This is a genomic window from Hymenobacter qilianensis, assembly GCF_014638675.1.
In the GTDB taxonomy this organism is placed as follows: Bacteria; Bacteroidota; Bacteroidia; order Cytophagales; family Hymenobacteraceae; genus Hymenobacter; species Hymenobacter qilianensis.
This window is the reverse complement of the sequence record NZ_BMFN01000003.1, coordinates 346,030-461,372: the sequence shown is the minus strand read 5'-3', so window position 1 is coordinate 461,372 and position 115,343 is coordinate 346,030. Positions and strand designations below refer to the sequence as shown.

Below are 115,343 nucleotides of genomic sequence, written 5' to 3'. Positions count from 1 at the left end.
GCTTCTGCAGTGCCCGATTCCCACTTGTAACCACGCTGATAAGCAGCAATCAGGTACTGGGAAGCATGATGATCCGGCAAGCAATCCGTGAAAATTCCGCGGATGGAGTAAGTTAGGTTCCGTTGGGCCATGAAGATAGAATTAATACGTAACCACGCCGCAAGGCTTCATGGTTGAGCAAACCTAGACATTGGGAAGCATACCCCTTAGATTAAATACGATTTATTTATTGAGGGTAATCAAATTGGGCTGAATTATGCCAGTATGAGGTATTCTAAATTGGATTTATTCAATGGCTTAAGTTACCGGAAACGGCTGACGACATTTCGCTATAAGGGGGACGTGAAAGTGGGCTGGTCTTGTGAAAATTGCTGAGCCTACGCCTATCTTGCAAGCGGTTCTTACTATCAAAACTGGCTTTTATGGATGTAGAAGAAGTACACGGAATATGTGAATCTTTAATTAGAGAAAATGCCTTACTATTTTAGATACTTGCGCCATTGCCCGGCTTGCTGTGCCGTCCACCACACGAGGATTAGCTTTGGTTTCTATCGCTCATCTATTATTTCATGCCGCAGTTTCTTCCCGCAATCATAGGTGAAGTAAGTAATGTAGCGTTCCTTTTTCGGAGGGATCTTGCTTAGAAGCACTGGGGCAATGGCCGGCAAGTGGATAAGCAGCAGCGGCAGAAGATAATAAGCATGCAACAACTGCCCAAAGGCTGCATAGCCGGTAGAAAGCATTCATACAAAAAGCCAACCACCAAAAGTGGCAAAAAGGACTGTAAGCACAAGTAAAAAAACGGGTCGATAAGACCCTAAAACCGGCTTATAAACCGAGCTGCAGCTACATCCTCTATGAACTGGGTGGCGCGCCGGGCCAGCTGCAGGGCGAATCCGGCGGCCGGCGGCAGACCAGGGAAACGTAAAGCCGCATCCTCCCGGATCACCCGCTGCAATCCAGGGGAGCGCAAGTAGTTCGTGTAGGCCGCTGCCAACAGATGGCTGGCTGCAGTTAGCCGCTCGTCGGATGGAACCCGGTCGCGCTTGACGTGCTGGTTAAACGCGCGGTCTACGGGCAACAAATTCCACAGCTCGTTGATGGGATACAGGGCCAGCGGGAGTAGGTGATCCAAGTCGTAGTGGTCCGGTTGGCTCAGCACTTTTTGCGTCCACGGACAAGTAAAAGGTACCTGCTCGAGCATCAACACGTCCACCTGGTTGCGCTCCCAAGTAAGGGGCCGGCGGTTGTCCGGCCGGGCGGTGAGTAGGGTATAGGCGGTCCCACGCGCACAGCTAGTCCCACCGACTTGCGATACACTTTCCGTGAACAAGCTCCACTCGTGCAAACTGAGCGCTTCGACGTACAGTGACAACCGGCTAAAGGCCTGCCAGAGGTCTGCTTTTACTACCACGCAAACCTCCTCCGGTCTGGTGCCCGGCAGCGGGTAAATTGAAGGGAGCAAGTCAAGTAGCCGAGCTGGTTTGGCAAACACCGTCCAATGTCCCACGCCGGCGTGCTTTACGGGCATGCTGATGGCCAGCTTAACGGTGCTGATGGCGTCTACATAAGCCTTCAGCAACGCCGAAGAGTAGAGCGCCCGGCGCCGGGGCGTTCGCATTTCCGAAATCAGGAAAAACCCATCAGAGGGCAGAAAGCCTACCTGCCCCTCGCTTTGCCACACCTGCTGCAGGCGCGTTAGGGCGAGGCGGAAACTCATATCGTTGCGCACTACGCCCTCGCGAACCGCTCGGGCACCCTGGTAGATGGGCGCCGCAGGGTCGGTGAACGGCCAATAGTAGCCTACCCATAACTCGGCCAGGTGCCGTAGGGGTACGGCAACGTCCCGAGCTTGATGCCCGAGCTCCGGGTGCAGCAGTACCACGTCATTTAAGGCCCGTAGCAAGGCAAGCTTGTAGCTGGTGGTTTTGCTGTCGTGCTTGAGGATGGTGGCAATGACTTGCTCACCGCTAAGAAAGGCCATTCGGTGAGCGCTAATCAAAGGCTAGAGCCTGTTGGCTGCTGTAAGCGCGTGGAAGGGACTTCACCTCGGGCACGGCGTTGCTGGCCTGCAAGGCCCGGGTGGCATCAGCTTGCGATGAGGTTAAGTAGGCGTACATGGCTTCCTCCACCGGATGGTCCATAGTGAATTGAAACTTGACCACGGGCACGGTGCCGCCCCCTCCGCTGGGCAACGTACCCGCTTCCCAATGGACGGGTTTTACGTCCCCCATGTAGTAGAAGTCCAAGCCTTCGTCGTTGCTTTTCTTAACGAACAACGGCAGCCGTAGGCCGTTGTGCGGGGCTTGCGCAATCTTCTGAATTTCCGGGCTGTTGAGGCTCCGGTTGGACTTGGACATCCAATTGAACTCGTGCGTGCTGATAAACCCGTCCTCGTAGTTCGTACTTTCGGCGATGTCCTCGGCTTTGTGGTAGTTGACGAACAAGGGACAAGTACGGTCCTTGATTTTGTAACCGTACACGGTGGAGCTTTCGTCCTTGGGCCAGTTCAGGATGCGGCAGACATCGCGGCGGGTATACTTCTGATAGAGAAAGAACCCGCTGCTGAACGGCGAGGTCATAAAGGTGCGGTACCGAGCTTTCGCAAAGTCTAGGGCATCCTGCAGAAACCGCAGGAACACCGGCTTGGCTACCATGATGGCAAAGGCCGGGGCGAAGCCCAAGGAGGCCCCGTGCTGGGTAACCACGGGCTTGGGCTTGCCCACGAAGTCGAAATTGAGGTTGCGCACGCAGGAATCGAGCGTAGCTGGGCTCGGGGTAGGTCCGTAGTAGGGCTCGAGGGCAGCTCGTAACTCCGCGGTTGACACCCGGTCCTGTTGCAACAGCAGGTCCAAAATGACTACTTCATCGATGCGCTTGGCATTGGCGAGGTGGGTGGCGATCAAGGCCAACACCTCCTGCTCTTCGGGTGTTAGGGCGCCCACCAGGCCCTTTTCCAGGCCCGCGGCAAAGTTGAAGAAGGAACCTTTGGCGCTCACGTACAGGAAGGGGTCGCGACCGGCGTGCGCCAAGAAATCCATCATCAGGGGTGACCGCCCGAGGATGGATTTGAGTAAGTTGTAGGCGTCGACCAGGTCGCGGTGACTGTTGAGCCGGGCCGCGTCGATGGAGGCGTAAATCTGCTCCTGAGCGATGCGGTCAAAGTTGATGGTGGAAACGCCGGGCAGTAGGCTGCTGCCGGCCGCCAACAGCTTGCGGAGCGTGTCTTTGTTGTAAGTAGTGTCCCCAAACAGGGCAACCGGTACCAGGTAGTTGTTGCGGTAGTTGCCGATGAAGTCGAGTACGGTGAGGTATTCCTTACCCATGGTCTTGCGGAGGCCGCGACCGAGTTGCTGCACGAAAACAATGGCCGACTGGGTGGGCCTTAGCAAAATCACCTGGTTCAGCCGCGGGATGTCGATGCCTTCGTTGAAGATGTCGACCGTTAGCAAGTAGTCGAGGCGAACCGATGCGTCGTCGCTTTCCAAACGCGTAATGGCCGTGCTGCGCTCGGTATCCGTGCTCTTACTATTCAAGTTGACGGTGCGCAGCCCCCGGGTGTTGAAGGCGGCGGACAACACCTCGCTTTCTTCGTTGCTGCGGCAGAAAATCAGCCCCCGCACCGGGCCCGTGTCGCAGCCGTAGAAGGCGGCTTGCGCCAGTATGTGGTTGATGCGGTCCTCGGCGACGAGCAGCGCGAAATCCGCGACTTCCGGCATGGGTTCGTTGTCCACAGTTAAGTCCGTGAGGCCGAAGTAGTGGAAAGGGCAGAGCATGTCTTCCGCCAAGGCGCGCTGCAAGCGAATCTCGTAGGCGATGTTGTGGTCAAACTGCTGGAAGATGTCGTAGCCGTCCGTCCGCTCAGGGGTGGCCGTCATGCCCAGCAGGAATCTGGGACGGAAGTGGGCCAGGATACGCTGGTAGCTGTCGGCGCCGGAGCGGTGGGTCTCGTCAATGGTGATGTAATCGAATTGGTCGGGGGCGAAACGCTCTAGGTGGTGGGTTTGCGCCAACGTCTGAACCGTGCAAAACAAGAAGTCCGCCGTGGTATCCTGCTGACGCCCCGAGTACAAGCTCATGGTTTTGTCCGGGCCAAACACGCGCTGGAAGGTCTGGAGCGCAGCTTCCGCAATGTTGAGGCGATGCACCACGAACAAGAGGCGGCCAGGCTTGACCTGGAGGGCGTCAAAGGCGGAAAGGTAAGTCTTGCCGGTACCGGTAGCCGAAATGAGCAGGGCTTTGCGCTGCCCCTGGGCCCGCAGCGCCGCCAGGCTCGCCAGGGCCTCGACCTGCATGGCGTTCGGTACGGGTTGGACGGTAGGGAGCGCGGCCTGGGCTGCGACTCGGAGGGCTTGCGCTTGGTAAACTTGCTGGTAGGCTTCTATGAAGGCCTCATCCACCGGCGTGGCTTCGGCGAACTCCTTGGCAAACTCGGCTAGGGTGTGGTGCATGAGCTCACCGTGTCCGTTCGCCGATACTTGCAGGTTCCACTCTTTGTTGGTCTTCAGGGCGCCGGCCGTGAGGTTGCTGCTGCCAATCAGCAAATCGTACGCGCCCACGCCCTTGCGAAACAGGTAGCCCTTCGCGTGAAAGTTGCCCGTGGTGGCGATTTTTAGCGTGATGTTGGACAGCTGCAGCAGGGCCTGCAGCGCTTCCGGCTGGGTGAAGTCCAAGTATTGGGAGACCAGGACCCGCCCGGGGATGCCGCGCCGTTCCAACTCCTGCAGGGTGCTGAGCAGGGTGATAACGCCTTGTTTGGTAGCGAAGGCCACTGTAAACCAAAACTCCTCGCATTCGCCCAGGTGCCGGAGCACGGCGCTGAGCACTGTTTTGCCGCGCGCCCGGTCGTTGACCAGAAGTTGCGGCAGGTACTTGTCCTGCGCCGGGGTGGTGTGGTCGAGGAAACCCCGGGTTAGGCTAGCGAGTAGGGGAGATGACATACGGGCCCGGTCTAAGCTTGAAGTTTAGCAACCAGAGGTAGGTCGGCGGCAGCCCAATCAAGGGAGTCCAGCTGTTCGCGGCGCAGCCAACGGTATGCTACGTGCTCATGCAAGGTAAGCTCAGCAGTGAGCGCGGTGCAAAGAAGGCCGTGCATGGTGATGCGGAAATCGGGATAGTCGTGCTCGACAGTGAGCAGGAGTGAGCCGACTTGAATACCTAGACCCAACTCCTCTTGGATTTCACGTACCAGGGCGGCTTGCTGCGTCTCGCCAGCCTCCACCTTGCCCCCGGGGAACTCCCACTTGTGGGCGATGTAATCGTACTTGCTGGGGCCGCGTTGGAGGCAGAGGAATTCGTCGCCGCGTTGAATGATAGCGGCCACTACTTCGTGATGTTTCATAGAGGGGGAATAGCGGCAGCAAGATAGGCCCGTACGGCGGGCAGTAAGCTACTTGCTAAAGCTTGGATGTAATTTTCTTTTGATTGTCGTTGTCCCCTAGGTTATTAATCATTGTCTGGGGAAAACGACCGCAGATCCGGCCAGTTAACACGGGTAAAGCTTGTATTATTAGACTCCGTTTTACCGTCGAAGACTACGCCACCGTGATACTCACCAAAAACAAAGCTCTGGTTCCGTTCCTCGGCGATAAGCTGTCCATTATTCGAGGGCTGGACCCACTTGGGCTTCAGATCACTTCCGAGTCCACCTATGGGGTGCTGCTGCCGGGCTTAACCAACGTCACCCACCGCATTCGTTACTACGGCTTCCACTGCTGGTTGCTCGACCGGTTTGCCACCCACGTGGGCAAAGCCGATCCAAAGCAGCAGCAAGACTTTGTGCGGCGGGCTGAACTCATGGTGGCCCTACTTATCCGGCTGCTCGGCGCCAAACCACTCAACATCCCGGGCAGCGCCTTTGCCGATAAGATGATAGCCAGCAATACGGACAGTGTCTATCGGCTGGATGAGGGCGCCGATTCGCGGCCGGGTGGGAATCCAGAGACGTACTGGAAAGCCCGAATGGGGGCTTTTGGTCAGTACTACGCGGGCTCGATGCGGGCCCTGGGATTGGTGGGCACCAGCGCGGCTAATGACCAAGTTTTTGTGCGTACTAGTGAGCAAGCAGGGGGCATCAGCGGACAGCAGCTCGCAGCGGCTTTTGCGGATGGTATCCCCGAGCCGGTACAGCAGCTTTTCCTACGCAACATTGAGGCGGGCCTCTTTCGAGAAGCCGACCTGAAGATCCTAGCCCCGTACTTTGACCTCTCGCAGTTGCAGGCGGGCAGTGCGGAACAGGCGTTGTACTTGCAACTGCTAACGGGCGTGGACCTACCCTTACAGGAAGACTCTGCGTCCTCGCCTTTCCATCGAAAAACCTCCCTGCGGTTGGCTCTAAGCTACCTCCACCAAGACCAGGCGCGTACAACAAGGAAGTTCCTAGCCGACAACTACCTGGCTGCAGGGGGCGAGGCCGAGGAGCTCACTTTGCGCGGTTGGTACTTCTACCAGCTGAACGAGTACTGGCAGGTAGCGTGCAGTTCCGTGCTAGCGGCTATGCTGCGTGACCAGGATAAAGATGGTGGGTATGTTCACCTGCCAACTTTTCTGGTTCAGTTTACTGAGCAAATTGGCGCGCAACTGCAAGAGGTGGTGCCCGGCTTGGAAATAAACAAACCGCTCAGCGCTTTTTTGGAGGGCGCTGACCTTCAATATCAGGAAGAGGAGCACTACGCCGTTATTTGTCGGGAATTGCTGGATTACGTAGAGCCCGCGGCGCAGGCGGCGGCCGGTCTGGCCCTAATTGGGCTGATTTACCGCCGTAACCACGCCCACTTTCTCGAGTTGCGTCAATATGCCAAAGAACGTGATTTGCTGCGCGAAGGCAACTTCTTAGCTTATTCACAGCAGCTGCTCGCCAAGCGTGATTGGACAATGACGGAGTTTGTCCATGATTTTCTGCACCGGGACATCGTTCTGCGGCATCAGTACGTGTCGATGCGCAAGATGGGCACCGGCCAGCAGTCCAGCCAAAAGTTTGAAGTGGAAGGGGAGTGGCTACGGCGCACCGACACGATGAGTGCCCGGTTTTCGGACCCCCGCCTGGACGTGTTGCTGCTCATGGCTGCCGACTTGCACCTTATTGACCAAGACAACGTGCTGACGGCTCAGGGCCGGGCCCAGATTGCTTAAGCTCAGCTCCCATGACCTTTACCAGACAGAACATTCTAGATACCCTGGGTAAGGGGCGCTACCACTCTTGCGTGCTTACCTGCTACAGCTTCGACTTTCAGTTCTTCGAGCTAAGAGTCATGCGCCAGCTGCGGGCGGCGGGCATCCAAAACATCCTGGTACTGACCGACGGCCCGTTCCTAGAATACCTAGCAAGCACCGCTTCCGGCCGAGAGTTTCAAGAATCCATTGGGTTTAGCATCTACCCGATTTACCGGACCCAAGGCGTGTTTCACCCCAAGGTGTCGCTATTCTTTGGCGCCAAAGAGGGCCTGTTTGCCATCGGATCGGGTAACCTAACCGCCTCGGGCATGGGCAACAACGACGAAGCGTGGGGATGCTTCCACGTGGCCGACTCAGCGGCGCCCAACGCCACCCTTTTTGCCGATGCCTGGGGCTACGTGCAAGCGCTCACGGCCCCGCTGCAGGGCATGGCCGCCGTGAAACTGACCTGGATCAAGCAGTTCACGCCCTGGCTAACTCAGCTGCCGAAGGCCGAGCCGGGCAGCTGGCGCCCCTTAGATAATGGCCTGAAGGTGGCACTGCTCACTAACGGGAGGGAAGGAGTCCTGCAGCAGGCGCTGGTGCTGATTGGGCAGCCCGTGGTGAAGCGCCTAGTGACGGTTTCGCCCTACTACGATCAGGCGGGCGTGGCATTGAGTCAGCTTCGGGCCTCGTTTCCCCAAGCCCGCCTACAGTGCGTGGTGGAGCACCGCTTTGGCTTGCTACCAAAAAAGCTGGACCCGCAAGTGGCCAGGGGCATCACCTTCCACAAGTGGAAGGAATGCGGCCCCTCGATAGCCGATCACGTCACTCGACTGCACGCTAAGCTGGTACACTTTACCACTGACCAGGGTGAGTACTTGCTACTGGGCAGCGCCAATGTGACCGCAGCCGGCATGGGAGGGAACGGTGTCCAGCCCGCCAACGAAGAGGCGAGCCTCTTGCTGCACCATCTCAACGGGCAGTACTTAGTCGGCTTAGGCATCAACCCGACGGGCGAGAACAAGATGACTTTGGAAACGCTCCAGAAGCTGAAGCCGCCGTTGGGCATCGAGGAGGAAGGGAGCAGCAGCCATTTCGCCAAGCTGCCGGTGGGCATTGTGCTGGCCGAGATTGAGCAGCACACGTTGACGTTGCACCTGGCTCAGGAGCCGGCCGACAAGTACCCGGTGACGGTGCGACTCTACTCAAAGCAAGGCTTTTGGCAGGCATCGGAGGAGCCAGTGCACCTAGTTAATCCGCTTCGACTGGTATTTCCAGAGGTGCCGGATACGGTGAACATGGTGGAATTGTGGGATGAGGCACAGGCCGTGGTGGGTCGGCAGTTTGTGCAGCACCCAGCAAACCAGCAGCAATACTGCCCGGACCCTAACCGGCAAAAGCTGCAGCTGGGCTTCGACGCCTTAACGGACTCGGGGTTAGAGGGCTTCGCCGAGGTGCTGCTGGATATGGTGGACTTAGAGCGTAGCGTGGCCCTAACCAAGGTAGGGGGAAACGAGGCCTCGCTCAAAGAGGATACCACGGCGAGAGTATATGAAAAACTCACCCCCGAAGAATTTAACCGGCAAAAGCAAGAAGAACTACTCCAGCAGCAGCGGCTGCTGAACTCGCCCGAGGTACACATTAGCAGTTTTCTCAATGCCCTGAGCAAGCGGCTGCTTATCGGCACGGCCGCTGAGGGCTACCGGGAAAGCAACGAGCAAGGCATCGACACGGACACAGACGAAGGCGACCAGAACACCAGCATTGACGTGGAAGAGGAGCTGCGAAAGCTACAGGCGGCGCAAAATGGCCAGCGGAAGAAGAGCATCGAACGGTTCCTGGACCGGTTGAGTAAGCAGCAAACGCAGCGGCTGGCCGCGGCCGCGGCCAGCGAAAAACCGCAGGCCATCCGGCTGACACCCCTGACCTTGATCGACTACGCTTACTTCAACATCGCCCTGCACGTGGCCGTGAAGTACATCGGGAATTCGTACTTGCTGGAAAAGGAAGGCCGCCAAGTGAAGGCTTACTTCTTGCCTGATAAAGGGGAGATAGATGACCCCAAAACCTTTAAAGGGATTTGCTCCCTCATTGGCAACTTTTTGTTGCAGTGCACCGCCGGCAAGGAGCAATATGCTGAACCACTGTCCGAGCACGAAAGCCAATTAGCAGAGATGCGACAAAACTGCTTCGAGATGAGTCTATTTCTGGTGCTCAACGCCCCTTGGCGAGCGAACGAGACCGGGATGCGGGACATTCTTCTCGCGAATATTCTACACTACCTTCGCCCTGCCGGCTGGTTGATTCAGGATCTACCTAAGCATCTAACCAAAAGCTTTGAGCACCTGCTGTCCCAAGCAAAATTCGGGACAGCAGCGGGTTCGGTACTGCTTTATCAAATCTTGCCAACCCTTGGGGCGCGAGTTCAGGCTTTACAAGCGGCACTGAACTTGTCAGCGGGTGAGCGCACTTTTCGCAGTGCCTTACAGACGCAGGTTGGAGATTGGGTATTTAGTAGCAAGTTGGGTATCTGCACTGTGGGCAATAAGTATAAAGGTGCGAACAACTTAGCCATAACCTTATTGCATCCTGGATTTCTAGCCCAAAAAGAGGGTGCCAGAGGCACTTATCGGTACGAGCTTATGCCAGGAACAAAATTACTAGTGCTATAGAGCAGCTAACGCCATTCTTTTTCTGCTTACCAGTTCAGTAAAGTGGTTTTCTCGGTATTTATTAAGCTTGTTAGTGTTTGATATCACCTGTGAAAGTAGTATGCCATTCTAGTTCCTTTATAGTAGTAAGGCCTATTCCAAATTGCTTAAGCAATGAAGCAGGGTCACCTAATTCAATACCATATAGGAAAAGATTGCAGAAATCGCTGTATAAATCCTTTGTCTTTATTAAAATAATACAAGCAATAATGAACCTTGGGCATCTGTAAGCATCATCAACTCCGCGGGCAAAAAGCACATTTTAGTAGAGCTGGTGAACAGACCTGCTAGGCTGAATGGCTGGCTTATCTTTTCGAAGCCCTTGGCTGAACCCGTCAGCCAATGGAAAATTCTTCTACCGAGTGGCTTATACTAGGGTCCGAGCCCTCGATTTCTGCAGTAAAGGCCAGTAGGGTGAGATTGTGAACACTGGTGGCATGAGCTTTAGCCAAGTAGGCATCTCGGCTTTCGTCTTTATGCGGGAATAAATTTGCCAGCCTAACTTCGGCTTTATCTTCCTTATCAAAGTTTTGCTTACCTATCATTGCGTAACGCCATACCAGATTGGAGTGCCAGTTATTGCTGCTGTCAGTTTTGAGGCAGCCATCTGCGCCGAAGTAATTACGGTCTTCGTCGCCGGTGGAGCGGCATATCTGTGGGAAAACGCAAGCGCCATTTTCCCACAGATATGCCGCTGAAGGCACTGGTGTACCTGATAAGGCTTCCAATGTGTTTCCCCAGTCTCAGCGCCTTTGATTATTGTATATAACAATAGTCTACACGATTTTAGGGTCAAGCCATATTACCAAGGGAGCCAGAAACTCAATCAGCTGACGTAAATTCTTCGGTTCGGGTCGGGGCCATTTGGCTGGCTGGGTATAGTTAAGCATGATTAAGGAATAGGCAATCAGCTTTGATTTGCCAAAACAGCCTGCTCTTCGGCGTAGCGTAAATGGTTAAGAGCAAGTAGGCCCTCAAGTATTTCACGACGGGCAGCCGGGCTGATAGTGAAGCGAATGCGGTCGTTCTCTGGTAGATATTCTTGGGCATGAAAGCCATGATCCAGGTCTATATCGGGCCAACCATAAGCATAGGCAACTTCTTTATCCATCTGGCAGTGCAGACTGCGCAGTTCTCTAAATCGGGTGCATAAATCTTCAGCAAGAATCCGGTCATTCAGTTTAGCAGCTTTAGCGATGGCAGTAGCTGTGAGGTCTGGTGTGTGGAAAAGGTTATACGTCTTTGTTAATCCAAGATTAAGGTCCTGCATCAGCTGTTGACGGAAGGTATAATATGTCAAGCCAGCTTCATGCATTTTTGGGGTGAGTTCAGGGAAAGGAAATGTTTCGAAAATGCGGTTGTTAGCATAAATAAGATCTGCTCTCATACTTGTTCGATATTTCCATGCCCACGATAAATGGAAGTTCGACTGCATCAAACCAAAAATTCCATAATCAGAAAATCGGAAAACGATGAGTTTAGCGTCCAATACGTTTTTTGTTGATGCAAAATCAAGAGAGCCTAGTTTTGATGTATGCGCTGTAACTAAGCAATGTTCAAGATCTTGAATTGCACGGTAAAGTTTAGGCCTCTTATCAGCATAGATCCACCATAATTCAGGCAGTGGGCTCCTCAATACATACTCACCATTCTCATTAAGTCGTTGTCGTTCTGGCCTAACAAGTTTTTCAACAATAGACAAGCATTCTGGATAATCTTCTGCAACTTTTCCATTGTAGTCAGGAGGAGCTGTAGCCACAACGTTACCCTTACTAATTCTTAATTCGATACGTTCACGCTCCTCGGTAGTAAGCTCCTCCCATTCAGCAGAAGAAAAACGTCGTAATGGCCAGTCGTGGAAGTTGATTACCCAGCGGCTTGGACTTTGATCTGAGGAAGAATTTAAGTCATCGCCGTTGAGGTATGGATAAATAACAGCGCTATTTTCTGGATTAGTATCGATTAAATGCCTGGCTGTTTCTGGAGCGAGTATAAATCCTGTTCCAAGCACTATTGAGCCCTGGAAACATTGATTAGCATTCGACTTTAAGAGATAAGGGTCAATGCCATTTTCATCGTCGTCTAGATAAGAAGTAATTTGAGGCACTGTCTTCCCATCTAGAAGGGCTGGCCAGCTATTAAGGGGAGCCCGTTGTAGAGTTATGAGGGAAACTTCCACGTTGGCTCTCCCAGGCCATTTCATCGAACGTACTGCATGGTGTATACGTCCTCCTTCATCCAGTAATACAGCTAAGCCTCCTTCGCGAGCATCACCCTGAGCGATGGTATTAGTTGAGATTAGGCTCAAAATGCCTCCTGGCCGTAGGAGGCGAAAAATGCGTCGGAAGAAATAAGTGACCAAATCTACAGCACCAGCTGGGGCATATTCTGTAGTGACCCAATTAAGAAACGCATCTCCGTAAGCTCCTTTTAGTCCCCGATTACCCAAGAACGGTGGATTACCTAGTATTAAATCAAATCCTCCATGTTCAACCAGCACATCTGGAAATTCGATGAACCAATGAAAAAAACGACGTTCAATACTTACTTCTGTAGCTAAATCTGTTGCGGCTGTATGCAGCTCTTGGGTACCGCGTAGATATCGACGGTAATCGGCGTCCGTGAGTAATAAGTGGGCATTATTGGCAGTCTTTGGAATGAAGAAAGGTGCCACCTGTAAATCAGCCAGCTGACCTAGTCGGAAGGTACTTGCCTGTTCACGCAAGGCACGATACGCTACGCCCTTAGCCTCCACCTCTTCGGCAGTATGATCAGGCATCTGGCGTAGATGCTCGTAGGCCACACCTAGGTTCCTGACATCAGTGCGGGACGCGGGCTCAAATTCAAAAGTAGTTTGGTTGGCCACAGTGCGCTCCTGCCTATTACGACTGCGTAAGGCGCTGGCAAAAGGCTTGTCGTCACCTTTCAGAGAAGCGAATGCCTCGGTGGCGATGCCACGTGACAAATCTTCAGGGCGCGTCAGTCCTACGATTGCATTGCCACAGCGTATGTGGTGGTCAAGAAAGTCAAGTGGCTCACCAGGGTTATGGGCTTCGAGCCACAGCGCCACCTTGCAAAGTTCCACGGCAAGAGGATTGTAGTCGGTACCGTAAAGGCATTGGCTGATGACTTGCCGTTGAGCTGCTCGTCTCGCGTTAGGTGACGGCTGCTCTTGACCCGTTTGTATCCGGGCTAGTTCGGTAGCTAACCGCCGCGCCGCGGAGAGCAGCATATGTCCTGAGCCGCACGCGACATCGGCAATGCGTAGACTTAGCAATGCATCGGTTTGAGCAATTTGAATGGCTTTGCTTTCAGCTTCCGTAGGTATGGCTCGTCCCTTAGTAGCCGGGCGTACCCCTTCTGCTGCTTCTCTCAGCTTCTCCTGAATCAATAAGTCGAGCGAATGCTGCAATAGGGGCTGTACCAGCGCCTCAGGTGTATAATGTGAACCGGAGGCAGCGCGTGCCTTACCAGCAGCCAGTGTATAGCGCCATGGCATAGCGTGGGTGGGTGGCGCGACAATGGCGTCGAACTCCAAAAGGCCTTCGTATACCGAGCCGAACTCTTCTACGTCGAGTGCCCCATAGTTCACGCGAGTATGTTGCCGAGTGGTCGGATTGTAGAAGCGCGTAAGGTTACGCAGGCAGTCGAGCAACACCTCGTTACGTAAGTCAGCGTTGGCTATAGGTCCCAGTGCGCTGCGGCCAAACAGGTCGCCAGCAAGGGGGGATAGGCCTAAAGGCTGGCCAGCCTGTCCACTCTCAAAAAGCTGGAAGGTTTGGCGTAGCCCTGCCCACAAGTCATGGAAGGTCTTAGAATCTGCTGGTAGATACGGATTTTCGCAGAGGCGCCGAAGCTTTTGTAGTGAGTAATATTTCTCGTAAACCTCGCGATGCGTAGGGTTTGCTGTTTCAGGAAAGAGCAAGTCGCGCTCTTCCGTCACTAGCAAGAACAGAAATCGGTATATCAGCCGCAGCAGGTGCTGGTGATAAAGCGCGGCGGTAATTTTACCGCTAATCAGTTGTGTCCGCAGTTCATCGTTATCAGGATGTTGGAGAAAGCCATTGCCGAGCGCCAGGAGCGAGTTGTACACAGCTGCGCTCAACCGTTCACGAATGCGTGCGCCAGCTTCTAGCGCATCTTGGTGGTATCGCTCAATCAACGACTCTGCTCCCTTGCCCTCGGCAGTAGGCATTCGCGAGGCGTGCAATAGGCGCCAGAGCAGTGCAAAATCTGCAAAGTGTCCTTCAGTGAACATCCGCTCCAAGTCGAACTCTACGTATGAGAGCCTCACCAACCGGCTGCTGTCACGCAGCAGTCGTAGCTGCAGACCGTTTGACAAAAGGCCGTAGAGATGCTCAGTTAGATTCAAGTATTCCTGCACCAGCCCATGGGGAGTGGGGCGACGCCCGTTACGCCCGTCCGGGCGCGTATCTAACTCATCACGCGCACTCACTAAGTGCAAAGGGAGGCCAGCTCGACGAGCGTCAGTGTGCGATATAGCAAATTTCTTCTCACCCGCGGTGGGGGACGTGGTAAGGGGCTGCGCATCGTAGCCAAGCAGGCCCAGCAACGGTAATAGCCATTGACGACGCGTTTCGGTGGTCGCACTTCGGTCGTCGGCTAACGCATCAAGGCGACGGCGGAAGATGCGCCAATAGTCGTTAGCATCTGCCCAAGCACGTAGAATCTCGTCTTTGACCAGCTTGTTGCCGAGGGGTAAACCGAAATCGGTGGGCTTCTGACCGGCAGCCGCGCCACTTTCTAGTTGGTCTAGTAGCTCCGCTGATAGAATAGCGCCTTCGATTTGAATAGTAGGGAAGCGCATAGGGGAATAATAAGCGCGAAAAGTAAATGACAGCTTAAGTAGGCGTGAGTAGTTATGTCTTCGGTGGTAACAAGACATATTGACCCAGTACATCCATCGGCAGTACCGGGGTCACCACTTGGTAGCGCCCTCCCTGCACAACTTGTCTGAATCGCTCGTGTGCTTCCACTAGTTTAGCTGCGCGTGTCGTAGCTACTTCGTTAAATGATGGGACTAGCGCTGGAAGCTCATCGGCTGCGTCTTGCAATAGTTGCGCGGCAACGGGACGCGGTAGGTCGGCTTCTGGTACAGCCGTCAATAAAAGGATGTGGGCTTCTTCTGGCGTCAGTATATTGAATGCTTCGCCAGATGTTGGGTCACCTTTATAGCCCCAGATTAACATTTCCTCTGCTACTAATTGTTGCCGGCTTGACCGCTCCTCGATAACATTGCGTACCCGAAAGAGCAGCAGTGTAGTGCGTACAAGCACAGCGGAAGTGCGTACTACTGCTGCGCGTGCCGGAGCATCTTTTCGGTGGTGCAATGCACTAGCTAGGAGCTGTTGACATAGTTGTTCTACGAAAAGATGATTCCGCCCGAGATAATGAAATCCATCGGGGGTGGGCGATGCAAAGCACACCAGCAGCTGCGTAGGGGGAACCGTAGCTTCAGCACCAGGCAATGCCCCTCGCAGATTTTTAGGCAGGTTGGCAGTGTAGAGTGTATAAGTGTGCGCACCGCCATCGGTAGGCCGGGAAGGGTTACGCGTAATTTGGACGCCCAAAAGAGCTGGAAGTGCTTCGGTCACGAAAGCCTCTACCGCAGCTGGGTCACCTATAGCTTCATCGGCCTGCCTTAAGTCAGCCGCTACCTCGTGTGCCTTGATGGCATGCTGGGCGTAAAGCGAGCGAGAAAGCTTTTCAGCATCGATGGCTTTATCATAAGCGCTTCGTACAAGGGCCTTCTGCTTAGTTACTTCAGGTGCTTCTCCAAAATCGATGGTAAGCTGCGTAGCAAGTGCTGCGCGGCTTGCTGCTTTTGGATTCAGCAGTACAGCAGCTAAAACTGCGTCTAACACGCTTTCTGAGTCTTCTGGAAACGGGACAGTAATCCCAGTGTCCTTCCGTATCTCACGCACCTTGCGTAATAGTACACCCAATACAACAGAGTCGATATCGTTGTCCCGGCCATAGAGCAGGTATGCTTTTACAGTGGGCGCAGTTTGACCAAAGCGGTCTACTCGACCTTCGCGTTGTTCAAGGCGATTAGGATTCCATGGCAGATCGTAATGTAACACTGCTGTGAAACTATGCTGCAGGTTGATTCCCTCACTTAGACAATCGGTCGCTACCAATACCCTTAGGGGAGAGTCGGCCATCTGGTCTATGCGCTCGCGACGAACCTCATCAGGGTCTTCACTGGTGACAACCTCCACTCGCACTGCTTGGCTCCCTACTCGTGTCAATTCTTGCTTAAGCAATCCACCTAGATAAGTGGCGGTAGCAATGTAACGGCAGAAGATGACGGGCTGATAGCCCAGTTTGAGCCAGCTGTATAACAGCTTTATAGCCTGGGCTGCCTTATGGTCCGTTGATATGTTTTGAAGGCTTTCTAGCTGTCCGATGAGCCTGGAAAGCTTGGCGCGCTGGCTATCATTAATAGCAGCGCGGCTTATCACTTGACTAGGTGTAAAGTCTCCATCGAACTCATAGTCTTGGTCGAGTACTGGATTTGGGCCTTCGGCTTCTGTGGCCAGCTCCCCGTCATCGTTAGGCAGGTTACGCTGGCGGTTGCGCAGCATCTCTGCGCCGGCGGCCGGCGAGCTCATGACGCCACGCAATAATGCCAGGGCCGTCCAGTAATGAAACTTCTGTTGCCCGCCATGTAGTTCGCTACCGCGCTGGGCTAATTCCTGAGCCAGCTGTAGTACGTCAGCGTAAATACGTTGATATTCGGGGCTGAGCGCATATGATTCTTCGTCAGCCTCGCGCTTAGGAAAAGGAGTGTCCTCTCCAAGCCATTTCTCTACGTCAATACGCCGCCGCTGCACGAATAACCTTGCTAAATGCTGCTGATCCGCTTTACTAGCGTTAGGTAAATCCAGTGTTTCGAACTTCTTATCCAGTAACCCAAGCAGTGAACGGAACTCCTCTGGTTTGCCACTATGTGGAGTAGCTGTTAGTAAGACGAGATGTTGTTTAGCCCGTTTCGATAAGTCATGTACTAAATGATAGCGTTGCTGCTGGCTAACAAGCGCCCCGGCAGGCCGAGCCGCCGTATGCGCCTCATCTACAATCACTAGTTCGGGTGCGTGATGCAGGAATACGCTCCGCCTCTGGTCAGATTTTATGTAGTCAATTGAGATGACTTGAAATGGGTAGTGTTCATAAACAGGCGTATCCCCATCTACTGCCCGGTCAAGTCGAGCTTGCGTGTTAGAGCGGATAATCACTGCCTCTAGTCCAGCTTTATCGCGTAGTTCCTGCTGCCATTGTTCACATAAATGTGGTAGGCATACCACCGCGAACCGCCGAATTTCACGCCGTTCAAGTAGCTCCTTGATTATCAGAATAGCTTCAATTGTCTTGCCTACGCCCACGTCGTCGGCCACCAATAACCGCACCGCGTCGGGTGCTTGTCGCAGGGCCATGATCAGAGGCACTAGTTGGTAGGAGCGGGGGCGAAACGAGAGCCGTGCCAGTGACCGAAATGGTCCTGCCCCGCTTCGGAATGACAGTCGCGCCGCATTATAGAGCAACCGCGCCGAGGGGAAAGCCCCTAAATCCTCGGATTTTGGTCCTGGAAACGCGTGGGTTCTTACTTCATCGCCGGGCGAACGTAACGGCAGATAAATGCCGGTTGTTTCTGCTTCGTTGCCGCCCAATGGTTGCAGCAGCAATAGGTCAGGGTCGAGAGAAGGCATTACTACCCAGTCTCGCCCGCGGGCGTTGACTAGTGAGCCAGGTGCAAACTGCATAGATTGAGCAATCAGAAATTAGGGGTAGGTTAGCAGGAATGGGTTAGCGCACCTTCCGAAACAGATCTGGGCGATCTGCCACTAGGTCCTCTAATGAATTGAGGTAGTGATAAGTAATGACAGAGTCCCCACGACTCTTGATGGCCGCGCGAAGCTTCTGGTCACGTACTTTTTGCGTTGGCTCGTCATGTGGGGTCCCGTCGCAGAAAATCCAAGTGCGCATTTCGGCGTCGTTGTAGCAGAAGTCAGGCTGGCAGTATAGATCATCAACTCTTAACTGGGCCACATCGGGAAGCCTATAGTTATTAAGATAGAGGTATTCAAGGAAACGCCGTTCTGTACTAGAGGACGTATCATAAGTGTTTAGAAGATGTTTGTAGTGGTGCTCGTAGTCAGTGAATTGTGGGTTGGCTTGGAGCTCTACTTGTGCGCATGAGAGTTTATCGAGCGCTTCTTTAATCAGAAAGCGGTTTATATAGTCGTGGTCGCGTTGATTATAGTAGCTAAGTAAATCACTGTAGCTGGCCTTTTCGCAGTATTCAACTTCATCGAACCGGCATAGCTTTGCCGCCATCGTCACCACCCGGTGGAATATGTCTTTGTCTTGAACAAACTGCTTTAGTACGCCGAGACTTCCCTCCGCATTCTCGAATAGAAAAATGTTGGCAGGCTTCTTTTCGTGACGTCCCATCAGCGTAACGCCAATCTCATTGGGCTCTAGCTGAAAAACTTGCTCGATGGCCCGTTTTAACGCGTATTGCAGCGTTATAACGCCGGCCTGATCGAGTGCTAATGCTGCTATAGGTTCAATGTAAAGCGCATCCGCTGTGATAGTTGTATAGAGTTGAATGCGATGGGTTGGTTCTTTGGTGGCTGGATCAACGACCGGCATCCCCTTTTTAGGTTTCTGCTCAGCTTCGCGTTGCCATTTTCCATAGGTCATTCCTACCAGAAACCCCGTCTCCTTTGCCGACCTCCATTTTCGATTTACGTGTACGAGTTGAGCTGCCGGTAGGTAAGACACGTTAAGTAAGTCAGTCTCGCCGCTTCTTACCGTTGCGAGTTGCCGGGTATCCAGTCCACCTGGTAGGGTGAAGTAGGTGTCAATCAAAAAGCCCTCCGAACGCCGCTCCTCCTCTTCACACGAAATTCGCTCAATTTCTTCAGCGCGCGTCTCAGTCATTTCCACTAGCACGTCTTTGAACTCTTCTTTCGCATCCCCGTCCAGCGGCACCCCGCTAAACGGACAAACACTGCGGTTGTAGTCATCTCCCTGCATAAAGTAGCCCGCGCCATTGCTCACTTTCGCAGAGCGAAGACTTTGTTCAATACTAGCCACTTGTAGCTGTTCAATGCGGTATTTTGCTCCGTTGTGATACACAATATTGCGGGGCCCAAATTCACGCAGCGCAACTGACCTAGAACGCGAAATAAACTCGCCATCTAAGCTACCTTTTGGCAAGAAGGTACGGATTGGTAATCGCGTGAAATTGTATCCTGGCAAGAATCCCTCAGCCGCTAGATATCGGAATGGGTAGAACTCTGAACCAGACAGGTGACTCCCTTTTACCTCGTTGCGCAATAGATGTCGCTGCTTTATGGCTTGCCGTTCCAGACGATCGGCTTGACGTAGTTCTGGGGACTTGTCCTTATAGATGGGGTTGCTCATCACGATTTGCGCGTCGAGCAGCTGTTTATCGGCCAGCTTATATAAGTTGCGCCAGCGATCTAAGGCCGCGTCGAGGCGATTAACTACCCGGTCGAGTTGTTCTTCAATCCAAGAACCATCATAATTCTGACAATCTTTTTCTGGCAACGTAGCCAAGACCTGTTCGAAGATTTCCCTTATGCGTTTTCGAGTATCTGCAGTGGGGATAAGAGCAGCACGCACGTTCGCTCTTAGAGGTAATTCCACTAAGTTGTCGGTATCAATTATGTCGGCGAGCGAGGCATTGAACTCATCGGTCCCTAGCTCTGCAAGGAATAGAGCGTTTAGGTGCGATATGAGCAGCTCACGCTGGCCTAGGTCGAGTCTGGGTGCGGCCACCTGTCCGGCCACCATCTCAGTAGCTTTCGCAAAATAATGCCGATCATGTGGGGCGTAATTTGAACAGTACGTCACCACTAGAGCAGCTTGCCCGCTGCGGCCCGCACGCCCACTGCGTTGTGCATAGTTAGCAGGGTTGGGCGGCACATTACGCATGTGCACAACGTTTAGTGAGGCTATATCAATGCCCAACTCCATTGTCGGTGAGCAGAATAGTGCATTAATATGCCCTTCACGGAAGCTATCTTCTCGCTCCTGGCGGTCCTGCGTACTAAGTTGACCAGTATGCTCGCGTCCAATCCGTTTGCGTCCTTCTGTCACGCTTGTGCGGTATAAGTCCTGAAAGAATGAACTAGGTTTTGAGATTGGAGTACTGTCTTTATAAGCACGATTACGTACTCGATCGATGCGGATTGTTTTGCCGTCTCCACGCCGCCATATAAGTTTTGAAGCATTTAGACGATAGACCGCTACAGAGTTCTGGTCGCGGTCTTTGGCTGATGTTTTCGTCAGCCACCGTGCGCCCTCGAAAGCCCCTAAGATGCCGATAATAAGTTCCTCATAATGGGCTCGACTGCCATCAGCTTGTAGCAATGGTAAACTAGCCTTTTCCCGTTGAGCGTTTTCTTCCGCAATGATGCGTCGCAGATAACGTCCCACGTTGCTTTGCGCCCCAACGCTGGCTGTAAACAAGCTTGTACTCTTAGCCAGTGGTCTATATGTTAAGACATATGGTTCGGGGATCTCACCCTTTTGTAATCGGTATGGGTCGCGCAACTCATCATTGATAGTAATGAAACGTTGCCTCATTTTTTCCGGCGTCAAGTACTCATCATTGTGCAGAGCATATGAGGTCCGGAAGTAATCGAGTAATTGACGAACCACTTCAGTGCGGCGATCAAATGATAGCTCTGATAGTAAAGGCACTCCTGCCCATTGTAGGTTACCTAGCTCGTCGCGGTCATTGCAAATCTCACTCAGGTTTGCATAATCCACCACCAGCAGGCCGCATTGTTCGAGGTTGGGCATAATCACCCGCCACCCACGCCGCAAATCGTAGAGCGCGCAGTATATTAGATAGTCCTTTAGAGCGTTGCGTGTATCTCGCTGGGCAGCCGCAAATTGTGAGGGGTTATCCGATGCCGAGTACGCCGTGATTGGCAACGCTAGGGCTTCAAATACGGCCTGTGGCAATTGAGCGAAATCCAGTGCGTGTTCCTTTGCAAGGTCAAGTGCCCTTAGGATGCCGGCCCGTAAGTGTGCCACCTGCACAAAGTCATTAAAGTGCCCTGCCTGCAGGGCTGCATCTTGCCGGTTATCAGTGAAACTAAGGAGCTTTTCCTCCCTTTCTTCGACTCCAGCGCCAGCAAGTTGTTTCAATATTGTTGACGAGAGAACCGTAGTCGAGGTGCTACGTCCCTCGCTTCCCAAAGTCGTTAGCTTTGTGCCCTCATTGGTGCGCTGGTCGTAGAAAAGCCCGCTTGTAGGGTCGAAAAGGAGAGGCGCCCGCATCCACCAGCCCGAATATGGGTGGGCATCATCTGGCAATACTGAGAAGTCGCCATCATTATTAAACCAAATTTTTTCAGGCATGAACGGCCGTTTTTCAGCCGCGAAAGGTTGCTTTGGACTAATACTCCCATTTTTAAGCCGATTGACCCATGAGTCAGGCAATTCTTCGGCGTCAGTCTCAGCGTTCCAAACGTCGTCTCCAAGGATAAGGTAGCCGCTTTCCTGTCCGTTTTCCCCAGGTCGACGAAACTCACGTTGATGAAGTACGCCTTTCGACTCTCCTTGACGCGCAACGCAGATAAAAGCGTGCCCGGATGCGCGGCTGAATGCAACTGGATAAATCCGTTGCTCTTGGCCCGAAACCGATGATACCCGCCAGACGCCGGGGTCGAGCGTTATAATGCGCTCTGGTCCTGGTGCTAAGCTCACGTATACAGCACCAGTTTGCGATATGAATTGGTGCAGTTTGAAAGGCAATAATGTGCCTCGCTGTCCCTTGCGAGCTGCATTTAGGTAATTAAGCCAATCGAGAAGCTCCTGCAGACGAGCTTTGCAGTTCTCAATTGAGGCGCCTGATGACTTATGTAGCAAATCTGCGATAGCCGGTAACGTCATCGGCGCACCACGCACAAGAGTCTTTTCTTTAATTTGAAGCGCTACTTCATTTTCAAGCCAGGCTGCCAGGGGGTGCTTCTTTAACGCATTCTCGTCGCCGCTTTGGTCGAGGGGTTGTTCGATTACTGAGCGTAGTATATCTGGGGAAGGCGGCGTGCCGGCCGCACCAAGCGAGTAATCCAGCGTCTCATTGATGACATCCTTGGATGTAAAGGTTGTCCCGAAAATGGTACTTGCTACTGTAGCAACTTGCTCGCGCTGTTCAGCCAGAGTCCCGCCCGTGACCATAGTCGCGGAGGTCCCAATACAGGTGACTAAATGGCTAGACTGTGTCCGTAGCCGCCGAATGAGCAGGGACACATCAGCTCCCTGGCGTCCACGATAAGTATGCAGCTCGTCAAAAACTAGGAATTTCAGGTGCTCAAACAGTGTCGCGCGCATGGTCCGCTCTTGAGTTCGAGTCAGCACCAGTTCCAACATCATGTAGTTGGTCAGTAAGATGCTTGGAGGATTCTCTCGGATACTCGCCTTTTCGCCGTCTTTCTCCTGTCCAGTATATTGGCCATAGGTAATTGGAAATGGCTGTTGCGTTCGCTCTACGTATTGCCTCTCATATTTCTGGATTTCCTCGAACTGTGAGTTAATAAGGGCGTTCATCGGGTAAACGATAACTGCCCGCACCCCTGGCTTCGTGGGGGGGTGAAGTAATAGGTCATTGAAAATGGTCGCCAGATAGGTAAGTGACTTACCTGAGCCAGTGCCCGATGTTACTATAAAGCCCTCGCCTTGGCTGCCCTTGCGGATTGCAGCCACTTGGTGCTCATACAGCGAGAAACCGTGGAAAATATTGGCCACTGCAGGGTGAAGTATTGCCGCATTACAGAGCGTCTCTACTGACTCACCCGCACGAAAAGCAGGGTTGAACTGTAGTAATGGGTCAGGCCAAAGCTTTCCAGCCTCTAGCTCCTTCTCAACTGTTTCGCGAATGGATTCATCTTGTATACTGATGAAACCAGTAATGTAGGATTTATAATCTTTGACCACATCAGCGTGGACGGAGAAAATATTCATTGGATTGTCAATAATACTTGGCAAGCTAGGAACAAAGGAATATAGTCTGCCGATCTGCTCAGGCACATAAATACGCACCAGGCTTCTGGCCTTTCATAGCGTGGGAATGCAAATTGCTAATTAGTAGATTTTTCCTCTATTAGGAGCGACTTTAGTCACCTGTCTACTAATTGCCTTCGAACAAACAGTGCTTTGTGGATCTAAAGCTAGCCAGTACGAAAATGCTTGCGTTAGGAGCCTAATGACCGAAACGGCCTCGGCTAATTCGCGCTGGGCATCCAACTTCACAGTTGTTTAATAAGAAGATTACTTGTATTGAAAAATGCTAAAGTATAAACAGTAATTCAAATTCAATGCTATTTTCCCAGCTCAATCCTGAAGTTTGAAACTTTACTTCTGAAAAGTAAAAATTATATTGATACAGTATATTGTTTGTAAAATATTTGAGTTTTAGTAGGCCCTTCCTGGTACTTAGCACCTAGGGAAACCGGGTCAAGAGAAGAAGGGCGCTAGTTAACATCGTTGAGGTGTAAATTCAGATGCATTTGAGATACAGCAACCTATTCTTTAAAAAAGAGAGGTTTGCTGACCTCCTGCATGTGGATTCATAACCATAGAAAAACACTTTGCTAAAGTCTTAAGGCCAATACCATCGTATTCTAGCATATCAACCAGTGAATTAATATGGCCGTTGGCCAAAACCTCTGAAATCTGACTGAGTATGGCTGTTTGTCTTATGCCTGTTACCTGCGGCAATTTTTTCGGCGGAATTGATAACCACCGACCTCGAAATGCTTCAAACAAGTTGTCGGGAGCCGCAGCGTCGTGCTCGTAGATTTCGATTGGCAAGTGACAGTCTATTAGATGTTCTTCCATGACTCGACGTACTACCTGAGGTGGTAAGCCCCCATTTTGGGCACCCAGAAGGGGAAAAGCTATAGATGTGATGTTTAGGGCTTGGTAGTTTTGCCGGAAGAACTGCAGGCCCTGCTCAATGTACTCAAGTTTGCTGGGCAACTTCCAGTGAGTTTTAGTTGGAAAGTTTAGCACGGTCGGTGTATTGACTGCGCCATGATAAAGCCACAGGTTACCCACCTGAATTTCATGATTCCGGCATTTGCGCTGGTATTCTGTAAACAGGTGTGGGTAACGTAGTCGGTATACCAGGGCAATGCCTTTGCCCATTACGCCCACACAATTGACGGTATTGACCAGCGTTTGACAGGAGGAATTAAATAGATTGCCTTTGATAAATGTGATACTCATACCTCAGCAAGCTCCTCTTTTAATTCGTTGATATATACAATAAACGAACGACGCTGCTCGTCCTCAAAAGTGATCGTGAATGGAATGTCGTGAGTAAGAGTCAACTTAAAGGGCTCCTCAAAGATTAAGTTATTGCCAACAGATTTGTAATCAGCGACTTCTATATCCTGTACAGCTCCTAAATCAGAGGCAGAAAATATCAGAGTGTAAGGCTCTGGAAATAAGCGTTCATTTTTGTGCTGGGGACTTACAGTAAGAGTGCAACCACTATACTCACATTCAACATACGCATTCTTTCTGTGGAAAATCCCATCGCAATCGGTGGTAATGTCGCGTGCAAATTTGTGATTTTCCCCCAGCAGAGAATATAAAAGGTCAGCAGTTGAATCATCACGAACAATAATATCAACCTCTTCAAATTCATTAAAATCAAGCTCATCAAGTATTAGCATTTCCTGTTGAGATGCCTTGATGTAAGGTATGTAATCAGCTCTTTTCCAATATCTTTCAGGCACTAAAAAAAGGTTTTCAAAATCGAAGCGGTTTATGACCTTTTCAACAGGCCCATAACCTGCTACGTCAGCCTGCATGTTACCATTGCTTATATGTACACTAGCGCGTTTCTTTTCGAATATCTCCTTTAGTTTAAACCTAAAAAACACAGGAATAGGGCACTTTGGAAAGTTCAGCCCTTTTGCTCTATCATATAAATATTCTAGACGGTCCATGCCCAGCCCCTCATTATAAAATTGCGTTGGAGACTGCGGACGGAAGTAAAACCGGGCGTAGCTATGTGCATCGTGACGGCGATTGACCACTGACCCTGCAGCATCTGCTAATTTGGTTGTGCTTTGTAGTGCTTTGTTGCGACTTAAGATTTTGCCAGAACGAATAATATCAAGTGCGTTGGTTAAATGAGTGAAGTGATAAGCATAGCCTTTCCAATTAGAATTCAGCATTTGAATCTGGAATTGGAAATGAAGTGCTGCATCCAACTTAATGGCTGCTTTTACTGCTTCTCTGGCGGAACTAGGTAAAGTATTATTCTGAACGAGTTGCAGTAACTCCCAACGGTCGTTAAATGCCTTCACCCAATCGGGGTTAAAACTGCTCCAGCAACGATACGGTGATGACATTGCTAGCCAATTGATCTTATGGGCGAACACCTCTAGGATATGAGTCGAAAACGACTCCGTGTTTTTTGCCGATATACTTGTCCAGTCAAGTTTATCCTGCAGGGCCAAAAGTATTTTTTTTGGCCATTTGATATCAGCGCGGAATGATAAAGAATTGAAATCCAGTGGTTTATTAGCAATCTTTATAAAAGTGGGGTCAGCGGGATCACACTCGGGACGACGCGACAATGCTGCCCAGTCCCAAGGATGATGCTCCAACGCAGCCATATCGGCGGTTGAGAGAGTCAGGGCAGTGTTAGCTGACAATGCTGCCCAGTCCCAAGGCTTTTGTTGTAGGCGGTCTAAATCGGCGCGCTTCAACGCTAATTTAGGCGAAGCCGACAAATGAGACCAATCCCACCTTTGATTGCGATACTCGAGTATGAGCTCAGGTTCGAAAACCGTATCAGTCCGGTGGCTAAATCGGTCCCACCGGATAAAACGGGCAAAGCGGTCGTAGAGAGGTTTATTCTCTTGGAAAGGCTTGCTCGGCCTTAAGAACTGGCTGAATTCAGACAAATAGTCCCAGTCCCAACGAGGCCGCAATGAGGGATGCAGCAGATAAGTTCGGTCGGTATTGACGAATTTGTTTTTTGATAATGTATGCCAGTGCCACTTGTCGGCATAGCGTTCGACGAAGCGCAATGTCAGATGCAAGCGCAAGCGTGGGTCATCGGAAAGAACCTCCCAATCGAATGGGTAATCGGGCAGAATTTGTGATTCGGATGGGGAAGTGGCAGGTGCGGCCAGTTCAGGAAAAACAACTTCCAGTGGCAGTCGTTGCGTAAGGGTACGCCAAGCTGAGTTCTTGACCTCAATGGATTGAAAAGTACTAATTATTGCGGCCAGTTTATCGAGGTCGGCCACCAGCTCACTTGGTTTGTAGTGGTGGGCTAATAAATGTGGCCAATCGAGTTGCTCATTGAGAGAGTAGTTAAAGAGCAGGTGCTGCCTTATTGTGGCGGTCGTTAAGGTGGTTCGCGTGAGTTGAGCCCAATCAACAAACGAGGTCAGTGCGGGCAGGTACGCGAGGAGCTGGGCCTCAGTGATGTGCCGACTGACAAATACCCAATCCCAGGCGAAGCGGAAAGCAGGGGCTTGCTCAAGGCTGACGGCAATGGGTAGCTGGGCCGCCAAAGGCAGAGTGAGTTGATGAATGCGCACATCACCGGAGCGCTCGAAATAAGTGCTCGCCAGTGGAAGCAAATCAATCAGATCAGCTGGTGGCATGGCAGCGGCCAGATACGACCACTCCCAGGGTAACTGAAAAGCTGAAGTTTTACGCAGAAAATCGGCCACAGCGGCGGGGTCGCGCCGGCAGATTGGAACAAGGTCTAAGTGTTCAGCATAGGTGTCGTAGTGCGTTAAAAGCACCTTGACGGGCAGTTGAGCGCTGAAGAAACTCCATGCGAGCTGCCGGTTGGCTGGGCCCGTGGCAGTAGCCAGTTCGTGCCAGTAGTGAAGCCGATCCGTCAGCTCCGTAACGCTATGGCGCTGAAGCAACCGCGGCCAATCGAGCTGTCCGCCATAGGTGGCAATGAGTTCAGTAGTCCAGACAATACGTGGATTGCTCGTCAGGGATGGCCAGTCCCAGGCAAAATCAGGGTACTGGGTTAACAGTTCACTACTATCGATATGGCCGCTGATGTACGCCCTTCCTGTTGGGGTGCTTACATTGGAATGGTAGCGGGCGAAGCAGAGGGCATCCCAAGACAGGACCTGGTTAGCCTCAAAGCCTGGTGAACTGGGCTGAGAGCCCCATCGGAGCAAGCCTTCCCCATCGAAGAAATCGATAAGCGCGGGTGTCCAACGCAGGCGGTCAGTGGTAAGAGGAAATACACGGTCCTTATTTGCCCGAATGAGGTATAAAAAGCGAGATTGGTCAAAACCCACAGGAGGCAGGCTATTAACCCCAAGCATAGCCTTGATAAGGTTTTGCCAGCTCAGATATGGATGCAGTTGGTCAATATGCTCCCAAATAAACCAGGAGGCCAACGCAGGCTGCACCTCAGACCAGAGCCATGCCCCTATTGCATTTTGTGAAAGCTCAATTTGCAGAGCAGCCTGTACGAAATCAGCACCCCGCTGGGAGAGGTAATAATGATTGAGCGGCAGTAGTGGCAGATAGGCCAGTACAAAGTCGTCGGTGAGGATATCGGTTAATAGGGACCAATCCCAATCGAAAAATTCCTCATCGCCAAGCTTCGTCCGAAAATCAGATATTAAGATTTTTTGTAGCAACTCCTCTACCGCTGGAATAGGACGGTTGGAGAGTATGCTGTAATCTAGCGGTAAAATAAGTCGCCCATTATGCTGTTCAAGAAGCTGAGCCAATAAAAATTCCTGTGTCAGCTCATTGCTCAACAATGACCAGTTCCAGTCAAACAGTGTTCTGTCTGCTGTTTGCGCCCGGAATTCGGAAGTCAGAATTTTGTCGAGCAGGGCCTCTACTTCCTGCGTTGGCCGACGGGAAAGGGTTGGATAATGAAACGGAAATGAAAATTCAGCGTTTTGCAGATCCAGCAAATGGTCCAACAAAAATTCTATGCTCAGCCGTCTGGACACGGTGGGCCAATGCCATTTGTCAGCTGGGTAATTACCCAGCGAAGCTTCAAGCAGGGGCAACGGAATGAGGTCGGAAAGTTGGGGGGAAAGGGATGACGTTATAAGGCGTTGCATTTCGTCCAAGACTCCATCACCGAACCAATCGAGCCGTGGGTCGCGCAGCAAAGCAGTAAGGTCCCAGTCGAACCTAAAGCGTCGGAGGGCAGATACCTCAATTCGTTTAGTCGAGTCACGCTGGAAGTGCTCGAATTCGCACTGATGTGCTACAACAAGCCGAAACCTAGTGCTGGCCTCGTCATTGAGCACGGCTGCCAGGGCAGGATGCGGCGCCCCCCCAGGGCCAGCTAATAGGTAGTAGTCAGTGGCATCGGTAGTGGACGGCACATTGGTCGGCTTGTAGAAGTAGCCAGTGACTAATAAGTGAGCAGAGGTTTGCTTGGTCCGTGTTTCCTTTGGCTTGGTCCGTGTGTCCTTGGGCACAAGGCAGGTCAACCCCATAATTTCCATCCCGTGGTCGGCACCTGACGCCGCTAATTGCTGTCGGACGGTGAACAGACACTCGGGTCCGTTTGGCTCTTTAGCCAAGTCCGCCAGCTGCGGGGGATAAGATATGAGCTGGCGTCCCCCTAAGGTAGCGGGATGGTCTAACTCGTGGAAAGGCCAATTACTGGGTTCTGGAAAACCATTGAGTTGATGATAAATACAGTCGGCCTTGTAGTAGAGGTATTTGGTCTGTGACAACAAAGCCGCATGGCCGTCAGGAGTAAGTGAAAGAATTCCTGGCTGGGGCCAACTCACTAAGCCAAAGGTCGCCAAGCTGGTCAGTAAAGCATCAAAAACAGCCTGCTCAGCCGGGTCATGGTAACGCCGCTCAGCTGGTATATCACAGATAGCAAATCCGAGGGCATCGGCCAGATCCAAAACTGCAACTTGACCACTAAAATGTGCGATGATGCGCAGGAACAGGTCGTCCTGGGCCGTGGTGGGCTGAGGACAACGATAAATGACGCCGCCTACAGTGCATTGCCAAAGCGGCAGTTCAAAGACGCTGGAATCCAGATAGGAATAGCCCGTAACGGGCAAGGTGGCGAGTTCGGGAGCAAACATGGCTCAGGCTGAGTGGTCGAGGTAGGGTAAGAGCTCCTTGTAATCAATGACGTGGCCGCAGCGCACTACGGTCTCATATACACGGCGGTAGCAATCGTTGCGGCTGAAATGACGGCTATTGCCGACGACGATAAGCAAGCGCTTGGCGCGGGAGAGGGCCACGTTTAACCGGTTGGGAAACTGGGCAAATCCCAGGCTTGTCTGGAGCGGATAACCGCCGTTGCTGGGGTATGCGGTCAGGTCAGGCTGCTGAAAGCGTGACTCCATTATTTTATTGCTGCGGACCAGCGAAACCACTACAATATTGCGCTCCATGCCCTGAAACCTGTCCACAGCGCGGGCACGGGCGGGTAGTTTTTTCTTGAACTCATCGGCTACTTCCTGCAAGAGCTTAGCTTGCTGCGAGTAAAAGGTTATAAGGCCAACTTCCTGATCTTCGGGCTTATTCCAGTGCCCCTGAAATTCAGCAAACCCCTGACTGAGGGTAAGACACTTCAATATTGCCCGCACCGCTTGTACCTCGGCCAGATTGAGGCGGGAAGATATGCCGGCACACATTTCGGGCTCGTCTACCTCCACCCATATTAAATGCTGATTCGGCTGGAGTAGTTTCTCGTGGTGCAGTCCATGGTAACGGCTTAGGGGATTATTTAAATTAGGATCGTCGGCATCTGCGGCAGGAATGCCACATAGCAGTCCTCCGTCTTCCCGGTAAAACTGTTGGATAGCCTCGTTGATGTGCGGATGCATTCGATACTGAGTATTGAAGCGCGAGACTACACCTGGTGCAACACCGAGGCCTGTAAAGAGGCGTTCAAACTGGGAAGTCTCAGCATCAGCTCGTGAAAACTGTTGGGCTAATTCGGTTTCGCCTTCGTCTTCGAGTGTCGTCTTGAAGTCGGCTTCATCCAACATGGGAGGCAGCTGCCGGTGGTCGCCGATAATAATGGCTTTTCGCGCGTAAATCAACGACAGGGCCAACTCGGGAGGGGTAGCCTTACTGGCCTCGTCCATCACGACTACATCAAAACAAATGCCTGGTGCAGGTCCTTCCTTTTCAGGCCTTTTTCCTTCCCGAGCAGGCTTTTCCTCCGCACCAATCTTAGGTTCCGGGCGGTTGGCAAATACGGTCTGATATTGACGGAAGAAAGTTGTTGGAACCCCTTTTGTATTTTTCTCGCCTATTGAGCTACCGGTAGCTCCAATCACATTAACGTGGTCAAGGTATTGTTTGCGAAAGAGCCTTTTTAGGTCTTCGGGCGGAGCATCCAAAGTGGCAGCCCAAGTGGCTTGTAAATCAGCTGGCAGGGAGTTGCAAGCCGCAGAGCGACGAGCAATATTCTCTAACCATTTGCAAACGATGTTATCACGCAAATTAGGCACCATGTCGCTTTCCGCAGCATCGGCCCAAGCCTTTATTTTAGGCAGTGAGTAGCGGGAGCCCTCGTTTTCCAGATTTTTTTCACTGCCAATACGAATGGGCTTAACTAAATTGTGGTGACGGTTCTCAAGCTTCTCTAATGCATTGTCTACTGCCATGTTAGTTTCCGAGGTTAGCAGCAGGCGTTCGTGCGGATTACGCCGCACATGATGCCAGATAATCTGAGATATAGCAGTTGATTTGCCAGTACCAGGCGGGCCTTGCACCAAAGCCAAATCGGGAACCAGCAGGGTCGAGACAATGGCTTGCACCTGCGAATCATTCAGGGGCAGAAATGAGTGGGCGGCTACCTCATTCCAGGTTTGGGAGCCGGGCAACAATTCATCAGGCAGTTCGGCCCCACGCGCCGCGGCCGCGTCATACAGGAATAACCGGGTCTGGGGATTGGGCAGCGGAGCTTTGGGGTCTGCAATGATGCGTAAAGCATCCGTTAACCGTGCAAGCTTTTCGCGGTCACCTGTCAGGTTTGGCTGTAAAATGCCCTTGCTCAGTGCCTCCAGCAACACTTTGGGTGTAGCGGCAGGGACTCCGGGCTGGTCGGGGAACAAACCAATACGAAGCGCTGGGTACTTGACTCTTTCGAGAACACCAACTCGCACCCTTCCAGGCCCTTGACCTATTTCAATTTCTGCCCCGATTAACTTGGATAGCCGGTCGGTCTCATACTGAAGCCGGGCTGATTGGTTGTCTGCAGCTTTAAATTCAAGCCGAGTGCTACCCGCCAGTTCAAGAGTAAATTGTTGGATAAACCAATTGGCTTCGCGTAGTTCCTGCATGTAGTTGCAGAAACGAACGTAGTGCTGTTCTTTTTCCTCAAAGGGTAAAAAATAGCGGAAGCATACTGTCTCACCGTTATTGAGCAATTGGACTTCTAACTGTGGAAACGCAGAGCGCAGCTGCTTCAGTAAACCCTCAAATGGGGCTAAACCTAACTGGATAAGGGGGTAAAAGTCTACAGGGAGGGAGAATTTATAGAGTAAGTCATAATACTTGACGCGCGTGTAGCCCTGGGCACGCAACTTTGTGGCGCCGTGGAGGGAGACACCCGCAAGGTTGTTAACCTGGAATGTATGTAATTCAGGCGGTTGCCCAGGCTTGTTGGCCCTGAGTATGGCTTGTAGCCCTCCATAAGTGAAGCTATTATCAGATAAAAACTGAAGAATCTCCTTCTCAGGTAAGTCCACGTTGCGTACCAGCACCCAGAGCTTTTTCCCTGTATCATCCAGGCCCGATTTAACTATAATGAGGCGCCCGTCAAGGTCTGCCTCGATGAGTTGCTGGTTAACATAGCTCTCAACCGGAGGAGCAGTGTTGCCGCTGATAAGCGTAATGTGCCCTTCGAGAAAGGGGTCGGGCTCATAGTCGAAATTACACTCATCGGCTACCAACTTAAATCGCCGAAGCTGACCGGGCTGAACTGAGGTTTCCCAGTCAAGCCAGAACACCCCACGCTCAGGGTCTATGTCGGCGGGCTTAAGCTGAAAATTGGCCTCTAATTCCTTATAGAATTTGTTTCGCTCATTGGGGGGCGCCACTTCCACCCGGAGCTCGGTATCAGTCAGGCTTTCGGGTGATATTGGCTTTATGCGAATGGGCAGTTCATGCTTGCCAACCAGCGCGTATTTAGCTTTAATGAACAGGTCCCAGCTTTGCTGCTGAGCATTCTCATTGAGCAGTTTTTTAGGAACGGCAGGCATCTGTTCTGAAAAAGATGGGTGGTATTGCAAGTCGGTAAAGTGACACTGACCCTCGTTGTTAAACGATGTCCCATGCGTTTCTTTTTACCTTTATCCTCCCAAGAAGCTCTGGCAAATACTATACACGAGGCCGTCAATGTGATTTTAACCTTATGTCAAAGTTTAGTCCAAATATTACATAACCGACCTGTTTTTCCGCGCTTTTGGTTCCGATTTCCCGCATCAAGCGGCTTTGCTGAAGCCGATGACCCTGTTTCTGTTCGTCGACGTGGGTGGGGCCGAGAAAGATATTTACCGGGTGCCACCCTTGCAGGCGTCATCGGTCCTCGCCCCGACAGTCGGGCAGTTGCTGGGGATGGCTTTCTTAGCAGTGATCGGGTGTGGCCTAGCCGAGTGGTGACTCAGCACCCAAAGCACCGCCGTATTTTGGGGTGGCCTGCTGGCCGGGCTCGCAGGCGTAGGGGCAGGCGGACTGGCCTTGCTCACGTGGGGGCTCCGCCTGCACTACGCGTTGCGGGGGCAGGGTGCCCAGTTGCCGGGGTTAGTGCTCCCCCGGCTGGCGCGCTTAATCCTGTCCGAGCTGGGGCTGCGACTGTGCGGCCAAAGCACACTCAAGCTTTTTACCCACGTCTTTATGCGCTGGGTGCGCAGCCAGAACTACGAACAACTATAGCGTTCCCCGAACGAGACCAAGCCCGCTTACCAGGTGCTCAGCAGTATTATTGGCACGATTGCCACCGACTATGAGCGCCAAGGCACTCGCCCCAGCAAAAAGTGCCCAGCAGCGGCCGCCAGCACAGGAAAGATATCCCAACAATTGGCAGCGGTGTATCCCACGATTGCGCGGGCTCGGCAGATGGGCACCACGCTGTGGTGGCAGCAGGACAAAGGGCGGCTACCAGCCATTGTGGCCAGCGCTGAGATCACCTTGTGCTACCAGCTGTTGCGGCGCTTTGAGAAAACGCCCCCCGGCCGGTACCCAGGAAGCAGACGTGCTGCGCCGCGCGCAGCTGCTATGGGGGCGTACCAGCGGGGTGGCAACGGTTTCATCTTGCCGGTGGAGGCGCTGCGCATCGTGCAGGATCCCGCCGGGACAGTGGAGCAACTGCTCGTCGGCCAAAGCAAAGTAGATACCGGTTAACATTGACCTTAAGGGTTGCTTGACTAGCAGCGGTCCGCATACCGCTTTGCTCCCTATTCAATTCCAATAAGAATCACTTGTCGGCACTAAGATGATGTGAAATTAATACCCCCTAAACCATAACTAAGAAGTAATACATCGTCTGGCAATTTCGAAAAGGCTATTAGCAGCAATTACTTCAGGCTCCAAGTCACTTTCAGGAATATAAGACCTTAATGCAACTGAAGGATGAATGTTGTTTCTCCATTCGCGCAATGCATGTTGAGGTTCGAAAACTCTTCCTGTTTTAGTGATAAATTTTGAAACCTTGATTAGGTTGACAAACCGCCATGTAAGCGGATCAGTTTGTATTTCATGAGGGGGGTTAAAAGAAACTCTATCTGTTCCTGCTCTTGAACTCGTAGCATTTGTAACTGCTGTAGCTAAATCAGTAGCCGACTGTTGTTTTAACCAATCAATTAACATGCCTTCAAGTGCACAACCAAATCCCGTAAGACTTAATCTGTAACTACCAACATTAAATGCTAATACAGCGCCTTTGTGGGCATTATAAACAATTTCTCTAGTGTTATTGTCAGTTATAAAACTAAAACTACTCTCAGTTAATTCAAAAAGGTGTGCTCCAGATACGATTAAACCTGGACTTTCAGATATTTGTGGACTATTGCTTGCAACTTCAGAATAAAGTTTATTACGAAACACTAACTTATTGCCGCTTTGTTTCGCTATTCCTATAACTTTTAAAAATTTAAAGTTGTCATTCGCAGGTTCGTAAGCAACTTGACCAGTAGATATCATTCTTGCAACAATCAAACGAAGATCTTCATCATTTATAACTTTTCTAAAAATATTAACTACATGTGGATCGTCACCATTAGAAAAGCGCAGTTTAATTTTCTCAAATTGTTTATCTCTTTCTGTTTCCTCAGACTGTGCAACAGTAGCAAATATTTTTTGTAGCAAATACGGTTGGCCATCTACAAAATCAAAAGCCTTATTTACAATATCTATCGCCTTATCTCCAAGAACCTTTTCTGCTATCTCTATTCCTTGACCTTCTGTTATATCTTCTGTTTCTATTAATTGACAAACATTAAATGGCGAATTGAGCTCATCTACTAGCTTTTCTTGACGAAACGTTCCAGAAAATGCGAAGACTAGCCTAGAAGGTAAACCCCCGTCTTCTGAAGACGCGCGACGGCTTGCAATTGCGCGGATTTGCCCATAAAATGCATTTCTCCATTCATCATTGCTAATTCCAGATGCTTCGTCAATAATAATTACAATAGGGTCTTTTCCATCTGGAACAACTCTTTCTAAAGCAACAGACACTTCATCGTAAGATTCTGTAGATGAAGTACTGTAAGCCAATTCCTTAGATATCTCAGTAGCAAACCAAGACACTAATTCTGTATATGATTTCAAAGGTGGAAGCTTTTGTAGGTCTACAAAAGCACATTTAATTCCTGCTTCAATAATATTAAGCTTGATGCGGAGAAGAGCAGATGTTTTACCATGTTGTCGCGGGCCAAGTAAAAGCACCCAGTTTTTAGAAAATAATTGAGCAAGCGTTTCTTGCTCAAATTCTCGGGCAACGTAAGTATCTGCGCTAATGGGAACAGGGCCTTGGGTAAAGAATTGACTCATTTAACATTGTTAATAAAAAGCGTGGTTAATTCAGAAATGCCTCCGTAAAAATCTACAGCTTGGCTGAACCAATCTAGCTTAGATGTATACCCGAATCCATCCGCTAGTATGATGCCATAGAGGTCTAACATCCTTAATGCATCTGATATCTCTTCTCTAGTGATGCTCAGACCAAATTCTTTTATTGTGTGCTCGATAATTGTAGGTGTGAATGTTTCCTCTCTAATTAATAAACTTATTAATTTTTCTAAATGGGTTGCTTGGCCCCAATACGTTGCTAAATAGTTTTCAGCATATTCATAGTTCTCAGTGACTTGAATAATATCATTAACCGATAGTTCGGTATTTAGACGGTTAGAGCGTGTATTAATTGAGCTGATAAGCTTGTCACCTATATACTGTAATAGTCTTGGATGGCCACTTGTTCTCCTCCATGCCTCACTCAAGAATAATGCTTCATTTATAATAGATATTTGCAAAATTCTGAGTGGTTCAATTAATAAACGTTCAGAGGCACTTCTTGAAAGTTGTTGCAAAAAAAGGCTTTTACTAAAATTCCAGTGTGGCGAATGAGGATTCCACATTTTTTGAGAAATCGTTCTTTCTCCAGAAAAAACAAATTCAGCCAACGATTCTTGAGAAATAGCTCTGCATGCTTTAAAGAACCCTTCGGTTACTTCATTATCAGTATGTTGTTGGTCCCAGTATAGTAATTGATCTACTTCGTCAAGTAAAAGCACAACCCTTTTACTACTTCCTTTTTTCAATTGCTCAATTATATCAAAAAGGTGATGAGGCTTAAACTCGTTTGGTACTTTAATCTTCCATTGCCGAGTTGCCATTTTCCCGAAATCAGACCAGTTTTTGACTACTTGGCAATCGCCAAAATATGCAAGAAATCCAGATTCTGTTAATCTACTCTCAACATGTCTCATCAACGATGTCTTACCAATTCGCCTGCCTCCTAAAAGAGCTATGCTATTAGTGCTAAGGGTAGCTAACATTGTTGCATGTTCTTCCTCTCTACCAAAGAACATGCGCTCTGGTGTGACACTATTTACAACGAAAGGAGAAACTTTAGTTAAATCACTTTGGTCAAGTATAATTTTTGCTAGTGTATCTCGCGTAGATGATGAGCTAGTCGCCATTAGATATAGGCTGTCCACATCTAATACTACAACGTTAACTGCCATAACTCTCTGCTGTTTACGTAGAGCAGTTATATCAATAATGCTTGAAAAGCTTGGGATTATTAATATTGATATTAAGTTATTAGGGTATTTATTTATTGTTTGTTTAGCAATCTCTTTAATAGTATCTCTACTTGCTTTTTGCTGAGCGATGCTTAAAAGCTTAGAGGGGAGCACAGAGTCGGCTTGTATCGTTATCTCAACTTGCGCGTCAAAGCCATTGTTTTGTATAACAAAGTCATTCGGTGTGTAATTTCCTTTTAAAAGTAGTGTGAGTATATTTAAAGCTAGTACTGCATCAAAATTCTTCTTTAACCCAATAACAAGTTCAACTTCTTGTTTTCTTCTCCAAGATAAAGCTTCTCCCCCTGGCTCAAGGTCTAAAGCCAATTCTGGATGTTTAACTCTAAAACTAGCCAATGAAAGTTTTGCATCATTTATTTTAGCAGGAAGGTCTTTCGCCTTCAAACTAAGGGTACTTATTACTGTACTGTTTATTATAGTTTCGAGAGACTCTCGTTTTTCTTCAATCTGCAGTGATTTTTCATTTATTATCTTTTCAATAGAGGCATTTAGGCCACCACTTTCAGCTTGCCTAATAGTCATGCAAGCAGAAATTCCTGAAAACAACTTTTCTAGTACTTTGTCAGGAGTTTCTGATATACCCTTACCATCAGCTATTAGAATTAGGTTTATGTTATGCTCATTAAGCTCTTCTTGCAATGAAGGGTATGTTAAAGTCAAATCGCGCTGTTGTCTACCTCCGGAGTTATTTTGAAATACAGAGGCTATAGCGATTCTATTGACTCCATCAACTTGTAATAAATAATCAACCCTACGCTGCGCAAAACGGGGCATCATATTTCGATCAGCTATTTTGACTCTAGAATTAACATTAAGGCTAATAATACATTGCTGTATTATTGATGTTATCCTATTGTTGATTTTGTTTGTAATTCGAAATCTTCTTTTGGGGGCGTCAGCAGCTATAAGTGAGACTTTAACTAAATCACCAATGTGCGGTGATTTGATTAAATTAGATATGCCAATTCCAATTAAAATGTTAGCAATCTCAATAGCTGATTGCTTTGTTTTTGGTGGTTTAGCAAGTAAGTTTCGTTTATTGCCAAGATCTATATCGTTTGATATAGCTAACAATTTCTTAATTATTTCTAATATAGTGGGTTCCGAGAGTAGAGAATTGCTTAAGGTTTTTACATCTAAACTATCCTGCTCGCATAAGGTATCTAATAATTCAATGCCTGGTTTTAATATCACTATTTGCTCCTCAATATCTTCCCAATCGACTAAGTCGTTCGGTTCATATATTCCTGGAGTAATTGAATTTTTGAAATCGCTAATTTCTGAACTTCCAAAAAGATCCATTGTCATATAAAAGGGTCATTCGTCCAAAGCGATGATAGCATCGTAGAGATGGCGTTATCATCACTTTGCCTTGTGATGTTATACAAGGTGAGGCAAAATTTACGAAAGTCAATAAGTTATAGACCAAGTTTACTGGATGGATTATGCTGCCCCACATTGTCCAGACGGGTATAGCGGCGAATCATCCCACTAGTTTTGTGTTTGGTCTGATTCATTACTTCCGAATCATCAGCCCCGCCAGCTTTGCTACCATTACAAAGGAAACACGTAGCGAGTGAGCTGAATACTTCTGACCCATATATCTCTGCACAATCAAATTTAAATGTTTGTCCGTCAGACGACGCTCAGTGAGCCGTTCTCCTTTGCGAAAGGAGACAAACACCGGCCCCGATGTACGGTCCAATCGTTGCACCCAGATCTGCAGCGTGCGGATAGGACACATTTTAAAGTCTGGCGAATATAAGATAGCCTTTTCCTCCACCGCACTGTATTGATTGGTTTTGCTCTTGGCCAAGTTCACAATCAATCCTTCCTCCAAGAATGATAAGTTCTCCACATTAAGCCCTGCCAGCTCGGAGCGGCGAAAGTTTGCACACTGGCACTACCAACAGTCGTGGGATGGTCGTATTCACCGGCCTGCAAGCGAAGCTTTATTTTGCCGCAGTTCTAGCGCCCAATGGACGTGACTCCCTCACAAATGTTTTGAGCACTACTACCCTGCAGGTGGGGCCGCTGACGGCTGGCGGCGTAAGTCAGCAGCTAGTGGTCACTCAAAGCAGTATTCATCCTACTAGTCCGGAGGTACCAAGCTTGCGCATCACGGAGGTCGACGAGAATAATATTGTCCTACCTACTTCTAGGGTATGCCTATATCCAGCGTTATCATTTTTGGACTCCAGTGGCCTAGATTGCTGTAGTAGCCTACGCAGTGATTCCACCTCTATTCTAGCGCAGGTCACTTTCTCGAGTCTGCAGCCAAACACTACAACTACGTGAAGGCCGTTAAGGTCTTAGGGACCAGCACGCTGACCAATTTGGGCATGAACTCTCTAAAAGCGGTTTCTACGGGCCCTTAAGGTTTTGGGGCAGCGACTATTATAGTCAGACCCTAAATTCAGCTAGTATAGAAGAATGAGGTAACTATAACAAGCAGCGGTTGTGGGCAACGTGCAGCTTTCAGTAGTTGTATACGAGGCTCAAACCCGATCCTTACCATTCAAAATTGCCGGCCGATTCTGGTAGACCAGCGTGAGGCGTGAGCTAGTTAAGCTGGCCTAGCGGGGCCCGTAACCTATTTTGGCAGGTTGGTCTGCCACTGAAATTGCCACTGAAAAAATAAAAAGGCTATTTCCGATAAGGAAATAGCCTTTTTGATAAGCGTAAGCGGTCCGGACGGGACTCGAACCCGCGACCTCCGCCGTGACAGGGCGGCATTCTAACCAACTGAACTACCGAACCAATTACTTCGTGGGTGAACCGTTTGTTTTCCCTTAAAGTGCTGCAAAGGTAGGAGCAGGATTGAGACTGCACAACATAGGGGGCTTTTTTTCTGTAAAAAAAAGCCATTCTGTACGGTTGTAGCTGTTTTTCAGCGACATTGTTTTTTCTAAACCCAATTCAGAGCCGCTGATATAGCGGGTGGAGCGGTTTCGATTACCTTTGCCAACTCTGGCTTGAGGCATCTTTGTCTGATCTCAATCCCTTTTTTCGTTATCTGACGCCTATTTTACTCGGCAATGCTCCTCGATTTCGAACAACCCATAGCCGCCCTCGAAGGTAAACTCCGCGAAATGCAGCAGCTGGCGCTTGATAGCCAGGTAGATGTGTCGGAGGCCGTTGCGGCGCTGGAGGCCAAAATAAAGGCCCTCAAAAAAGAAACCTACGCCAACCTCACCCGCTGGCAGCGTGTACAGCTCTCTCGTCACCCCGACCGCCCCTATACCCTCGACTATATCGACGGTATGGCCAGCAAGTTTATTGAACTGCACGGCGACCGCACCGTAGCCGACGATAAGGCTATGGTAGGCGGTTTTGCCGACCTGGATGGCCGCTCGGTGATGTTTATTGGCCAGCAGAAGGGCCGCAATACCAAGCAGCGGCAGTTTCGGAACTTTGGCATGCCCAACCCCGAAGGTTACCGCAAGGCTTTGCGCCTGATGAAGCTGGCCGAGAAGTTTAACAAGCCTATCGTCACGCTCATCGATACACCCGGCGCATTTCCGGGGCTAGAGGCTGAGGAGCGGGGGCAGGGGGAGGCCATTGCCCGCAACCTGAAGGAAATGTTTCTGCTGAAGGTGCCTGTTATCTGCGTCATCATCGGCGAGGGGGCTTCGGGCGGGGCGCTTGGTATTGCCATCGGTGACCGGGTGCTGATGTTGGAAAACACCTGGTACTCAGTTATTTCTCCCGAATCGTGCTCCAGTATACTGTGGCGTAGCTGGGATTATAAGGAGCAGGCCGCTGAAGCCCTGAAGCTCACGGCTACGGATATGATGCAGGCCAAACTAGTGGATGGTATTGTGAAAGAGCCGCTGGGTGGTGCTCACACCAACGTGCCCAAAATGATTGATACGCTAAAGAAGACGCTGATCAAAACGCTGGATGAGCTGAGTGCGATGCCAACGGAAGAGCGCATTAGCCAGCGCATTGATAAGTTTTCGGCCATGGGCGTCGTGGCTGAATAGGGTAAGTCATGTTGCCTAGAAGTGGCTTTTTGGTGTGCCTAACTAGTGTACTAGTGTACTGCGTAGCGTATGAACCTCTATACTATTGATACCGGCCTGTTTAAGCTTGACGGCGGCGCTATGTTTGGCGTCGTGCCCAAAAGCATGTGGCAAAAGCTGAATCCGCCCGACGCCAACAACATGTGCACCTGGGCCATGCGCAGCTTGCTGATTGAGGATGGCAACCGCCTCATTCTCATCGACAATGGTATGGGCAACAAGCAGGATGAGAAGTTTAGGTCGCATTTTTACCCACATGGCGATGATACGCTAGAGAACTCACTGCGTCAGCGGGGTTTCACGTCCGCCGATATTACCGACGTATTTCTGACCCACTTGCACTTCGACCACTGTGGAGGCTCGGTGGTGCGCACGCCGGGGGGCAAATTGGAGGTGGCTTTCCCGAATGCTACCTATTGGTCGAACGAGGCGCACTGGAACTGGGCCGTGACGCCGAATGCGCGGGAAAAAGCCAGCTTTTTAAGGGAGAATATTCTGCCGATTCAGGAAAGCGGGCACTTGCAGTTTCTTGCGCCGGGCGCGGCTTCAGAGTTGCCGCAGTTTCGGGAAATCATCTTCGCCGACGGCCACACGGAAAAGATGATGGTGCCGGTGCTAGAGTACAAAGGCCGTACGCTGGCGTTTATGGCCGATTTGCTGCCTTCCGCAGGACATATTCCGTTGCCGTACGTGATGGGATATGATGTACGCCCACTGGAGACATTGAGCGAAAAAGAAGCCGTGTTAAACCGGGCTGCAGCCGAAAACTGGGTGCTTCTGCTGCAACACGACCCCACCAGTGCGGCCTGCACCGTGCAGGCCACCGATAGAGGGGTGCGCCTGGCGGAAACGCTACGCCTGGAAGATCTTTAACCGCTGCCATACCAGATGCGGGAAATAGGGGTAGCGTTATCAGGAGGTGGGGCGCGGGGTATTGCGCATCTGGGCGTGCTGGCGGCGCTGGACGAGCTGGAAATTCCGATCGGGCGCCTGGTAGGCGTTAGCTCAGGGGCAATTGTGGGGGCCTTTTATGCCGCTGGTTTCAAACCGGCTGAGGTGTTGCGCCTGTTCACGGCCATGCCAATTACCCGCTTGCTGCGCCCGGCATTTAGTCGGCATGGGCTGCTGAACCTGGATGCTGTAAAACAACTGCTGGAAGAGCACTTGGGGGGCAATTTTACCTTCGCCGATTTGCAGCGCCCGCTCACGCTGGTGGCTACTGATCTGGTGGAAGGCGTGTCGGTGTACTTTTCGGAGGGGCCGCTGTTGCCGGCCTTGCTGGGGTCGTCGGCGGTGCCGGTGCTTTATCGTCCAGTGGAGTATCAGGGGCGGCAACTGGTAGATGGTGGCTTGCTGAATAATCTGCCCGTAGAGCCGCTGCTAAATCAGGATGTCATCGTGGTGGGCGTGCACTGCAACCCCGTAAATCCGGCGGCGCGTATCACTACGTTTCGGAGTCTGGTGGAGCGCACATTGCTGCTGGGCATTAATGCCAATACGCCCGCCCGCCGCCTGCATTGCGACTTGCTTATTGAGCCGCCCGAGCTGCGCAACTTCCGCACGCTCAGTTACCGCAGGGCCACCGAACTCTACGATATCGGCTACCGCTACACAATGAGTATGGCGCCGCAGCTGCGCGCCCTGCAATAGCTAGCGCGTTGCTCAAAAATTACCTAGTTTTAACCCTGGGGGGCTTTTTCTCGTTGGTCACCCAAAAAATTCCTTATGCCAAGAGCCTCTACTACGCCTTTCTTCTGGTATTACTTCTCTAAATTCTGGTTTTGGATAACCGGCTGGAAACTGGTTTCGCGGGTGCCGCCGGGCATTACCAAGGCCATGATGATTGCGGCCCCGCACACCAGCAACTGGGATATTCTCTACGCCCGCGCCTCTTTTTTTCTGATGAATGTGCCCGTGCGCTTCACCGTCAAGAAGGAGTGGGTTGATAATCCCTTTGTCGGCTGGCTGATGCGCTCCCTGGGTGCGCTGCCCGTTGACCGCAGCCGCAACAACAGCCTCGTGGATGGCATGATAAAGCTGTTCAATGAGCGCGACGAGCTGGTGATTCTTATCACGCCGGAGGGCACGCGCCAGTATCAGCCCAAGTGGCGCAAGGGCTTTTATTTCGCGGCCGAGGGGGCTAACGTACCGATTCTGCTGGGCTTTTTGGACTATAAGAACAAAGAATCCGGCGTAGGCGGACCCATTTATCCCACGGGGAATTACGAAGCCGACTTAGAGCAGATTCAAGCATTTTATCGGACAAAAACCGGTAAATTTCCGGAGAAGGGCGTTCGCTAACAGGGGCTTCCCTTGCTCTTTACAAATAATAATACGACCAGCTTTTCCACTATTTACGCACCTGCCTCACTATGGAAAAGATTCAAACCTTACTCATCATCCTGTTGGGCTTAGGCGTTTTTGTGTGGCGCATGGTGCAGAAAGCCCGCGAAATGGCGGCCCGCGAATCGCGCGAGCGGCCCGCGCTGCCGAAGGCTCCTGGTTTGCCTCCTACCTCGTTTCAGGATTTGCTGGAGCAGATGAAGTCGCAGAACAAAGCCGGCAATCAACCGCAGCCTGCCACCAGCCAGCCCACCACGCCGGCTGGTCGGCCACTGCCCCGCGAGCAGGCGGCACCCGTGGCGCGCAGCCTAGAGCGCACGGAGGTTGACCCCCGATCCTTGGAAACCATGCCGACTGCACGCTCACTGGAGACCCCCACGCGGACGCCGCGACTGGCAGCCAGCATGCCCCGCACCACGGCCTTACCCACTCGCGAAGATTACTGGACCCGCCAAGCGTCGCACAGCACCGACGAAGCCCGTCAGGATGCTCGCCGCCGCGTGCAGGCCATGTTGCGCAGCCCCGCTGATTTGCGCGCAGCTTTTGTTCTCAGCGAAATTCTTAAGCCGAAATACGAGTAGCGGATACCGCGCTTGTCAGCATTTGGGGGGCTTTTATAATATATGGGCCAGCCCCCAGCAGACCGTCATGCAGAGCACCGCGAAGCATCTCGCTCGCGGTCGTTGCAAGATTAAGCATGACGTTCTTCTTGGTTGAGTTTAGTAACCCAACTAAACACGCGAGATGCTTCGCGGTGCTCTGCATGACCGCCTTTTCAGAACGGCTGCCATTAATATAGTGATGACTACGAGCAAGATGCTTCGCTGCCGCTTGATGCAGTAATGCTCTGGATGAGGTGATACTTAGTTTAGTCCTGCGTTAGTGCGTAAGCCACAAGGTTGGCACCCATGCGTAGGGCCGTTTCGTGGGTGGCTGGCGGATCGTCGTAGGTGCCTACATCTTCCCAGCCGTTGCCCAGGTCGCATTCAAAGGTATAGAAGCAGACCAGCCGACCTTTGTAAAGCAGGCCAAAGCCTTGAGGGCGTTTGCCTTCGTGCTCGTGCACTTTCGGCAGGCCTTTCGGGAAGTCGAACTTTTGGTGGTAGATGGGGTGGGAGAAAGGCAACTCCACAAATTCCAGCTCCGGAAACACCTTCTTCATTTCGGGGCGGATAAACTTGTCGAGGCCGTAGTTATCATCAATGTGCAGAAAGCCGCCGCCGGTAAGGTAGCGCCGCAGGTTTTTAGCCTCTGCGTCGGTAAAAACGACGTTTCCGTGGCCCGTCATGTGGATGAAGGGGTAGGTGAACAGCTCGGGGTTGTCCAGCTCCACGGTGGCTTCGTCGGGCGCGATGTTGGTTTTAAGCGTCTGATTACAAAACTGAATCAGATTGGGCAAGCTCGTTTTGTTGGCGTACCAGTCGCCGCCGCCGCCGTAGTGCAGCTTGGCAATGCGGAAGCTGGGCGCTACAGGCGCAGCGGCCGTTGTCAGGAGAAAAGTAACCGCTAAAAGAAGGTGCTTAAGCATAAGGTGACAAGATTTCTTACCAGGGTAACGCGGAAGCAAACAGCGGTCGTTCAATGAAGCGGCAGCTTGTTAGGATACGTAGCCTGAATTTACCGCTTATTAGTCTGACTGACGTTCGCGGCTGCGTAAAATTCATGTGCGATATGTACCGTATGGGCAGCCGCCAGCGCCGCCGTTTCGGTGCGTAGGCGCGACTCGCCCAATGTCACGGGCCGAATGCCGCGCTCTAGCGCCAGATTTATCTCAGCCGGCGTAAAGTCGCCTTCGGGCCCGATGAGGACGCAGCAATTTGCCCCCCGCGCCGCTACCTGCGACAAAGCCGTCCGCTCGCCTTCGGCCAGGTGCGCAATAAAGCTGGTGGCCGGCTCTAGCGTAGGAATAAAAGCGGCGTAATCCGTGAGCTCATCCAACTGCGGCAGCCACGTCTGCCCCGACTGCTTCAGGGCGCTGATGGCGATTTTCTCCAGTCGATCCAGCTTCAGTTCGCGGCGTTCGGAGCGGGCGCAGCGCAGGAAAGTGAGGCGGTCGAGGCCAACCTCGGTGGCTTTCTCCACCAGCCACTCCATACGGTCGAGGTTTTTGGTGGGCGCGACGGCTACGTGCACTGAGTAGGCGCGGCGCGGCACGCGCTGCTCATTGGTTATGCGCAGCAGGCAGCGTTTGGGGTTCGCATCGGCTACTTCGGCCTGAAAAAGGCCCCCCACGCCATCCAACAGTTCCACAGCGTCGCCCGGAGTAAGGCGCAGCACACGAACGGCGTGCTTGCTTTCATCTTCGGGCAGCAGATAAGTTGCCGAGGTCAGGTTGGGGGCATAAAAGGTGTGCGGCATGCGGCAAAGATAGGTTTACCCGCAAGGAAAAACCCCACCGACCTAAGGCCAGTAGGGTTTCGGAATAGTAGACGCAATTGGATATCAGGCTTTACTTTTCAGCAAAGCGCATACTACATAGCCGCTCTTAGCTGAATGCCTTATTAAGCATACCAGCCAGCCGCACACCAGCTTCGGTGATGCGCTGCTGCATGAGGTCGGCGTGGGCGGGGTAGTAGCGATAGTCAACGTCGGCGTTGTTGGGCGTGTCCTGATAGATCTGGTTACTAGCCTGATACGATTCCCAGAGCCATTGCTCCGGTGCCGCTGCCTGCATCTTACGAATTGCCCGGCCCCGCAACTTGGAGTTGTAGGCAGTAGCCATTTCGGTGTAAGTAAGACCCTGATAATCAAGTAGGCCGCTATCCCAAAGGCTATGCAAATTCGTGTCTTTGCCCCGATACTTTACCTTGATGTCATTGCCGCCTTTGTCCTCGGCGTGGCCCGCATGCAGCGGCTGATGCACATCGCCCACCAGATGCACGACATACTTAAGAGCGGCTACCCGTTCGGCTTGCGGCTTGCTCTCATCCTTCAGAATAGCCAGCTGAGCAAGCATGGCGCTGTAAGCGTTCGGAACGGTTTGGGCCTTGAGCTGCTGTATGTACTGCTCCTGATTGAGGCCGCTGGGCGTGTTTACGTAGTGCCAGGGCGCGGTTTCCTTGAACTCGGGGTAGTAGCGCACTTCGTCGGGCCAGGTACTCACCATGGTCAGCGTTTCTGTATTTAGCAGCTTTTGAATTTCGCGCTTGGCACGGCGGGAAAGGTGTTGTTCGGCAATTTTGCCCACGGCCCGGTGCCCATCGGCGCCCCAGGCCCACAGGCTGAGCGGAGTGAGCAAAAGCAGGAGCAACGGGAGAAGACGCTTACACATGATGCTAAGAATAGGAGGTGTGAATTAAAAAGTAAAGCTAGCAGATTTGGAGCGAATGTGACAAAAAAGCCCCCCAGACAATAGCTGGGGGGCTTTTTTGCAAACCAAATGGCGCGGCTTTATACGCTGGCTTCCACGGCTACCTTGGGAGCCCCAGCCAGAATTTCCTCGTTGGCGAAATCGGCATACTTCTTAAAGTTGCTTACAAACTTCTCGGCCAAAGAGGCAGCGGTTTTATCGTACGCCTCCTTGTCAGCCCATGTGTTGCGTGGGTCCAGAATCTCGGCTGGCACATTGGCTACGGAAGCGGGCACTTCCACCCCGAAGATGGGGTGTTTGGTAAACTCCACGTGGTTCAGGTCGCCGTTGAGCGCGGCCGTAATCATCGCGCGGGTGTAGCTCAGCTTCATGCGCGAGCCGGTACCGTAGCTGCCGCCGGTCCAGCCGGTATTGACCAGCCACACATTCACGTCGGGGTGCTCATCCATTTTCTGACCCAGCATCTCGGCGTACTTCGTGGGGTGAAGGGGCAGGAAAACGGCACCAAAGCAAGCCGAAAACGTGGTCTGAGGCTCGGTAATGCCCATTTCGGTGCCGGCTACCTTGGCCGTGTAGCCCGACATGAAGTGGTACATGGCGTGGCTCTTATCCAGCTTGCTGATGGGGGGCAAAACCCCGAACGCATCGGCCGTCAGGAAGAAAATGTTCTTGGGAGAATCGGCTACCGACGGCTCAATGGCGTTGTCGATGAAGTTGATTGGATAAGCCGTGCGGGTGTTTTCCGTTACCGACTTATTAGCGTAATCCACGGTGTGGGTGCCGGGAACAAAGCGCGTATTCTCCACGATAGCGCCGAACCGGATAGCATCCCAGATCTGAGGCTCTTTCTCGCGGCTCAGGTCGATGACTTTCGCGTAGCAGCCGCCTTCAAAGTTGAAGATGCCCTCATCGGGAGTCCAGCCGTGCTCATCATCGCCGATAAGGCCGCGGTTCGGGTCAGCGGAAAGGGTGGTTTTGCCCGTGCCCGAAAGGCCGAAGAAAATGGCAGCGTCGCCATCCTTGCCCACGTTAGCGGAGCAGTGCATGGGCAGCGTGTTCTTTTCGTGGGGCAGCAGGTAATTGAGTACGCCAAAAATGCCCTTCTTCATCTCGCCAGCGTAGCCCGTGCCGCCGATGAGAATCATCTTCTTAGTGAAGTTCAGAATGGCAAAGTTGGGCTGACGGGTACCATCTACCGCAGGGTCGGCCTCGAAGCCGGGGGCGCAGATGATGCTGAAGTCGGGCGTCCAGGTGGTGTCCTCGCCTTCGGATGGGCGCAGGAACATGTTATAACAGAATAAGTTGTGCCAGGCCAGCTCGTTTACTACGCGCAGATTCAGGCGGTAATCAGGGTTGGCGCCAGCATAAGCCTCGCGCACATAAATTTCTTTATCGGCCAGGTACTGCACCATCTTCTCCTGAAGCTGGTCGAACTTATCGGCATCGAAGGGAATATTGATGTCGCCCCACCACACGCTATCCTGCGTGTTCGCGTCCTTTACTACGAAGCGGTCCTTGGGCGAGCGGCCGGTGAAGTTGCCGGTATCGGCCATGAGCGCGCCAGTGTCGGTGAGGGTGCCTTCGCCGCGGCGAAGGGCTTCTTCCACTAGTTCGGCGGGGGTAAGGTTCAGGTGTACCTGGGCCGCCTGGGTAAATCCTAGGGGCTGGAGGCGATGAAGAGCTTGGGTGGCAGTGTCCATCATAAGCCAATAAACAATAAATAGGGTGGGTGGGAAATGGGAATTCTTAAAACAAAAGTAGTCAAAAAACCGAGCCTGCCACGGCTGTGCTGCGGTTTGATCCGGCCTTAGCGAAAATTCGCTATCCTATTATTTAGCTAATACCAGCTTGGGGGGTAAAAGTTGGCAGTTGCGAAACTTTTGTAGCTTTACAAACCCCCGATCGCTGTTTCGGATCGGTTTCTCTTCCACCTCCATCTTTACCTTCTCTTACATGCAATCAGCCTCCGTCGTGCCCGATCAGCCACCGGTTGCCGCGCAGCAAGGACATCCCAAGGCACTGTATCTGCTCTTCTTTACTGAACTGTGGGAACGGTTTAGTTACTATGGTATGCGGGGCTTGCTTACACTTTACCTGACCAAGACTATCCTGGCTGGTGGTTTGGAAGTGCCCGCCGCAACTGCCACCCTTATATACGGGTACTTCACTGGTTTCGTGTATTTTACTCCCATCATTGGGGGCTGGATTGCCGACCGTTTTATCGGGCAGCGCCGCGCAATTCTTATCGGCGGTACCCTGATGGCCCTGGGGCAGTTTTCTTTGTTTTCCACTACTCCCGGTAGCCCGGCTGTGGCCTTTGGCCTGCCGCTGACTACGTGCCTGGGCTTGCTGCTGCTCATCATTGGCAACGGCTTCTTTAAACCCAATATCTCCACGCTGGTAGGGCAGCTCTATGAGCAGGGCGACCCGCGCCGCGACTCGGCGTTCACCATCTTTTACATGGGAATCAACATCGGTGCCTTCCTGGCGCCGCTGGTGTGCGGTTATTTTGCCGAAGACTTATTCGCTACCAAAACCGTCGTTGATGGTGTGGAGCAGGTAAGCAATTACGGTTTCCGCTATGGCTTCCTGGCCGCTGGTCTGGGTATGGTGCTGGGTCAGATTATCTTCAACCTGTTTGCCCCCCGCTTGCTTGGCCCGATTGGCTTGGCTCCGGTGAAGGTGGTAAAGGACAAGAACGCGCCAAAAGAAACCCTGTCGAAAGAGGAGACCGACCGCATGGCGGTGATTTTCATTATCACGCTGTTCGTGGTGTTCTTCTGGGCGGGCTTCGAGCAGGCCGGTAGCTCCCTAACCTTGTACACCGATAGCTATATCGACCGCGAAGTATTTGGCTACCTGATTCCTACGTCCTGGTTCCAATCGGTAAACCCGCTGTTCATTGTGGCGTTGGCCCCTATTGTGGCTAGCATCTGGCTGAGCCTGGGCCGCAAGGGCAAGGACCTGAGCATCCCCGTGAAAATGGGTTTAGGCATGGTGCTGCTGGGTATGGGCTTCCTGTTTATGGTGGGCGCCGTAATGGAGCGCGGCGGCGACGTGAGCGATACAACGGTGAAAGCCAGTATCCTCTGGTTGCTTGCTACTTACTTCTTCCATACGATCGGCGAGTTATGCTTATCGCCAATCGGCCTTTCCATGGTAACGCGCTTGGCCCCAATCAGCTATACCTCCGCGCTCATGGGCGTATGGTTCCTGGCTCCCTTCGTTGCGCAGATTGCCGGTGGCTACATTGCTGCTTACGTGGAAGAACTCGGTGCTTTGAAGGTATTCGGTCTCATCGCCGGCTTCGTTATTCTGGCTGGTTTGATTCTGATTGCCATTGCCAAGAAGCTGTTCCACATGATGCATGGTCGCGGAAACTAACTTATTGTATATAAAAAAGCCCCCCAGACTAACCTCTGGGGGGCTTTTTTATGTTGTAAAAGTGCATTTGCTTAATATTCCTTATTGAGTGCTTCTTAGTAGATACGTCCGGAGCCGAATTCGTAGCACAGTTGCTCAAGGACAGTAGTTACCTAGCCGAGCGACTGTGGGACACTTGAAGCCGAATCATCATTAAGTAGACTTCTCTGTAATCAATGAATCATGCGAATGTTTTTAATAAACATTGTTTTAATAATTAGTAGTAGTGCAATTGCTGCTTGGCTACGCATGTTTGACCAAAGACTTTTCTTACAGTCTTGGTCTAATTTGATTGGGGAATCCATTAAGCTATGGGTTGCAGGATTTTTAATAAGTCCTTTATCTGAGTTGTTTAACTTATGGCCTATTTATGTGATTTATAGTGCATCTTATTTTTTGATAATAAATAAGATGCACAATGGAAAACCCACGATACGGCAAGCAATCATGTTAGGAGTATTATTAAGCTCAGCTATGTATATTGCTATAAATACCCTAAGCCATCAATGGATTATGCATGACTATAATCACCATTTTAAGCTCTTTATTATTTATTCGTTTTCTGCTCTGATATATGGACTTTTGTATTACTACTTGTTAACAAAAAGAACTTATATAGATAGCGCAGTTCAAAATCAACTATAAGTAAAAAAGCCCCCCAGAACATATCTGGGGGGCTTTCTACATATTATGCGAACAGCTTAGTTAGCTGCGCGGCTGATATTACATCATGCCGCCCATGCCACCCATGCCGCCCATGCCGCCGGCACCGCCAGCAGAAGCTTTCTCATCTTCTGGCTCATCCGAGATAACACACTCAGTGGTCAGGAGCAGGCCGGCGATAGACGCAGCATTCTCCAGAGCTAAGCGGGTTACTTTGGTTGGATCGAGGATACCAGCAGCCATCAGGTTCTCATAGCGGTCTTCGCGGGCGTTGTAGCCGTAGTCGCCGGATCCCTCACGCACCTTCTGTACTACTACCGAGCCTTCGCCACCGGCGTTGCCTACGATGCAGCGCAGCGGAGCTTCCAGCGCCGTGCGGATGATGTTTACACCGGTACGCTCGTCGCCGTTTAGCGTGTCAACAGCAGCCAGCGATTCGATAGCGCGCACCAAAGCAACGCCACCGCCAGGTACTACACCTTCTTCAACAGCCGCACGAGTTGCGTGCAAAGCATCGTCAACGCGGTCTTTCTTCTCCTTCATCTCTACTTCCGTAGAAGCACCGATGTAAAGGATAGCTACACCACCTGACAACTTAGCCAAACGCTCCTGCAGCTTCTCCTTGTCGTAGTCCGACGTAGTAGTCTGAATCTGAGCTTTGATTTCGTTGATGCGGGCCGTGATAGTAGCCTTCTCACCTTTACCATTGACGATGGTCGTGTTGTCCTTGTCAATGATGATTTTCTCAGCAGTACCTAAGTACTCAATCGTAGCGCTGTCGAGCTTGTAGCCGCGCTCTTCCGAAATCACGGTACCACCAGTCAGCACCGCAATGTCTTCCAGCATCGCCTTACGACGGTCGCCGAAGCCGGGAGCCTTTACGGCTGCAATCTTCAACGAACCACGCAGCTTGTTAACTACCAGCGTAGCCAAAGCCTCGCCATCAACATCTTCGGAGATGATAACCAGCGGCTTACCAGTCTGTACTACCTGCTCCAGTACGGGCAGGAGCTCCTTCATGGTGCTCACTTTCTTGTCATAGATCAGGACGTAGGGGTTCTCCAGCTCCACTTCCATCTTCTCCGGATTGGTCACGAAGTAAGGGGAGAGGTAACCACGGTCGAACTGCATGCCTTCAACCGTTTTTACTTCGGTTTCCGTGCCGCGCGCTTCTTCCACGGTGATAACGCCTTCTTTGCCCACTTTGTCCATGGCATCGGCAATCATCTGACCAATTTCCGAGTCGTTGTTGGCTGAAATAGTGCCTACCTGGGCAATCTCCGAAGAGTTTTCAATCTTCTTCGACTGCGACTTCAGGTTAGCAACTACAGCGTGTACCGCCTTGTCGATGCCGCGCTTCAGGTCCATGGGGTTAGCACCAGCAGCTACGTTCTTCGAACCAGCCGTGTAGATAGCCTGAGCCAATACGGTAGCGGTAGTGGTACCGTCACCAGCCTGGTCAGCGGTCTTGGAAGCAACTTCTTTTACCAGCTGAGCACCCATGTTTTCAACGGGGTCAGTCAGCTCAATTTCCTTGGCTACAGTTACACCGTCTTTAGTGATGGTGGGTGCGCCGAATTTCTTGTCGATAACCACGTTGCGACCCTTAGGACCGAGGGTTACTTTCACGGCGTTAGCCAGCTTATCTACACCGCGCTTTAGCTTGTCGCGGCCGTCGGTATCGAATTGGATGTTCTTAGCCATCTTATTTTAAATAGAGAAGTAATTCAGGAAAAGAAAAGGAAACCCTACAGAACGGCGAAAATGTCAGACTCACGCATGATGAGGTAATCTTCCCCATCCACGGTGATCTCAGTGCCGGCGTACTTACCATAGAGTACCTGGTCGCCCACTTTTACCTGGGGGGCAATGAGAGTACCACTGTCGGCTACTTTGCCTTCGCCTATGGCCACTACTTCGCCGCGCTGGGGCTTTTCCTTGGCCGTATCGGGGATGATGATGCCCGACTTGGTTTTCTCCTCGGCGGCGGCTGGCGCGATAATTACGCGGTCGGCCAGCGGTTTCATGCTAAGTGACATATTGTACGTTTTGGTTGAAAGATATTGAGTGAATAAACCCGTGCGCCGTTCCCGACACTTCTTATGCCAGCCCACCCAAACCTGACATAATGGTCGTGAATGTGAACTTTTTTGTGCCCTATACTAAGACTTAGCTGCCAAACATGTCAGATTCAGACAGACCTGACACGTAGAGTAAGGCACAAAAAAACGATGGCTTCCAAGCAGGAAACCATCGTTTTTTATTGTAAGCAAGATCAATGAAGTTTACTCGTTGTCGGTTGTTGGCGCTGCGGCCGGAGCCGGAGTTGTGGCGGGCTGTTGATCTGCGGCAGATGCTGCCCGCTCATTAGGAGTGGCCGTACCGGAAGCTGCTGGAGCAGTAGCGCCAGGAACTGTAGCACCAGGGGCAGTAGGAGCCGGAGTGGCAGGAAGCTGCGTTTGAAGCGCACGCTCCTGGTTGATGCTGCGGGCCGGACCATCCGTACCGCCGCCAATAATCATGTGGGTACCCAGTGTAAGCACCATCAATCCTAAAGCAAAACCCCAGGTCAGGCGCTCTAATAGGTCGCCGGTACGCTTTACACCCATAAGGTTAGCAGCACCGCCCGAACCGAACTGATTCGACAGTCCACCGCCCTTTGGGTTTTGGGCCAATACAACGAGGGCTAGGAGCAAGCAAACGAAAATAATCAGGGCAATCAGGGCAATATACATCTACTCGAAGGTTTGCAATTGTTGAATTTGGTCGGCAAAATACGCCTTTTTTTCCGGCTGACGCACTATCAGCCGTTCATATATTTCGATAGCCTTACCAATTTTGCCCTGCCGGGCCAGAATCCGCGCCAGACTTTCGGAAGCCAGACTAGGCTCTGCCAGCGTACTGCGCACCGATAAATCAGCTTGAGCTTCAGTAGTGGGCGGCAATGGTAAAGGGGCTCTGAAGCGGGGCTTGCTGCGCAAAAACTTGTCAATCAAATCAATGCTGGTTGGCACGGGCGGCGGCACGGGCTGGTGCTGCTTTAAGTGCTGAAGCAGCAGGGCATCGGGCTCAAAAAAAGCGCTGGGGGGCAAATCCAGACTGTATTCGTCGTGGGCTTGCAGACAGAAGCCCAGCCGGCTACCTAAGCCCGGCGCGTAGCCAACTTCTTCGTCAGCCCAAAAAGGAGGAATGACAGCGGTTTGCTTGGCTGCTTTCTCGACCTCGAATAAATTATATGTCGGAACGGGCAGGGTTTGGGCCAGGCCAAACTCGAAACGGGAGGAACCAACTTCCGCCGGAGGGCGGATGGGTGGGGGTGACAGTGGCAATTCCTCCTCGGTAAACTCCGGCTCTACCTCTAGCTCAGGAGCAACGACCGACTCTTCCCTTTCGCCTGTCGGAATGAACGGCTGCTCAATAGGCTGCTCTAAAGTAAGTTCTGGCGCCGCTGCGTCAGATTCTTCTGTTGAGGCCGCTATATCAGCTTCAACCTTAACACTCTCCTCTACAGGCTCTTCCTCTGCTGGTAAGTCTGCATTTATGATAGCCTCATCAGAGTCCAAAAGCTCTTCGGGCAATTGTGCATCGACTTCATGTAACGGCGTCTCTAATTCGTTAGCTGCCTCTACACTTGCGTGCGCCCGAGTTTCCGGGGTATCGTTAAGCAATGCAGCTTCTGAGGCCGAAGGCTCTGCCGGTGCCTCCTCTGCTATGGCTAAATCTGCTTCTAATTCAGTAGTAGTGGAGGAAGTATCCTGGACATCAGTCTCTCCCGTGTCATAAGCGCCATCAAGCGGCTGATTATTCGGTGAGTCGGTTTCTGGGCTGGTGATATAGTCAGCAGCTTGTAATAATTCTGGTTCAGCAGTAATAATATCAACCGAAGGAGGTACAGCGAGTGCAAGTTGAGCAGTGGCTACGGCTTCTGCTTGCTCTTCCTTGGAAGGCGTAAATGCTTCGGCAAGCGTCTGCGGCGCAGGCAGCTCAATGAGCGCGCGCAGCTGCTCCCGGTCTACCGCGTAGGTGGCGGCGCGGCGCAGTCGCTGGGCTGCCAGCATGCTGCCCCGATCATGAGCAGCTTTAGCCAGCAGCAAATGAGCGGTCTGGCAGTACGGAAAAGTAGCCGCCAACTGCTCCAATTCCTGAACTTCCGTCTCCGAAATGCCCCCCAAATTGTCCAGAATATGCAGCAGCGAGGCGCGGGTCATGATATGCGGTACTAATTATAAGGTGGCTGAGAACTGATGTTCAGCTTAAAAATGGCGGCAAATACGAAAAGAACCTAGCGGCGCCAGCGTTTTTCGAGCCGACAACAATACGGCAATTTATTCACTAAACAGGCGCAGCAGTAAAGCTAGCAAGCCCGACACTAGAGTAATTACCAGTTGGCTACCGACTTATTAAAAACGTCGGTGATGATGTTGTTGGTGATGACGCGGACGCGCGGGTCGTTATTGATGGTCGTGATGTCCTCCGTAGCCGAGAAGCTGTCGCTGCTTTGGAAGGTCTGCTCCAGGTCCTGCAATGGGTCTTTCGTATTCACAAACTTCACCTGCACCTGAATAGTCAGCCGGTTTTGGCCAGCCTGATCGACATTTCCTTCGCGCTGAATGGCCGCCGGCGCGAAATCATACGCCGTGATGGCACCTTCAAATTGTAAGTCGCCATCGCGGGGCACGAGCTTGAGTGTGGTGTTGCGCTGGAAATAGTCTTTGAAATCCTCCGTAAAGCGCTGAGCCAGAAAGGATGGGCCGTTGCTGGCGTTGTTCTGAAACGTGGCTATGGAGATGGTTTTTACTGCGGGGTCGATGTTGGTGCCCGTAAAGGAATACACGCTGCACCCGGCCAGCAGAAACAGAAAAAAGCCCCCCAGTAACCAGCTAGTCAATCGGTTAGAGTTGCTCCAGATCATATTGCTTGAGTTTGCGGTACAGGGTACGCTCCGAAATGCCCAGGTCGTGAGCGGCGTACTTACGCTTGTTATGGTGCTTTTTGAGCGCCTTCATAATCATTTCCTTCTCCTTCGCTTCCAGCGACAACGTTTCCTCTTCCGTTTCGTGCGGAATATCTTCTACCCGCTGAGCTTCATCGTCGTAAGTCAATTCCTCGTCGCTGTCGTTCAACTCATTAACGGGGCGCGGCGTAATAAAGTACTCCCCAGCAGCTTCGGTAGGCGCAGGACGATTCAGACGGCCACCTTCGTAGGAGGAAGCAACGTTCAGGTTATTGAAAAGATGACTGTTTTGCCGTAAGAGTTCCTGCGCCTCGGCGGGGCGCTGCCCGGCAGCCAGATCCAGAACCAGCTTCTTCAGGTCGGTCATGTCGCGGCGCATATCAAACAGCACCTTGTAGAGCAGGTCGCGCTCCGAGTACGTATTGTTTGCACCTGCGCCATCAGGGTTTGCGGCGCTAAGCAACATAGGCAAGCGGCTGCTCTGATCGGCTGGCAGATACTGGCGCAGACGGGCGGCATCCAGCTCGCGCTCCATTTCCAGCACCGACATCTGCTCGGCAATATTCTTTAGCTGCCGGATGTTGCCCGGAAACCGAAAGCGCTGCAATTCAGCAACTGCATCGGGGGTAAGGCTAATTGGCTTTACGCGGTAACGTTCAGCAAAATCGGTTGCGAACTTTCTGAATAGTAAGTAAATATCGTCTCCGCGTTCACGTAACGGTGGAACTGTGATAGGTACTGTGTTGAGCCGATAGTAAAGGTCTTCACGGAAGCGGCCTTCGCGCACGGCATCCAGCAGATTTACATTGCTAGCCGCCACTACACGCACATCCGTCTTCTGCACTTTGCTGGCGCCCACCCGGATAAACTCACCGTTTTCGAGCACGCGCAACAAGCGGGCCTGCGTTCCAAGCGGCATTTCCCCGATTTCGTCTAGGAACATAGTGCCCCCATTCGTTACCTCAAAGTAACCCTTGCGTGCCTCATTGGCCCCCGTAAATGAGCCTTTCTCATGCCCAAACAACTCAGAGTCAATGGTTCCTTCAGGAATTGCACCGCAGTTGATGGCGATAAACTGCCCGTGCTTGCGGGGCGAGAGGGCATGAATAATCTTGGAGAAAGATTCCTTACCTGAGCCGCTTTCCCCCGAAATAAGCACGGTCATGTCGGTGGGCGCCACTTGAGCGGCCACTTGGATGGCATAGTTCAGCGCCGGCGCGTTGCCGATGATGCCAAACCGTTGTTTGATTGATTGTATTTCGCTAGGAGTCAAAGTCAGTAGGTGGGTTTCGTAAGAAAGACGAAAAGCAGCTGCGTTTACTTTAGTTACTGGGTAGCCGCCTGCTTACATAAGAGTAGATGACACTCTTAAATTGCGTTGCCGAATAGCGTACTGGCTGTGCAGTCATGCACCAGCACGTTCACATAATCGCCTTTCTGGAAGGTTTGTTTTGGAAAGAGAACCACTTTGTTCTGGTCATTGCGGCCACTCAGAAACTCATCAGAGCGCTTGGAAAAGCCTTCGACTAAGACCTTGTGTACCTGTCCGATGGCGCGCTGGTTGCGGATGAGATTGTGCTTTTGCTGCACGGCAATCACTTCGGCTAAGCGGCGCTTCTTTACTTCCAGGGGTACATCATCTTCCAACTTACGAGCGGCCAGGGTGCCGGGGCGCTCCGAGTAGAAGAACATATAAGCCATATCGTACTGCACCTGCTCCATGAGGCTCAACGTATCCTGGTGCTCCTCCTCGGTTTCGGAGCAGAAGCCCGAAATCATGTCGGTGCTGATGGCGCAGTCGTCGCCCAAGATGCGGCGGATGGCCTGCACCCGATCCTCGTACCAGGCGCGGTCGTATGTACGGTTCATCAGCTTGAGCACCCGCGAGTTACCGCTTTGGGCGGGCAAGTGAATGTAGTTGCAAATGTTGTCGTAGCGAGCCATAGTGTGCAGCACCTCGTCGGTAATATCCTTGGGGTGAGACGTGGAAAAGCGCACGCGCAACTCGGGGCTGAGCAACGCCACGCGCTCCAATAGTTGGGCAAAATTTACCTGCTCCAAGCCATCTTCCGAAGCCCATTTATAGCTGTCCACATTTTGGCCTAGCATGGTAACTTCCTTGTAGCCAGCAGCTATCAAGTCGCGGCACTCCTGGACAATGCTGTGCGCATCGCGGCTACGCTCGCGGCCACGGGTGAAGGGCACCACGCAGAAGGAGCACATGTTGTCGCAGCCGCGCATGATGCTTACGAAGGCTGATACGCCATTGGAATTAAGGCGAACCGGTGTGATATCAGCGTAAGTTTCCTCCCTAGAGAGCAACACGTTCACCGCTTTTTGCCCCCCATCCACTTCCTGAATCAGGCGAGGAAGGTCGCGGTAAGCGTCGGGTCCAACTACGAGATCAACAATCTTTTCTTCTTCTAAAAACTTGGTTTTCAAGCGCTCAGCCATGCAGCCGAGTACACCGACCAACAGGCCGGGATTGCGCTTTTTATGCCCGTTAATCTGGGAAAGCCGCATGCGTACTGTTTGCTCAGCTTTTTCACGAATGGAACAGGTATTAAGCAGTACCAAATCGGCGCCTTCCAACTGTTCAGTAGTATCAAAGCCTTCCTGAAACAGGATAGAGGACACTATTTCGGAGTCAGAAAAATTCATCTGACAACCATAGCTTTCAATATAAAGCTTGCGCTGCCGGCCGGTGCTGGTAGCGGCGCTAACCCGCACCTCGCCGCTTGGGGTATGTGCGTGATCAGCAGGGGCGGTGGGGGCCGGAGTATCTAGAAAATCGAGAGTAAGAATGGGCTGCGACATAGCGGTCAAACACGAATAAGGAGGGCAAAGGTAGGCTTTTTAGGGTAAAAATGACAGAATGGCAGAGGTAAGGATAGGTAAGATTTGGGCACTTTCAGATAAGATTGTTTGCGTAAAAACGAGCTGTTGTGCCTTCTTGTGCGTCTGGCCGTCAAACAACCGTAGCGCCCAAAACCTCCAACATTGCCTTGGCCTTTAGCAAGCACTCATCATATTCTTGCTCCGGTACTGAGTCGTAGGTGATGGCAGAGCCAACCTGAAAGGAGAGGTAACCAGTAGCGGCGTTGAATTGCAGACTGCGGATGACCACGTTAAAATCGAAGTCGCCGGAGGGCCAGATGACGCCGAGGCTTCCGCTGTATAGGCCCCGGCCGCTATGCTCATACTGCTCAATGAGTTGCATCGCCCTAATCTTGGGTGCGCCCGTCATGGAGCCCATCGGAAAGGTCGCGCGCAGCGTATCCACCAGGTCACAATCGGGGCGGCGCTGTGCCTGTACAGTTGAGACCATCTGCCAGACGTGGCGAAAGCTGTAGAGGCCAAACAGCTCGGGCACCTGCACTGAGCCAGTCACGGCCACGCGGGCAAGGTCGTTGCGTACTAAGTCCACAATCATCAGATTTTCAGCCTGTTCCTTTTCGTTGTGGCGTAGCTGATGGCGCAGTTCCTCGTCCTGCTCCGGGGTGAGGCCACGACGAATGGTGCCTTTAATCGGCTGAGAAATAAGAACATCGTGTTGCTGGCGCAGAAATCGCTCGGGCGACGCGCAGAGTAAGTACTGATCCTGCCATTTATAGAATCCGGCGAAGGGGGTAGGCGATGCGGAATTAAGCTGCAAGAAGGTTTGAACGGGCTCAATCGTGACGTGTTCAGCATAAAACTCCTGACACAGATTTAGCTCGTAAACCTCACCATTCAGAATATCTTCCCGGATAGATTCAACAGCGGCGAGGTAAGCGGCTTTGGGCATTCGGGCGCGCATCTGGGGCACCGAAGCTGCCGCATTTGATGGTACGGAAGCCGCTAAAATCTCATCTAAAATTCCCCCCGGACCGTGTATTTCTATTGAATCTGTATGCCAGATCAACCGGATTTCTGGCTCAAAAAAATGAATATCCGGAAAAGATAACCCGCTGGAATGTTCGCTGTTGAGGGCTTCTATTTGATTCTTAAGTTCATAGCTAAGAATGCCGCAGCGAGGCGCTTGGGTAGGCTGTTGCAGCCAGAGTCGCAGCTCACTTAAAGCAGCGGGTGCTTGCACAGGTGTGTTGCTCACTGCCAGCAGCCGAGAAAAAGCCCCCCGCGGATACGGCAGATCGTTGGGCTCGTAGTAGGCACAATACTGAAAACGGGCAGCCCAATGCAAGGCATTCGCCCGAAACTCGGCGGGCGCGATAGGTAAGCTGGACAGCGGAACGACTAACACGGGGCGAAGGTAATGGTCGGGAAAGCTTCTGTTATTAGTCAAGCTCGGCCAGCGCCACTTTTGCCTTCATATCTGTGCTGTTTTTGTACTCGTGCTTGGGATACTGAAGCGCCTGCCGAAAGTATTTCCGGGCAAGTTCCATTTGGCCCGCTGATTGGTGCAGATAGCCTAGCTGCAAGGCGGCCTGGGGGGCAAAGTAATAAGGTGCCTGTCCTTTAGAAAGCGCGATGGTGCGAGCGTAGAAGTAGCGAGCCGAATCGAGCCTGTCGAGGCCATGATAGGCGCGGGCGCGGCGGTAAGGCGCTTCTAATTGGTCTCGCAGGGTCGTTTTGCTGGTCGTGGAGAATGTTTTCAGCGTTGAGAGAGCCTCTTGGTAGTAGCCGCCGTCGAGTTGGAGGCGGGCGCGGGTCAGAATGGGATGCAGGGGGCTTTTTTCCTCAACAAAGCGCTGAGCATACGTGTCTTCCTCTACGATGGTGCGGCCTCCGGCGGCAATCTGCTGGCGGTAATAGTCAGCAGCCGAGAGTTTGCCCCCCAGCCAGGCCGCCAGATAAAGCTTGAAAGCAGCGGCCTTGCGGTAGTGCTGCCCCCGGTAGAGTTGTAGAAACCTCAGATTTTCGCGCTCCGAAGCCGCAAACTGACCTTGGTACAGCAGCAAGTCAGCGGCCATATGATGGAGATAGGCTACGGGCAAATAGCTGGAGCCAGTAGGGCGGGTCCGGAAAGCCGCCAGCGCATGGTCGGTGCGATGCAGCTTCTTGTTCTGGCTGATAACCAGGAAATTAACCAACAGATTGTCTGGCTGTTGGGCGGCCAAACGAGTAACCAGCTGCGTCGTTTCGTTGCTGCGCCGATAGTATGTTTCTTCAACCAACGCCAGAATAAGCTGACTTTCCAATTGAAAATCGTGAGGACGCTGGGCGGCAGCGCGTAAGTGCTGCAAGCCAGATTCTACGCTGCCACTTAAGCCCAGCAGTCGCAGAAACCAACGATACCCTTCTGGCAGTGAACCGATAGCAAATTCCAGCATCCCCAGCGACTTGCGGGCGGGTAGAAAGCCGGGGTAGCGTTTCGAAACTCCCTGCATCTGCTGATACGCCTGCCGCAGATTCCAGGCTCCTTGGACTTCATGTTCGAAAACCACCTGTAGCACTGCCTGATGAAGCCGAAGCTGGGCGCTTGAATAGTCGCGCAGTGGGCTCTGGGGGGCTTTTTCTAACGTTTCCAGACGCTTATTCTGCGCTTCCAACACAGTCGAATAGAGCTTCGCATCCTGGCTGATCAAAATTTCCACCATCTCCAGGCAATCCGCTACCAGCACAGTGCCGACGTTGGTTGGATCTTCGGTGCGCAGCAGGGCGCGGGCAGCGGGCACGCGCAGTTTTATTACTTCAGCGTAAGCACGGGCTTGCGAAGGGGTAAGGGCAGAAGATACAGGCAGCGTGGCGGATTGTAAAGGCTCGCTAAAGCAGGCGCAAAGGGTAGCAACGAACATCAGCAAGACCAAGACTAGCCGCTGTGCTCCTCTGCGTAACCAAATATGCTTTTCGGCCGAAAATCTCATCTGCATTTAAACAAGAAAAGGAACGACGCCGGGCCGTTCCTTTTCCACAATCAGTGCTTTACTTAAAGTTATGCAGCTTTCAAGTCTACATCAGCCAAAACCCGTCCGCAGTGCTCGCACACGATGATCTTCTTGTGTGAGATGATATCGGCCTGGCGCTGTGGAGGTACTGTATTAAAGCAGCCACCGCAGGCATCGCGCTTCACCGTCACCACGGCCAGGCCGTTGCGTACGTTGCCGCGGATACGCGTGTAAGCCATGAGCAAACGCTCCTCGATTGGCTTCACTGCGCCGTCGCGCTCCGTCATGAGCTTTTTCTCGTCGGCTTCGCTTTCACCCACAATGGTTTGCAGCTCGCCCTGCTTGTTTGTGAGGTCTTTACGACGCTCATCGAGGCGCTGCTTGGTGCCGGCGATGTCGTTGTTCTTTTGCTCAATCTGGTACTGAGCTTCTTTTATTTTCTTCTCCGAAATCTGGATTTCCAGGCGCTGCAACTCGATTTCCTTGGCAATTGCCTCGTACTCACGGTTGTTGCGCACGTTTTGCTGCTGCTCCTCATACTTGCGAATAAGACCTTCAGCGTCTTTAGCGGCCTGCTTGCGCTGCTTGATCTGGTCATTAAGTCCCGAGATTTCCTCGTCGAACTTACCTACCCGCACTTCATAGCCGATAATCTCATCTTCTAAGTCACGGACTTCCTCGGGTAAGTCGCCGCGCACGCGCCGAATTTCATCGAGCTGCGAATCAATGCGCTGTAGGTTCAAAAGGGCCTCCAGCTTGTTGGCAACGGGGGTTTCCGCGGTAGGGTTAGAAGTCATAACGGACGGGGTTGGTGAGGGTCTCTGCGATTAAGACCGCAAAAGTACTCGAAAACGTTGAGGTTAGCAATTCCTGAAACAGCTCACTGGTGAATTGTTCGCTCTCAAAATGACCCACGTCGCAGAGCAGTAAATCGCCTTCCGGGCCAAAAAACTCGTGGTACTTTAAGTCGCCGGTCACGTAGGCGTCGGCGCCGGCCGCACGGGCTTTGTTTAAAAGGAAACTGCCCGCGCCCCCGCACAAAGCCACACGGCGGATGGGTTGGTCATACTCGGTGTGCTTCACGACGGGCACGCCCAGAATAGCGCGTAGCTGCTGCCGAAAAGCTGCCGGCGTTAGCTCCTGCGGCAATTCGCCAATCATGCCAGCGCCTACCTCCTGGTTTTCGTTTTCGAGCTTCACGATTTCATAGGCAACTTCCTCGTACGGGTGAGCCTGCTGCAGCGCCCGTAGCACTGGCTTCTGCCGGTGCAGGGGCAAAAGTACTTCCACACGCTGCTCGGCAGTGGTTTCGGGCTGGCCCGGTTTCCCCTGAAAAGGCTGAGTAGCAGAACCGGGCGTGAACGTGCCCACGCCATCGGAGCGAAAGCTACAGTCAGAATACTCACCAATTTGACCAGCTCCGGCCTGGTAAAGAGTCTGCAAAACCGCGTCGGTGTGCGTTGGCGGAACGTAGGTAATCAGCTTGGCCAGATTGCCGCTTGTGGGGGCCAAAATGCGTAGGTTCTGCAAGCCAAGCTTCTCACCAAGCTTGCGATTTACGCCGTGGCGCACGTTATCGAGATTGGTGTGAGCGGCGTAAATGGCGATGTCATTTTTCAGCGCCTTTAATAAAGTGCGCTCCACTTCGGTAGCGCCGGTCAGACTTTTTAGGGGGCGAAAAATGACGGGATGGTGAGCCACGACTACGTTGCAGCCTCGGCTCAGAGCCTCGTCGAGGACGGCGGGAGTGCAGTCGAGCGCAATCAGGACGCCGGTTATTTCCGCTTGAGAATCACCACATTGCAGACCGGCATTGTCATACGATTCCTGGTAGGCGAGGGGCGCCGCCGTTTCGAGGGCGCGGGCAAGGTCAGCGACGGTAGGCATTTTTTAAGGAAAAGGTAAAGAAGGGCGAAGAACGGACAAACAAAAAAAGAATGTCATGCTAAGCTTTATTTACTAGTTGGTTACATCCGTAAGCACATCCACGTAGCGCGCTATATGCGCGGACAAATCGCGCCGCTTGTATTGCATCAGATAGCGTGGATGGTCCAGAATATGAATCTGGTCAAACAGCTGAAGCTCCTTGTTCCACCGCGTGAAATATTCTCCGTTGCGGCGTCCCAGACAGATGGCAGCGTCGCGGCGCAGACCTACTTCGTGTACCTGTAGCTGCAAAGAAAGGCGGATGGCCGGATTCAGCGCGGCGGTCAGGGCAGGCGAGTCGTAATAGTTGTAGTTGCGGCCCTCGCGCAAAAGTACCAAGGGGTAGAGCGAGCCCAGATAAAAGCTGTCGAAGAAAACCGTCGGGCCGCCTAAAGCCCTGATTACTTCATGTATAAACTGACTTGATGGCTCGCGCTGCTGGGGCAGCTCATTCGGGATTCCGCAGGCGGTCAGGGCTACAGGATCGGTGAAAGCTACGCCGGTGCGGCCATTGCCCAGCCGGCCCGGATTAATGCCTAGCAGCGCCACCCGAGAACGATTGTCGGCGTAGTAGCGGCTGGCAAACTGCGTGAGCAGCGTCTGGGGAGCCTCCTCCTGGTAAGGGCTGAAAGCCAGCACGTTGTCGGGCAGTGAGGTAGGCAGGGGAAAGCTGGTCAGAAAGTGCAGAAGGCGGGCGCCGAAGGTGGACATAGTAGCAGGACAGTTAGCTGTGCATACGTATGACTTGCCTGAAACAGTAAAAGTGGCGTACTCTGCATTTCCGCGTACTTTTGCCCCCCAAGCTTTATTATTCTCCATGCCACCTTTCTTGGTCTTGCTGCTGCTCCCGTTTGCCTGGCTTTATGCCGGGGTGATGGCAGTGCGCAACTGGTTGTATGATAGAGGCTTGAAATCGTCTTTTGCTTTTGACACCCCGGTAATAAGTGTCGGTAACCTACGCGTGGGGGGCACGGGCAAAACGCCTCATGTAGCTTGGCTGGTGGCTGAGCTACAAGCCTGGGGGGCAAAACCTGCCATTTTGAGTCGGGGCTACGGGCGTAGTACCAAGGGCTTCCGCCTAGCCGATGCTGCTGCCACCGCCGCCGCCATCGGCGACGAGCCGTTGCAGCATTATCAGGACTTTGGGGGGCAAATTCCGGTGGCCGTGGCCGAGGATAGGCGGGCGGGCTTAACCCAACTGCTGGCAACTCGCCCTGACCTGACGACTGTGGTACTGGATGATGCCTACCAGCACCGCCGCGTCCGCCCCACGCTCAGCATTCTGCTTACCGAGCAGCAGCGCCCGTTCTATACCGACTATGTGCTGCCCGCCGGGCGTCTGCGCGAAAGCCGCGCCGGAGCCCACCGCGCCGATGCCGTGATAGTTACGAAGTGCAGCGAGAAGCTGACTCCAGCCGAGCGCGAAGAAATAACCCGCAATGTTCGGCGCTATGCTCGGCCTCATGTGCCGGTTCTTTTTTCAACCTATACCTACGGCGAGCCCATAGCGGTAGGCAGCCAAAAAAAGCCCCCCGGCATTGATATCGTGCTGCTTACCGGCATTGCGCAGCCCGAGCCGCTGCGGGCATATCTGGCGGCGGCCGGCTACCGTATCAGGCACCACGCCAGCTTCCATGACCACCACGCTTTCACGGCGGCTGAGGTGGCTGCGGTAGCGGCACAATTACAACCGGGCCACTGCGTTTTTACCACCCAGAAGGATGCCGTGCGCCTGCTGGAGCCTGCCTTGCGGGCGGCGGTGGTGCAGCTGCCTGTTTTTTATATCCCAATTACCGTTCAGTTTCTGGCCGATGACGCCACCCGGCTGCGGCAGTTGCTTTCTCCCTACTTTCAGCCCCAAGCTGTTGTCTGACATTTCGCTGTTCTCGTTGTTCTCTACATCTGTGCCCAACTGTTTGGTATCTGTCCATGCGCTGCCAGGTAGCCGGCTTTCTCGCTGGCTTACAGGGCTGCTGCTGCTGCTGGGGGGCTTTTTTGACCCACGTACCACGCAGGCTCAGGTCGTCGACGATACTACCAAAACCCTGTACGGTCCCAAAACCACCCTCGTCATTCGGGAGGCCGATGTGCTACGCGAAAAGCACGAGGGCCGCATGGTAGATACCACCCTGGTGGGGATGCAGCAGGCCCGCAACTGGTACCACGACAGCACATTTCAGCAGGACCTGGGCAACGGCGGCACGGCCTCACGCCGTCTGCTTTGGGAGCCGAATACCCAGCTGGGCGCGCGTCTGGGCCGCAATGTATTTGATAAGTACATGCGCAACTCGGCCACCATTCCGTACTACGATACTCGCTCGCCCTACACGTTTTTTCGCTTTGTGCAGGGCGGCACCGGCGAGCAGGTATTTGAGCTGTCGTACAGCCGCAGCATTAAGCGCAACGCCAATGTGGGCTTCGCCTACGAGCGGTTTGCCTCAAATAAAATCTTTACGGATGTAGGTTCTGAGGGCCTGACCAAGCACTCGGGCGTGCTCTTTTTCGTGCGCTATCAAACCACCGATGACCGGTATCACTTGCTGTTCAACGTGAATACGGCCCGCCATGAAGCCATTGAGCAGGGCGGTATCGTACCCCAGCCCGAAGATATCGGCGACGACAACCGCATCCTGACCCAAAACCTTTTGGAGTATGATGATGAGCGGGTATGGCTAACGCAAGCCAGAAACCGCGACGACCGCGACCGTATCCATCTGGCCCAAACCTATCGGCTGCTGGGTAAAGGTCTCACGGCTTTCCACGTGATGGACATAAGCCGCCAGACCAATCGCTACAACGACGACGCCATTCCGCGCGGCCCCACCGACCCACTTTACTACCCGCGCACCCGCCTTAGCCCTAATGTTACGAATGATCGGGCGACGTTCGAGCAGGCCGAGAATAGCGTAGGGGTGCTGGGAGCCACGAAGCTGGTAGAATATCGGCTGTACGGCCGCCACCGCTTGGCGCGCCTGTCGGCCAGCAGCCAGATTGAGGAAAGTGTTCAGGAAGATAATGTGCCTATACGCACCTTCAATCAGATATTTCTGGGGGGCAATGCGGCATTTAAGTACCGCATATTTGGGGTGGAAGCCGCTGGAGAAATAAAAGTGCCTGACATTTCGGCGCCCGGCGAGGCGAGCCGCGTACCCGAGTATTGGGGAAAAGCAGCCGCGCGTACCGGCCCAATTACGGCCGAGTTCTACAGCGCTTCTTATGCCCCAACGCTCACGGAGCGCGAATTCAGCGGCAACCATTACGTGTGGAACAACTACAGTCGTTTCGAAAATACCTTCGTCAATCAACTTACCGGTCGCCTCGATCAGACCCTGGGAAAGCAGCGGCTGCAAGCATCGGTAGCAGTGGCCAATATTTCGAGCCTCGTTTACTATAACCAGCAAGCGGAGCCCGCCCAGCTCTCCGAGCAGCGGCAGTTGGTTATCGTTGGGGTGCGGCATCGCTTTCAGGTCGGCAACTTCTTTGCCGACAACCAGGGCACCTACACGCTGGGCGGCGACCAGGAAGGACTACGCATTCCCAGCCTGGTGGCGAACGCGAAGGTGTATTATCAAGGCTACATCTTCAAAAAGGCGCTGTTCGGCCAAATTGGAACAGAGTATTATTACCAGTCGCGCTTCCGGGCCTACGATTATAGCCCCAGTACGCAGCAGTTTTTCGTGCAGGATCAGTTCAGAATCCGGCGCTATTCCCTGCTCGATGCCTTCGTGAACATCGATATTCGGACGGTATCGGTATTCCTGAAAATGGCTTATCTCAACCAGGGCCTGCACCGCAATGGTTATTTCACCACGCCCTATTATACCGGGTTGCCCCGCCGCTTTGAAGTGGGCCTGAAGTGGCAGTTTTTTGATTAGAAGTAATGGTTAAATGGTTGGGGGTTAAATGGTTGTTCGTTCTGGCAGCCTTACTAATCGAACAGCCATTCAACCCCCAACCATTTAACCATGTATCCCGTGGAACAAGAGCCGAAAGAAAAAACCATCCTCAAGCTCAAGCTCAATACCGACCCGCGTTGGGTGGATATTGCCAGCAAGAACATTGAGGATATTCTCGTCGACCATGCTTATTGTGAGCAGAAGGCGGCCAGTACGGGCATCAGCCTGATTGTGAAGTATCCCGAAAAAACGCGGCTGGTCGATGAGCTGACTGAGCTGGTAGCCGAGGAGTGGTCTCACTTCGAGCGGGTGCTGCACGAACTGCGCAAGCGCGGCCACGAGCTAGGCCGTCCGCGCCGCGACGAGTACGTGGTGCAGCTCATGGCTCATGTGCGCAAAGGCGGCGCCCGTGAGCGGCAGCTGATGGATCAGCTGCTGGTAAGCGCGCTGATAGAAGCCCGTAGCTGTGAGCGGTTTAAGCTGTTGTGGAAACACATTCCGGACCCCGAGCTATCGAAGTTTTACTACGAGCTAATGGTATCGGAAGCCGGGCACTTCGTCAGCTACGTGGAGCTTGCCAAGGAATATTGCGACAAGCAGGAGGTAGATGCACGCTTGCAAGAGCTACTGCAAATTGAAGGCGAAATCGTAACCAACCTCCCCGTGCGCGACGACCGCATGCACTAGCATGCGGCTACGGTAACTACGGCTGAAAGCTTCATGAGCTGGTAAAAAGTAAACACCCACCAAAAAAGCCCCCCAGACAACTTCTGGGGGGCTTTTTTGGTGTGGCGATAGGAAGTTGTTTGAAGTAGGGCTTAAAGTGACAGAACGCGGTAGAGACGTAACATTTTGCGTCTCGCCGTTGTACAATTGGCGCTAACGACGAACCCAAACGGCGCAGACGATAAGACGCAAAATCTTGCGTCTTATCGTCTGCGCCGTTCCTGTTAACTTAAAATACCTTTTAAGAAATCTGTTTTTCAATAGGCTGAGGCTGACCTTCTTGTTCCTCTGAGTGAGAAGCCAGCAGGCCCGGTGGCACACTTAATTCACCGGTTTGCGCGTCGATGAGGCCATTGCGTTCCTCCTCAATGTTGGTAGCTTGGGTATACACGTCGCCGGCGATGGGGCGGGCGCGCAATTCGCGTTTGAAATCGCGAATGCGCTCCGTGCGCTCATTTGCGTCTTTGGGGCCACCGTAGTCGGGAAAGCCGAAACCACCCCACTCACTAACGATGAGTGGTACCTGGCGGCGGAAGAAAAACGGGTCGCCCACGACGAGCGGAAAGGCGGCTGTGCCTTCCATTTCGCCCGCAACAAGGCGGTCGAGCAGCTCGCGCCAGCGGTCCAGGTCGGGCGTGTAGAGGTGGGCCGTGAGCAGGTCGGACTTCAGGCGGCCGGTGTGCGAAATGTGGTGCCAGCCATCGTTATCAACCACCAGAAACTGCGGGTGCGCAATTTGCATATAGTGGTACATATCAACGATATAAGACCGCGTTTCGGGGTTGGTAGCAATATCCTGTGCGCCCCAGTCCTCATTATACAAGCTCCAGATGACGACTGAAGGGTGCGTTTCAATCAACGCCACCATCCGCAGCAGCTCGGCCTGATGATTTTGGCGGCTGCGCGGGGTAGAGCTGTGCGGGCTAGGTACTTCCACCCAAAGCAGCAAGCCCAGCTCATCGGCTAGGTTATAGATACGCGGATCGACACCGGCGATGTGCACGCGCACCAGGTTGCAGCCCAGCTCCTTCATCGCATACATATGACGTCGCATTTCCTCGTAAGTGGCCGTGCCCGGCTGGTACAGAATCCCATCGAGGTAGATGGGCTGGTTATTCAGGTACACATAGCGACCTCGGGCTTCTATTTTGCGCAGCCCGAAATACGTCTCAATTTGAGCCGTGTACTGCTCAGAGTCAATAAGCTGGGCCACGATACGATACAGGTGAGGCGAGCTGGTTGACCATAGCTTCGCGCCAGGCAGCTCCAGCACCACTCGCTGCGATTTCTGGCCGGCCTCTAAGCGCAACGGAAAATCGGAGGTAGCTAGCGGAGTGCTGTCGTCGGCCATATCGCGCTCAAATACCTTGAGGCGCAGGGTATAGCAGCCGGGGTCATGGACACGGGTGGTGAAATTGAAGCGGACCAGTTGGTCTTCCACTATGCTCACTACACCCACGCGGGAGCGAAGACGGTTGCGCTCAACTACTTCCAGCCATACGCTGCGCACCGCGCCGGTGTAGGTTTGGTACCAGATACCGCCGCGCTTATACACGTGCGACTCCTGCTTGCCGCGTGGGGTCTCGGCATCCATCGTGTCGGCAATGCGCACGGTAAGGCGATTCACTAGGTGCAGATTTTCCTGGCGCAGCTCGTAAGAAAATGACGTGTACTCGCCGTAGTGCACATCTTCGCCCTCAATGGTGCGAAGCAAACGGCCATTCAGCCACACCCGTGTTTCGTAGCCGCAGGCCCCAAACGTCAGCTGGAGCATGGTGCGCGACTGTTCCAAAGACTCGTCCAGCTCCGGCAGGGTGAATTCACGCTCATACCAGGCTACGATCTTATCGTTCCAGCCAGTGGAGTGGGGGTGTTCTTTGGATTCTATCATGTGCTCCTCGATGGAGCCCGGCCATTGGGCCGTGTGCTTGTAGTCGTAGCCCAGGTGCCAGCCTTCATGCAGGCCCGCGTCGGCCTCGTCGATGGCAAAGCGCCATTCGCCGTCGAGGAGAGAATAGGAGTTAAATCGTAATACCGCCCGGGGCAGGGGGTTGGCGAGGTCTTCGGGCAGGCGGTCTTCTTCTTTGCTAGCCGAAAAGCCGTAATTGGAATGATCAAGATCCATACGGACGGGGTTAAGGGTAGTCGGGGCGAACGTAAATCAGGGGCAAGTGTAGGCAGGGTTCCGAAATTTGCCCCCCAAGTCCTCCATACGGCCTAATTCGTTTCGTGTATGAATATACGGCAAAGAACCTGTGCTTTCGCGCCGGCTTGCCTTCCGGCGGGTACAGTGGAGCCTGGCTCAACCTTACAAAACACCTGAAAGATGAATGTGAAAATATAGAGGCACACTGTTTGTAGAAATAAATTAAATTTCACTGAAGTCAGTTCAGCAGATACGTCAAGACAGACAGTAGTTTGTGCGTTACTGAGTTGAATATTTTTGTGATACCTGGATAATGCGCATATTTATAGCCATGAAAAGCATTTGTACTCTCGTTTTGTTGTTTTGCTCATCCGTGGCCTTTGGTCAGACAGCAGCACCAGCCACACCTCCTACGCCGACGCCCTCGGTTAACTTTTGTGGACAGAATCTAGAAGTTGCAGAGGGCTGCACGAGCACAAGCCCGTACCAGATAAAGTGCGATAAATACGACATGACTTGGATTTACATGGATTACGCAGTCATGAAAACGGCGCCAGAGGAATTTGCCAGGCAAATGAAGAGAGAGCACAAGCGCACCGACATGGCGCCCTTTGAGTGCTACATAGCCGGCAAGCCGGCTAAAGGCTTTAAACTAAGCTATATGACGGATGCAGGCGGCATGGCCTACCAGCTCATCGTATCGGGGGTGGCCAATGGGCAGCCCGTACTGGTGCAGCTGACGCTGGATATCGACCCTTATAAGAACGAAGACATCCCGGCGCTGCCCCGTCAAATTGTGCAGCTTACCCCAACAGCCCAGCTTACTACCGCAAAGTAGTAGCAGCGTAATGCATCAAAAAAGCCCCTCAGAAGTTTTCTGGGGGGCTTTTTTGATGCTTGAGTTTTCGCCCAGCGTGTTAGGTCAACGTTTCTCAGGTCTTCTGCTTTTTCTTCTTAGCGGCCGGAAACAGGATGTTGTTCAAAATAAGTCGGTAACCGGGTGAGTTAGGGTGCAGGGCCAGGTCGGTGGGCTCCTCTTCCACCAGGTGCTGGTAGTCTTCGGGGTCGTGGCCGCCGTAGAAAGTCCAGGTGCCTTTGCCCAGCGTGCCATGCATGTAGCGCACCTCGTTGGACTGCTTGTTTTCGCCCATCACAATGACGTCGGACTTCACCAGGCTTTTACGAAAAGCGGTGGTTTGGCCCATAAAACCCTTCACCGTTTTCTCGTGGTTCTGGGTGAGCATGGTGGGCACCGGGTCATATTTGGCCGAGAAGGTGAAGAGCTGAAAATAGTCGTTGTCTTCGTACACGCCGCGCTCGTAGGGCTGCATGTCGATGCTGGAGTATTCGTACTGATATGGGTCGCGCACGAGCTGGAAGTCCTTGAAAGCCAGCGTGCGGTTGAAGTTGAGCTTAGTCTGGGCCGTAGGATCGGCGGGGTCACCATCGTACATGCTTTCTACCATATCGAGGCCCAGGCCAGCCAAAGCAATATCATAGGAGTCAGTGGCCGAGCACATGGCAAACAAAAAGCCCCCGCCGGCAATAAACTCCTGCATTTTCACCGTTACGGCCCCCTTCATCTGGCTTACTTTGGCGAAGCCGTTGCGCTTGGCGGCCGCTTCCGAATCGCGCTGCTGCTGCTGATACCAGGGGCGGTTGCGGTAAGAAGCATAAAACTTGCCGTACTGACCCGTGAAATCTTCGTGGTGCAGGTGCAGCCAGTCGTACTTGGGCAGGTCGCCGCGCAGCACTTCGTCGTCGTAAATCTGGGTGTAGGGAATTTCGGCGTAAGCCAATACCATAGTCACGGCGTCGTCCCAGGGCTGCTTATCCTTGGGCGTGTACACCGCGATTTTGGGCACTTTCTCCAGCTTCATAATGTCCATATTGGCATTAGGATCAGCTATTTCTTGCAAAATGCTGCCGTACTGAGCTGAAGAAATCACCTGAAAGCTCACTCCGCGCACAGTCAGCTCATTTTCAATGCCCGGCGCTACGGCACAGGAAAAAGCCCCCCCGCGATAGTTGAGCAGCCAATCGACCTCCACCTGCTTGCTGAGTAGCCAGTAAGTGGCGCCGTAGGCTTTCAGGTGCTCTTTCTGCGCCGCATCCATCGGAATCAGAATCTGGTTGGCCCAGGCGGCCAGCGGAGCCCCCAGCCACAGGGCCGCCAGCAACAGAAGAAGCGAAAAGCGTTTTAGGATCATCAGATGCTTGAAGTCAAAGAGTGAGCAGACACAATACAGGCTATAACCGGGATAGGCAGATAACGATTAATCAGGCAAAGACGGATACAGAACGAAAAAAGGCAGCGCTTAGCCATGATTTAAAGGTAGCAAAACCCGGCTGGAATCTGCCCAAAACCGGCTAACTTGCATCACCAGGCATCGGCCCAAATCAAGGCTGCCAGCTAATACAGGCCGATTTGAAAGGTTTTTTCTCGGTCTTCTTCTTTTCGTCTTGTCGCCCTCAGGCCGCTATTATGCACTTGCTAGAAAACATCCGCGAGGCTTTCCGTTCCATCCAGAGTAACCTGCTGCGCACCGTGCTCACGGCCCTTATCGTGAGCATCGGCATTATGTCGCTGGTGGGCATTCTCACCGCCATCGACGCCATCAAGTCGTCGCTGACCAACACGTTTGCCAGTCTGGGGGCCAATTCTTTTGAGATGACGGCCAAGGGCTACAACAACCGCTTTCGGCGCGGCGGCGTGCAGGGGCGTACCTATCCGGCCATTAACTACTTACAGGCCCGCCAGTACAAAGAGCGCCTCGGCGACGATGCACAGGTGGGCATTTCCGCCTTCATCACCGGCGCTACCGAAGTAAAAGCGGGTGGCCTCAAAACCAACCCCAATATGCAGGTGGTAGCCGGCGACGAGAACTACCTGCGCATTCAGAGCTACAACCTGGAGGCCGGGCGCTCGTTTTCGCCCTCTGAGCTGGAGGTGGGCGCCAATGTGGCCATTGTGGGTACCGAAATCAAGGACAAGCTATTCCCCAATCAATCCGCCATCGATCAGTACGTGTTTTTTCTGGGCCAGCGCTTCCAGATAATCGGGCAGCTCGAAGCCAGCGGCAGTGGCATGGGCGGGGGCGGCGGCGCCGACCGGCTCGTGCTCATCCCCCTGATTACCGGCAACCAGCTGCCCCGGCAGCGGGCCCTCACTTTCGACATCAAAACCGCCACCACCGACCCCGACAACCTGAATTTTATCATGGGCCAGGCTACCGGCATCATGCGCGCCGTGCGCGGCGACCGGCTCGGGCAGGAAGACTCATTTGAGCTGGAGCGCAGCGACTCCGCTGTGGCTACCCTCGATAGTTTGTCGGGAAACCTGCGGATGGGGGGCTTTATTGTGGGCTTTATTACGCTGTTAGGCGCCAGCATCGCCCTCATGAATATCATGATGGTATCGGTGACGGAGCGCACCCGCGAAATCGGGATTCGGAAGGCTCTCGGCGCCACAGCCCTGCAGATTCGCCAGCAGTTCCTCATTGAAGCCATCGTGATTTGCGTGATGGGCGGCGCGCTGGGAATTGTGCTGGGCGTGGCTGGGGGCAATGCTATTTCGCTCTTTATTCCTGGTGGTGGGGAATTTTTGGTGCCCTGGCTGTGGATGATAATTGGCCTGGTGATCTGCGTAAGTGTTGGCCTGGCCTCGGGCTATTACCCCGCCAGCAAAGCCGCCGGCCTCGACCCGATTGAGTCGCTACGCTACGAATAGGAGCGGAGGCCTTGGCTTCGCCAGCCTGACTGAATAATAAACGCCCGCCTCTGGATACCGGAGGCGGGCGTTTGCATAAGACAAAACCGGGCTCTTGTCTGTCGAAATTTGCTTCGAACTTGCTCCTAGTTATCCGCACCAGCTTACCTGTGGCCGCCACGCCACACGAACTGTGCACTTACAAGTGCCACGCGAGTTACGGCCTTGAAGCGCGTTATCATTGCTGTTCCAGCATCGGTATAAAAGCTGAAATGAAGATCGATAGTTGAGCAGCGCTGCACTGACAGCAGGCTTTTATAGAAGTCGCGATAGTCAGAATTTGAAATAAGAAAATTGCCCCTCAGAATTTACCAAAGAAGAAAATGCTCAGCTTCTGCACATCTCTACCGAATCAGAGCGCAGAGACAATAAACAAAAAAACGGTCATGCAGAGGCGGAGCCGAAGCATCTCGCGTGCTGACGCAGGATTAGTAACCTCATGACCGCAAGCGAGATGCTTCGGCTCCGCCTCTGCATGACCGCCTTTTGTTAGTAAAAAATCCTCACAGTCCGCGTAGGCTCGCTAATCATCTTTATAATAAGAAGTGTATTACTCACCTAATTCTGCACTGAATATCCCCCTCAAGTTGAAAGAAGATAATGCAGCAAAGTTTAAGTAAAAAAGGATGCTTTTATTCATTTGGTTATATCTTGCGAATTATAACGCAACAACCTTTTGAATATGGCTGAAAATGCAACTGTTGGTCAGCGCTTTGCGCAATTTATCGCCTACCTGGGTATCTCTAAAAATGCCTTTGCTGCGTCGCTCGACAAGACAGCTACCGTGATTCAGCACTTGGTAGATGAGCGAAATAAGCCGGGGTTTGACCTTTTGTGTAAGGTATTTGAAGTATATCCAAATCTATCAAAAGACTGGTTGTTGCAGGGTGTGGGGCCAATGGTGGCGGAGCAGGCGGAAGAAACGCATGATTCTGCGCGTATGGAACCCGCCTCAGCCAAGCCGGCGCCAGCCAGAGAAAAGCCCCCCGTAGCCGCTGCGGCCGCTGCCCCGCTGGCTGCTTCCATTGCAAAACCCGCCGCCGAAATTTCTTCACCTAAAACCCCAACTGCGCCCGAGGCCGAAGTCGCCGCCCCGATAGCGGCTCCAGTTGCCGCTGCTCCCGCGCTACCACCCACGCCAGAAACGCCCACAGCAGTTGCATCAGCAGCAACACCCCCAAACCCCGTAGACCCCGGCTGGCAAACTGCTCTTTACACGCAGCAAATGGCTCACCAGCTGGCCATGGCCGAGATGCGTAATCATCATCTGCAGGAGCAGCAGCGGCTGATGCAGCAGATGCTGGATTTGATGCGTAAAGCCATCTAAATCGCGGATTCGCCGGATTTCGGAGACGATTTGATTGACCTAAAAAAGCCCCCAGATTAGTTCCGGGGGGCTTTTTAGGTCAATAAATGTGGTGAGTGTAGTAGTAATTAATCGTCACCAAAATCCGATGAATCCGCGATTCTGAATCAGGCAAACACGCCTACTTCCTCTGCTTCCATTTGCCCTTGTGGGTTAACTGCCGTGAGCCGTAGGCGCTTCAGTTCGCCTACCATTAGCGGGTCGTATTTGGCAGCTACGCGGATGTAGTTGGGCGTAAAGCCTTCCATTACGCCATTGGTCACGTCGTCTTCGAAGAGGACTTCCGCTTCCAGACCTGCGTGCTGAGCGTAGAAATGACGTTTTTTCTTTTCCGACAGGCTGCGCAGCTGCGTGGTACGCTCGTGGCGCACGCGGTCCTGCACGCGGCCGGGCAGGGTGGGCGCCAGGGTATTTTCGCGCTCCGAATAAGGGAAAACGTGCAGGTAGCTGATATCCAGATCGTTCAGGAACTGGTAGGTTTCCAAAAAATCCTCCTCCGTTTCGCCCGGAAAACCTACGATTACATCTACGCCGATGCAGGCGTGGGGCATTACTTCCTTAATGAGGCGCACCCGGTCGGCGTAGAGAGCGCGGCGGTAACGGCGTCGCATCAATCCCAGAATCTTATCCGAGCCGCTTTGCAGCGGAATGTGAAAGTGCGGCATAAACCGCCGCGACTGCGCCACAAAGCGAATCACGTCGTCGGTAAGCAGGTTGGGCTCGCAGCTGGAGATGCGGAAGCGGTTGATGCCATCCACGTTGTCCAGCGCTTGCACCAAATCGTAAAAGTTTTCCAGCCGCTCCCGATTTGCCCCCTGCAAACCGAAGTCGCCCAGGTTTACGCCGGTGAGCACAATTTCTTTTACGCCAGTAGTCGCCAAACCCTGCACGCGCTCTACCACGCTCTGCACGCTGCCGGAGCGACTGTTGCCGCGAGCCAGCGGAATGGTGCAAAACGAGCAGGAATAGTCGCAGCCGTCCTGCACTTTCAGAAACGTGCGCGTGCGGTCACCGAAGGAGTGGGCGGCGTGAAACTCGGTGGCGGCGCTGATGGGGCTGGCGTACACCTGCGTCTGGGGGGCTTTTTCGAAGCCGGCCAGAATATCCACGAGCTGGAACTTCTCGGCCGCGCCCAGCACGGCATGCACGCCTGGAATCTCGGCTATTTCCTGGGGCTTAAGCTGCGCATAGCAGCCCACAATGGTCACGAAAGCCTCCGGATTGTGCTTCAGAGCCTCTTTTACCACTTTCCGGCACTTGCGGTCGGCGTGGTCGGTGACGGAGCAGGTGTTGATGACGTAAATATCGGCCGCGTCCTCGAAGGGGACTTTGCGGAAGCCGCGCTCCTCAAACTGCCGCCCAATGGCGGACGTCTCGGAGAAATTGAGCTTGCAGCCCAGCGTATAAAAAGCAACTTTCTTGGTTTCCATAAGAAGCCGCAAAGGTACGAAGGAACACAGGTTTTAGCACTGATGCACAATGCAATTGCCCAAATGCCCCACCAGAAGCTACCCTGCCCAAATGGTGTAGAGACACAATATTTTGCGTCTCATGGTTGAACGACTGGAACCACGCCACCTAAACAACATCAGCAACGACGAGACGCAATATTTTGCGTTTCTACATTGTTCTGCTATTCTGGAGGTTTAGCGTCGACATTAGGCAGTTTGTGTTGCTTGTTGTAGGCGCTGCATTAGCTCTGGCAAACTCAGTGGAGCCATTTCAGTGGCCGTTAGCAACGGAATCAATTCGTGAGAGCCATTTTCCCAAAATACAGCTGGCAACTCCTGCTTGCTGTGTGCCGGGAACTGCTGCTGAAACTCGTCGCGGTGCAGGAAACGAGCTTCTACGGGCAAGGCCTGCAAAAATTCCTTCCATTCAGCCCGCATGCTGGTGAGGCTGTAGGTGATGCCGCACAGAGAGCAGGCGTAGGTGCGGGGCGAAAAGATTTTGTGCGCCGTATCCAGCAAGGCATTGGCTAAGCCTGCATCGGCATTATAAACGAACAAAAGCTTTTTCATGGCGAGGCCGTTATTTCTGCAGATAATCCTCGAACGATACCTGCTGATACGCCTGGCCTTGCTGCACCTGCGCCTCGGGTACCTTCGCCCCCCGCGAAATCACGCGCCGCGCGACGTGGTCGTAGGTGACGGCGCCGGCCGGCGTGAGCATGCCAAAACCATCGTTGAAGTTATAAAACGCGAAAGATTTGCCCCCCGGCCGCAGCAAATCGCGGCCCCAAGCGTACTCCTGGGTCGGCAGATTGAGCTGCGACAATAAGGTGGTAGCAACGTCAGTTTGAGTTCCAAAGCTGGCAACCACGCGGCCCCGCGCTTCCGGCCGCAACGCGCCGCCCGCCAGCACCAGTGGAATATGAAACTTGGCCGGACTTTCATTGGAGGAGTTGCCGGGCAACGGGTGGCCGTGGTCTGCCACCAGCACCACGAGCGTATTGTCCCACCACGGCTGCTGGCTGGCCTGGCGCAAAAAGCGGCCCAGGGCCCAGTCGGTGTAATAAATGGAGTTGCGAAACAGCGCCGTTTCATTGGTGCCGGGAAATTTCTTCGGAATCGGAATATCGAAGGGTTCGTGGCTGCTGAGGGTGAAGGCCGTGAGGAAGAAAGGTTGGGTGGCGGGCCTTTGGTTTAAATCGGTGAGAATGCGGTTGAAAAGGATGTGGTCGTGGGCGCCCCACTTGGAGTTTTGCTCCTGGGGGGCAAAATCCGCGCGCTCGGTGAGTTGGTCGTAGCCGGCGGCCACGAGGTAGCTTTTCATGTTGGCAAAGGCCAGCTCGCCCCCATAATAATAGGCGCTGCGGTAGCCGGCCTGCTGGAAGGAGCGCGCCAGGTGGGGCAGGCGCTCCGTTTTGCGCGGCACCTTAATAATGCTGCCCGTGGGCTGGTTGGGGTAGCCGCTGAGCAGCGCCACGAGGCCTTTCTGGCTTCGGTCGCCGCTGGCGTACACGTTTTTAAACAGCACGCCCGTGCGGGCCAGACTGTCCAACGTTGTCGTTACGCCCCGCTCGCCGCCCGTGCTGGCCACAAACTTTGCGGTGAAGCTCTCCAGAATGATAAACAGCACGTTAGGCCGAGGCGTGCGCAGAATATTGTTGCCCGAATCGGCCCCGGTCGCGGTAGTCGGGGCCGCATAAAGCTGCTTTACGATGCGCTGGGCTATAGAATCGGGCATGAACTGGTACGGATTCGGGCCCGTATTCTTGAGCATCAGCGAGTTGAGCACGTTCCAGGGCACGTTTACGGCCGCGTGGTTGGCAAAAGACTGGCTGGAGAAATACACGTCGCTCTGATTAATCGGAATTTGCTGCACCCCGCCGCGCATGGGCACCACCAGCAGGGCCAACAGCAGCAGACTAACCAGCGCCGCCCGCAGCCGCCCAAAGCCGGCCGGCAATGCTGGCAGACGACCCACCAGTTTTTTATATAACACCCAGCCCAGCACCAGCAAAGCGCCAAAAACGCCCCCCAGTAGCAGCACGGGCGCACTGCCAGCCGAGGCCATCATTTCCGCAGGTGAGTCAATATACTGTAGGGGAGTAGCATCGAGGCGGAAGCCCCAGGCGCGGTACAGCTCCAGATCGGCCACGGTAAAGGCACTGACCACCACGCCCATTACGGCCGTGTAGAAGCGAATCAGTCGGTCGGTGGGGAAGCGCGGACCGGCCAAATTGCCCCCCAGCAGCAGCACAAACGGCAGAATACACAAATACGCCGCTGTGGAAGCATCCAGCCGCAGTCCGTAGCCAAAAATGCCCCCCACGGTAGCCCACGACAACTCAGCCGTTTTGGCCGTGTGGTAACCCAGAAAAATAGCCTTCGCGGCCACAAAAAAAACCAGCCAGAACAAAAAATACCATGGCTGGAAGGCAAAGCGGTTTCTCACGCCGCAAAGGTAGCGCCGTAGGGAGAGAATGAAAGCAGAGCATTTTCCCTGACAGTTGCTGCCACCAGAACATCATGCAGAGGCACAGCCGAAGCATCTCGCGTGGTGACGCAGGGTTACTAATCCTGATGAACATGCGAGATGCTTTGGCTGTGCCTCTGCATGACGTTCTTATAATATTTAGGTGTATTTTATCAAAAGCAGCTGTTATTTTCCAAAATGACCCTGAATTTGAAGGTGTATTTGGAAAATAAAGCATCATTACTATACATTTGCCATAGAAATACTAACCCCGCTCAAACTTTACATGGCAATTCTCCGCTTTAAAGCCCTCGAACTCGTAGATCAGCGCCGGCCTATTCCGGTGGTTCAGTCTGGGGAGCGTCGCTCCGATACGTTCGGCCGCAATGTGTTCAATCTGGATGCCATGCGCGCCACTATGCCGGGCGAGTATTTCAAAAAGCTACAATCGGCCGTAAAGCAAGGCACGCCTGTAGAGCGTAGCGTGGCCGACGCCGTGGCCTCGGCCATGAAAACCTGGGCCATGGCCAAGGGCGCTACCCACTACACCCACTGGTTTCAGCCCCTGACCGGCGCCACCGCCGAAAAGCACGATTCATTTTTCGACCTTAACTCCGACGGCCGCCCGATTGAGAACTTCAAGGGCTCAGCATTGGTGCAGCAGGAGCCCGATGCGTCGAGCTTCCCCAGTGGTGGTATCCGCAATACCTTCGAGGCACGCGGCTATACTGCCTGGGACCCAACTTCGCCGGCCTTTATCATTGAAACCGCTGGCGCCAAAACGCTGTGTATTCCCACTATTTTCGTGGCTTATACCGGCGAGGCCCTCGACTATAAAGCGCCGCTGCTCAAGTCGCTAGCTATTCTGGAGCAGGCTGCAGTTGATGTATGCCAGTACTTCGACAAGGACGTAAACCGGGTAAATACGACCCTCGGTATTGAGCAGGAGTATTTTCTGGTAGATAGAGCCCTCTTCGACGCCCGTCCTGACCTGGTAATGACCGGCCGCACCCTCTTCGGGCACGCGCCCGCCAAAGGCCAGCAGTTGGAAGACCATTATTTTGGTTCGATTCCGAGCCGGGTACACGCCTTCATGCTCGACTACGAGGAAGAGGCCAACCGCCTTGGTATTCCGTTGCGGACCCGTCATAATGAGGTGGCACCCAACCAGTTTGAGTGTGCGCCAACCTTCGAGGACGCTAACCTGGCCGTCGACCACAACCAGCTCCTGATGGACATCATGGAGCGGGTGGCCGAGCAGCACAACTTTAAGGTGCTCCTCCACGAGAAGCCTTTCGCGGGCGTAAACGGCTCCGGTAAGCACAACAACTGGGCTATGAGCACCGACACCGGTGTGAACCTGCTGGCGCCCGGTCGTCGTCCGAAAGAAAACCTTCAGTTTCTGGCTTTCTTTATTACGACTATCAAAGCCGTGCACCGCTACGCTGATTTATTGCGTGCCAGCATCGCTTCCGCCTCCAACGACCATCGTCTGGGTGCCAACGAAGCTCCCCCGGCTATTATGTCGGTGTTCGTAGGCTCGCAGCTCAACTCCGTACTGGATGAGTTGGAGCGTACCGCTAAGCTGCCCCTCGACAAAGGCGACAATATTTACCTCAAGCTTGGCATCGACAAGATTCCGGCTATTCTACTCGACAACACCGACCGCAACCGCACTTCGCCGTTTGCCTTCACCGGCAACAAATTTGAGCTGCGTGCCGTGGGTTCTTCAGCCAACTGCTCCTCAGCCATGACAGTGCTCAACACCATCGTAGCTGAGCAGCTGATCAACTTCAAAGAGTCGGTAGATGAGCTGATTGAGCAGGGCAAGAAAAAGGAAGTAGCCATTGTGGAAGTGTTGCGCGAGTACGTGATTTCATCCAAAGCAATTCGCTTCGAAGGCAACGGCTACTCGCAGGAGTGGGAAGATGAAGCTAACCGTCGTGGTCTGGCCAACGTGCGCACCACGCCGCTAGCCCTCGACGCCCTGATTCGCGAAGACGCGGCGGATCTGTTTGGTCGTCACCAGATTTTCTCGCCCGTAGAGCTGCACGCCCGCCACGAGATTCTGCTGGAAGACTACATCAAGAAAATTCAGATTGAGAGCCGTACTATGGGCGACCTGGCCATCAATCACGTCATCCCGACGGCCATCGCTTACCAAACCAAGCTGATCACCAACATTAGCGGTCTGCGCGAGCTGGGCCTCGACGATGAGTTCTCGCAGGTGACGGTGGACACTATTAAAGCTATCTCGCGTCATATTTCAACTATCAAAACCACTGTGGTGGAGATGATTGAGCGCCGCAAACGAGTAAACAAAATTGAAGATACTCGCGCCCGGGCCATTGCCTACTGCGACGAAGTAAAGACATGTTTCGACGCCATCCGCCGCTCCACCGACAAGCTGGAGTTGATGGTGGCCGATGAGGACTGGCCGCTGGTGAAGTACCGCGAACTGATGTTCCGGCACTAAGCCTAGCGAACAGGATCGGACCGGGGTTGGGTGGGAATTTTCTCCGGTTCCGATACTAGTAAAAAAGCCGTTTCCGGGTGGGGACGGCTTTTTTGTTTGGGTGCTTAGCCAAGCTTACCATAAACATCTGTTTTGAAGCGTAGTATGGCTTTTTGTCGCTAAAGTTAAGTTGCATTAAGCACGCGTCTGCCCGGCGGCTGCCGCGCGCGAAAGAGGACGCAGGCTAGCTATTGCTGGCTTTCCCAGACGCGCCTGCCGTCCCGGTTCCAACCTTTTCTGCTTCCAGGCCCTTGAGAATCATTTGCAGCGCCCACTGCAACAGATCATTGGAAGCGTCATTCGAGAGGCCATTGACATCCTTGTTGACAATCATGGGCTCGATGCCCGTCAAGACGGAGACCGTCTGCTTAAGGCGCTCGTAGTTTGCGGGCTCAATCTGGGCAGCGTAGGGCCGCATCACCGCTTCTAGCGCGTCGAGCCGGCGGGCACCCCGCAGCGACGCACCGCTGCCTTGCTTCACCGATTCAGCCAGGACTACGCTCAGGTATTTGCGGAACGCGGGCTCGTGGCGTTGCGCCAACCCATTGTAGTAGGCTTGCACGTAGGCCAGCGAATCGGCTAGGCCCAGGTGCTGGGTATCCAGCACAAAATCGGCGGGTTGTTTGACCTGGAACGAGAGAGCAGCCTCCGCGCAGAGCAGATCCACGTCGGAAAAATAGCGGTAGATAGTGGCTCGGGAGATACCCAAGGCCTGAGCCACGTCTTCGAGGGAAAAGGCGGCTTGGGTTTGCAGCAAGCGCTGGGCCGTTTCCAGAATTTTGGTGCGGGTCGCTCGTTTCTGCTGGATTCGACCAGTGGTGAGCGTTTTATTTTTCATGAGACAAATATCTCATAAAATTTGCAAACGGGTTAATTTTTTGGTTATGTTTGTGAGACAACTATCTCATAAACTATTTCCTCATGAAAAAAGAAATTATTTGCCTGGGCCACACCCTGACCCTGCACGCATCCTCGGGCGACTACGATTTGCTCGAAGGTGTCACCCTGCCGCAGGTACCCGGCCCGCCGCCCCACCACCATGCCCGCTACCACGAGCTGTTCTACGTGCTGGACGGCCAGCTTGAGTTTCTGGTGGATGGCCAGCCCGTGCCGGTGCGGGCCGGCGAATCGATTGATTTGCCCCCCAATACCGTGCACACCTTCAGCAACGTGGGTGCCGAGCCCTGCCGGTGGCTGAACGTGCACAGCCCCAAGGGCTTTCGAGCGTTTTTTGAGGAGTTCGGCATTGAGGCGGCTCGGGAAGGCGCCTTTGCGGCCTCCGTGGACGCGCAGGTAATTCAGCAAGTAGTAGAGCGGGCTGCTAGCTTCGATATGCACCTCGCCCGGTCCTAAGCTGGTGGCCACACGACTCGGCTCGCGGCAGGAGACAGATCGTCCCGCTCAAGGCCTTGCTCTGTAGATGAAGGCAGTTGATAAACACTTACCAAATCGAAGGAAAATTACTACCTCCGACATGCCAGAACCCAAAGAAATTATTCGCGTGGGCGCCCTGGAGCTGCGCTTTTTGCTCGATGGCGACGATACCGACCAGCGCCTGGTCATGTTCGAGTTTTCGGTGCCGCCCGGGGCGAAGGTGCCCGCCCCGCACTACCACGAGGATGTGGACGAGCTACTCTATGGGCTGGCGGGCAGCATGACGACTACCGTGGCTGGCCAGGTGCGGGCGCTGGGCGTGGGCGAGTCGTGCTTTATCCCGCGCGGCGTGGTGCACCACCACGCCAACCTGGGCACCGAAACGGCGACGGTACTCACCGTGCTGACCCCGGCCCGCATTGGCCCGGCTTATTTTCGGGAGCTGGGGGCCCTGCTACAAGCCGGCGGCCCGCCAGACCCGGTCCGGGTGCAGGAAATTATGGCCAATTACGGGCTAGTCGTGGCGTAAACTCCGCGCCGTCGTGGCGGCTACCGCAGGCTGGGGGGCTTTTTCTGGCTGCTGGTGCTGAAGCCATTACGCAAAATCAATCCTTTCCTACCTACATCCTGAACGCCATGGCTGCCGCCGAAAACAAAGAATTTATGACTCATTTTATTGAGGAAGTCATAAACAAGAAGAACCTCCATGCCATCGACGATCTAGTTGCGGAAGACTTTACGGAACAGGTGCCGTTTCCGGGCCAGGGACCGGGCAGAGAAGGATTAAAGTTTGCTATTACAGCTATGCTCGCCGGCTTTCCTGACATGCACTGGACGGTGCAGGAACAAATTGCGGAAGGGGAAAAGGTGGTAACCCGATTCACCTGGACGGGAACGCACGCCGGGGCCTTTATGGGCATCCCCCCCACGAATAAAAAGGTGGAGGTGTGGGGAGTGGTGATGGACGTAGTGAGGAATGGCCGCTTTGCTGAAAGCAGGATACTCATGGATACCGTTGGGTTATTGCAGCAGGTAGGGGTGTTGCCTCCAGCGGCAGCGGAGTAAGGCCAGCTAAAATAAAATGACAACAAGCTGCTGGCCATGCGAACGTTATTGCTGCTCACCCTGCTTTCCACCTGTTTATTCCTAAGCCTGCTTGGGCTGCCGCAGCAGGCGCGGGCGCAAGACAGACCGACCCTGCCGGACAGCCTGCGCCAACGCTTACTATCCCAGCCCAACGATACCAACCGGGTGATGCTGCTCATCGACCTAGCGTTTAACTATCGTAATACCCGGCCTGATACGGCCTACCGGCTCGTGCAGCAAGGGTATGCGCTGGCCCGCCGCTTGAGCTATCCATTGGGCCAGGCGCATGCCCTCAATGTCATGGGGGCCATTATGGTGCAACTGGGCGATTACCCCCGCGCCATCCGGCTGATGCAACAGTCCGCGGATCTGAGTGAGTCATTGCTTAATCTGCGCCGGCAGTCGGTAGCGCACAATAACATGGCGGTAGCCTATATCGACCAAAAGGACTACGCGCAGGGCCTGAAGCACCAGCGGGAGGCCTTGCGGTTGTTTAAGCTGCATCAGCAACAGGCCGGTCGGCCGCCCGACTCGCTGCTCCACGCTATCCAGTACTGCAACCTGGGGGAGCTGTATGCCAATAGCGGGCAGGTGGATTCAGCCGAAGCATACCTACGTCTAGCCTTAGTATTTACACGAAATCCAGCCGCCCAGATGGTGCTGCCCAACACGCTGTACGTGCTGGGGGATATTCGCAAGCAACAAAACAATGTGGGCGAGGCATTGCGCCTGTACCGATGGGCCGGGCGCCTGACTCAGGACCCAGCTGAACAGAATATCATTTACTTGCGGCTGGCCACGCTGCATCAGGCAATGGGGGCACGCGACTCCAGCCTGATCTATGCCCGGCAATCACTCCGGGTCGCGCAGCAGAGCCAGTTTCTGACCGGCATTTTGCCAGCCAGCCAACTGCTGGCCCAGCTTTACGAAGGCCGCGACGACACCCAGGCCCTACGTTACTACAAGGTAGCCGTGGCCGCCAAAGACAGCCTGTTCAGCCAGCAAAAGGTGAAGCAACTGCTCACGATCCGCTTTGAGGAGCAGCAGCGTCAGCAGGAACTGGCGGCCACCCGCCAAGCGTACCGAGAACGCTTGCGCAGCTACGGCCTGGCCGTAGCTGCGGGCGTTGGGCTACTGGTGGCGCTGCTACTTTGGCGCACAACGCGGCGGCAGCAGCGCAGCAATGCCTTATTGAGTCAGCAAAAAGGGGAGCTGGACGCCCAGCGCGCCCACGCCGAGCAGGCCTACCAGGTTCTGCAAACCACCCAAGCTCAGCTCATTCAGAAAGAGAAGATGGCCTCCTTGGGCGAGCTAACGGCCGGCATTGCCCACGAGATTCAGAACCCGCTGAACTTCGTCAACAACTTCTCGGAGGTCAGCGCCGAGCTGCTCGACGACCTAGCCGCGGAGCATCAGAAACCCACCCCTGATGCGGCCTGTGAAGCGGCGCTGCTGGCCGATCTGAAAGCCAACCTACTCAAGATCAACCACCACGGCCGCCGCGCCGACACCATTGTGCGGGGCATGCTGGCCCACAGCCGCCAAGCTGCCGGCACCAAACAGCCGACCAAACTCAACCAGCTTACCGATGAGTATCTGCGCTTGGCCTACCAGGGCGCACGCGCCAAGAATCCCGATTTCCGCTGCGACTTGGTAGCGGAGTACGACGAGCGACTTGGTTCTCTGGCCGTCGTGCCCCAGGACATCGGGCGGGTGCTCCTCAACCTATTCAGCAATGCCTTTTACGCGACCCAGCAGCGCTCTGAGCAGCAGGAAACGGGCCATGACTACCAGCCCCAAGTACGGGTGCGGACGCGGCGCGGCGCACAGACCGTGGAAATCCGCGTGTGGGACAACGGACTCGGAATACCGGCGGGGGTTCAGGAGAAAGTGTTTCAGCCGTTTTTCACGACCAAGCCGCCCGGGCAGGGCACCGGCCTAGGTTTGTCGCTGAGCTACGAGATCATCACCCAGGGCCACGGCGGCACCTTGCAAGTGCGCTCGGAGGAGGGGCACTACACCGAATTTAGCCTGCATTTGCCCCCCGAGCCGGTAAGGCCGGAGCCAGCACAATCCTCACGGCAGTTCCCCGCGATTCTTCTTCCGGTGCTGATACCCCTTCTCTGGTGAGTTACTCTCGGGCTGATAAGCCGCCGCGCTTGGACAGCCTTATCCTTTCCAGGCCCTGTTCCCGTATAGGATAGCAGGTGGGACCGGGCGGGCCGCACCGTTCCTGTTTCGTGGTGTTAACCCAGCTTTACGATGCTCACAGCTCCGCTGCAAGACGCGCTCAACCAACAAATTGCCCTGGAGGCCCAGTCCTCCCAGGCCTACCTAGCCATGGCCTCTTGGGCCGAAATTCAGCCCGGTCTGGACGGGGTAACGACTTTTTTCTATCAGCAAAGCCAGGAGGAGCGGGTCCATATGCTCAAGCTCATCCGCTACGTCAACGAGCGCGGCGGCTTTGCCCTAGTACCCGCCCTAGCGCAACCGGTTCTTACCTTTCAATCCCTGCAGCGGGTCTTTCAGGACTTCCTGCACCACGAGATGGCTGTCTCCGCCAGTATCAACGATCTGGTGGGCCTGGCCCTTCATGAGCGGGACTTTGCCACCCACAACTTTTTGCAGTGGTACGTCTCGGAGCAGCTGGAGGAGGAAGCACTGGCCCGCACCCTCAACGACAAGCTCGAGCTGGTGGGTGACGACAAAAGCGGCATTTACCTATTCGATAAAGACATCCTGCTCTTTCGCAGCCACGTCGCCGCCAAGGGCAACGCCGCCCCCAGCTAAGGGCCACTCGGCGCGGGAAGTGGCCCGACCAACAAAGGTGCGGACCAGCCGCCAGCAGGTGCAGAGATACAACAACTTGATGGGCACAAAAAAGCCCCCCACCCGAGGGGCGAGAGGCTTTTCGTGCCTCCACCGGCCTTAGCTTGTCGGCCCGGCGTCCACTCTTGCCTCGACGGTGCTCTGCACGGTGCTCGAGACGGCCGAGAGAATGTTGTAGCCCGTGGCCGCTTCAATGGCATCGACCGTGGTGCGGTAGCTGCCCCAGCTCGTGCTGAGGGTGTTCGTGTTGGGCATATCCACGGCAATCACGCGCGTGCCGCTGCTCACCCGACTCGCGTCTGAGGAGCCCTCGGGCAGCACGACCACAACTTTCCAGGTGCGTGCAGGCACCGTCACGCGGCCCGCATCCAGTGTCGTCTTGTAGCCAGCGGAGCCCGTGCCCCCCTTGCCATAGCTGCCGGCAATCACGTACAGCTCGTAGCCCTGACCCACCAGTGTGCGGCAGTAATTCTCCAGATTTGCCCAGGTTTGCTGGTTGTTGGTCGGCGCCTGGGGCATCATATTGGTCATTTTAAAGGTGGCCGAGTTATCGGCAATCGAGGCCGTGCGATCCGCCGATGGGCACAGGTGACCCCGATCGAAGCCCGAGCCGGAATAGCTGGTGCTGGTCACGCGGTACCAGCCCGTGGGCAGGGCGGCGTCCGTGGAAAAGTTGTCCTGGCGCGGGGTGCTGCCCAGCCAGGCGCTGCTCAAGTGCCAGCTGACCCAGTTCGGTACCCCCCGGTCGCGGTGGTAAGACATGGTAAACTGAGATTTCACGAGCAGGTAGTTCCAGTAGTAATACGGGTCGGCGATGGCGCCGCTGGGATTGCCCAGGGCCAGATGGCTGTCGCGGGTAGCATCCTGGCTACTAGGCGCCGCGGTGGGCGAGGGAACGGGGGCCACGAGCTCGTCTTTTGAGCAGGAAACGGCCAGGGTTAGCAGCACCAGCAGGGTGCTCAGGCGGGTAACAGTACGCTTCATAGAACAGGGGTTAGGGGATGGTGGCAAGGTCAGGCAAAGGTCTTCCGGCTAGCCTGAACTAGGCGGCGTCCTAGATTAGGGATTTATTATCAATTTATTACCACTTGACCCGGCAGTTGCCGCACCAGCCACCCAACAGCCGGCAGCTGTACCCTGGACTTTTTTAATACATGCCCATTGCCGATTCGGTCATCCAGACACGAGTATTGGGCCGCAAAACTCACGCAGTCCAGGTCGGTTTTTCTATTGCGTACACAAAGTTGAGCTGGGGCGACTCGCCGTAATAGGCCACTTCCTGCTCGGCAACCTTGGTGGCGCCCAGCCGCTGGATGGCGATTTGTGAGCGCACGTTGCCCGCCCCAATGTGAAACCGGACCGTATCCACGAACTGAAACACATAATCCAGCAGCAGGCGTTTCACGGCATGGTTGACGCCGGTGCCCCAGGACTGCCTGCCGTAGAAGGTGTAGCCGATCAGGATGCTGTTATCGGGGGCATTGTAGTCGTAGAGGCGGGTGCTGCCCAGCGTGGCGCCCGTCGCTTTATCCACCACTTTAAAGGCCCCGCCGCTCTGCATGGCCCCCTCGAAAAAGGAGGTAAATACCTCTTGTCGCCAGCGGTCCTTATTGGGGTGCTGTTCCCAAATCTTAGGGTCGGCCGCAACGGCGTATAGGTCCGCAAAGTCTGCCGCCTGCAAGGGCAGCAGCCGGAGAGTATCGGTTTCTAAGTGGGGTTGCAGTGAGAAGGGAGGCATGGCAGGAAAAGATGAAGGGTAGGGAATCGGGCGCGCAGGCGCTAACCAAAGCTGGGGACGAAGATTGGAAAAGTACGTTTTATACGACGCTTTTGGCGCTATTCGGTCGCGGGCTATTATCTACGTCTCTTGAGAGAACTTGTAGGAAGGCAGTGCTATGGGTGCGGGGACGCCGAAGAACGCCTGGGGGGCTTTTTTCTAAGAGGCTGCCTCCCATACGGTTTGCTAACGCCGCCCTTCTTGAACTCTAAGGCTGCGTGTTGATAGTTTAATAGCTTCTGAGGAAAAAAGCCCCCTAGCGTCATTGGAGGCCCCGCCACCTAATAAAAGAGGCCGGATGCTTCAACCGACCGGGATTTGAGGCCACCTTTGCCGTCCACTGTCAAAAAGCCCCCCAGGATGAACGCAACGGAGCAAGAAGAGAGAGAATACCTGGAAGTAATTAAGGAGAAGCTGACCGTGGCCATTCGGCGGGTCGATGATGCCGTCAAGCAATTTTCCCACGAGCTTCGGGAGAAAAAGCAGTACCTCCACGAACACCAGTCCAGCCTGGACGACGCCGACATGGTCGCCGCCGACCAATCCATTAACCGCATGGCTTTTACGGGCGAAGCGGCCGTGGCCCGGAAGCACAAGCTCCTCAAGCTAGGGCAGTCGCCCTACTTTGGCCGCATTGATTTTGCCCCCCAGAATAAGGTAGCGTTGCCCGTGTACATCGGGATGTACTCCTTCGTCGATGAGCAACAGCGGCAGGGCCTGATCTACGACTGGCGGGCCCCCATTGCCTCCCTGTTCTACGACTACGAGTTGGGGGCCGCCTCCTTCACCACCCCGTCGGGCCCCATCCGTGGCACCATTGCGCTAAAGCGGCAGTACAAGATACGGGACGGCCGCCTGGAGTTTATGATCGACAGTGACGTCAACATTCACGACGACGTACTGCAGCGGGAGCTGGCCAAGTCCTCCGACGATAAGATGAAGAACATCGTCGCCACCATTCAGCGGGACCAGAACGCGGTGATCCGCAACGAAACCGCGCAGGTGATGGTCATTCAGGGCGTGGCCGGCTCGGGCAAAACCTCCATTGCCTTGCATCGCCTGGCCTTCCTGTTGTATCGCTATCGGGACACCATCAAAGCCAAGGATTTGCTCATCATCTCGCCCAACAAAGTTTTCGCCGACTACATCTCCAACGTCTTGCCTGAGCTGGGGGAAGAGCACATCCCCGAGCTAGGCATGGACGAGCTAGCGGCCGACTTGCTAGAAGGCAAGTACCCGTTCCAGTCCTTCTTCGAACAAGTGTCCGCGCTGCTGCAGGACCACGACCCGGCCTTCATCGAACGCATCCGCTTCAAGTCTTCCTTCGACTTCCTCAGCCAGCTAAACCAGTACCTGCTCCACATTGAGAATCACTACTTCGCCGCTACCGACCTGCGGGTGGGCCCCACCCTCGTCCCCGGGGCGTTTCTGGTGGCCAGGTTCAAAACCTACCACCGGGTGCCGCTCTTAAAGCGATTGGCGCTGGTTGCCGAGGATGTGCGCGCCTATGTCCGGGACGCCACCCGCCGGAAGCTAACGGGGCGGGAGAAGGCAACAATCGGAGAAGCGATTTTCCGCCTGTTCAGGTTTCAGCAGGTGCTGGATTTCTACCGGGATTTTTATCGCTGGATCGGTCGGCCCGAGCTGTTTAGGTACGACCAGCGCACGCGCTTGGAATACGCGGATGTCTTTGCCCTGATCTACCTGCGCCTGCGCCTGGAAGGCCTGAGTGCCTACGACCAGGTCAAGCACCTGCTGGTGGACGAGATGCAGGACTATACCCCCGTGCAATATGCCGTGTTGTCGCGGTTGTTCGCGTGCCGCAAAACCATTCTGGGCGATGTCAGCCAGACGGTGAATCCCTACAGCGCTTCCTCCGCCGAAACCATCGAACGGGTCTTCCCGCAGGCCGACGTAGTAAAGCTGTACCGCAGCTACCGCTCCACGGTCGAGATAACGACCTTTGCGCAGCGCATCACGTCCAATCCTCACATCATCCCGCTGGAGCGGCACGGACCGGAGCCCGTCGTGGTGCGCTGCGGCAGCCCAGCCGAGGAGTGGCAGACCATTCAGCAGCTGATCACGGACTTCCAAGGCTCCAGCCATCAGTCCTTGGGTATCATCTGCAAAACCCTGCGGCAGGCTCAGGAGGCCTATCGAGTGCTGCAAGCCCCCGCGGTTCATTTACTTACCGAGGAATCCACTTCCTTCACCGAAGGCATCGTCATCACCACGGCCCATCTGGCGAAAGGACTGGAATTCGACGCGGTGCTGGTTCCTTTTGCTTCCGCCCCGACGTATAAAACGGAGGTAGATAAGCGCATGCTCTACGTAGCCTGCACGCGGGCCATGCACCAGCTCACCCTGACGCATACCGGGGAGCTCACCGCCTTCTTGTCCGTCTGAAACGCGGTCTAGGCTACTCCCTGGCCGATAAAACCCACGGGGCCACGATTCCGCGTATTAGCACCGGCGCGCCGTGCGCGCCGGTGCCATTAGTGAGTTAGCCGGGATGTGCCCGCCAATACCGTTGTGGCAAGCACCCCCGCCTAAGTGATTGAAGCCATTGACGCGGTTGGGGCAAGCTAGCAGGTGTTCTCCTGACCACGGAGCGAAAAAGGATGCACCCGCTAGCTGCGGCCGGCTACTCCTCAGTCCGCTCAGCCGCTGATCGGCCATCGGATCAGGCTGGCGCCGTGGCTTAGAAATGCCCCCTAGCAATACGCCACCTAGCGCCTATGCCCCTAAGTGCGGGGTTTCCGCCCACAGGTGATGACTGGTTGCCTTCCAGGGGAATTTGGGTAGAAAAGAGGCCAGCACGTTACTGGTTGAAAGCGATGCGAATGAGGGAGGAAGCGGATTCCACGCCTGCCACGAAATCCACGTCGGCGTCGCCATCTAAGTCGCCAATTGCCAGCCCGTGAACAGTCCTTCCCAACGCCACCTCCGACCCGCCGGCAAACGTGCCGGCGGTGTTAAATCGCACACTGACGTTGCCGCCCTGCAAATTGCCGGTGAGCAGGTCTAAGTCGCCGTCGCTGTCCAAATCGGCTAGGCGCAGCTGCTCGGGGTAATTCCCGACCGAAACGGAAGCGCCCGTGGGGGCAAACTGTCCTTGTCCGTTGTTGAGTCGGGTTTCGACGGTATTGCTGCCGGCGCAGCCCGCCAGCAGGTCCAAGTCGCCATCCCGGTCCAGGTCTGCCAGCGCCACCGCGGCCGGATTGTTGGGCATCAGGGTAGCAGCCGCAGGGCCGAAGGTGCCATTGCCCTGGTTGCGGCAAGTATAGATGTACCCCGACGAAAAACCCGTGGTAAGCAGGTCCAGGTCCCCATCATTGTCTACATCGCCCAGGGTAAGGGCGCCCGTGCCGCCGGCCACCGCCACTTCGGAGCCCCCGCCAAACATCCCATTACCCTGGTTGAGACGAACGCTCGCCACGGTTTGCCCGTTGCTGTTCGTGTGCACGACCAGGTCCAGGTCGCCGTCGCTATCCAGATCGGCCGTGGCCAGGGAATAGGCTGTAACCAGGACGGGCACTTCCGAGCCGCCCCCGAAATTGCCGCGTCCATCGTTGAGGCGCACACTAACCGCATTGCTCCCGCCGCCCGCCGCCAGCAGGTCCAGATCGCCATCGCTGTCCAGATCGGCCGTCGCCACCGCCCAGTCGCCGCCGCCATTGCCGACCCGCACAGCCGTGCTGCCGCTAAACGTACCCTGCCCGTCGTTGAGGCGCACCGCCACTTGGTTCGAGGAGACACCCAGACTGCCGCCCAAGGGAAAAAGCAGGTCGAGGTCGCCATCGCTGTCAATGTCGGCGAGCGCCTCCCCCCCTGAACCGTAATTCCGGGGGACACTGCTTCCCGTAGTGAAGGTGCCCCGGCCCGGCCCGGTGGCCGCTGTCGTAAACTGCAGCACCTGCGGTTGTACTGCCCGCCCGTTGGTGCCGCGCACGGTGGCCGGTACGCTCACGCTCACGGGCTCGCCGGCAAAGAAGCCTCCGGCCACCGCCAGCGAAACTGTGCGGCCCGCAACCGTGGCCGTCGTTGCACGCCGCCCTTGGCGCTGGGTCCCGAGCACCGTGATGGCACCCGCGGTGGCGGGGTCTATAGGGGAAGAAAAGGTCAGGGGCAGCGGCGCGGTGTGTGGTACCGACGGCGCGTTGCGTAAGGGCGTATCCGGCAGCAGGTACGGGGCCTGAGCATTCTTGGGGGGCAAAATATAGTCTTCCAGCAAGTCACAGGAGGAGAGTAACAGGATACTACTGGATAAGAATAGGAGCGGGTAGAGTAGGCGTTTCATAGAAGTAACGAGTTAACATTGTGCTAATTATATGCTAAATATGTGGCCGAGAACTATCGCAGGGCTCAAGCGCGCGGGTGTGGTTAGCGTGAGCTGGCACCTCACTCGATGGGGTCGGTGCACAGGAGAACGGGGTTGTCATCGCGAGCCAAGGCGCTCAATTACCAAACCGACGGGCTGGGAACAGACGGGAACCAAGAACTTATTACTAGCATAATATACAGAAAGTATATAATAAAATTGGCAACGTACCGCCTATCCTTAAGCCTTCTGGTTGCTACCTGGCATGACCCCGCGAGCTGGGAGCTAAGTGCCTCTACTTCGAGTAGCACGCAGGTAGAGGATAAAAATATCAGGCGGCGCGGTGGTTACGGCTCGTTGCCAGAGCAGGTGGCCCAAGGGACAAGATAGACGAGGCAAACACCAAGAAGGGTACCTACTGTGCCGTGACTTAACTCGCTTTGTACCAACAGCTCAGTATCTGACAAAGCGCAGGGCTGTAGCTGTCAAATTCTGCTTTTCTACTCTTGGGTACATCAACATATCCATCAGCAACTGTGGCGGCCGGGCCGCGGAGCGGCCTTAGCGGCCTACAGAATAGGTTTTGCGCTGCGTGCCCACGCCCGTAATCTTGACGGACTGCCAGCCCGCGGGCAAGGTGGTTTTGCTTTGCGTGATGCCGGTGGGCGTAATATTTAGCCCCCCAAACCCCATGAGTACGGCCTGCAAAACGCCCCCCGCGCCGGTAGCGAAGTAAGGGTTGGTGCCTCCCTTGGTTTCGGCAATGACCCGAAAGGGGGGCAGTAGATTAGGCTCGTAGGCATCTTTAAACCAATGCCGCGCCTTGTCGGCGTCGCCGAGACGAGCGTAGAGCAACGCGAAAATGCCCTGTGTCATGGCAGGCGTGCCTTCATTGGGAACGCGGGTTTCATAGTATGCAAGGTCCTTTTTGATCTGGGCTGGGGCCGTAATGACGTTCAGCGGGTAGGCCAGCAGGTTCACGTCGCCTTGCTTGATGCCTTCGCCTTTGTAAGTGGCATGCTCCCGGGTCACGCCGTCGGCCATTTTCAGAATCGGGATGTTGCGGGCCACGTGCAGCCAATCGGCGTTGGCCTTCAGGCCGAGCAGCCTGGCGGCGGCCGTGGCATTTTGCAAATTTACCTGGGCGGCGGCGTTAGTGAAGGCATCGTTGTCCACGTTTTCGGCCCACTCGTCGGCGGCTACCACGTTCTTGATGTCGTAGCGACCAGGGCCGTTGCGCTCCACGCGACTAGCCCAGAAATCGGCGGTGGCCGACAGGATGGGCCAGCCTTTTTCGCGCAGCCACTCCTTGTCCTGGGTCACGCAGTAGTACTGCCAGGCGGCCAGGGCCACGCAGGCGGAGATATGGTGCTCAAACGGGCCGCTCAGGGCCCAGACCGGGGTTTCCTCCACGCCCGTATCGGCGCTTTCCCAGGGGTACATGGCCCCCTGGTAGCCGTGGGCGAAGGCGTTGCGCCGGGCCGCCTCCAAGCGTTGGAAGCGGTACTCAATCAGGGACTTAGCGATTTGCGGGTGCATGACCGCCAGCACCGGAAACATCCACACATCGGTGTCCCAGAAAACGTGGCCATTATAGCCCAGCCCCGACAAGCCCATGGGCGAGGGCGAGTAGTCGGTGCCGGCCCGCGAAAAGCTGTAGAGGTGGTAGAGCATGCTGCGCACATCCTGCTGGGCCTGCGGGTCGCCCTCAATCTGGATGTCGCTCTGCCACAGCTCATTCCAGGCTTTGGTATGAAACGCTAATAAGCGGTCCTTGCCTTCGAGGCGGGCAAAGATGGTCAGGCGCTCGGCCTCATTCAGCGGGTCGGCGTGGTGGGCGCTGGTGATGGAGGAGCCGGTCACGGCGTAGGTGTAGGTCTGGCCGGCGGGCAGCTTTTTGCTGAACTTCATCAGGTGCATGTTGTTGTCCCACATCTCATGGATCACCCGCGGCTCCTGCCCGTGCGCCTCATTGAACAAAAAGCTGTTGGACGCGCAGAGCTGCAGCTTGCCCGTGGGGCTTTGGGCCGAGGAAGTGAGCAGGCTGAGCGTGACGTGGGGCCGGTCAATCTCGTTGTAGTAGTTCTGGGCGTCGCGCAGGGCGTCCGGGGTTTCCATTACGCTGGCCGCCGTCAGGGCAAGGTCCTTTTTGGCCGTTATCGACACATCCAGCAGCACCGTAAACGGCAGGTGGCGCAGGGCGTAGTAAGTGTAGCTAATGGTGGCCTTGTCCTGGTAGTCGAAGGTGGTGGTGAGGGCCGCGCGGCGCATGTCCAGCTCCTGGCGGAAGTTGCTTGCATCCTGGGGGCCTAGCCGCCGGTCGTCCACTTCCAGGTACATATTCAGCAGGTTGAAGCTGTTCAAGAAATTGCTCACCCGCCCCCGCCCGTACTGGTCGTAGGCCCCGGCCAGCACCACGTTCTTGACCTGAAACGGTGCCGGCGACGACACAATGCCGATCATGCCGTTGGCCACCGTCACGCCGTAGTAGTTGCCCGGGTCAATCTTATTCGCCGTAATGCGCCACGGGTCGGGCGTCTGGGCAAGAGTGGGGGGCAAAATCAACAGGCAAAACAACGCCAGCGCGCATAGGCCAACGAACCGCTTTTGGGGGGCTTTTTTGGGAAGCTGGGGGGCAAATTCCGGCATTTGGGAAGGGAAACGTGGGGTGGGAAGTAGTTGACTAAGAAGGTACCTGCGTTAGCTCATAAAATGCTGTAATGATGTAGAGACGCAATACTTTGCGTCTCTTCGTTGAACAACTGCCATACGGCGCGGGCGAGGAGACGCAAAGTATTGCGTCTCTACACGCGAATATGCACTAGCCAACTTAGGCGCTACCGCAGCGGCACCACCACGGCCTGCCACGGCTGCAGCGCCAAAGTAGCGGCCGGCGTGAAGGTAGGATAGTTGTTAAGCCAGGGCTGGCCACCGAGCTTCAGCGTAGCGGGCAGCGCCCAAGTGCGCTTGTCGGAGGAGAAGTTTAGCGCCACCAGCACCCGTTCCTGGTCCAGCGTGCGGGTGTAGGCGTAGATGTGCGGATTGGCTGCGTCGAGCAGCTGGTACTGGCCGTACACCAGCACTTTATGTTGGCGGCGGACGGCCGTAGCCCGGCGGAAATGATTTAGAATGGAATTGGGGTCTTTTTCCTGGGCGGCCCGGTTTATCTGCCGGTAGTTGGGGTTCACTTTTAGCCAGGGCCGGCCGGTCGTGAAGCCCGCGTTGGGGGAGGCATCCCACTGGAAGGGCGTGCGGCAGTTGTCGCGGGCGGTGCGCTTGGCGGTGGCCAAAAAGCCCCCCAGGTCGCCGCCCTGGTTTTTTACCTTCTGATAGCCGTTCAAGGTCGCCACATCGCGGTAGTCCTCGATGCGGTCGAAGCGAATGTTGGTCATGCCTAGCTCGTCGCCGTTGTAGCAGTAGGGCGTGCCGCGCATGGTCAGGATAAACGTGTTGAGCAGCTTAGCCGAGGCCGCCCGAAACGCGGGCCGGTCGTCACCGAACTTGCTGACCATGCGCGGTACGTCGTGGTTGGCCAGAAAAATAGAAAGCCAGCCTTTCCGGGCAAAAGCGCTGTCCCAGCGGGTGTACACCTGCTTGAAGTCGGTGAGCTTATAGCCCTCGGGCCCGTTGCCGATGTCCATGCCCTCGAAGTGGTAGGCCATGTTCAGCTCCCGGCGGGCGGGGTCCACAAACTTCATGGCCTCGGTGGGCGAGTCGCCCGCGCCTTCGGCCACGGTCATCACGGGGTATTTGCTGAGTACCTCGCGGTTCATCTCCTGAATGTAGGCGTGCAGGTTGGGGCCGCTGCTGTAGTATTTCAGAATCTGCTTTTCGTAGCCGGCCGGAAACGCCGGGAAGGTCGTGTCCTTGGCCACGTACTGAAAGGCGTCCATCCGAAAGCCGTCGATGCCCTTATCCAGCCAAAAGCGCATGATGCTGTGCACCTCCTGGCGCAGCTTGGGGTTTTCCCAGTTCAGGTCGGGCTGCTTGCGCGAGAAGTAGTGCAGGTAGTAGGCGTTGGTGAGCGAATCGTATTTCCAGGCGTCACTGTTCACGTCGAAGAAGCTGTAGCGCGGCGTGGGCTTGCCCTTCTCGGCCGGCCACCAGTGGTAGTAGGCGCGGTACGGATTCTGGCGCGAGCTGCGCGCTTGTTTAAACCACTCATGCTCGTCGCTGCTGTGGTTTACCACCAGGTCCATCACCAGCTTCAGGCCGCGCTCATGCAGTCCCTTGAGCAGCGCATCGAAGTCCTGCATGGTGCCGAACTCGGGCTGAATCCGGCGGTAGTCGGAGATGTCGTAGCCGTTGTCGTCGTTGGGCGAGGCGTAGATCGGGTTCAGCCAGATCGTCTCCACACCCAGGCTCTGGAGGTAGTCGAGTCGGGAAATAATGCCGCGCAAGTCGCCCACGCCGTCGCCGTTGCTGTCCTGAAAGCTGCGCGGATAAATCTGGTAGACCACCGTTTCCTTCCACCATTTCTCGTTTTGGCTTTGGGCCGTCGGCTTGGCCGCTGGGGGGCTTTTTTCAGTGCTCTCCTGCGCCTGGCCGCAGCCCCATAGAGCCAGCAGTAGCGTGGCCAGCAAGCTTATCGCGAGGATTTTCATACCGAATGCTCAAGGTGTCAGACCACAAATAAAACCGGCCGCTGGCCGCTGCCGTTTTGCAGCACCCAACGGCCGGTTTTATTTGCTACTGGCTCGTAGTTAATGGTTAATAGCCCGGATTCTGGGTGATGTTGCGGTTCACATCCACCTGCGTCTGCGGCACGGGATAGATCAGGTACTTCGGGTCGCTCTGGGGCTTGTCTTTACGAGCCAGCAGAAACTTGCCGAACCGGATCATGTCCTGCCGCCGCCACGACTCGCTGTACAGCTCCCGGCCCCGCTCATCGAGCAGCACGTCAAGATTAAGCGAGGTCAGGGCGCCGGCAGTGCGCGAGGGGTGAGTGCGCAAGGAATTGACGATGGCCAGCGGCGTGGCCCCGTACGGTCCGGCGCTGGTAGGCGTGCCGCCCCGCAGAATGGCTTCGGCCTTCATCAGCAGCACGTCGGCCAGCCGGAAGCTCACATGATCATTTTCGGCCCCGTTGCCACCTCTGGCCTCGCTGGCATAATCCACGGGGTATTTTATGGGCCGGATGCCCTTCGCTTCGAGGTCGGCGCCGGTTTCAAACAGGTTAATTTCCTTGGTGAAAGCCAGCGGCGCCCCGCCCCGCGTGGTGAGCGGAGCATCGGTGAGCAGGTTGTACTGCTGGCCAATGAGATAGCCTACATTGATGCGCCGGCCCGGATTGGCGGGGCCGCCCGGTACGTCGTACGCTATACCCCGGCGCTTGTCGGTGGGCCCAAACAGGTCGTACGCCTCGGCCGTAGCGGCCGGGCCATTGTAGCCATCCACGGGCCGCATGTTGTAGTGCGACACGAATTTCCACAAGTCGCGCAAGGGGCCGCTATTGCCGAAGGTATTGGCCTGGGTGAAGATGTTTTCCCGGCCAATTGTCGAGTTGTTGGGCGCGAAGTTGTCGAAATAGTTATCCGTGAAGGAGTACTTGCCACTGTTGATTATTTCGTCGGCCAGCTTAATCACCTGGTTCATGTCGGCCGCGGCGAAGGTCGGGGCCGCGCGGTTGGCATACACGCCCTTGTTGAGGTAGCACTTCATCAGCAGCACCCGGGCCGCGTCCTTGGTGGCGCGGCTGACGGGGGCGTCGGGCAGGTTGGCCTGAATGGCGTTCAGCTCACTTACGATGTAGTCGAGGGCCTCGGTGCCCTTGCGCACCCGCGCCAGCTCGCTCAGATTCTCGCCTGGTTCCCGGTAGAGCACCTGGTCGTAGAGGTCGAGCACCAGATACATGGCCCAGGCCCGCAGAAACCGCGACTCGGCCTCCTGCTGCGGGTTAGGAGAAAAGCGCAGCAGGTCGGTGGAGGCGTAGATAATGCCATTGAGCTGGGTGTAGGTTTCGCGCACCCGCTCGTTATTGGCATCCCAGGTATGGTTGTAGAGGGCGCGCCACTTACCGTTGTCGTCCCAGTCGGGCCCGCGGGTGGGCATGATGCGGGCATCGGTGGACACTTCCTGAAGGGCAAACACGCTTACGTGGCCCTGAATGGGTTCGCGCTGGGAATTATACACGCCCTGAAGCAGTGATGTAAGCTCGCCGCGCCGAACCTGGCTTTCCGTCAGCTGACCTTCCAGGGTTTCGTCAATCTCACAACTAGTCGCCGCCTGTAATAAAGCCAGAACGGCAGCCGCACAGGCAATCTTGGAGTATCTCATGGTGGGAAAAAGTAGAGGTTACAGATTGAAATTAACGCCGAACGTGAAGGTGCGGGCGCTGGGGTAGGGCAGGTAGTCAATTCCCACCGAAGGCACTTGGTTGGCTCCGCGCTTCACCGTGTTTACTTCCGGGTCAAACCCATCGTAGTCGGTAAGCACGAACAGGTTCTGACCCGTGACATATACCCGGGCACCCTTCATGAAGGTGCTCACGTCGCCGATGGCATAGGAAAGCGTCAGGTTGGACATTTTTAGGAAATCCCCTTTTTCCAGGTAGCGCGTAGTGGCTGCCGACGGGTTGCCGGTTGCTTCTTTAATTGGGTTTTCAAACGTGGAGAGGGCAATATTTTTGCCGGCCCCAATCTGGCCCACGTTGCCTACCGCGTTGATCGTGTTGTTGTAAACGTACTGGCCGAATACCCCCGTCATGTTCGCAATCAGAGAGAACTTGCCGTAACGGGCGTTGGCGCTCAGGCCCAGCAGTGTGCGCGGATTAGGACTGCCCGAATAAGCTATTGCCCCGAACTCATTCGACAGGCCATTTTCGTTGAGGCCGTTGTACTGGGGCAGGAAGAAGGCGTTGATGGGGTAGCCGTTGGTGATGAGCTGCGACAAGGCCCCCGTCAGGCCTTGCCCGTTGATGGCTCCGGTCGGAATGGCGGCCCCTACCAGGTCCGATACTTCGTTGCGAATGAAGGTAGCGTTGACGTTGAGGCCTACTTCCACTTGCTCGTTGGTCACCAGCGTGGTTCCCAAGGCCATCTCTACGCCTTTGTTTATAATCTTAGCGTCGAGGTTGTCCCAGCGAATAGCCGCGTTAGCGGGACGGGGCTCGCCGGGGGTAGTCGGAAACAGGATGTCGGTGGTCGTTTTGTTGAAGTAGTCAGCCGAGAAGGTGAGGCGGTTGTTGAATGCCCCGATATCAATGCCAATATTAAACTGGCGGTCTGCTTGCCACTTCAAGTCATCGTTCGCGTCGTTGAGCGGCGACTGGGCCCCGTTGTTGTCCAGAGTGTAGCGAAACTGAGCTGCGCCGGCTGGAAACTCCTGGTTGCCGGTGAGGCCGTAGCCGGCCCGCAGCTTCAGCTGGGTCAGGCGCTCGGCCGGGAAGAAATCTTCCTGGCTCAGGTCCCAGGCTGCGGCAAACGAAGGGAAGTAGCCCACCCGGTTATTCGGTCCGAACTTGGTGCTTTCATCCCGGCGCAGCGTACCGGTCAGTACGTAGCGGTCTTTATAGCTGAAGATGGCCCGGCCAAAAACCGATTGCAGCTCCGACGACGGATCGAAGAAGGACGATACCTGGCGGTTGCCGGCGGCCGAATACTGAATGTAATTGGTATAATCGAGGCCGAAGTTGCCAAAGCCCCCTTCATCCCGATTACCAAAAGCATTCACATTGGAGCCCGAATTACTAAACTTTGTGTACTCGTAGCCCAGCACCGCGTTCAGATTCAGGTCAGTAGCTACGGCTCGGTTGAAGTTAAGCGTGTGAACGATCTGCTGGGTTGTCAGCTCGTTGTTGCTGATGGCGGCAAAGCCCTGCCCTTCAATGCCGGGATAGTTTATCAGGCGCTGATCAATGGAGGTGCGCCGCTCGCCGTTGTTGTAGTTTACGCTCAGCAGCATCCGGTACTCGAGCCAGTCGGTAAACTTATACGAAGGCGCGATGCTGGCCAGGATGGTGTTTACCCGCGAGTCATCGTTGTAAAGCTCCTGGGATGCCAGAGGGTTCACCACGTCGCCGGCCTGAATGAAGAGCGAACCATCCTGATTGCGCAGAGGCTGGGTGGGGTTCCACTGCAATGCCTGCCCGATGAGGCTACCGCGGAAGCCAGCGTCGGTCGTAATGTTGGCCAACTTTTCGAGGAACTGGCTGGTCGCGATGTTTACATCCACGCCCAGCTTCTTGCTTTCCAGAAATTGCAGATTGGTGGAGAAGTTGGCGCTGTACTTCTTGAAGCCGGTTTTGCGCACAATGCCATCCTGGTCGAGGTAGCCCAGGGAGAGGCGGTAGCGGCCGGTTTCACCGCCCCCGCTCATGGCCACGTTGTAGTTTTGCAGGTAGCCGGTGCGCAGAATCTCCTCCAGCGCGTCCACGTCGCCCCCCTTATCGTTGGCGGCCGGTGCCCCATAGTAGGCGATGGCCTCCCGATACTGGCCGGCGTCGAGGAACTCAGGCCGGCGCAGCAGCGTCGAGAAGCCGGTAGAGGCCCCCACGCTGAGTATTGGGGCGCCCGTGCGGCCTTTTTTGGTGGTAATAAGAACTACCCCGTAAGCGGCCCGGGAGCCGTAGATAGCCGTGGCCGAGGCATCCTTGAGCACAGTGAAGGTCTCGATGTCATCGGGATTGAGGAAGTTAAGCGGGTTGCTGTCGGCACCGGCGCCCACGTCGGCCGAGGCCACCAGACCGGGCCGGGCTGTGCGGCCATCGAGCGGCACGCCGTCAATCACATACAGCGGCTGGCCAGTACCGGTCACGGCCGAGTTGCCCCGGATGCGGATCGTGGACGGTCCGCCGGGCTGCCCGCTGTTGTTGCTCACCTGCACCCCCGATACCCGGCCCTGAAGCAGCTGGTCGGGGGAGGTGAATGTGCCTTTGTTGAATTCCTTCTCGCCAATTACGGCCACAGCCCCGGTCAGATCTTGCTTTCGCGTGGTACCATAGCCCGTTACGACCACCTCGTTCAGCCTCTGGGTATCTTCCTGCATGGCTACCTGCACCGTCGATTTGCCTGCAACATCAATTTGCTGCGAGGTGTAGCCGATAGACGAGAACGAAAGTGTCGTTGTACCCTCGGGCACGGTTAGCTCGAAGGTGCCGTCGGCGCCGGTGCTGGTGCCGGTAGTGGTGCCGGGAATGATAACTGTGACCCCAGGCAAGGCGCTAGCATTGGCATCGACCACCTTGCCCGAAACGGTCCGGGTAGCTTGCGCCTGGCCCAGGAGGGGAAAGAGCAGGAGCAGGACGCCTACGATCAGCATCCGGAGCCAGGTCGGGTGCTTGCCGCCAGGCGCAACGGCTTCTGCTGGCGCCTTCACGGTGTACTGTTTGTACAGGTTGTTCATAAGTGAAAAAGTGAAATGGTGGGAATTTTTACAGGACCGGGCGCCAAAAAGGGCGGCAACCGCGGCGGTACCCGGGGAAAGTGTTCGGTAACCTAGTGCTGGCCATGCTTCCCAGAGCCCGTATCATAAGGCAGCTGGGTGCCGCGTCAGTAGCCCGAAGCAGCCCCGGGGCAATAATCGGGTCGGCGGGGTGCTACCCAAAAATGGATCAATGTGCCCGGGCCGATTGGTGGCAGGGTAGCGGCGTCAGACCCGGATCAGGGCACGCCAGGACGAAGCGAAAAGGAAGGGTTTTGTCATGTGGGGGGCTTTTTTAGGTATACAAAGAGCAGCTAATTGGTGAGGGGAGAAGCGGCGGTAGTTATGGCGCGAGCCTGAGCAGGGGCGCTGGAATAATTGCGCACACTGCCCCCGTCAACCAAGCAATGGACTTGGTAAAACCTAGATGAAAAGCAGAAAGCAATGGCCCATTCTCCGCTCCGGAAAAGTGCCGGGCCCCGTACCGGGAACCCACGGTGGTACTTATGCTCATGCCCGGCAGGCAGGCTATCCGGACCTGAGTGGAGGGCGCGTTAGGGAAGTAAGGGAAAGCAAAGACGGCCGCCCCGCCTGCGCTCAGGGCCAGGCCAATGGAAGGCCGGAATGAAAGAAATTGCCCCCCAAGCGTAAGAGCGCTACCCAGCAGCACAACAAGCCAGTAGAACGTTTTTTTCATACGCCTGAGTTGATAAGCCTAGTCTTACTGGCAGCCCGCTATGCAGCCTAATGTAGTGACCATTAAGTATATGAATTTTTTTTAGTATATCTACTTATTGTGCTATAATGTTTTAGAATAGTTCATAAACTTGTGTCCTTTGCACGGCAGGGAATGGGTAAAGTGGTACAGAATGGAGGCTATCCTTACTTACCTTCTCGGCTGCTTCTGCTGCGCAAAGGCCCGCAAAAAGCCCCCCACAAGGGTTGGGGCGTGTCAGTGAGACTCCCTTGGATTAGCCGACGGGTTTCCGGCGCGGGCTTACGCATAAATAAACTGGATACCGGGCCCCGGCATCCTTGTTGGTCGAGGCCGGGTTGATCATCTGATTCACGCTGACCATGTTCAGACTTTTTACCACATGAGCCTGCGGCCGAGCCCGCTGCGCCTGCTCGCCCAAAGAGTCGGTGAGCCCCACTGGTAGCCGGGCCGAAAGCTGGCCTGAACTTGCAGCGGGCAAAAAGGTTATGGTAATGGTTTTCGGCGGTGGCTACTTATAAGAGGCCCTACTGCTGGAAAAAGCCGGCACTACTTCTATCCTAACAAACGGAAAATTGATGAAAGTCACCCTACTTCTCACGGCTGCGCTGGCGGCTTTTGCACTTCAGGCGCCGGCCCAAACCGCTCCGTCACGCGTAGCCGCTGACCAGATACCGACCCAAAAAGGTCCGCTAACGGTGCAGCCCATCACGCACGGCAGCGTGGTGTTTACCTGGAACGGGAAGACTATTTACGTAGATCCCTACGGCGGGGCGCAGGCTTATGCTGGGCTTGCCGCGCCCGATGTAATCCTCATCACAGACATTCACGGGGACCATCTGGACCCGAAGACACTGGCGGGCCTCTCCGTGGGCAAGGCCCTGCTGGTGGTGCCCCCAGCGGTGGCGGAGCAACTGCCAGCGGAGTACCAGCCGCAGATACGCATCCTGCGCAACGGCCAACGGCTCGATACGCTGGGGCTGCGCGTGGCGGCCATTCCCATGTACAACCTGCCCCAGACGGCCGACGCACGGCACCCCAAAGGCCGGGGAAATGGCTACGTGCTGACCCTGGGGGGCAAAAATGTCTATCTGTCCGGCGACACGGAAGACATTGCCGAGATGCGCGCCCTCAAGGGCATCGATGTGGCGTTTGTGTGCATGAATCTGCCCTACACTATGGACGTGCCGCAGGCCGCCCAGGCCGTGTTGGCCTTTCAGCCGGGCATTGTGTACCCCTACCACTACCGGGGCCAGAATGGCCTGAGCGACGTGGCCGCCTTCCAGAAAACCGTGAATGCGGCCAATCGGAAAATCGACGTGCGGCTGCGCAACTGGTATCCGGCCACCAAATAGAAGAACGTAATAACGAAAATGGCCGGCCGAGTAACTGGCTCAGCAGGCCGTGCTGGTGGAGTAAAGCCCAGCCGAATGCTCCTGTCTAAACAAAGTCACCCTCATTCAAGGGGCAACCGAATTTCACTTCCTACGAAAAAGCTGCTGATCCTTTTGCTAACCAGGAAAAGTGAGGGCACGCGCCATTTACACGAAATTGAGCATGGTAATCGGTAGCCGCAAAAAAGCCTAGATCTAACATTAGATCTAGGCTTTCTTTTTCAAACACTATTTCCCTACAAGCTGCTGGGAGCGGTGGGGGCGGCCGGCGGTAGCGTAATGGCATCCACGTTCTTGTCCCGAATAAGCTTGTTCAGGGCCGGCAGGTCTTGCTCCCTGATCATTTTGAACTGACCAAGCTGCTGATTAATCTGCTCGGTCACTTCCTTCTTGAACCCTACGGCCTGCTCCGTAGGCCGGTAGTCGCCGGTGCTGGCCTGCCCGACCAGGTTCGCTAGCTTGTTGTTCAGGCGGATGGGAAAGTTCAGGGGGTCCTGCCCGCTTTTGTTTTTGGTTTGGTACAATGCCTCTTCAATCTGGGTGATTTTCTTGTCGATGGCGCTGGCCGACTCGACGATATCCTTAGCCGGCGCCTGGTCTTTCAACGGACCCGTGATCGTGTTCAACTGGCCGCGCAGGGTGCGGATGTCGCGGATGGCCTCGTGGGTTTCCGTGAGCTTCTGCTGCACATCCTGCAGGAAGTCAAACTGGGCCTGCAGGTCCTGCGGGGTGGCTTTGCTGCGCGGGTCGGGCAGGACGGTAAAGGTTGTTTCCTGGGTTTGCTGGTTGAGTGTGAGGCGCGCTTTGTAGGTGCCCGGCACGGCCCGGGGGCCCTGCGTGCCGCCGCCCCACAGAATCAGGCCTTCAAACTGGCGGGCATCGGGGTAGCTCAAATCCCAGACAAAGCGGTTCATGCCCCGCCGGGTGGGCAGGAGCTCGCGCTTGATCTTGGCTTTTTCCGCTTTCGTCAGATTTTTGCCCCCCAGGTCCTTATCCGTGTTGGCGAAGGTGCGAATAACCTGGCCCCGCGCATCAAGGATGTCGAGCTTCACGGTGCTGGTCGAATCGTGCTTTTGGGCGAAGGAGTAGTAGAGCAGAACCCCGCCCGGATGATTCTGGCCCGCCGTAGGGGAAATCGTGGCCGAGCCGCGGCCCTCCATCCGGTAGCTCGGGGCGGGCGTGTACAAGTGAAACTTGCTGGCGGCCACCGGCGCGCTCAGCTGGTGCAGGGGCGTTAGGTCGTCGAGCAGCCAGAACCCCCGCCCTTGGGTAGCGGCAATGAGGTTGTCGTTTTTGATCGTCAGGTCCGTGATGGGCGTCGGCGGCAGGTTGAGCTGCAGGGGCTGCCACTGCTGGCCATCGTTGAAGGAAACGTACAGACCGTATTCGGTGCCAGCGTAGAGCAGCCCGGCGCGCTTGGGGTCGGCCCGCACCACGCGGGTAAAGTGCGTGTCGGGAATGCCGGTGGTGATTTTTGTCCACGTCTTGCCGTAGTCCATCGTCTTGTAGAGGTAGGGCCGAAAGTCTCCGGACTTATACATGGTGGCCGCCACGTAAGCGGCTCCCTTCGCCGTGGGGTGGGCGTCAATGCTGTTGATTTGAATCCACTCAGGCAGGCCCTTGGGCTGCACCTTCGTCCAGGTCTTGCCCTGGTCGCGGGTAAGGTGCAGCAGGCCGTCGTCGGAGCCCGTCCAGATCACCCCGGCCTCCACCGGCGACTCAGCGAGGGCGAAGATGGTGCCGTAGTACTCCACGGCCGTGTTGTCCTTGGTAATGGGGCCGCCGGAGGGGCCCAGGGTCTTCGGGTCATTGCGGGTCAGGTCGGGGCTGATCACCTGCCAGGACTGGCCTTCGTTGGTCGTGACGTGCAGGTGGTTGGAGCCCGAGTACAGCCGCTTGGGGTCGTGGGGGGAAAACAGCAGGGGGAAGTTCCACTGAAACCGGTACTTCATGCCCTCGGCGCCGTGCCCCATGGGGTTGTCGGGCCACACGTCGATGGCGCGCTCCTGCCGGGTGTCGTGGTCGACGCGGGAGAGGTAGCCGTCGTAGCTGCCCCCGTACACGATGTCGGGGTTCAGCGGATCCACGGCGATATGGGCGCTTTCGCCGCCGGCCGTTGGCTCCCAGTCGCGCTCCTCGATGCTGCGGCCCGCCGTGCGGTGCGGAATGCGCACCGTGGAGTTGTCCTGCTGGGCTCCGTAAATGCGGTAAGGGAAATGGTTGTCGGTCACCACCCGGTAAAACTGCCCGGTGGGCTGGTTGTGGTAGGTGGTCCAGTTCAGGCCCCCGTCGGTGCTGACCTGAGCGCCGCCGTCGTCGGCCATGACCATGCGGTTGGGGTTCTCGGGCGCAATCCACAGATCGTGGTGGTCGCCGTGGGGGGCATCATAGGCCTGGAAGGTGCGGCCCCCGTCCTTGCTTTTGTGGTAGGAAACGTTGAGCACGTACATTACGTCCGCGTCCTTGGGGTCGGCATAAATGCGCGTGTAGTACCAGGCCCGCTGGCGCAGGTTGCGGTCATCCGACAGCTTCTGCCAGTTCTTGCCCCCGTCGTCGGAGCGAAACAAGCCCCCCTTTTCGGCCTCCACCATCGCCCACACCCGGCTGGAGTTTACCGGTGAAACGGCTACCCCGATGATGCCCAAGGTGCCCGTGGGCATGCCCTCAGCGCGGGAGATATCCTGCCAGGTGTCGCCGCCATCGGTGCTTTTCCACAGGCCCGAGCCAGGTCCACCCGAGGAGAAGTTATAGGGCGTGCGCCGCACGTTCCAGGTGCTGGCGTAGAGAATGCGCGGGTTGGACGGGTCCATAATCAGGTCCACCGCGCCAGCGTCCTGGTTGGCAAACAGCACGCGCTCCCACTTCCTGCCCCCATCTTTGGAGCGGTACACGCCGCGCATCTCACTCGGCGCGTACAGGTTGCCCATGGCCGCGACGTACACCAGATCCGGATTCTTGGGGTGGATGCGGATACGACCAATGTGGCGCGAATCCTTCAGGCCCACGTTGGTCCAGGTCTGGCCCGCATCCATCGATTTCCACACCCCAAAGCCGGACGACACGTTGCCCCGCACGGTTTGCTCGCCCTCGCCGGCGTACAACACGTTGGGGTCCGATTCGCTGACGGCCACGGCCCCGATGGACCCGCCGAAGTAGCGGTCGGAGATGTTGCCCCAGGTGCCGCCGCCATCGGTGGTGCGCCACACGCCGCCCCCGGCCGTACCCATGTAGTATAAGTTGGGGTTGCCGGGCACGCCCGTCGCCGTGCCGGCCCGTCCGCCCCGGTAGGGACCAATGGAGCGCCACCGCAACCCATTGTATAAGGTGGTGTCGTAGACCGCGGCGGTGCCTTGGGGGGCTTTTTTCCGCTTGGCGCGCTGCTGCGCCTCGGCCGAGGTTGTGAGCAAGAGGAAGAGCAGCGCGCCGATGAAGGCGGTATTCCAGGGTAGCGAATGTTTCATACGCAAAGGGTTGACGGGAAAAGGGCATGGCATAACGGCGCCCCGCCAGTGATGACGGGGCCCAGGACCACGTTGGCCTCCAGGCTAGCCAGAACTCGGGTTTAATGTAGGGAGAAACCCGCTAACCCACGCGGCGATTTTGCGAGTAAAGCGCAAAAAATCAGCCTGAGGTCACTTAATCCGGCGTCGGCAGCCACGGGGCCGGGCCCGCAAAAATCCGGGCCAGGGTATAGCGCCGGGCTTCGCGGGCGCGCAGTTGCCGGGCCCACGGCACGCGTCCGGCAGCTGCGGAGCCTGGCCCCGTGGACTGGTACTCGGCGTAGAAGGCGGTTTGCTCGTTTTTGGGGTCGCGCCAGTTGTCCCAGCCGGCGGCAGTGATGTGGGCGCCTAATTCTGAGTGCAGAAACACGGTGCGCGCGTGCGGCCGCCAGGGTCGGCCTAGATACACTTTCTGCGCCTCAGGGGCCGCCGTGAGACGGCAGTGCCGGAACACCAGCCCGTAGGCCTGGCGCGGCGTGGTGGAAGCGGCCGTGATATAGGAGTTGCTTTTGCTGTGAATTACGCAGCGGTCGAATACGGCCGTGCTGGCGCCGAAGATAAAGTCGGTAGTGCCTTCGATGTAGCAATCCTGATAGTACTGGCGGCTGTTTTCTATGGCCAGAAACAGCGTGTCCTGGTGGCCCAGCATGCGGCAGTGGCGGAACACGGCCCGGTCGCCTTCCACGTGCAGGGCCACAGCTTGGCCGACCGGTCCGGCTGAGTTTTCGAAGGTGATGTTCTCAGCCCAAAAGTCGTTGCCCTGGACACGGACCGTGTGGGATGTGTAGGTGGTATGCCCGGCAGCGTCGCCCGAGTAATCGCCGTAGGTGATAATGACTCCGTCGCGGCTTTCGCCCAGCAGGGTAATGTTAGTTTTCTGGGCGGGGATGACGAGTTTTTCGCGGTAGGTGCCGTTTTTAATAAAGATGGTGGCCCGCACCTGCATGAAGTCGCGCACGGCCATCACCGCCTCCTGAATGGTGCGGTAGTCACCCAAGCCGTCGGGCGCCACAGTCAGGCGCACGGGTTGCGAAAATGATGGCGGGGAGGCAGCTTTAGGCGGATTGGCTGGTGGAGTAACTTGGGCAACCGCGGCCGGGCCACCCAGCAGCAGGACGCTCCCTAGCACTAGAAGCTGGAACGGCCTTAGGGAGCGTAAGACAGATGGTAATGGCTTGGGCACAGGCTAGTTCAGTTTAGGATGAGGCCAGCAAGGTCGGGCTACAAAATCAAGCGGCGGTGCTTCAAATTTGCCCCCCAGCGGCCATGGAGTTAGCTAAGGCCGAGGCGGGAAAACCTTGGCCAGAAACGCGGCCGTATAGGTTAGGGTTGGCTCAAACCAGGGGTGAAACAAGGGAAACGTGTGCGGCGCCCTGGCAAAGGTGTGCGTCTCGTGGTAGATGCCGAAAGCGTCCAGCTTTTTGGTCATGTCGTCGCGGCCCGCGTGCATGCGGTCCAGAACGCTGTTCAGAAACAGGATAGGCGGCGTCTGGTCCGAAACGTGGTTCAGGGCGCCGGCTTGGTGCCACAGAGCCAGGTTTTCCGTCTTAGACGCCCCAAACCAGCGCGTAGCGGCTGACAGCCCTTTACTATCATCACCCTCCCCCGATTCGGGGTGGATGAAGGCTAGCGTGCCATCTACGTCAATAATGGCCTGAACTCGGCTGGAGCGGCTCGTATGACAGGCCTCGCCCTCCAACTGCGCGTCGCCGTTGGTAGTGCCCAGCAACGCGGCCAGCTGTCCGCCCGCGGAAAAGCCCCAAACCGCAATCCGGGTGGTGTCGATGGGGTAGGTGCCGTCCTGGGCCCGCAGCCAACGCACGGCGGCCTTCAGATCGGTCACGGCGGCCGGGTACCGGGCTTCGGGCGACAGGCGGTAGTCTGCTGTGACCGTCACGTAGCCCCGGGCGGCGAGCTGCTGGGCTATCGGCACGTGGTGGGAGCGGTCGCCGGAGCTCCAGCCCCCACCGTGGATCAGCAGCACGGCCGGGTAGCCCGCGGGTCGCTTCGCTTTTGGGTAGAAGATATCGAGCTGCAAGGCCCGTCCGCCCACGGTGCAGTAGGTCAGGTTTTGCCGGGCCTGAATGGTGGTGGGAACGGTGGGCCGCGCCAGGGTAATGGTCGGGTGTGTTTTACGGGCCTTACGCAGGGCGCTGGCCACGGTAAAGGACGTGTCGCGCGGAGCTAGGGTTGGCTGGGCCTGGGCCGCCAGGGTGCTTGCTCCCAGAACCACCAGAAGAATGGCTACGACCAAGCGACGAAGTAGCCAAGGAAGGCGAAATAGAATCATCGGCAGGTATAAGATAGATCAACGGCTAAGATAAGCTGCCTGGGGCTTGCATCAAGCTGTAATTCCCGCGGCAGTTGCTCCATTGCTTATTCGGCCATCTTCCATTTCGATGATACGGTGCGTCTGGGCCGCGAACTCCTGGTCGTGCGTGACGATGAGCAGGGCCTGGTGGTAGGTTTCGGCCAGCTCTTTGAAAATAGCAAAGACTATTTCGCTGTTCTTCTTGTCGAGGTTGCCCGTGGGCTCGTCGCCCATGATGATGAGCGGGTCGTTGATGAGGGCGCGGGCAATGGCTACGCGCTGTTTTTGCCCCCCAGACAGCTGGTAGGGCTTTTTAAGCGCTTCCCCCTCAATCCCCAGAATTTTCAGCTTCTCGTAGGCTCGGCTTTCGATTTCCGCCACCGAGTATTTGCCCAGCTTTTCCCCCGGCAGCATCACGTTGCGCAGTACCGTAAACTCATTGAGCAGGTAGTGAAACTGGAAGACAAAGCCGATTTTCTCGTTCCGCACCCGGGCCAGCTCAGCCTCCTTTTTTTGGCCCATTTCCACGTTGTCAATCAGGAGGGTGCCCTCGTAGGCCGTGTCCATGGTAGACAGGATGTAGAGCAGCGTTGATTTGCCGCAGCCTGATTTGCCCACCACGCTGGCAAACTCACCGCGGGCCAGCGAAAAAGAAATTTCGCGCAGCACTTGCACCCGCACGGGGTCGTCGAAATACTTGGTGATGAGGCGGGCTTCCAGAGCAGGACTGTCCATCTTATTTGCCGCGAATGATGACGACAGGGTCGATCTGACTGGCCTTGCGGGCCGGGAAGAAACCCGCCAGATACGTGGTAATCAGGGAAAAAGCGGCCGCGATACCGTAGAAAACCGGATTAAAAACCACGGGATAGGTCTTGACCGTGGGCAGGGAGGGAGGAGTGAAGGGTAGCTGGGAAATTAGCGCCGACAGCCCCAGCCCGCAGATCAGGCCCAGGGCCCCGCCAAACAGCCCGATGGACAAGGCCACCATCACAAACACCCGCCGAACATCCGTGCCCGAAAACCCGACGGCCTTGAGAATGGCAATGGTGTCCATCTTCTCATAAATCATCATGTTGAGGATGTTATAAATCCCGAAGCCGGCCACCGTCAGCAGCGTGATGCCCACGGCATACGAAATCAGGGTGCGGATAAACGTGCCGGTCTCAAAATCTGAATTAGCGGTCTGAATATCCAGAGCCTGCACCTCGTACAGGGCCGCGTACTCTTTTGCCAGGCGGGGCGCCAGCGTCATGTCGTGGAGTTTTACCTGTAGGTCGGTGACATAGTTATTGGATTCGCCCAGCAGCTTTTGGGCCGTGGCCAGCGACGTGTAGCTCTGCACTTTGTCGATTTCCAGCAGCCCCGACTGAAACAGCCCCACCACCTTGAGCGGCACGTGGTCGCCTTTGGGCGTGGTAATCTGAATTACGTCGCCCAGCGTCACCAGCATCAGGTCGGCTGCTCCTTTGCCGAGGATAATGCTGTTGGCCACGGTGTTGAGGCTCCGATAATTGCCCCCCACCACGTAGTCGCTAAACGCAAACAGGGCATTTTCCTGCTCCGCCTCAATGCCGCTGATGGTGCCATTGAGCGTGACGGTGCCCACGTTGTAAAATACCTGGGCCTGAGTTTTGGGGGCTACGCCGCGCACCCGCGGATCGCGGCGCAAAGCGGCCAGAATAGCGCTGCTGTTGTGAATGCGGGGCAGCTCGTTGCGGGGCTTAATGGAGCGGATAAAGTTGTGCTGGCGCTGCCCGCGGGTGTAGCGGTCTACGGGCTGCTCGGCGGCGGGCTGCAATTCGTTGTAGAGGCGTACGTGGGGAGTGCGGTTGAGCACCAGCCCGTCCAGCAGCTGGTTGAGGCCCGACATAAAGCTGAGCAGGGTGATGAACATGGTGATGCTGAACGTGACACCGATGGCCGCCACGAGCGTCTGCTTACCGCGGGCCTGCAGCAGCGCTGCCGCCACGCTATAGAGTAAGGGCATTTTCATGAGCCAGGGGCTTGCAGTTCGTCGTCGGGGGTAAGGCCCGCTACTACTTCCACCATCTGGTAGTCGCGCAGGCCAATCTTAATCCGCACGGCCTGCCCATCGCTTTTCAGCACCGTGGAGTCGTTGACCAGCAGGCGGCGCGGAATGAGCAGCGCCCTCGCCTTAGTCTGCAGTACAATGTTGGCTTCCACGCTCACGAAAGGATACAGAACGGAGGGCTGCTTCACGAAGGCTGCTTCCACCAGAAAGGTCCGGCTGCTCGTGTTCATCATGGGCGAAACCGTGGTAACCTGGGCGGTAAACACCTGGCCCGGATAGGCATCCAGGGTTACCAGTACTTGCTGGCCAGGCTTGATTTTGACGATGTCGGATTCATCGACCTGCAATTCCAGCACAAATTGCCGGGCATCGCCCAGCAGGGCCAGCGGCGTCTGGGGGGTAATGGCCTCGCCAGGTTCCTGATACAGCTTATACACCACGCCGTTGATCTTGCTGCGCAGGATAAAGTCGCCGGCCTGCTGTTGGGCTATCTGCAGGTTCTTGCGGGTTTGGGCGGCGGCAAATGCCAGCTCTTTTTTCAGATTTTGATACCGCAACAGTGCGGACTCATACGCCGTTTTCGACTGCTCGTACGCCAGCTCCCGCTGCTCGAGGGTCTGCCGAGTGCCGATGGCTTGCTGCCAGAGCCGGCGCTGCCGGGTAAGCTGGAGCAAGTCGTTTTGCATGGTGCGGCGCTGCAGGGCAATTTGAGCCTGGGCTTCCCTCAGTTGGCTTTGGTTGGCCCTTATATCGGCGTTCCGGGCTGCCAGGGCCGCATTTTCCTGGTTTAGCTGCGATACTTCGCTGGCAATTGCCAGCAGCGGAGTGCCCACCTTCACCGAGTCGCCTTCCCGCACCTGCACTTCCCGAATGATGCCGCCGACCCGGGCAAACGCCTGGTACTGCTGCCCGCTCTTGACGGTGCCAGCTGCGTACACCGACTCAGAAATGGAGGACAACACCGGTTTGATGCGCTCCGTTTTCGGCTGGCAGCCTATCAGCCCTAGCATGGTTAGCAGAAACCAGTACACCACCATCCGGATCCTTCCCCCTGATAAACCCTGGTATGCCCGCTTGCCAGCGGTCATCTCTGGCTGCGGGGCTGTCGGGTAAGGCGGCGGCAATGGGTGGATGTTCATAGCACGCAAGAAACGGCGGCGCTGGGAGGAGCCGCGCGGTGCTAGCTGCTCCTCCCAACATTCAGTAACTGCTTTTACACAGGTCCGTACGGACACTTCGTGAATATAAGGCGGCAACCCCAAATTCTACCGGAGCCGCGTGGTAAGATATGAGCCTGATCAAGTGATATGGTGAGTCATGTCATCGAATGGCCACGCCTAGCTTCATGCTGCTACACTGGCCGGAACCTAGGTTGGCTGATGGAGAGGGGAACGAACTGGTAAAAAAGCCTCCCAGAATCGTTGCAATCATCCAGCCCGCCGACGAATCAGTCATTGCCTTGTTGGCGAAGCGCTGAGTTGACTGATTCATTCCGTTGATGACTGGTTAAGACTTGCATCACTATTCGGGCATTGGCTTGCACAAAGCTGGCGGGCAGTGCGTAGCTTTACTAAAACCAGTTGACAGTACTTTTTTTAGTTCTAACTGGCTATTTAACCAGGGTCCGTTCCTGCTGAGCGGCGAGTTATAATTATCTTTCTGAGTACCTGCTGACCAGTTCGCCCACTTTCCTGCTCCACTATGCCCGCAGCGCTAGCGCATTCTGCCCTTTTTATTAAAATTCCTTCTCGACCGATGGCTGCGCCCAGCCTAGTGACGAGTTGGCTGCTGACGCTCCTGCTCTTGCTGCTGAGCGGCGCAGCTACCACGGCTCTCGCACAGGCGACGCCGCCCCCGGAGTGTAGCGAGGATGAGAAGTTCATCAATCAATGGTATTTCGGCTACCGGGCGGGGCTGGACTTCAACGAAGCTAGGGACACTATTCCGCCCAAAGTGCTGACCGATGGCCGCATGGTGGCACCCGCCGGCTCCGGGGTAATGTCGGATGGCAATGGCAGCCTGCTCTTCTACAGCAACGGCGATACCGTCTGGAGCCGCGACCACAACATCATGCTCAACGGCACCGGCATGGGGGGCAACCGTCTGGCCACCGACGGCCCCCTGGCTATCAAGCGGCCGGGCATAGTTCTTCCGGGCGCCCCCAGGCGGTACTTCATCTTCACCCAAGACGCCCAGGGTGGCCCCAAGGGCTTGAGCTACTCGGAAATTGTAATTCCCCCTGCCGGGACTGCAGGGCAAGGCGAGGTGGTAGCCGCCACCAAAAACACGCTTCTTACCCGCGGTACAGCCGAAAAGATGACGGGTGTATTCCACAAAAACGGCTGCGACATCTGGATAATCGTGCACGGCTGGGGCGAGGCAACCTCCGGCACCGAGAACCGCGGCGACTCTTTTCTGGCTTATCGCGTGACGCCGGCCGGCGTGCAGAGCCCGCCCATTATTTCGACCGTGGGGGCCCGGCACGCGCCGAGCGTGTCGCCCCAGGGCTACCGCGGCCAGATGAAGGTGTCTCCCGACGGCGAGCAGCTGGCCGTGGCCCGCTACAGCGAAACCCTGGGCGACAACAGCAGCACAGTCGAGCTGTTTGCCTTCGATGCCGAAACGGGCATAGTCAGCAACCCGCAGATCGTCGACCAGGGGGCGGGTCGCTACTACGGCGTGGAGTTTTCGCCCAGCCGCAACTACCTCTACGCCACGGTGCAGAGTCCGCCCCAACTGCTGCAATTTGATTTGAGTGCCACCAACATAACAGCCAGCAAGCAGGTCATTCCGCTCAATCAAAATCCCCCGGTTAATCTGGGCTCCATGCAGGCCGCCCCGGACGACAAGATTTACGTGGCCCGCGAAAACGCGCCCGGCCTGGGCTTTATCACCTACCCCGATTCCTTGGGCGCGAAGGCCGCCTACGCCGACGACAGCTTGGCGCTGGGCGGGCGTCGCAGCGGGTTGGGTCTGCCCAACTTCAATCAAAGCTCTTTGCTGCGCGTCGGAATCGGAGCGCAAATCACGGCTTGCCGCGAGATAAGCTTTCAAGCCAGCTTCGCCGTTCAAACCCCCGATCTGGTGTATGCCTGGGATTTTGGCGACGGGACTACCCTGACAGGCGGTGCTTCAACAGCAGAAAAGCCCGTTCATACCTACGCTACGCCCGGCGACTACACCGTTACACTGCGCATCACCAACGATTGCTTTTGCCGCGAAACCCGGGGCATTATTCGGGTGCCCGCCCTGCCCCAGCCGGGTAGCATTGGCAGCCCTCAGACGCTGTGCGCCGGCACAGCGCCGGCCGCTCTTACCAGCACTACCAATGCCTCGGGCGATGCCGGCCTGCCGCTCGTTTACCAGTGGGAAACGTCCTCGGACAACGTCACCTTCACCGCTATCGGCGGCGCTACCGGTGCCAGCTATTTGCCCCCCAGCACGTTGCCAGCCGGCACGACCTATTTCCGGCGGCGCGCTCAGTTGCTGCTGCCTAATCAATCAGGGCCTTACTGCACCCCCAGCTTTACCGCCCCCGTAGCCATCACCGTCCTGCCTGCTCTGACGGCCGGCACCATCGCCGCCGACCAAACCGTTTGCGCTGGCAGCCCCGTTGCCCCGC

The 115,343-nt window shown here is 55.0% G+C and carries 76 protein-coding genes and 1 tRNA gene (2 of these 77 only partly in view); 24 read left to right on the top strand and 53 right to left on the bottom strand.

Annotated elements, in window-relative coordinates; translation table 11 throughout:
* From IEW06_RS16425 to IEW06_RS16410, 4 genes are all read right to left on the bottom strand, one after another.
* Nucleotides 1–131, bottom strand: the 5' end (the start) of a protein-coding gene (locus IEW06_RS16425; RefSeq protein WP_187731736.1) for a DUF262 domain-containing protein. 1,837 nt of this gene lie to the left of the window's left edge; only the first 131 of its 1,968 coding nucleotides appear in the window; the start codon lies at nucleotides 129–131; its stop codon lies beyond the left edge, outside the window.
* 686 nt (nucleotides 132–817) lie between these two features.
* On the bottom strand, nucleotides 818–1,984 hold the full coding sequence (locus IEW06_RS16420; protein ID WP_187731737.1) for a DUF8808 domain-containing protein: 1,167 nt from the start codon (nucleotides 1,982–1,984) through the stop codon (nucleotides 818–820).
* Between the two features lie 10 nt (nucleotides 1,985–1,994).
* Entirely contained in the window at nucleotides 1,995–4,940 is a 2,946-nt protein-coding gene (locus tag IEW06_RS16415; protein WP_187731738.1) for a DEAD/DEAH box helicase, read from the bottom strand.
* 11 nt (nucleotides 4,941–4,951) lie between these two features.
* Nucleotides 4,952–5,341: a (deoxy)nucleoside triphosphate pyrophosphohydrolase gene (locus tag IEW06_RS16410; RefSeq protein ID WP_187731739.1), complete on the bottom strand. Its 390-nt coding sequence runs from the start codon at nucleotides 5,339–5,341 to the stop codon at nucleotides 4,952–4,954.
* Nucleotides 5,342–5,544: 203 nt separating this feature from the next.
* Here IEW06_RS16410 and IEW06_RS16405 point away from each other — a divergent pair, with 203 nt between their 5' ends.
* Together IEW06_RS16405 and IEW06_RS16400 are read left to right on the top strand one after the other, a co-directional pair.
* Nucleotides 5,545–7,131, top strand: coding sequence for a hypothetical protein (locus IEW06_RS16405; RefSeq protein WP_187731740.1), 1,587 nt, complete (start codon nucleotides 5,545–5,547; stop codon nucleotides 7,129–7,131).
* Nucleotides 7,132–7,142: 11 nt separating this feature from the next.
* Nucleotides 7,143–9,827 carry a phospholipase D-like domain-containing protein gene (locus tag IEW06_RS16400; RefSeq protein ID WP_187731741.1) on the top strand — a complete coding sequence of 895 codons (2,685 nt, stop codon included), beginning with the start codon at nucleotides 7,143–7,145 and terminating at the stop codon, nucleotides 9,825–9,827.
* Between the two features lie 374 nt (nucleotides 9,828–10,201).
* On the opposite strand, the gene IEW06_RS16395 is transcribed toward IEW06_RS16400, so the two are convergent.
* From IEW06_RS16395 to IEW06_RS16365, 7 genes are all read right to left on the bottom strand, one after another.
* Nucleotides 10,202–10,594: a hypothetical protein gene (locus IEW06_RS16395; RefSeq protein WP_187731742.1), complete on the bottom strand. Its 393-nt coding sequence runs from the start codon at nucleotides 10,592–10,594 to the stop codon at nucleotides 10,202–10,204.
* Between the two features lie 179 nt (nucleotides 10,595–10,773).
* Nucleotides 10,774–14,694, bottom strand: coding sequence for an Eco57I restriction-modification methylase domain-containing protein (locus tag IEW06_RS16390; protein ID WP_188548601.1), 3,921 nt, complete (start codon nucleotides 14,692–14,694; stop codon nucleotides 10,774–10,776).
* A gap of 52 nt (nucleotides 14,695–14,746) precedes the next feature.
* Nucleotides 14,747–17,596 (bottom strand): DUF8741 domain-containing protein, encoded by a 2,850-nt coding sequence (locus tag IEW06_RS16385; RefSeq protein WP_373285382.1) that lies wholly within the window; start codon nucleotides 17,594–17,596, stop codon nucleotides 14,747–14,749.
* 97 nt (nucleotides 17,597–17,693) lie between these two features.
* Nucleotides 17,694–22,895 (bottom strand): DEAD/DEAH box helicase family protein, encoded by a 5,202-nt coding sequence (locus IEW06_RS16380; protein ID WP_188548600.1) that lies wholly within the window; start codon nucleotides 22,893–22,895, stop codon nucleotides 17,694–17,696.
* Nucleotides 22,896–23,462: 567 nt separating this feature from the next.
* Nucleotides 23,463–24,161, bottom strand: a complete 699-nt coding sequence (locus tag IEW06_RS16375; protein WP_187731746.1) for a macro domain-containing protein — start codon at nucleotides 24,159–24,161, stop codon at nucleotides 23,463–23,465.
* Nucleotides 24,158–29,008 carry a DarT ssDNA thymidine ADP-ribosyltransferase family protein gene (locus tag IEW06_RS16370; protein ID WP_188548599.1) on the bottom strand — a complete coding sequence of 1,617 codons (4,851 nt, stop codon included), beginning with the start codon at nucleotides 29,006–29,008 and terminating at the stop codon, nucleotides 24,158–24,160. Before IEW06_RS16370 ends, IEW06_RS16375 begins: the two co-directional genes overlap by 4 nt.
* 3 nt (nucleotides 29,009–29,011) lie before the next feature.
* Nucleotides 29,012–31,837: an AAA domain-containing protein gene (locus IEW06_RS16365; protein ID WP_229743150.1), complete on the bottom strand. Its 2,826-nt coding sequence runs from the start codon at nucleotides 31,835–31,837 to the stop codon at nucleotides 29,012–29,014.
* Between the two features lie 1,015 nt (nucleotides 31,838–32,852).
* Between IEW06_RS16365 and IEW06_RS16360 the strand changes: the two genes are divergently transcribed.
* Nucleotides 32,853–33,287, top strand: a complete 435-nt coding sequence (locus IEW06_RS16360; protein ID WP_187731752.1) for a hypothetical protein — start codon at nucleotides 32,853–32,855, stop codon at nucleotides 33,285–33,287.
* Between the two features lie 123 nt (nucleotides 33,288–33,410).
* Here the strand turns inward: IEW06_RS16360 and IEW06_RS16355 are convergent, their stop codons facing one another.
* The 4 genes from IEW06_RS16355 to IEW06_RS16340 form a co-directional block, all read right to left on the bottom strand.
* Entirely contained in the window at nucleotides 33,411–34,934 is a 1,524-nt protein-coding gene (locus IEW06_RS16355; protein ID WP_187731753.1) for an AAA-like domain-containing protein, read from the bottom strand.
* Nucleotides 34,931–37,516, bottom strand: a complete 2,586-nt coding sequence (locus tag IEW06_RS16350) for a DpnII family type II restriction endonuclease (protein WP_187731754.1) — start codon at nucleotides 37,514–37,516, stop codon at nucleotides 34,931–34,933. The genes IEW06_RS16355 and IEW06_RS16350 overlap by 4 nt, the downstream gene beginning before the upstream one ends.
* Nucleotides 37,517–37,724: 208 nt before the next feature.
* Complete coding sequence (locus IEW06_RS16345) at nucleotides 37,725–38,048, bottom strand: site-specific integrase (RefSeq protein ID WP_187731755.1); 324 nt, start codon at nucleotides 38,046–38,048, stop codon at nucleotides 37,725–37,727.
* 846 nt (nucleotides 38,049–38,894) lie between these two features.
* Nucleotides 38,895–38,968: transfer RNA gene (locus IEW06_RS16340), tRNA-Asp, on the bottom strand.
* A 278-nt stretch (nucleotides 38,969–39,246) separates the two neighbouring features.
* Here IEW06_RS16340 and IEW06_RS16335 point away from each other — a divergent pair.
* The 5 genes from IEW06_RS16335 (at nucleotide 39,247) to IEW06_RS16315 (ending at nucleotide 43,157) form a co-directional block, all read left to right on the top strand.
* Nucleotides 39,247–40,194 (top strand): acetyl-CoA carboxylase carboxyltransferase subunit alpha, encoded by a 948-nt coding sequence (locus IEW06_RS16335; protein ID WP_187731756.1) that lies wholly within the window; start codon nucleotides 39,247–39,249, stop codon nucleotides 40,192–40,194.
* Between the two features lie 69 nt (nucleotides 40,195–40,263).
* Nucleotides 40,264–41,106: an MBL fold metallo-hydrolase gene (locus tag IEW06_RS16330; protein ID WP_187731757.1), complete on the top strand. Its 843-nt coding sequence runs from the start codon at nucleotides 40,264–40,266 to the stop codon at nucleotides 41,104–41,106.
* A gap of 15 nt (nucleotides 41,107–41,121) precedes the next feature.
* Entirely contained in the window at nucleotides 41,122–41,883 is a 762-nt protein-coding gene (locus IEW06_RS16325; protein ID WP_187731758.1) for a patatin-like phospholipase family protein, read from the top strand.
* Nucleotides 41,884–41,958: 75 nt separating this feature from the next.
* Nucleotides 41,959–42,534 carry a 1-acyl-sn-glycerol-3-phosphate acyltransferase gene (locus tag IEW06_RS16320; protein ID WP_187309265.1) on the top strand — a complete coding sequence of 192 codons (576 nt, stop codon included), beginning with the start codon at nucleotides 41,959–41,961 and terminating at the stop codon, nucleotides 42,532–42,534.
* Between the two features lie 71 nt (nucleotides 42,535–42,605).
* Nucleotides 42,606–43,157 carry a hypothetical protein gene (locus IEW06_RS16315; protein ID WP_187731759.1) on the top strand — a complete coding sequence of 184 codons (552 nt, stop codon included), beginning with the start codon at nucleotides 42,606–42,608 and terminating at the stop codon, nucleotides 43,155–43,157.
* 287 nt (nucleotides 43,158–43,444) lie between these two features.
* Here IEW06_RS16315 and IEW06_RS16310 read toward each other — a convergent pair whose 3' ends face one another.
* The 4 genes from IEW06_RS16310 to pckA all read right to left on the bottom strand — a co-directional run bounded on the left by IEW06_RS16310 (nucleotide 43,445) and on the right by pckA (nucleotide 47,589).
* Nucleotides 43,445–44,104, bottom strand: coding sequence for a DUF4159 domain-containing protein (locus IEW06_RS16310; RefSeq protein WP_187731760.1), 660 nt, complete (start codon nucleotides 44,102–44,104; stop codon nucleotides 43,445–43,447).
* 89 nt (nucleotides 44,105–44,193) lie between these two features.
* The gene (locus tag IEW06_RS16305; protein WP_188548597.1) at nucleotides 44,194–44,934 is read right to left on the bottom strand and encodes a 16S rRNA (uracil(1498)-N(3))-methyltransferase; all 741 of its coding nucleotides are present in this window, start codon (nucleotides 44,932–44,934) and stop codon (nucleotides 44,194–44,196) included.
* A gap of 127 nt (nucleotides 44,935–45,061) precedes the next feature.
* Entirely contained in the window at nucleotides 45,062–45,847 is a 786-nt protein-coding gene (locus tag IEW06_RS16300) for a S1/P1 nuclease (RefSeq protein ID WP_187731761.1), read from the bottom strand.
* 119 nt (nucleotides 45,848–45,966) lie between these two features.
* Complete coding sequence (pckA, locus tag IEW06_RS16295; protein ID WP_188548596.1) at nucleotides 45,967–47,589, bottom strand: phosphoenolpyruvate carboxykinase (ATP); 1,623 nt, start codon at nucleotides 47,587–47,589, stop codon at nucleotides 45,967–45,969.
* A 250-nt stretch (nucleotides 47,590–47,839) separates the two neighbouring features.
* On the opposite strand from pckA, the gene IEW06_RS16290 reads away from it, so the two are divergent.
* Nucleotides 47,840–49,270: a peptide MFS transporter gene (locus IEW06_RS16290; protein WP_187731762.1), complete on the top strand. Its 1,431-nt coding sequence runs from the start codon at nucleotides 47,840–47,842 to the stop codon at nucleotides 49,268–49,270.
* 762 nt (nucleotides 49,271–50,032) lie between these two features.
* Here the strand turns inward: IEW06_RS16290 and groL are convergent.
* The 12 genes from groL to IEW06_RS16230 form a co-directional block, all read right to left on the bottom strand.
* Nucleotides 50,033–51,676 (bottom strand): chaperonin GroEL, encoded by a 1,644-nt coding sequence (gene groL, locus IEW06_RS16285; RefSeq protein WP_187731763.1) that lies wholly within the window; start codon nucleotides 51,674–51,676, stop codon nucleotides 50,033–50,035.
* Between the two features lie 44 nt (nucleotides 51,677–51,720).
* On the bottom strand, nucleotides 51,721–52,011 hold the full coding sequence (groES, locus tag IEW06_RS16280) for a co-chaperone GroES (protein WP_166072468.1): 291 nt from the start codon (nucleotides 52,009–52,011) through the stop codon (nucleotides 51,721–51,723).
* A 246-nt stretch (nucleotides 52,012–52,257) separates the two neighbouring features.
* The gene (gene secG, locus IEW06_RS16275) at nucleotides 52,258–52,707 is read right to left on the bottom strand and encodes a preprotein translocase subunit SecG (protein WP_187731764.1); all 450 of its coding nucleotides are present in this window, start codon (nucleotides 52,705–52,707) and stop codon (nucleotides 52,258–52,260) included.
* Nucleotides 52,708–54,180, bottom strand: a complete 1,473-nt coding sequence (locus tag IEW06_RS16270) for a DUF8458 domain-containing protein (RefSeq protein WP_188548595.1) — start codon at nucleotides 54,178–54,180, stop codon at nucleotides 52,708–52,710.
* A 170-nt stretch (nucleotides 54,181–54,350) separates the two neighbouring features.
* Nucleotides 54,351–54,860: an LptE family protein gene (locus IEW06_RS16265; protein WP_223284498.1), complete on the bottom strand. Its 510-nt coding sequence runs from the start codon at nucleotides 54,858–54,860 to the stop codon at nucleotides 54,351–54,353.
* 4 nt (nucleotides 54,861–54,864) lie between these two features.
* Nucleotides 54,865–56,199 (bottom strand): sigma-54 interaction domain-containing protein, encoded by a 1,335-nt coding sequence (locus tag IEW06_RS16260; RefSeq protein ID WP_188548594.1) that lies wholly within the window; start codon nucleotides 56,197–56,199, stop codon nucleotides 54,865–54,867.
* Between the two features lie 95 nt (nucleotides 56,200–56,294).
* Nucleotides 56,295–57,743, bottom strand: coding sequence for a tRNA (N6-isopentenyl adenosine(37)-C2)-methylthiotransferase MiaB (miaB, locus tag IEW06_RS16255; RefSeq protein WP_187731767.1), 1,449 nt, complete (start codon nucleotides 57,741–57,743; stop codon nucleotides 56,295–56,297).
* A 151-nt stretch (nucleotides 57,744–57,894) separates the two neighbouring features.
* Nucleotides 57,895–59,169 carry an anthranilate synthase component I family protein gene (locus IEW06_RS16250; RefSeq protein ID WP_229743149.1) on the bottom strand — a complete coding sequence of 425 codons (1,275 nt, stop codon included), beginning with the start codon at nucleotides 59,167–59,169 and terminating at the stop codon, nucleotides 57,895–57,897.
* Between the two features lie 34 nt (nucleotides 59,170–59,203).
* Nucleotides 59,204–60,664 carry a tetratricopeptide repeat protein gene (locus tag IEW06_RS16245; RefSeq protein WP_188548593.1) on the bottom strand — a complete coding sequence of 487 codons (1,461 nt, stop codon included), beginning with the start codon at nucleotides 60,662–60,664 and terminating at the stop codon, nucleotides 59,204–59,206.
* 137 nt (nucleotides 60,665–60,801) lie between these two features.
* Nucleotides 60,802–61,551 (bottom strand): zinc ribbon domain-containing protein, encoded by a 750-nt coding sequence (locus tag IEW06_RS16240; RefSeq protein ID WP_084447055.1) that lies wholly within the window; start codon nucleotides 61,549–61,551, stop codon nucleotides 60,802–60,804.
* On the bottom strand, nucleotides 61,541–62,641 hold the full coding sequence (locus IEW06_RS16235; RefSeq protein WP_187731773.1) for a Nif3-like dinuclear metal center hexameric protein: 1,101 nt from the start codon (nucleotides 62,639–62,641) through the stop codon (nucleotides 61,541–61,543). Before IEW06_RS16235 ends, IEW06_RS16240 begins: the two co-directional genes overlap by 11 nt.
* Before the next feature lie 72 nt (nucleotides 62,642–62,713).
* Nucleotides 62,714–63,391 carry a uracil-DNA glycosylase family protein gene (locus tag IEW06_RS16230; RefSeq protein WP_187731774.1) on the bottom strand — a complete coding sequence of 226 codons (678 nt, stop codon included), beginning with the start codon at nucleotides 63,389–63,391 and terminating at the stop codon, nucleotides 62,714–62,716.
* A gap of 106 nt (nucleotides 63,392–63,497) precedes the next feature.
* On the opposite strand from IEW06_RS16230, the gene lpxK reads away from it, so the two are divergent.
* From lpxK to IEW06_RS16215, 3 genes are all read left to right on the top strand, one after another.
* The gene (gene lpxK / locus IEW06_RS16225; RefSeq protein ID WP_187731775.1) at nucleotides 63,498–64,553 is read left to right on the top strand and encodes a tetraacyldisaccharide 4'-kinase; all 1,056 of its coding nucleotides are present in this window, start codon (nucleotides 63,498–63,500) and stop codon (nucleotides 64,551–64,553) included.
* The gene (locus IEW06_RS16220; RefSeq protein WP_188548592.1) at nucleotides 64,546–66,555 is read left to right on the top strand and encodes a putative porin; all 2,010 of its coding nucleotides are present in this window, start codon (nucleotides 64,546–64,548) and stop codon (nucleotides 66,553–66,555) included. The genes lpxK and IEW06_RS16220 overlap by 8 nt, the downstream gene beginning before the upstream one ends.
* A 90-nt stretch (nucleotides 66,556–66,645) precedes the next feature.
* Nucleotides 66,646–67,263, top strand: coding sequence for a MiaE family protein (locus tag IEW06_RS16215; RefSeq protein ID WP_187731777.1), 618 nt, complete (start codon nucleotides 66,646–66,648; stop codon nucleotides 67,261–67,263).
* Between the two features lie 280 nt (nucleotides 67,264–67,543).
* Here the strand turns inward: IEW06_RS16215 and IEW06_RS16210 are convergent, their stop codons facing one another.
* Nucleotides 67,544–69,427 (bottom strand): glycoside hydrolase family 2 protein, encoded by a 1,884-nt coding sequence (locus IEW06_RS16210; protein WP_187731778.1) that lies wholly within the window; start codon nucleotides 69,425–69,427, stop codon nucleotides 67,544–67,546.
* A gap of 595 nt (nucleotides 69,428–70,022) precedes the next feature.
* On the opposite strand from IEW06_RS16210, the gene IEW06_RS16205 reads away from it, so the two are divergent.
* Nucleotides 70,023–70,286 (top strand): hypothetical protein, encoded by a 264-nt coding sequence (locus IEW06_RS16205; protein WP_188548591.1) that lies wholly within the window; start codon nucleotides 70,023–70,025, stop codon nucleotides 70,284–70,286.
* Nucleotides 70,287–70,380: 94 nt separating this feature from the next.
* Here the strand turns inward: IEW06_RS16205 and IEW06_RS16200 are convergent, their stop codons facing one another.
* Nucleotides 70,381–71,658, bottom strand: coding sequence for an asparagine synthetase B (locus tag IEW06_RS16200; protein ID WP_373285380.1), 1,278 nt, complete (start codon nucleotides 71,656–71,658; stop codon nucleotides 70,381–70,383).
* Nucleotides 71,659–71,933: 275 nt separating this feature from the next.
* Here IEW06_RS16200 and IEW06_RS16195 point away from each other — a divergent pair, with 275 nt between their 5' ends.
* Nucleotides 71,934–73,178 carry an ABC transporter permease gene (locus IEW06_RS16195; protein WP_188548590.1) on the top strand — a complete coding sequence of 415 codons (1,245 nt, stop codon included), beginning with the start codon at nucleotides 71,934–71,936 and terminating at the stop codon, nucleotides 73,176–73,178.
* A 721-nt stretch (nucleotides 73,179–73,899) separates the two neighbouring features.
* Nucleotides 73,900–74,544 carry a helix-turn-helix transcriptional regulator gene (locus tag IEW06_RS16190; protein ID WP_187731780.1) on the top strand — a complete coding sequence of 215 codons (645 nt, stop codon included), beginning with the start codon at nucleotides 73,900–73,902 and terminating at the stop codon, nucleotides 74,542–74,544.
* A 146-nt stretch (nucleotides 74,545–74,690) separates the two neighbouring features.
* Here IEW06_RS16190 and mtaB read toward each other — a convergent pair whose 3' ends face one another.
* From mtaB to IEW06_RS16175, 3 genes are all read right to left on the bottom strand, one after another.
* Nucleotides 74,691–76,013 carry a tRNA (N(6)-L-threonylcarbamoyladenosine(37)-C(2))-methylthiotransferase MtaB gene (gene mtaB / locus IEW06_RS16185; RefSeq protein WP_188548589.1) on the bottom strand — a complete coding sequence of 441 codons (1,323 nt, stop codon included), beginning with the start codon at nucleotides 76,011–76,013 and terminating at the stop codon, nucleotides 74,691–74,693.
* 228 nt (nucleotides 76,014–76,241) lie between these two features.
* The gene (locus IEW06_RS16180; RefSeq protein ID WP_187731781.1) at nucleotides 76,242–76,604 is read right to left on the bottom strand and encodes a hypothetical protein; all 363 of its coding nucleotides are present in this window, start codon (nucleotides 76,602–76,604) and stop codon (nucleotides 76,242–76,244) included.
* A 10-nt stretch (nucleotides 76,605–76,614) separates the two neighbouring features.
* Entirely contained in the window at nucleotides 76,615–78,483 is a 1,869-nt protein-coding gene (locus IEW06_RS16175; RefSeq protein ID WP_188548588.1) for an LTA synthase family protein, read from the bottom strand.
* Between the two features lie 307 nt (nucleotides 78,484–78,790).
* Between IEW06_RS16175 and IEW06_RS16170 the strand changes: the two genes are divergently transcribed.
* On the top strand, nucleotides 78,791–80,980 hold the full coding sequence (locus tag IEW06_RS16170; RefSeq protein WP_187731783.1) for a glutamine synthetase III family protein: 2,190 nt from the start codon (nucleotides 78,791–78,793) through the stop codon (nucleotides 80,978–80,980).
* Nucleotides 80,981–81,203: 223 nt separating this feature from the next.
* On the opposite strand, the gene IEW06_RS16165 is transcribed toward IEW06_RS16170, so the two are convergent.
* Entirely contained in the window at nucleotides 81,204–81,857 is a 654-nt protein-coding gene (locus tag IEW06_RS16165; RefSeq protein WP_187731784.1) for a TetR/AcrR family transcriptional regulator, read from the bottom strand.
* Between the two features lie 83 nt (nucleotides 81,858–81,940).
* On the opposite strand from IEW06_RS16165, the gene IEW06_RS16160 reads away from it, so the two are divergent.
* The 5 genes from IEW06_RS16160 (at nucleotide 81,941) to IEW06_RS16140 (ending at nucleotide 86,269) form a co-directional block, all read left to right on the top strand.
* Nucleotides 81,941–82,372 (top strand): cupin domain-containing protein, encoded by a 432-nt coding sequence (locus IEW06_RS16160; RefSeq protein WP_187731785.1) that lies wholly within the window; start codon nucleotides 81,941–81,943, stop codon nucleotides 82,370–82,372.
* Between the two features lie 121 nt (nucleotides 82,373–82,493).
* Nucleotides 82,494–82,922: a cupin domain-containing protein gene (locus tag IEW06_RS16155; protein ID WP_187731786.1), complete on the top strand. Its 429-nt coding sequence runs from the start codon at nucleotides 82,494–82,496 to the stop codon at nucleotides 82,920–82,922.
* 107 nt (nucleotides 82,923–83,029) lie between these two features.
* The gene (locus IEW06_RS16150; RefSeq protein ID WP_188548587.1) at nucleotides 83,030–83,458 is read left to right on the top strand and encodes an ester cyclase; all 429 of its coding nucleotides are present in this window, start codon (nucleotides 83,030–83,032) and stop codon (nucleotides 83,456–83,458) included.
* Nucleotides 83,459–83,494: 36 nt separating this feature from the next.
* Complete coding sequence (locus IEW06_RS16145; RefSeq protein WP_188548586.1) at nucleotides 83,495–85,609, top strand: tetratricopeptide repeat-containing sensor histidine kinase; 2,115 nt, start codon at nucleotides 83,495–83,497, stop codon at nucleotides 85,607–85,609.
* 132 nt (nucleotides 85,610–85,741) lie between these two features.
* Complete coding sequence (locus tag IEW06_RS16140) at nucleotides 85,742–86,269, top strand: ferritin (protein WP_187731790.1); 528 nt, start codon at nucleotides 85,742–85,744, stop codon at nucleotides 86,267–86,269.
* Nucleotides 86,270–86,407: 138 nt separating this feature from the next.
* On the opposite strand, the gene IEW06_RS16135 is transcribed toward IEW06_RS16140, so the two are convergent.
* Complete coding sequence (locus IEW06_RS16135; protein ID WP_188548585.1) at nucleotides 86,408–87,292, bottom strand: DNA/RNA non-specific endonuclease; 885 nt, start codon at nucleotides 87,290–87,292, stop codon at nucleotides 86,408–86,410.
* Between the two features lie 220 nt (nucleotides 87,293–87,512).
* Nucleotides 87,513–88,046: a GNAT family N-acetyltransferase gene (locus IEW06_RS16130; protein WP_187731791.1), complete on the bottom strand. Its 534-nt coding sequence runs from the start codon at nucleotides 88,044–88,046 to the stop codon at nucleotides 87,513–87,515.
* A 399-nt stretch (nucleotides 88,047–88,445) separates the two neighbouring features.
* On the opposite strand from IEW06_RS16130, the gene IEW06_RS16125 reads away from it, so the two are divergent.
* Nucleotides 88,446–90,491 carry a HelD family protein gene (locus IEW06_RS16125; RefSeq protein ID WP_188548584.1) on the top strand — a complete coding sequence of 682 codons (2,046 nt, stop codon included), beginning with the start codon at nucleotides 88,446–88,448 and terminating at the stop codon, nucleotides 90,489–90,491.
* Between the two features lie 415 nt (nucleotides 90,492–90,906).
* On the opposite strand, the gene IEW06_RS16120 is transcribed toward IEW06_RS16125, so the two are convergent.
* From IEW06_RS16120 to IEW06_RS16090, 7 genes are all read right to left on the bottom strand, one after another.
* On the bottom strand, nucleotides 90,907–92,385 hold the full coding sequence (locus IEW06_RS16120) for an FG-GAP-like repeat-containing protein (protein WP_188548583.1): 1,479 nt from the start codon (nucleotides 92,383–92,385) through the stop codon (nucleotides 90,907–90,909).
* 582 nt (nucleotides 92,386–92,967) lie between these two features.
* Nucleotides 92,968–95,055, bottom strand: coding sequence for a kojibiose hydrolase (locus IEW06_RS16115; RefSeq protein ID WP_188548582.1), 2,088 nt, complete (start codon nucleotides 95,053–95,055; stop codon nucleotides 92,968–92,970).
* Between the two features lie 188 nt (nucleotides 95,056–95,243).
* Nucleotides 95,244–97,010, bottom strand: coding sequence for a glycoside hydrolase family 13 protein (locus IEW06_RS16110; protein ID WP_188548581.1), 1,767 nt, complete (start codon nucleotides 97,008–97,010; stop codon nucleotides 95,244–95,246).
* A 106-nt stretch (nucleotides 97,011–97,116) separates the two neighbouring features.
* On the bottom strand, nucleotides 97,117–98,682 hold the full coding sequence (locus IEW06_RS16105) for a RagB/SusD family nutrient uptake outer membrane protein (protein WP_187731793.1): 1,566 nt from the start codon (nucleotides 98,680–98,682) through the stop codon (nucleotides 97,117–97,119).
* 18 nt (nucleotides 98,683–98,700) lie between these two features.
* The gene (locus IEW06_RS16100; RefSeq protein ID WP_229743148.1) at nucleotides 98,701–101,748 is read right to left on the bottom strand and encodes a SusC/RagA family TonB-linked outer membrane protein; all 3,048 of its coding nucleotides are present in this window, start codon (nucleotides 101,746–101,748) and stop codon (nucleotides 98,701–98,703) included.
* A 361-nt stretch (nucleotides 101,749–102,109) separates the two neighbouring features.
* Entirely contained in the window at nucleotides 102,110–102,463 is a 354-nt protein-coding gene (locus tag IEW06_RS16095) for a hypothetical protein (protein ID WP_187731794.1), read from the bottom strand.
* A gap of 274 nt (nucleotides 102,464–102,737) precedes the next feature.
* Complete coding sequence (locus IEW06_RS16090; protein WP_187731795.1) at nucleotides 102,738–102,962, bottom strand: hypothetical protein; 225 nt, start codon at nucleotides 102,960–102,962, stop codon at nucleotides 102,738–102,740.
* Between the two features lie 97 nt (nucleotides 102,963–103,059).
* Between IEW06_RS16090 and IEW06_RS16085 the strand changes: the two genes are divergently transcribed.
* A complete protein-coding gene (locus IEW06_RS16085) occupies nucleotides 103,060–103,836 on the top strand; it encodes an MBL fold metallo-hydrolase (protein WP_188548580.1) in 777 nt (258 codons plus the stop codon).
* 275 nt (nucleotides 103,837–104,111) lie between these two features.
* On the opposite strand, the gene IEW06_RS16080 is transcribed toward IEW06_RS16085, so the two are convergent.
* From IEW06_RS16080 to IEW06_RS16050, 7 genes are all read right to left on the bottom strand, one after another.
* On the bottom strand, nucleotides 104,112–107,336 hold the full coding sequence (locus tag IEW06_RS16080; RefSeq protein ID WP_188548579.1) for a WD40/YVTN/BNR-like repeat-containing protein: 3,225 nt from the start codon (nucleotides 107,334–107,336) through the stop codon (nucleotides 104,112–104,114).
* 175 nt (nucleotides 107,337–107,511) lie between these two features.
* Nucleotides 107,512–108,558, bottom strand: coding sequence for a pectinesterase family protein (locus IEW06_RS16075; protein ID WP_229743147.1), 1,047 nt, complete (start codon nucleotides 108,556–108,558; stop codon nucleotides 107,512–107,514).
* Between the two features lie 93 nt (nucleotides 108,559–108,651).
* Nucleotides 108,652–109,665, bottom strand: a complete 1,014-nt coding sequence (locus tag IEW06_RS16070; protein ID WP_187731796.1) for an alpha/beta hydrolase — start codon at nucleotides 109,663–109,665, stop codon at nucleotides 108,652–108,654.
* A gap of 51 nt (nucleotides 109,666–109,716) precedes the next feature.
* Nucleotides 109,717–110,421 carry an ABC transporter ATP-binding protein gene (locus IEW06_RS16065; RefSeq protein ID WP_188548578.1) on the bottom strand — a complete coding sequence of 235 codons (705 nt, stop codon included), beginning with the start codon at nucleotides 110,419–110,421 and terminating at the stop codon, nucleotides 109,717–109,719.
* A 1-nt stretch (nucleotide 110,422) separates the two neighbouring features.
* A complete protein-coding gene (locus IEW06_RS16060) occupies nucleotides 110,423–111,682 on the bottom strand; it encodes an ABC transporter permease (protein WP_187731797.1) in 1,260 nt (419 codons plus the stop codon).
* Complete coding sequence (locus IEW06_RS16055) at nucleotides 111,679–112,860, bottom strand: efflux RND transporter periplasmic adaptor subunit (protein WP_223284508.1); 1,182 nt, start codon at nucleotides 112,858–112,860, stop codon at nucleotides 111,679–111,681. Before IEW06_RS16055 ends, IEW06_RS16060 begins: the two co-directional genes overlap by 4 nt.
* A 181-nt stretch (nucleotides 112,861–113,041) precedes the next feature.
* On the bottom strand, nucleotides 113,042–113,212 hold the full coding sequence (locus IEW06_RS16050) for a hypothetical protein (protein ID WP_187731798.1): 171 nt from the start codon (nucleotides 113,210–113,212) through the stop codon (nucleotides 113,042–113,044).
* 264 nt (nucleotides 113,213–113,476) lie between these two features.
* Here IEW06_RS16050 and IEW06_RS16045 point away from each other — a divergent pair, with 264 nt between their 5' ends.
* Nucleotides 113,477–115,343: the start of a DUF8696 domain-containing protein gene (locus IEW06_RS16045; protein WP_188548577.1), read on the top strand. It continues 2,669 nt past the right edge of the window; only the first 1,867 of its 4,536 coding nucleotides appear in the window; its start codon is at nucleotides 113,477–113,479; its stop codon lies beyond the right edge, outside the window.

Excerpts from the sequence above, each read along its gene's own strand:
- IEW06_RS16420 (WP_187731737.1), bottom strand. The coding sequence starts at position 1,984 with ATGGCCTTTCTTAGCGGTGAGCAAGTCATTGCCACCATCCTCAAGCAC.
- IEW06_RS16415 (WP_187731738.1), bottom strand. The coding sequence starts at position 4,940 with ATGTCATCTCCCCTACTCGCTAGCCTAACCCGGGGTTTCCTCGACCAC.
- IEW06_RS16410 (WP_187731739.1), bottom strand. The coding sequence starts at position 5,341 with ATGAAACATCACGAAGTAGTGGCCGCTATCATTCAACGCGGCGACGAA.
- IEW06_RS16400 (WP_187731741.1), top strand. The coding sequence starts at position 7,143 with ATGACCTTTACCAGACAGAACATTCTAGATACCCTGGGTAAGGGGCGC.
- IEW06_RS16390 (WP_188548601.1), bottom strand. The coding sequence starts at position 14,694 with ATGCGCTTCCCTACTATTCAAATCGAAGGCGCTATTCTATCAGCGGAG.
- IEW06_RS16385 (WP_373285382.1), bottom strand. The coding sequence starts at position 17,596 with ATGCCTTCTCTCGACCCTGACCTATTGCTGCTGCAACCATTGGGCGGC.
- IEW06_RS16380 (WP_188548600.1), bottom strand. The coding sequence starts at position 22,895 with ATGAATATTTTCTCCGTCCACGCTGATGTGGTCAAAGATTATAAATCC.
- IEW06_RS16375 (WP_187731746.1), bottom strand. The coding sequence starts at position 24,161 with ATGAGTATCACATTTATCAAAGGCAATCTATTTAATTCCTCCTGTCAA.
- IEW06_RS16370 (WP_188548599.1), bottom strand. The coding sequence starts at position 29,008 with ATGTTTGCTCCCGAACTCGCCACCTTGCCCGTTACGGGCTATTCCTAT.
- IEW06_RS16355 (WP_187731753.1), bottom strand. The coding sequence starts at position 34,934 with ATGAGTCAATTCTTTACCCAAGGCCCTGTTCCCATTAGCGCAGATACT.
- IEW06_RS16350 (WP_187731754.1), bottom strand. The coding sequence starts at position 37,516 with ATGACAATGGATCTTTTTGGAAGTTCAGAAATTAGCGATTTCAAAAAT.
- IEW06_RS16335 (WP_187731756.1), top strand. The coding sequence starts at position 39,247 with ATGCTCCTCGATTTCGAACAACCCATAGCCGCCCTCGAAGGTAAACTC.
- IEW06_RS16330 (WP_187731757.1), top strand. The coding sequence starts at position 40,264 with ATGAACCTCTATACTATTGATACCGGCCTGTTTAAGCTTGACGGCGGC.
- IEW06_RS16325 (WP_187731758.1), top strand. The coding sequence starts at position 41,122 with ATGCGGGAAATAGGGGTAGCGTTATCAGGAGGTGGGGCGCGGGGTATT.
- IEW06_RS16320 (WP_187309265.1), top strand. The coding sequence starts at position 41,959 with ATGCCAAGAGCCTCTACTACGCCTTTCTTCTGGTATTACTTCTCTAAA.
- IEW06_RS16315 (WP_187731759.1), top strand. The coding sequence starts at position 42,606 with ATGGAAAAGATTCAAACCTTACTCATCATCCTGTTGGGCTTAGGCGTT.
- IEW06_RS16310 (WP_187731760.1), bottom strand. The coding sequence starts at position 44,104 with ATGCTTAAGCACCTTCTTTTAGCGGTTACTTTTCTCCTGACAACGGCC.
- IEW06_RS16305 (WP_188548597.1), bottom strand. The coding sequence starts at position 44,934 with ATGCCGCACACCTTTTATGCCCCCAACCTGACCTCGGCAACTTATCTG.
- IEW06_RS16300 (WP_187731761.1), bottom strand. The coding sequence starts at position 45,847 with ATGTGTAAGCGTCTTCTCCCGTTGCTCCTGCTTTTGCTCACTCCGCTC.
- pckA (WP_188548596.1), bottom strand. The coding sequence starts at position 47,589 with ATGATGGACACTGCCACCCAAGCTCTTCATCGCCTCCAGCCCCTAGGA.
- IEW06_RS16290 (WP_187731762.1), top strand. The coding sequence starts at position 47,840 with ATGCAATCAGCCTCCGTCGTGCCCGATCAGCCACCGGTTGCCGCGCAG.
- groL (WP_187731763.1), bottom strand. The coding sequence starts at position 51,676 with ATGGCTAAGAACATCCAATTCGATACCGACGGCCGCGACAAGCTAAAG.
- groES (WP_166072468.1), bottom strand. The coding sequence starts at position 52,011 with ATGTCACTTAGCATGAAACCGCTGGCCGACCGCGTAATTATCGCGCCA.
- secG (WP_187731764.1), bottom strand. The coding sequence starts at position 52,707 with ATGTATATTGCCCTGATTGCCCTGATTATTTTCGTTTGCTTGCTCCTA.
- IEW06_RS16270 (WP_188548595.1), bottom strand. The coding sequence starts at position 54,180 with ATGACCCGCGCCTCGCTGCTGCATATTCTGGACAATTTGGGGGGCATT.
- miaB (WP_187731767.1), bottom strand. The coding sequence starts at position 57,743 with ATGTCGCAGCCCATTCTTACTCTCGATTTTCTAGATACTCCGGCCCCC.
- IEW06_RS16245 (WP_188548593.1), bottom strand. The coding sequence starts at position 60,664 with ATGTTCGTTGCTACCCTTTGCGCCTGCTTTAGCGAGCCTTTACAATCC.
- IEW06_RS16240 (WP_084447055.1), bottom strand. The coding sequence starts at position 61,551 with ATGACTTCTAACCCTACCGCGGAAACCCCCGTTGCCAACAAGCTGGAG.
- IEW06_RS16235 (WP_187731773.1), bottom strand. The coding sequence starts at position 62,641 with ATGCCTACCGTCGCTGACCTTGCCCGCGCCCTCGAAACGGCGGCGCCC.
- IEW06_RS16230 (WP_187731774.1), bottom strand. The coding sequence starts at position 63,391 with ATGTCCACCTTCGGCGCCCGCCTTCTGCACTTTCTGACCAGCTTTCCC.
- lpxK (WP_187731775.1), top strand. The coding sequence starts at position 63,498 with ATGCCACCTTTCTTGGTCTTGCTGCTGCTCCCGTTTGCCTGGCTTTAT.
- IEW06_RS16215 (WP_187731777.1), top strand. The coding sequence starts at position 66,646 with ATGTATCCCGTGGAACAAGAGCCGAAAGAAAAAACCATCCTCAAGCTC.
- IEW06_RS16210 (WP_187731778.1), bottom strand. The coding sequence starts at position 69,427 with ATGGATCTTGATCATTCCAATTACGGCTTTTCGGCTAGCAAAGAAGAA.
- IEW06_RS16205 (WP_188548591.1), top strand. The coding sequence starts at position 70,023 with ATGAAGAGAGAGCACAAGCGCACCGACATGGCGCCCTTTGAGTGCTAC.
- IEW06_RS16200 (WP_373285380.1), bottom strand. The coding sequence starts at position 71,658 with ATGATCCTAAAACGCTTTTCGCTTCTTCTGTTGCTGGCGGCCCTGTGG.
- IEW06_RS16195 (WP_188548590.1), top strand. The coding sequence starts at position 71,934 with ATGCACTTGCTAGAAAACATCCGCGAGGCTTTCCGTTCCATCCAGAGT.
- IEW06_RS16190 (WP_187731780.1), top strand. The coding sequence starts at position 73,900 with ATGGCTGAAAATGCAACTGTTGGTCAGCGCTTTGCGCAATTTATCGCC.
- mtaB (WP_188548589.1), bottom strand. The coding sequence starts at position 76,013 with ATGGAAACCAAGAAAGTTGCTTTTTATACGCTGGGCTGCAAGCTCAAT.
- IEW06_RS16180 (WP_187731781.1), bottom strand. The coding sequence starts at position 76,604 with ATGAAAAAGCTTTTGTTCGTTTATAATGCCGATGCAGGCTTAGCCAAT.
- IEW06_RS16170 (WP_187731783.1), top strand. The coding sequence starts at position 78,791 with ATGGCAATTCTCCGCTTTAAAGCCCTCGAACTCGTAGATCAGCGCCGG.
- IEW06_RS16165 (WP_187731784.1), bottom strand. The coding sequence starts at position 81,857 with ATGAAAAATAAAACGCTCACCACTGGTCGAATCCAGCAGAAACGAGCG.
- IEW06_RS16160 (WP_187731785.1), top strand. The coding sequence starts at position 81,941 with ATGAAAAAAGAAATTATTTGCCTGGGCCACACCCTGACCCTGCACGCA.
- IEW06_RS16155 (WP_187731786.1), top strand. The coding sequence starts at position 82,494 with ATGCCAGAACCCAAAGAAATTATTCGCGTGGGCGCCCTGGAGCTGCGC.
- IEW06_RS16150 (WP_188548587.1), top strand. The coding sequence starts at position 83,030 with ATGGCTGCCGCCGAAAACAAAGAATTTATGACTCATTTTATTGAGGAA.
- IEW06_RS16145 (WP_188548586.1), top strand. The coding sequence starts at position 83,495 with ATGCGAACGTTATTGCTGCTCACCCTGCTTTCCACCTGTTTATTCCTA.
- IEW06_RS16140 (WP_187731790.1), top strand. The coding sequence starts at position 85,742 with ATGCTCACAGCTCCGCTGCAAGACGCGCTCAACCAACAAATTGCCCTG.
- IEW06_RS16135 (WP_188548585.1), bottom strand. The coding sequence starts at position 87,292 with ATGAAGCGTACTGTTACCCGCCTGAGCACCCTGCTGGTGCTGCTAACC.
- IEW06_RS16130 (WP_187731791.1), bottom strand. The coding sequence starts at position 88,046 with ATGCCTCCCTTCTCACTGCAACCCCACTTAGAAACCGATACTCTCCGG.
- IEW06_RS16125 (WP_188548584.1), top strand. The coding sequence starts at position 88,446 with ATGAACGCAACGGAGCAAGAAGAGAGAGAATACCTGGAAGTAATTAAG.
- IEW06_RS16120 (WP_188548583.1), bottom strand. The coding sequence starts at position 92,385 with ATGAAACGCCTACTCTACCCGCTCCTATTCTTATCCAGTAGTATCCTG.
- IEW06_RS16115 (WP_188548582.1), bottom strand. The coding sequence starts at position 95,055 with ATGCCGGAATTTGCCCCCCAGCTTCCCAAAAAAGCCCCCCAAAAGCGG.
- IEW06_RS16110 (WP_188548581.1), bottom strand. The coding sequence starts at position 97,010 with ATGAAAATCCTCGCGATAAGCTTGCTGGCCACGCTACTGCTGGCTCTA.
- IEW06_RS16105 (WP_187731793.1), bottom strand. The coding sequence starts at position 98,682 with ATGAGATACTCCAAGATTGCCTGTGCGGCTGCCGTTCTGGCTTTATTA.
- IEW06_RS16100 (WP_229743148.1), bottom strand. The coding sequence starts at position 101,748 with ATGAACAACCTGTACAAACAGTACACCGTGAAGGCGCCAGCAGAAGCC.
- IEW06_RS16095 (WP_187731794.1), bottom strand. The coding sequence starts at position 102,463 with ATGAAAAAAACGTTCTACTGGCTTGTTGTGCTGCTGGGTAGCGCTCTT.
- IEW06_RS16085 (WP_188548580.1), top strand. The coding sequence starts at position 103,060 with ATGAAAGTCACCCTACTTCTCACGGCTGCGCTGGCGGCTTTTGCACTT.
- IEW06_RS16080 (WP_188548579.1), bottom strand. The coding sequence starts at position 107,336 with ATGAAACATTCGCTACCCTGGAATACCGCCTTCATCGGCGCGCTGCTC.
- IEW06_RS16070 (WP_187731796.1), bottom strand. The coding sequence starts at position 109,665 with ATGATTCTATTTCGCCTTCCTTGGCTACTTCGTCGCTTGGTCGTAGCC.
- IEW06_RS16065 (WP_188548578.1), bottom strand. The coding sequence starts at position 110,421 with ATGGACAGTCCTGCTCTGGAAGCCCGCCTCATCACCAAGTATTTCGAC.
- IEW06_RS16060 (WP_187731797.1), bottom strand. The coding sequence starts at position 111,682 with ATGAAAATGCCCTTACTCTATAGCGTGGCGGCAGCGCTGCTGCAGGCC.
- IEW06_RS16055 (WP_223284508.1), bottom strand. The coding sequence starts at position 112,860 with ATGAACATCCACCCATTGCCGCCGCCTTACCCGACAGCCCCGCAGCCA.
- IEW06_RS16050 (WP_187731798.1), bottom strand. The coding sequence starts at position 113,212 with ATGAATCAGTCAACTCAGCGCTTCGCCAACAAGGCAATGACTGATTCG.